General features: G+C 63.5%; 99 protein-coding genes, 1 tRNA gene and 5 pseudogenes (1 of these 105 running past the window's edge). 65 read left to right on the top strand and 40 right to left on the bottom strand.

From position 1 onward, the window contains the following. The 3 genes from polA to BFD71_RS00485 form a co-directional block, all read left to right on the top strand. Window positions 1–261, top strand: the final stretch of a protein-coding gene (gene polA / locus BFD71_RS00495; protein ID WP_069261340.1) for a DNA polymerase I. 2,547 nt of this gene lie to the left of the window's left edge; the window shows 261 of its 2,808 coding nt (coding positions 2,548–2,808); the start codon falls outside the window, past its left edge; its stop codon occupies window positions 259–261. A 257-nt stretch (window positions 262–518) separates the two neighbouring features. After that, a complete protein-coding gene (locus BFD71_RS00490; RefSeq protein ID WP_069261339.1) occupies window positions 519–1,895 on the top strand; it encodes an NAD(P)/FAD-dependent oxidoreductase in 1,377 nt (458 codons plus the stop codon). Between the two features lie 84 nt (window positions 1,896–1,979). Next, window positions 1,980–2,852 (top strand): dienelactone hydrolase family protein, encoded by an 873-nt coding sequence (locus tag BFD71_RS00485; RefSeq protein ID WP_069261338.1) that lies wholly within the window; start codon window positions 1,980–1,982, stop codon window positions 2,850–2,852. Between the two features lie 27 nt (window positions 2,853–2,879). On the opposite strand, the gene BFD71_RS00480 is transcribed toward BFD71_RS00485, so the two are convergent. Together BFD71_RS00480 and BFD71_RS00475 are read right to left on the bottom strand one after the other, a co-directional pair. Beyond that, complete coding sequence (locus BFD71_RS00480) at window positions 2,880–3,749, bottom strand: sulfurtransferase (protein ID WP_069261337.1); 870 nt, start codon at window positions 3,747–3,749, stop codon at window positions 2,880–2,882. 139 nt (window positions 3,750–3,888) lie between these two features. Beyond that, window positions 3,889–4,995: an aromatic ring-hydroxylating oxygenase subunit alpha gene (locus BFD71_RS00475; RefSeq protein WP_069261336.1), complete on the bottom strand. Its 1,107-nt coding sequence runs from the start codon at window positions 4,993–4,995 to the stop codon at window positions 3,889–3,891. 307 nt (window positions 4,996–5,302) lie between these two features. On the opposite strand from BFD71_RS00475, the gene BFD71_RS00470 reads away from it, so the two are divergent. From BFD71_RS00470 to folE2, 4 genes are all read left to right on the top strand, one after another. Beyond that, complete coding sequence (locus BFD71_RS00470) at window positions 5,303–5,617, top strand: exodeoxyribonuclease VII small subunit (protein WP_069261335.1); 315 nt, start codon at window positions 5,303–5,305, stop codon at window positions 5,615–5,617. Continuing rightward, entirely contained in the window at window positions 5,614–6,495 is an 882-nt protein-coding gene (locus BFD71_RS00465) for a polyprenyl synthetase family protein (protein WP_069261334.1), read from the top strand. The genes BFD71_RS00470 and BFD71_RS00465 overlap by 4 nt, the downstream gene beginning before the upstream one ends. Window positions 6,496–6,579: 84 nt before the next feature. Then, window positions 6,580–8,481 (top strand): 1-deoxy-D-xylulose-5-phosphate synthase, encoded by a 1,902-nt coding sequence (dxs, locus tag BFD71_RS00460; protein WP_069261333.1) that lies wholly within the window; start codon window positions 6,580–6,582, stop codon window positions 8,479–8,481. Between the two features lie 167 nt (window positions 8,482–8,648). Further along, the gene (folE2, locus tag BFD71_RS00455) at window positions 8,649–9,455 is read left to right on the top strand and encodes a GTP cyclohydrolase FolE2 (protein ID WP_069261332.1); all 807 of its coding nucleotides are present in this window, start codon (window positions 8,649–8,651) and stop codon (window positions 9,453–9,455) included. 81 nt (window positions 9,456–9,536) lie between these two features. Here folE2 and tsaD read toward each other — a convergent pair whose 3' ends face one another. Then, window positions 9,537–10,565 (bottom strand): tRNA (adenosine(37)-N6)-threonylcarbamoyltransferase complex transferase subunit TsaD, encoded by a 1,029-nt coding sequence (gene tsaD / locus BFD71_RS00450; RefSeq protein WP_069261834.1) that lies wholly within the window; start codon window positions 10,563–10,565, stop codon window positions 9,537–9,539. A 169-nt stretch (window positions 10,566–10,734) separates the two neighbouring features. Here tsaD and BFD71_RS00445 point away from each other — a divergent pair, with 169 nt between their 5' ends. The 5 genes from BFD71_RS00445 to dnaG all read left to right on the top strand — a co-directional run bounded on the left by BFD71_RS00445 (window position 10,735) and on the right by dnaG (window position 16,087). Further along, window positions 10,735–11,955 carry an NAD(P)/FAD-dependent oxidoreductase gene (locus BFD71_RS00445; protein WP_069261331.1) on the top strand — a complete coding sequence of 407 codons (1,221 nt, stop codon included), beginning with the start codon at window positions 10,735–10,737 and terminating at the stop codon, window positions 11,953–11,955. Between the two features lie 111 nt (window positions 11,956–12,066). Then, entirely contained in the window at window positions 12,067–13,044 is a 978-nt protein-coding gene (locus BFD71_RS00440) for a universal stress protein (protein WP_176732801.1), read from the top strand. Window positions 13,045–13,189: 145 nt separating this feature from the next. Further along, complete coding sequence (gene rpsU, locus BFD71_RS00435; RefSeq protein ID WP_013434742.1) at window positions 13,190–13,402, top strand: 30S ribosomal protein S21; 213 nt, start codon at window positions 13,190–13,192, stop codon at window positions 13,400–13,402. Between the two features lie 225 nt (window positions 13,403–13,627). Next, window positions 13,628–14,074 (top strand): GatB/YqeY domain-containing protein, encoded by a 447-nt coding sequence (locus BFD71_RS00430; RefSeq protein WP_069261329.1) that lies wholly within the window; start codon window positions 13,628–13,630, stop codon window positions 14,072–14,074. 132 nt (window positions 14,075–14,206) lie between these two features. Further along, complete coding sequence (gene dnaG / locus BFD71_RS00425) at window positions 14,207–16,087, top strand: DNA primase (protein WP_069261328.1); 1,881 nt, start codon at window positions 14,207–14,209, stop codon at window positions 16,085–16,087. A 36-nt stretch (window positions 16,088–16,123) separates the two neighbouring features. Here dnaG and BFD71_RS41930 read toward each other — a convergent pair whose 3' ends face one another. Then, window positions 16,124–16,348, bottom strand: a complete 225-nt coding sequence (locus BFD71_RS41930; RefSeq protein WP_256094439.1) for a hypothetical protein — start codon at window positions 16,346–16,348, stop codon at window positions 16,124–16,126. Between the two features lie 34 nt (window positions 16,349–16,382). Between BFD71_RS41930 and rpoD the strand changes: the two genes are divergently transcribed. The 3 genes and pseudogenes from rpoD to BFD71_RS41925 all read left to right on the top strand — a co-directional run. Continuing rightward, window positions 16,383–18,638 carry an RNA polymerase sigma factor RpoD gene (gene rpoD, locus BFD71_RS00420; protein WP_256094438.1) on the top strand — a complete coding sequence of 752 codons (2,256 nt, stop codon included), beginning with the start codon at window positions 16,383–16,385 and terminating at the stop codon, window positions 18,636–18,638. A gap of 166 nt (window positions 18,639–18,804) precedes the next feature. Further along, window positions 18,805–18,892: transfer RNA gene (locus BFD71_RS00415), tRNA-Ile, on the top strand. 130 nt (window positions 18,893–19,022) lie between these two features. Further along, a pseudogene (locus tag BFD71_RS41925) lies at window positions 19,023–19,172 on the top strand (integrase); the annotation flags it as partial. Between the two features lie 160 nt (window positions 19,173–19,332). Here the strand turns inward: BFD71_RS41925 and BFD71_RS38765 are convergent. Continuing rightward, window positions 19,333–19,974, bottom strand: a complete 642-nt coding sequence (locus BFD71_RS38765) for an alpha/beta fold hydrolase (RefSeq protein ID WP_256094437.1) — start codon at window positions 19,972–19,974, stop codon at window positions 19,333–19,335. A 320-nt stretch (window positions 19,975–20,294) separates the two neighbouring features. Then, window positions 20,295–21,425 (bottom strand): alpha/beta fold hydrolase, encoded by a 1,131-nt coding sequence (locus BFD71_RS00410; protein WP_069261833.1) that lies wholly within the window; start codon window positions 21,423–21,425, stop codon window positions 20,295–20,297. A gap of 324 nt (window positions 21,426–21,749) precedes the next feature. On the opposite strand from BFD71_RS00410, the gene BFD71_RS00405 reads away from it, so the two are divergent. Both BFD71_RS00405 and BFD71_RS00400 read left to right on the top strand, forming a co-directional pair. Further along, window positions 21,750–22,379 carry a TetR/AcrR family transcriptional regulator gene (locus BFD71_RS00405; RefSeq protein ID WP_069261327.1) on the top strand — a complete coding sequence of 210 codons (630 nt, stop codon included), beginning with the start codon at window positions 21,750–21,752 and terminating at the stop codon, window positions 22,377–22,379. Between the two features lie 246 nt (window positions 22,380–22,625). Further along, a complete protein-coding gene (locus BFD71_RS00400; RefSeq protein WP_069261326.1) occupies window positions 22,626–23,147 on the top strand; it encodes a DUF2867 domain-containing protein in 522 nt (173 codons plus the stop codon). A 236-nt stretch (window positions 23,148–23,383) separates the two neighbouring features. On the opposite strand, the gene BFD71_RS00395 is transcribed toward BFD71_RS00400, so the two are convergent. After that, complete coding sequence (locus BFD71_RS00395; RefSeq protein WP_069261325.1) at window positions 23,384–24,358, bottom strand: DMT family transporter; 975 nt, start codon at window positions 24,356–24,358, stop codon at window positions 23,384–23,386. A gap of 89 nt (window positions 24,359–24,447) precedes the next feature. Continuing rightward, window positions 24,448–25,089, bottom strand: a complete 642-nt coding sequence (locus tag BFD71_RS00390; protein ID WP_069261324.1) for a TetR/AcrR family transcriptional regulator — start codon at window positions 25,087–25,089, stop codon at window positions 24,448–24,450. Between the two features lie 1,568 nt (window positions 25,090–26,657). Here BFD71_RS00390 and BFD71_RS00385 point away from each other — a divergent pair. The 15 genes from BFD71_RS00385 (at window position 26,658) to BFD71_RS00315 (ending at window position 46,424) form a co-directional block, all read left to right on the top strand. Next, on the top strand, window positions 26,658–27,365 hold the full coding sequence (locus tag BFD71_RS00385; RefSeq protein WP_069261323.1) for an energy transducer TonB: 708 nt from the start codon (window positions 26,658–26,660) through the stop codon (window positions 27,363–27,365). Between the two features lie 75 nt (window positions 27,366–27,440). Next, a complete protein-coding gene (locus BFD71_RS00380) occupies window positions 27,441–28,352 on the top strand; it encodes a MotA/TolQ/ExbB proton channel family protein (RefSeq protein ID WP_069261322.1) in 912 nt (303 codons plus the stop codon). Window positions 28,353–28,366: 14 nt separating this feature from the next. Next, window positions 28,367–28,792, top strand: coding sequence for an ExbD/TolR family protein (locus BFD71_RS00375; protein ID WP_069261321.1), 426 nt, complete (start codon window positions 28,367–28,369; stop codon window positions 28,790–28,792). A 9-nt stretch (window positions 28,793–28,801) separates the two neighbouring features. Beyond that, window positions 28,802–29,233 carry an ExbD/TolR family protein gene (locus BFD71_RS00370; protein ID WP_069261320.1) on the top strand — a complete coding sequence of 144 codons (432 nt, stop codon included), beginning with the start codon at window positions 28,802–28,804 and terminating at the stop codon, window positions 29,231–29,233. A 14-nt stretch (window positions 29,234–29,247) separates the two neighbouring features. Continuing rightward, window positions 29,248–30,453, top strand: coding sequence for a tetratricopeptide repeat protein (locus tag BFD71_RS00365; protein WP_069261319.1), 1,206 nt, complete (start codon window positions 29,248–29,250; stop codon window positions 30,451–30,453). Between the two features lie 293 nt (window positions 30,454–30,746). After that, on the top strand, window positions 30,747–33,503 hold the full coding sequence (locus BFD71_RS00360) for a TonB-dependent receptor plug domain-containing protein (protein WP_069261318.1): 2,757 nt from the start codon (window positions 30,747–30,749) through the stop codon (window positions 33,501–33,503). Window positions 33,504–33,735: 232 nt separating this feature from the next. Next, the gene (locus tag BFD71_RS00355; protein WP_256094436.1) at window positions 33,736–35,565 is read left to right on the top strand and encodes an extracellular solute-binding protein; all 1,830 of its coding nucleotides are present in this window, start codon (window positions 33,736–33,738) and stop codon (window positions 35,563–35,565) included. A gap of 8 nt (window positions 35,566–35,573) precedes the next feature. Continuing rightward, entirely contained in the window at window positions 35,574–36,629 is a 1,056-nt protein-coding gene (locus BFD71_RS00350; RefSeq protein ID WP_069261316.1) for a microcin C ABC transporter permease YejB, read from the top strand. Continuing rightward, entirely contained in the window at window positions 36,583–37,695 is a 1,113-nt protein-coding gene (locus BFD71_RS00345; RefSeq protein ID WP_069261315.1) for an ABC transporter permease, read from the top strand. Before BFD71_RS00350 ends, BFD71_RS00345 begins: the two co-directional genes overlap by 47 nt. Next, a complete protein-coding gene (locus tag BFD71_RS00340) occupies window positions 37,695–39,326 on the top strand; it encodes an ABC transporter ATP-binding protein (protein WP_069261314.1) in 1,632 nt (543 codons plus the stop codon). The genes BFD71_RS00345 and BFD71_RS00340 overlap by 1 nt, the downstream gene beginning before the upstream one ends. After that, the gene (locus BFD71_RS00335; protein WP_069261313.1) at window positions 39,323–40,759 is read left to right on the top strand and encodes a TldD/PmbA family protein; all 1,437 of its coding nucleotides are present in this window, start codon (window positions 39,323–39,325) and stop codon (window positions 40,757–40,759) included. Before BFD71_RS00340 ends, BFD71_RS00335 begins: the two co-directional genes overlap by 4 nt. Next, window positions 40,759–42,120, top strand: coding sequence for a metallopeptidase TldD-related protein (locus BFD71_RS00330; protein ID WP_069261312.1), 1,362 nt, complete (start codon window positions 40,759–40,761; stop codon window positions 42,118–42,120). Before BFD71_RS00335 ends, BFD71_RS00330 begins: the two co-directional genes overlap by 1 nt. A gap of 44 nt (window positions 42,121–42,164) precedes the next feature. After that, window positions 42,165–42,692, top strand: a complete 528-nt coding sequence (locus tag BFD71_RS00325) for a GNAT family N-acetyltransferase (protein WP_069261311.1) — start codon at window positions 42,165–42,167, stop codon at window positions 42,690–42,692. A 5-nt stretch (window positions 42,693–42,697) separates the two neighbouring features. After that, window positions 42,698–43,255 (top strand): GNAT family N-acetyltransferase, encoded by a 558-nt coding sequence (locus BFD71_RS00320; protein WP_069261310.1) that lies wholly within the window; start codon window positions 42,698–42,700, stop codon window positions 43,253–43,255. A gap of 16 nt (window positions 43,256–43,271) precedes the next feature. After that, the gene (locus BFD71_RS00315) at window positions 43,272–46,424 is read left to right on the top strand and encodes a multidrug efflux RND transporter permease subunit (RefSeq protein WP_069261309.1); all 3,153 of its coding nucleotides are present in this window, start codon (window positions 43,272–43,274) and stop codon (window positions 46,422–46,424) included. Window positions 46,425–46,495: 71 nt separating this feature from the next. Here the strand turns inward: BFD71_RS00315 and BFD71_RS00310 are convergent, their stop codons facing one another. Further along, on the bottom strand, window positions 46,496–47,068 hold the full coding sequence (locus BFD71_RS00310) for a cupin domain-containing protein (RefSeq protein WP_069261308.1): 573 nt from the start codon (window positions 47,066–47,068) through the stop codon (window positions 46,496–46,498). Between the two features lie 1,029 nt (window positions 47,069–48,097). Between BFD71_RS00310 and BFD71_RS00305 the strand changes: the two genes are divergently transcribed. The 6 genes from BFD71_RS00305 (at window position 48,098) to BFD71_RS00280 (ending at window position 53,660) form a co-directional block, all read left to right on the top strand. Next, window positions 48,098–48,370, top strand: coding sequence for a DUF7661 family protein (locus BFD71_RS00305; protein WP_370684235.1), 273 nt, complete (start codon window positions 48,098–48,100; stop codon window positions 48,368–48,370). Between the two features lie 51 nt (window positions 48,371–48,421). Next, a complete protein-coding gene (locus BFD71_RS00300) occupies window positions 48,422–49,420 on the top strand; it encodes a succinylglutamate desuccinylase/aspartoacylase family protein (protein ID WP_069261307.1) in 999 nt (332 codons plus the stop codon). Between the two features lie 159 nt (window positions 49,421–49,579). Further along, window positions 49,580–50,131 (top strand): GNAT family N-acetyltransferase, encoded by a 552-nt coding sequence (locus BFD71_RS00295; protein WP_069261831.1) that lies wholly within the window; start codon window positions 49,580–49,582, stop codon window positions 50,129–50,131. A gap of 82 nt (window positions 50,132–50,213) precedes the next feature. Beyond that, window positions 50,214–51,536, top strand: a complete 1,323-nt coding sequence (locus tag BFD71_RS00290) for an LLM class flavin-dependent oxidoreductase (protein ID WP_069261306.1) — start codon at window positions 50,214–50,216, stop codon at window positions 51,534–51,536. A 102-nt stretch (window positions 51,537–51,638) separates the two neighbouring features. Next, window positions 51,639–51,983 carry a DUF3088 domain-containing protein gene (locus BFD71_RS00285; protein ID WP_069261305.1) on the top strand — a complete coding sequence of 115 codons (345 nt, stop codon included), beginning with the start codon at window positions 51,639–51,641 and terminating at the stop codon, window positions 51,981–51,983. A 24-nt stretch (window positions 51,984–52,007) separates the two neighbouring features. Further along, the gene (locus BFD71_RS00280; RefSeq protein ID WP_083244971.1) at window positions 52,008–53,660 is read left to right on the top strand and encodes an ABC transporter substrate-binding protein; all 1,653 of its coding nucleotides are present in this window, start codon (window positions 52,008–52,010) and stop codon (window positions 53,658–53,660) included. Window positions 53,661–53,736: 76 nt separating this feature from the next. Here the strand turns inward: BFD71_RS00280 and BFD71_RS00275 are convergent, their stop codons facing one another. From BFD71_RS00275 to BFD71_RS00230, 10 genes are all read right to left on the bottom strand, one after another. Continuing rightward, entirely contained in the window at window positions 53,737–54,606 is an 870-nt protein-coding gene (locus BFD71_RS00275) for a CmcJ/NvfI family oxidoreductase (protein ID WP_069261304.1), read from the bottom strand. Between the two features lie 12 nt (window positions 54,607–54,618). Then, the gene (locus tag BFD71_RS00270; RefSeq protein WP_069261303.1) at window positions 54,619–55,392 is read right to left on the bottom strand and encodes an SDR family NAD(P)-dependent oxidoreductase; all 774 of its coding nucleotides are present in this window, start codon (window positions 55,390–55,392) and stop codon (window positions 54,619–54,621) included. Between the two features lie 61 nt (window positions 55,393–55,453). After that, the gene (locus BFD71_RS00265) at window positions 55,454–56,788 is read right to left on the bottom strand and encodes an LLM class flavin-dependent oxidoreductase (RefSeq protein WP_069261302.1); all 1,335 of its coding nucleotides are present in this window, start codon (window positions 56,786–56,788) and stop codon (window positions 55,454–55,456) included. A 29-nt stretch (window positions 56,789–56,817) separates the two neighbouring features. Further along, the gene (locus tag BFD71_RS00260; protein WP_083244970.1) at window positions 56,818–58,602 is read right to left on the bottom strand and encodes a dipeptide ABC transporter ATP-binding protein; all 1,785 of its coding nucleotides are present in this window, start codon (window positions 58,600–58,602) and stop codon (window positions 56,818–56,820) included. Beyond that, window positions 58,599–59,468: an ABC transporter permease gene (locus BFD71_RS00255; protein ID WP_083244969.1), complete on the bottom strand. Its 870-nt coding sequence runs from the start codon at window positions 59,466–59,468 to the stop codon at window positions 58,599–58,601. Before BFD71_RS00255 ends, BFD71_RS00260 begins: the two co-directional genes overlap by 4 nt. 15 nt (window positions 59,469–59,483) lie before the next feature. Continuing rightward, window positions 59,484–60,497, bottom strand: a complete 1,014-nt coding sequence (locus tag BFD71_RS00250; RefSeq protein ID WP_069261301.1) for an ABC transporter permease — start codon at window positions 60,495–60,497, stop codon at window positions 59,484–59,486. A 50-nt stretch (window positions 60,498–60,547) separates the two neighbouring features. Beyond that, a complete protein-coding gene (locus BFD71_RS00245) occupies window positions 60,548–62,188 on the bottom strand; it encodes an ABC transporter substrate-binding protein (protein WP_256094435.1) in 1,641 nt (546 codons plus the stop codon). Window positions 62,189–62,202: 14 nt separating this feature from the next. Then, window positions 62,203–63,843 carry an ABC transporter substrate-binding protein gene (locus BFD71_RS00240; protein ID WP_069261300.1) on the bottom strand — a complete coding sequence of 547 codons (1,641 nt, stop codon included), beginning with the start codon at window positions 63,841–63,843 and terminating at the stop codon, window positions 62,203–62,205. A gap of 59 nt (window positions 63,844–63,902) precedes the next feature. Further along, window positions 63,903–64,463, bottom strand: a complete 561-nt coding sequence (locus BFD71_RS00235; protein ID WP_069261299.1) for a GNAT family N-acetyltransferase — start codon at window positions 64,461–64,463, stop codon at window positions 63,903–63,905. Further along, complete coding sequence (locus BFD71_RS00230) at window positions 64,460–65,590, bottom strand: LLM class flavin-dependent oxidoreductase (protein ID WP_083244968.1); 1,131 nt, start codon at window positions 65,588–65,590, stop codon at window positions 64,460–64,462. Before BFD71_RS00230 ends, BFD71_RS00235 begins: the two co-directional genes overlap by 4 nt. Before the next feature lie 229 nt (window positions 65,591–65,819). Here BFD71_RS00230 and BFD71_RS00225 point away from each other — a divergent pair, with 229 nt between their 5' ends. The 5 genes from BFD71_RS00225 to BFD71_RS00205 all read left to right on the top strand — a co-directional run bounded on the left by BFD71_RS00225 (window position 65,820) and on the right by BFD71_RS00205 (window position 70,312). Beyond that, the gene (locus BFD71_RS00225; RefSeq protein ID WP_069261298.1) at window positions 65,820–67,151 is read left to right on the top strand and encodes an NtaA/DmoA family FMN-dependent monooxygenase; all 1,332 of its coding nucleotides are present in this window, start codon (window positions 65,820–65,822) and stop codon (window positions 67,149–67,151) included. A gap of 144 nt (window positions 67,152–67,295) precedes the next feature. Then, a complete protein-coding gene (locus BFD71_RS00220; RefSeq protein WP_069261297.1) occupies window positions 67,296–67,949 on the top strand; it encodes a peroxiredoxin in 654 nt (217 codons plus the stop codon). Window positions 67,950–68,179: 230 nt separating this feature from the next. Continuing rightward, a complete protein-coding gene (locus tag BFD71_RS00215) occupies window positions 68,180–68,455 on the top strand; it encodes an ArsR/SmtB family transcription factor (RefSeq protein ID WP_069261826.1) in 276 nt (91 codons plus the stop codon). A 204-nt stretch (window positions 68,456–68,659) separates the two neighbouring features. Next, window positions 68,660–69,910 carry an acyl-CoA dehydrogenase family protein gene (locus tag BFD71_RS00210; RefSeq protein ID WP_069261296.1) on the top strand — a complete coding sequence of 417 codons (1,251 nt, stop codon included), beginning with the start codon at window positions 68,660–68,662 and terminating at the stop codon, window positions 69,908–69,910. A 111-nt stretch (window positions 69,911–70,021) separates the two neighbouring features. After that, the gene (locus tag BFD71_RS00205) at window positions 70,022–70,312 is read left to right on the top strand and encodes an LLM class flavin-dependent oxidoreductase (protein ID WP_069261295.1); all 291 of its coding nucleotides are present in this window, start codon (window positions 70,022–70,024) and stop codon (window positions 70,310–70,312) included. Window positions 70,313–70,628: 316 nt separating this feature from the next. On the opposite strand, the gene BFD71_RS00200 is transcribed toward BFD71_RS00205, so the two are convergent. After that, window positions 70,629–71,858 (bottom strand): porin, encoded by a 1,230-nt coding sequence (locus tag BFD71_RS00200; protein ID WP_069261294.1) that lies wholly within the window; start codon window positions 71,856–71,858, stop codon window positions 70,629–70,631. 568 nt (window positions 71,859–72,426) lie between these two features. Next, a complete protein-coding gene (locus tag BFD71_RS00195; protein WP_069261293.1) occupies window positions 72,427–73,206 on the bottom strand; it encodes an HAD-IIB family hydrolase in 780 nt (259 codons plus the stop codon). A 672-nt stretch (window positions 73,207–73,878) separates the two neighbouring features. On the opposite strand from BFD71_RS00195, the gene BFD71_RS00190 reads away from it, so the two are divergent. From BFD71_RS00190 to BFD71_RS00165, 6 genes are read left to right on the top strand one after another with little or no spacing between them, the layout of a single operon-like run. Continuing rightward, a complete protein-coding gene (locus BFD71_RS00190; protein ID WP_069261292.1) occupies window positions 73,879–74,811 on the top strand; it encodes a TauD/TfdA dioxygenase family protein in 933 nt (310 codons plus the stop codon). Window positions 74,812–74,844: 33 nt separating this feature from the next. Next, complete coding sequence (locus BFD71_RS00185; RefSeq protein ID WP_069261291.1) at window positions 74,845–75,873, top strand: ABC transporter substrate-binding protein; 1,029 nt, start codon at window positions 74,845–74,847, stop codon at window positions 75,871–75,873. Between the two features lie 28 nt (window positions 75,874–75,901). Next, entirely contained in the window at window positions 75,902–76,702 is an 801-nt protein-coding gene (locus BFD71_RS00180; protein WP_069261290.1) for an ABC transporter ATP-binding protein, read from the top strand. A gap of 44 nt (window positions 76,703–76,746) precedes the next feature. Beyond that, window positions 76,747–77,523 (top strand): ABC transporter permease, encoded by a 777-nt coding sequence (locus tag BFD71_RS00175; protein ID WP_256094434.1) that lies wholly within the window; start codon window positions 76,747–76,749, stop codon window positions 77,521–77,523. A gap of 13 nt (window positions 77,524–77,536) precedes the next feature. Then, on the top strand, window positions 77,537–79,156 hold the full coding sequence (locus tag BFD71_RS00170) for an FAD-dependent oxidoreductase (RefSeq protein WP_218108642.1): 1,620 nt from the start codon (window positions 77,537–77,539) through the stop codon (window positions 79,154–79,156). Next, complete coding sequence (locus BFD71_RS00165; RefSeq protein ID WP_069261287.1) at window positions 79,153–79,470, top strand: 4Fe-4S dicluster domain-containing protein; 318 nt, start codon at window positions 79,153–79,155, stop codon at window positions 79,468–79,470. Before BFD71_RS00170 ends, BFD71_RS00165 begins: the two co-directional genes overlap by 4 nt. Here BFD71_RS00165 and BFD71_RS00160 read toward each other — a convergent pair. From BFD71_RS00160 to BFD71_RS00120, 9 genes are all read right to left on the bottom strand, one after another. Further along, window positions 79,421–80,224, bottom strand: a complete 804-nt coding sequence (locus BFD71_RS00160) for an ABC transporter ATP-binding protein (RefSeq protein WP_069261286.1) — start codon at window positions 80,222–80,224, stop codon at window positions 79,421–79,423. The genes BFD71_RS00165 and BFD71_RS00160 overlap by 50 nt on opposite strands. Next, on the bottom strand, window positions 80,217–81,212 hold the full coding sequence (locus BFD71_RS00155) for an ABC transporter ATP-binding protein (protein ID WP_069261285.1): 996 nt from the start codon (window positions 81,210–81,212) through the stop codon (window positions 80,217–80,219). The genes BFD71_RS00160 and BFD71_RS00155 overlap by 8 nt, the downstream gene beginning before the upstream one ends. Further along, window positions 81,209–82,087 carry an ABC transporter permease gene (locus BFD71_RS00150; protein WP_069261284.1) on the bottom strand — a complete coding sequence of 293 codons (879 nt, stop codon included), beginning with the start codon at window positions 82,085–82,087 and terminating at the stop codon, window positions 81,209–81,211. The genes BFD71_RS00155 and BFD71_RS00150 overlap by 4 nt, the downstream gene beginning before the upstream one ends. Further along, entirely contained in the window at window positions 82,087–83,112 is a 1,026-nt protein-coding gene (locus BFD71_RS00145) for an ABC transporter permease (RefSeq protein WP_069261283.1), read from the bottom strand. Before BFD71_RS00145 ends, BFD71_RS00150 begins: the two co-directional genes overlap by 1 nt. A 12-nt stretch (window positions 83,113–83,124) precedes the next feature. Further along, entirely contained in the window at window positions 83,125–84,777 is a 1,653-nt protein-coding gene (locus tag BFD71_RS00140; protein WP_069261282.1) for an ABC transporter substrate-binding protein, read from the bottom strand. 78 nt (window positions 84,778–84,855) lie between these two features. Next, complete coding sequence (locus BFD71_RS00135) at window positions 84,856–86,088, bottom strand: SfnB family sulfur acquisition oxidoreductase (protein WP_069261281.1); 1,233 nt, start codon at window positions 86,086–86,088, stop codon at window positions 84,856–84,858. A gap of 29 nt (window positions 86,089–86,117) precedes the next feature. Next, window positions 86,118–87,494, bottom strand: coding sequence for an LLM class flavin-dependent oxidoreductase (locus BFD71_RS00130; RefSeq protein WP_256094433.1), 1,377 nt, complete (start codon window positions 87,492–87,494; stop codon window positions 86,118–86,120). Continuing rightward, complete coding sequence (locus BFD71_RS00125) at window positions 87,491–88,378, bottom strand: TauD/TfdA dioxygenase family protein (protein ID WP_069261280.1); 888 nt, start codon at window positions 88,376–88,378, stop codon at window positions 87,491–87,493. Before BFD71_RS00125 ends, BFD71_RS00130 begins: the two co-directional genes overlap by 4 nt. A gap of 321 nt (window positions 88,379–88,699) precedes the next feature. Continuing rightward, the gene (locus BFD71_RS00120) at window positions 88,700–89,647 is read right to left on the bottom strand and encodes an NmrA/HSCARG family protein (RefSeq protein WP_069261279.1); all 948 of its coding nucleotides are present in this window, start codon (window positions 89,645–89,647) and stop codon (window positions 88,700–88,702) included. 139 nt (window positions 89,648–89,786) lie between these two features. Between BFD71_RS00120 and BFD71_RS00115 the strand changes: the two genes are divergently transcribed. Next, window positions 89,787–90,137 (top strand): winged helix-turn-helix transcriptional regulator, encoded by a 351-nt coding sequence (locus BFD71_RS00115; RefSeq protein WP_256094432.1) that lies wholly within the window; start codon window positions 89,787–89,789, stop codon window positions 90,135–90,137. Window positions 90,138–90,283: 146 nt separating this feature from the next. On the opposite strand, the pseudogene BFD71_RS40225 reads toward BFD71_RS00115, so the two are convergent. The 6 genes and pseudogenes from BFD71_RS40225 to BFD71_RS00085 all read right to left on the bottom strand — a co-directional run. After that, window positions 90,284–90,487 (bottom strand): annotated as a pseudogene (locus BFD71_RS40225) (molybdopterin-dependent oxidoreductase); the annotation flags it as partial. Between the two features lie 101 nt (window positions 90,488–90,588). Next, on the bottom strand, window positions 90,589–92,307 hold the full coding sequence (locus BFD71_RS00105; protein WP_083244965.1) for an ABC transporter substrate-binding protein: 1,719 nt from the start codon (window positions 92,305–92,307) through the stop codon (window positions 90,589–90,591). Between the two features lie 165 nt (window positions 92,308–92,472). Beyond that, the gene (locus BFD71_RS00100) at window positions 92,473–93,432 is read right to left on the bottom strand and encodes an ABC transporter permease (protein ID WP_069261276.1); all 960 of its coding nucleotides are present in this window, start codon (window positions 93,430–93,432) and stop codon (window positions 92,473–92,475) included. Continuing rightward, complete coding sequence (locus BFD71_RS00095; RefSeq protein ID WP_069261275.1) at window positions 93,425–94,453, bottom strand: ABC transporter permease; 1,029 nt, start codon at window positions 94,451–94,453, stop codon at window positions 93,425–93,427. Before BFD71_RS00095 ends, BFD71_RS00100 begins: the two co-directional genes overlap by 8 nt. Continuing rightward, window positions 94,450–96,063 carry a sugar ABC transporter ATP-binding protein gene (locus BFD71_RS00090; protein WP_069261274.1) on the bottom strand — a complete coding sequence of 538 codons (1,614 nt, stop codon included), beginning with the start codon at window positions 96,061–96,063 and terminating at the stop codon, window positions 94,450–94,452. The genes BFD71_RS00095 and BFD71_RS00090 overlap by 4 nt, the downstream gene beginning before the upstream one ends. Further along, the gene (locus BFD71_RS00085; RefSeq protein ID WP_069261273.1) at window positions 96,060–97,082 is read right to left on the bottom strand and encodes a sugar ABC transporter substrate-binding protein; all 1,023 of its coding nucleotides are present in this window, start codon (window positions 97,080–97,082) and stop codon (window positions 96,060–96,062) included. The genes BFD71_RS00090 and BFD71_RS00085 overlap by 4 nt, the downstream gene beginning before the upstream one ends. Before the next feature lie 103 nt (window positions 97,083–97,185). Here BFD71_RS00085 and BFD71_RS40220 point away from each other — a divergent pair, with 103 nt between their 5' ends. The 4 genes from BFD71_RS40220 (at window position 97,186) to BFD71_RS00070 (ending at window position 100,617) form a co-directional block, all read left to right on the top strand. Continuing rightward, on the top strand, window positions 97,186–97,497 hold the full coding sequence (locus tag BFD71_RS40220; protein WP_141710533.1) for a hypothetical protein: 312 nt from the start codon (window positions 97,186–97,188) through the stop codon (window positions 97,495–97,497). A gap of 470 nt (window positions 97,498–97,967) precedes the next feature. Continuing rightward, window positions 97,968–98,906, top strand: a complete 939-nt coding sequence (locus tag BFD71_RS00080; RefSeq protein WP_069261823.1) for an aliphatic sulfonate ABC transporter substrate-binding protein — start codon at window positions 97,968–97,970, stop codon at window positions 98,904–98,906. A 17-nt stretch (window positions 98,907–98,923) separates the two neighbouring features. Next, the gene (locus tag BFD71_RS00075) at window positions 98,924–99,835 is read left to right on the top strand and encodes an ABC transporter permease (protein ID WP_083244964.1); all 912 of its coding nucleotides are present in this window, start codon (window positions 98,924–98,926) and stop codon (window positions 99,833–99,835) included. After that, window positions 99,832–100,617, top strand: coding sequence for an ABC transporter ATP-binding protein (locus tag BFD71_RS00070; RefSeq protein WP_256094431.1), 786 nt, complete (start codon window positions 99,832–99,834; stop codon window positions 100,615–100,617). Before BFD71_RS00075 ends, BFD71_RS00070 begins: the two co-directional genes overlap by 4 nt. A gap of 211 nt (window positions 100,618–100,828) precedes the next feature. Here the strand turns inward: BFD71_RS00070 and BFD71_RS41240 are convergent, their stop codons facing one another. Together BFD71_RS41240 and BFD71_RS00065 are read right to left on the bottom strand one after the other, a co-directional pair. Next, window positions 100,829–100,975 (bottom strand): hypothetical protein, encoded by a 147-nt coding sequence (locus BFD71_RS41240; protein WP_176732800.1) that lies wholly within the window; start codon window positions 100,973–100,975, stop codon window positions 100,829–100,831. Then, entirely contained in the window at window positions 100,972–101,697 is a 726-nt protein-coding gene (locus BFD71_RS00065) for a FadR/GntR family transcriptional regulator (protein ID WP_069261270.1), read from the bottom strand. Before BFD71_RS00065 ends, BFD71_RS41240 begins: the two co-directional genes overlap by 4 nt. A 231-nt stretch (window positions 101,698–101,928) precedes the next feature. On the opposite strand from BFD71_RS00065, the gene BFD71_RS00060 reads away from it, so the two are divergent. From BFD71_RS00060 to BFD71_RS00015, 11 genes and pseudogenes are all read left to right on the top strand, one after another. Then, window positions 101,929–103,479 (top strand): sugar ABC transporter ATP-binding protein, encoded by a 1,551-nt coding sequence (locus tag BFD71_RS00060; RefSeq protein WP_069261269.1) that lies wholly within the window; start codon window positions 101,929–101,931, stop codon window positions 103,477–103,479. Continuing rightward, entirely contained in the window at window positions 103,472–104,503 is a 1,032-nt protein-coding gene (locus BFD71_RS00055; protein ID WP_069261268.1) for an ABC transporter permease, read from the top strand. Before BFD71_RS00060 ends, BFD71_RS00055 begins: the two co-directional genes overlap by 8 nt. 53 nt (window positions 104,504–104,556) lie before the next feature. Then, window positions 104,557–105,504 carry an ABC transporter substrate-binding protein gene (locus BFD71_RS00050; protein WP_069261267.1) on the top strand — a complete coding sequence of 316 codons (948 nt, stop codon included), beginning with the start codon at window positions 104,557–104,559 and terminating at the stop codon, window positions 105,502–105,504. An 82-nt stretch (window positions 105,505–105,586) separates the two neighbouring features. Further along, a complete protein-coding gene (locus BFD71_RS00045) occupies window positions 105,587–106,603 on the top strand; it encodes an aldo/keto reductase (RefSeq protein ID WP_069261266.1) in 1,017 nt (338 codons plus the stop codon). 114 nt (window positions 106,604–106,717) lie between these two features. Further along, the gene (locus BFD71_RS00040) at window positions 106,718–107,728 is read left to right on the top strand and encodes a zinc-binding alcohol dehydrogenase family protein (RefSeq protein WP_069261265.1); all 1,011 of its coding nucleotides are present in this window, start codon (window positions 106,718–106,720) and stop codon (window positions 107,726–107,728) included. A gap of 31 nt (window positions 107,729–107,759) precedes the next feature. Then, the gene (locus tag BFD71_RS00035; protein ID WP_069261264.1) at window positions 107,760–108,920 is read left to right on the top strand and encodes a D-mannonate oxidoreductase; all 1,161 of its coding nucleotides are present in this window, start codon (window positions 107,760–107,762) and stop codon (window positions 108,918–108,920) included. Next, window positions 108,917–110,443, top strand: coding sequence for a UxaA family hydrolase (locus BFD71_RS00030; protein ID WP_069261263.1), 1,527 nt, complete (start codon window positions 108,917–108,919; stop codon window positions 110,441–110,443). Before BFD71_RS00035 ends, BFD71_RS00030 begins: the two co-directional genes overlap by 4 nt. Before the next feature lie 207 nt (window positions 110,444–110,650). Next, window positions 110,651–110,989, top strand: a complete 339-nt coding sequence (locus tag BFD71_RS00025; RefSeq protein ID WP_069261822.1) for an L-rhamnose mutarotase — start codon at window positions 110,651–110,653, stop codon at window positions 110,987–110,989. A gap of 595 nt (window positions 110,990–111,584) precedes the next feature. Next, the gene (locus BFD71_RS00020) at window positions 111,585–112,790 is read left to right on the top strand and encodes an alginate lyase family protein (protein WP_083244963.1); all 1,206 of its coding nucleotides are present in this window, start codon (window positions 111,585–111,587) and stop codon (window positions 112,788–112,790) included. A 101-nt stretch (window positions 112,791–112,891) separates the two neighbouring features. Next, window positions 112,892–112,963 (top strand): annotated as a pseudogene (locus BFD71_RS42760) (adenylate/guanylate cyclase domain-containing protein); the annotation flags it as partial. 181 nt (window positions 112,964–113,144) lie between these two features. Continuing rightward, window positions 113,145–113,534 (top strand): annotated as a pseudogene (locus tag BFD71_RS00015) (IS110 family transposase); the annotation flags it as partial. A gap of 109 nt (window positions 113,535–113,643) precedes the next feature. On the opposite strand, the pseudogene BFD71_RS00010 reads toward BFD71_RS00015, so the two are convergent. Together BFD71_RS00010 and BFD71_RS00005 are read right to left on the bottom strand one after the other, a co-directional pair. Then, window positions 113,644–114,837: pseudogene (locus BFD71_RS00010) on the bottom strand (porin). Window positions 114,838–114,961: 124 nt separating this feature from the next. Then, window positions 114,962–115,343, bottom strand: a 382-nt coding sequence (locus tag BFD71_RS00005) for a c-type cytochrome (RefSeq protein ID WP_141710532.1), incomplete at its 5' end; no start/stop codon positions are given.

Raw genomic sequence — 115,343 nt, 5'->3', positions numbered from 1 at the left:
GCCATCAACGCGCCCATGCAAGGCACGGCCGCCGACCTCATCAAGCTTTCCATGGTCGCGGTGCAGAAGTGGCTCGACGAACGCAAGATCGGCACGAAGATGATCATGCAGGTGCACGATGAACTCGTGCTCGAAGTGCCGGGCGACGAACTCGCCGAAGTGCGCAAGCGCTTGCCCGAGCTGATGTGCTCGGTGGCGCAGCTCAAGGTGCCGCTCGTCGCCGAAGTGGGCGTGGGCGAGAACTGGGAAGAGGCGCACTGAAGGCGTTGTAGTGCTTAGTGAAGCTCTACTAAGTACATACTGAATGCGAAGTGCCGCCGCAAAAGCCGTAACCAGGACGTAACTGCCCGCGCGCGATAAGGCAAGCCTCGCGTGCGTGATGTCGCGAATGCGCGCCGCAAGGGTTGCCGCCGCGCGCTCCGTCAGCCGACAATGATTTGATTGAAGGCCGGTGCCTCGCACGTCACGTTGTCGACGCATCGGCCTTTCTATCGCCTTTCGACATGCACGGAGAGTCTATGCATCGCTTTATCGTTGTGGGAGGAGGCGCAGGCGGGCTGGAGCTGGCAACACGGCTCGGCGATCGTTACGGCGAGGCGCGCGCGAAGCGGGGCAAGCCGCAAGCGGCATCGATCACGCTGGTCGACCGCAATCCAACGCATATCTGGAAACCGCTCCTGCACGAAGTCGCGGCGGGCAGCATGGACCCATTCACGCATCAGCTCGAATATCCGGCGCAGGCGCGCTGGCATGGCTTCGAGTTCCAGCAGGGCGAGCTGACCGGGCTCGACCGCGCGGCAAAGCGCATCACGCTCGGGCGCGTGCTCGACGAAGACGGCGCGGAAATGCTGCCCGAGCGCGTGCTCGAATACGACACGCTCGTGCTCGCAATCGGAAGCACGACGCATTTTTTCGGCGTGCCGGGCGCGGCCGAGAATTCCATCGCGCTCGACACCGTCGAGCAGGCCGAGCGGTTTCGCAAGCGTTTGATCGCCGCGTGCATGCGCGCCGAACATCAAGCGCCCGAAAAAGTCGCGGTGGAGGTGACGGCGGACGACCTCGCGCCGGCCATGGACGCCGGCGCCGAGCCGCGCGTGCAGGTGGCGATCATCGGCGCGGGCGCGACGGGCGTCGAGCTTTCCGCCGAGCTGCGCAACACCGCGCAGGTGCTGTCGGCCTATGGACTGCACAAGCTCGATCCGCGCAACGACGTGGGCATCGTGCTGATCGAGGCCGGCCCGCGCATCCTGCCCGCGCTGCCGGAGCGCGTTTCTTCGGCGACAGGCGAGCTGCTGAACAAGCTCGGCGTGAAGCTGCTGACGAGCGAACGCGTGATCGAAGTGGCGCCTGGCGTCGTGCGCACCGCGAGCGGCAAGAACCTGCGCGCGGACCTCACGGTCTGGGCCGCTGGCATTACCGCGCCGGCTGTGCTCTCGCGGCTCGACGGTCTCACCGTCAACAAGCTCGGCCAACTGATCGTGCGCCGTACGCTGCAAACGGAACTCGACGACAACATCTTCGCGCTCGGCGACTGCGCGGCCTGCGAATGGCCGGGCCACGAACGCGGTGTGCCGCCGCGCGCGCAAGCCGCACACCAGCAGGCCACTTTCCTGTTCAAGTCGCTGGGCAATCTGCTCGCCGGCAAGCCGCTGGAAGAGTTCACCTATCGCGACTTCGGCTCGCTGGTGTCGCTCGGGCACTTCAGCGCGGTCGGCAACCTGATGGGCGGGCTGATCGGCGGGAATATGTTGATCGAAGGGTTGTTTGCCCGTTTCATGTACATGTCGCTGTACCGGCTGCACATCGCGGCGCTGCACGGCTACGCGCGCATGGTGCTCGACACCTTCGCGCACTGGCTGCGCCGCACGACGTTGCCGCGCGTGAAGCTGCACTGAGCGGCTGCACCGTGCGGCGCTTGTGTCCGGGGCGGCGCTATTCTGCCTGTTTCCGCTGTTTGATCTATCTTCAAGGAGCGCTGCATGCTGAAACCCGAAGTCGATAGCCTCGTCCCGCACGTGCCGTTCGATCGGCGCACCTTCATCAAGGCGGCGCTCGGCAGCGGATTCGCCGCTGCCGTGCTGCCCGTCTCGGCGCAAACCATCCACACCGACAGCGAAGGCCTCGAAGCCGGCGAGATCGGCTTCCAGTCCGGCGGCACGCTCATCCCGGCGTATCGCGCGCAGCCGCGCGGCAAGACGCACTTGCCGGTGATCATCGTGATCCACGAGATCTTCGGCGTGCACGAGCATATCGCCGATGTGTGCCGCCGCTTTGCGAAGCTCGGCTATCTGGCCATCGCGCCGGACTTCTTCGTGCGTCAGGGGGATGCCTCGGCGTACCCGACAGTGCAGCAAATCAGCGAGAACATCGCGAGCAAGGTGCCCGATGCACAGGTGCTCGGCGACATCGATGCGGCGCTTGTCTGGGCTGGCGAGAACGGTGGCGATCTGAAGCGCGTGGGCGTCAATGGCTTCTGTTGGGGCGGGGTCTACACGTGGCTCTATGCCGAGCACAATCCGCGCATCAAGGCGGCGGTTTCCTGGTATGGCCGCGTGGCGGGCGCACACACGGAAAATTCGCCGCAGAATCCGCTCGATCTCGCGGGCAATCTGCAGGTGCCGGTACTCGGCATGTATGGCTTGCAGGACAACAGCATTCCGCAGAACACGCTCGAGCAGATGAAGGCCGCCATCGCGCAGGGTCCGCAGGATGGGCGCGGCTCGCAAATCGTCGTGTACAACGATGCGGGCCACGCGTTCTTCGCGGACTACCGGCCGAGCTATCGCAAGGCCGATGCGGAGGATGGCTGGAAGCGCGCGATTGCCTGGTTCAAGGAGCACGGCGTGGTGTGACGCCGTGCCCGGCTCCGGATACCCGGCTCAGGGGTTGGGGCCAGTCGCGACCGGCCGCGACGCGTCGGCGCTCCATTCGCTCCACGAACCGGGATAGAGCGCCGCGCCGTGCAGGCCGGCAATCTCCATCGCGAGCGCATTGTGGCAGGCGGTCACGCCCGAGCCGCATTGCAGGACCACGTGTTCGGGCGTGATGCCCGGCAGCACCGCCGTAAAATCTTCGCGCAGCGCATGCGCCGACTTGAAGCGGCCGTCCGGCGTGAGATTGTCCTGATAAAACCGATTGCGCGCGCCAGGAATATGGCCGCCCACCGGGTCGATCGTTTCGTTCTCGCCGCGATAGCGGTCGGCGGCGCGCGCGTCGACGACCGTGAGTTCGTGCGTGGCGAGATTGCGGACGATGGCCTGCGCGTCCACCGTCACCTGCAGCGGCGCGCCGGCCTTGAAGGTGCCGCGCGCGGGTGTCGGCACGTCGCGCACGAGCGGGAAGCCCGCGGCTTCCCACGCCTTGAGGCCGCCGTCGAGCACGGCCACCGAGTCGTGGCCGAGCCAGCGCAGGAGCCACCACAGGCGGGCGGCGTAGGCGCCGCCTTGCGCGTCGTACGCCACGACCTGCTGGCCTTCGTTGAGCCCGCGCAGCAGGAGTGTGGCAACGAGCGCCGAGCGGTCGGGCAGCGGATGGCGGCCGTTCTTGCCGGTTTTCGGGCCCGAGAGGTCGCGGTCCAGATGCAGGTATTGGGCGCCGGGCAGATGGCCGAGCGCATAGGCGTTCTCACCCGCGGCGGGATTGGCGAGATCGAAGCGGCAGTCGAAAACCAGCACGCTGCCCGGCGCGGCGGTCAGGCGTTCGTGCAGATTGGCGGCCGAGATCAGCGTGGTGTAGTGCGTGTGGGGCATGACGGCTCCTTGAATCGTGCAAGGCCGCCCTCTCTCGCGATGCGACGGCCCGGTGCCGTCAGTCTAAACAAAAAGACGGGCCGAAGCCCGTCTTTCCGTGATGCGTTCGAGTTGCCCGACGCCCGCGCCAGGCCGTGCGTCAGATCGGTCCCAACTCGCGGCGCAGAAACTCGTGGAAGTGCTGCATGCCGTCTTCCATCGGGCTCTGGTACGGGCCGACCTCGGAAACGCCACGCTCGAACAGCGCCCTGCGGCCGGCGTCCATGCGCTCGGCAATCTCGTCGTCTTCGACGGCGGTTTCCATATAGGCGGCGCGCTCGGCCTCGACGAACTCGCGCTCGAAGAGCGTGATTTCCTCGGGGTAATAGAACTCGACGATGTTCTTCGTCTTCTGCGTGCCTTCGGGGATCAGCCACGAGACCACGAGCACGTGCGGATACCACTCGATCATGAGATTCGGGTAGTACACCATCCAGATCGCGCCGAACTCCGGTGGCTCACCGTTACGGAAGCGCAGGACTTCGTCGTGCCACTTGCGGTACGTCGGGCTGCCCGGCTTGCCGAGGTGCTTGTGCACGCCGACCGTCTGCACGCTATACCACTCGCCGAACTCCCACTGGAGATCGTCGCACGAGACGAAGTTGCCGAGTCCCGGGTGGAACGGCACGACGTGATAGTCTTCCAGATAGACCTCGATGAAGGTCTTCCAGTTGTAGTTGCACTCGTGAACCTCGACGTGATCGAACATGTAGTCCGTAAAGTCGAGGTGTTTCGCCGGCCCAAGGCGTGCGAGATCGCGCGCGACGTCGCGGCCCGCGGATTCGAACAGCAGCCCGTTCCACTTCTGGAGCGGCGAGCTGTTCAGGTTCAGACACGGCTTGTCCGCGAAGTGCGGTGCGCCGAGCAATTCGCCCTTGAGGTCATAGGTCCAGCGATGCAGCGGACATACAATGTTGTCTGCCGTGCCGCGACCGTTTAGCATGATGGCCTGGCGATGCCGGCACACGTTCGAGAGCAGCTCGATTTCGTTGCTCTTGTTGCGAACGAGCACGCGGCCTTCTTTTTCGCCGGGCAGCGCAAAATAGTTTCCCGCCTCGGGCACCATGAGTTCGTGGCCGACGTAGCGAGGACCCTTCTGGAAAAGCGTGTCGATTTCGCGCTTGAGTAGCGCTTCGTCAAAATAAGCGGTGACTGGCAGCTGGCTGTGAATAGACTTCAGCTGCAATGCATTGCTCAGATTGGACATTCCCACTCCCGATGAAGACGTGAAAGCAGTGAACAACCCAACCATCGAAGATTCGATTTAGGGAGCCGGCGATTATACCCGGTTACCCCCTCGTGGGGTAGCTAAGTGACTGATTTTTGCCAAAATTACACCGGAAAGACGGCAGGAATTCAGGAAGTATGAGACAAATGCACGGGTAATCGGGCCTTCTGGAACCGATTTGTACTGGCCCCGAACATGTGGTCGAGAGGGTACACAAGCCGGGGAGCGGGTCGAACGGGACCTTTTGCCGTAGAATGTCCGCCTTGTTTCATTCTGGCGACGACTCATGGCGAAATCCGCAACGAAAGACCGCGCTGGCGCGGGCGAAAGCGAAGCCGGGCTGCCCGAGGGCGAAGGCCTGCCAGAGAGCTACGAGGTGGCGCTTGCGGAGCTCGACGGGCTCGTTGCACGCATGGAAGGCGGCAGCCTGAGTCTGGAAGAATCGCTTGCAGCCTACCGCCGTGGCGCGGCGCTCGTGCGCTTCTGCCAGCAGCAGCTCGAAAAGGTTGAACAACAGGTGCGCGTGCTCGACGGCGAGACGCTGCGGCCCGTGCCCCTCAATACGACAGACTCCGCAGCGGGCGGAGACGACGATCTATGACATTTGACCAATGGACCCGGCACGTACTCGACCGGGTCGAAAGCGCGCTCGATCACTATTTGCCGGCTGCCGACGTATTGCCGGCGCCGCTGCATGACGCCATGCGTTATGCCGTAATGGGCGGCGGCAAGCGGGTACGTCCGCTCCTGTGCCACGCGGCGGGCGAACTCACCAACGCCACGCCGCAAGCGCTCGACGCGGCGGCCTGCGCGCTCGAAATGATCCACGTCTACTCGCTCGTGCACGACGACATGCCGTGCATGGACGACGACGACATGCGTCGCGGCAAACCCACCGTACACGTCAAATATGACGAACCGACGGCGCTGCTGGTGGGCGATGCGCTGCAGTCGCAAGCCTTCGTCACGCTGACCTCCGATGTGCTCGGTGCCCAGCACCAGGCATCGCTCGTGCGCGAACTCGCGCTGGCCAGCGGCTCGATCGGCATGGCCGGCGGCCAGGCCATCGACCTCGCGAGCGTGGGCCATTCGCTCACCCGCGAGCAGCTCGAAACGATGCACCGTCTGAAGACCGGCGCGCTCTTGCGCGCCGCGGTCCGCATGGGCGCGCTGGCGGGCGAGACGCCTTCGGCGGAAAACCTCGCCGCACTCGACAAATACGCGGCGGCCGTGGGCCTCGCGTTCCAGGTGGTGGACGATATTCTCGACGTCACCGCCGACTCCGCAACGCTCGGCAAGACCGCTGGCAAGGACGCGAAGGACGGCAAGCCGACCTACGTGTCGATTATCGGTCTTGATGCCTCGCGTGCGCTCGCGCAGCAGTTGCGCGCCGACGCGCACGCGGCGCTCGAACCGTTCGGCGCGCGCGCTCAGCGCCTCGCCGAACTCGCTGACCTGGTGGTGAACCGGGTGAGCTGACCGCGCAACCCGCCCACGCGCATGAAATGGAAGTAATGCGCAGAAAAAGTGCGGGAGCGCCAGTTTTCCTACAATGGAACGACGATGTACGACTTGCTGAAAACCATTGACGACCCGGCGGATTTGCGCCGCCTTGATCGCCGCCAGTTGCAACCGCTTGCCGACGAACTGCGTGCCTTCGTTCTCGAGAGCGTCTCGCAGACGGGCGGCCACCTGTCGTCCAACCTCGGTACGGTCGAACTGACGATCGCGCTGCACTACGTGTTCGACACGCCGCGCGACCGCATCGTCTGGGACGTGGGCCATCAGACCTATCCGCACAAGATCCTGACGGGCCGCCGCGATCAGATGTCGACGCTGCGTCAACTCGGCGGCATTTCGGGTTTCCCGAAACGCGACGAGTCGCCGTACGACACGTTCGGCACCGCGCACTCGAGCACGTCGATTTCGGCGGCGCTCGGCATGGCGGTGGCGAGCAAGCTCAAGGGCGACAATGCCATGGGCATCGCCGTGATCGGCGATGGCGCGATGACGGCCGGCATGGCCTTCGAGGCACTGAACAACGGCGGCGTGGAAGACGACGTGCCGCTGCTCGTCATCCTCAACGACAACGACATGTCGATTTCGCCGCCGGTTGGCGCGCTCAATCGCCATCTCGCGCGCCTCATGTCGGGCCGCTTCTACGCCGCCGCACGCGCGGGCGTGGAGCGCGTGCTGCGCCATGCGCCGCCGGTGCTCGACCTCGCGCGCAAGCTCGAAGAGCACGCGAAGGGCATGATCGTGCCGGCTACGCTGTTCGAGGAATTCGGCTTCAACTACATCGGGCCGATCGACGGCCACGATCTGGATTCGCTGATCCCGACGCTGCAGAACATCAAGGAACTGCGCGGCCCGCAATTCCTGCACGTCGTGACGAAGAAAGGCCAGGGCTACAAGCTCGCCGAAGCTGACCCGGTCCTGTACCACGGTCCCGGCAAGTTCAACCCGGCCGAAGGCATCAAGCCGTCGACAACGCCCGCCAAGAAGACCTACACGCAGGTGTTCGGCGAATGGCTGTGCGACGCGGCTGAACTCGATTCGCGCGTGATCGGCATTACGCCTGCAATGCGCGAAGGCTCGGGCCTCGTCGAGTTCGAAAAGCGCTTCCCGGACCGCTACTACGACGTCGGCATCGCCGAGCAGCACGCAGTCACGTTCGCGGGCGGCATCGCGGCAGAAGGCCTGAAGCCCGTGGTCGCGATCTACTCGACCTTCCTGCAGCGCGCGTACGACCAGCTGATCCACGACGTGGCCCTGCAGAACCTGCCCGTCGTGTTCGCGATCGACCGCGCGGGCCTCGTCGGCGCGGACGGCGCAACGCACGCGGGCGCGTACGATCTCGCGTTCATGCGCTGCATTCCGAACATGATGATCATGGCGGCGTCGGACGAAAACGAATGCCGCCAGATGCTTTACACGGCGCTCCAGCAGGACTGCCCGACGGCCGTGCGCTACCCGCGCGGTGCGGGCACGGGCGTGGCGACCGTCAAGCAGATGGCCGCGCTGCCGGTGGGCAAGGGCGAAGTCCGCCGCGAGAGCAACGCGCCGGCAGGCAGCCGCATCGCGATCCTTGCGTTCGGTACGATGGTTGCGCCGTCGCTCAAGGCCGCCGAGGAACTGGACGCCACCGTGGCGAACATGCGCTTCGTGAAGCCGCTCGACGCGGACCTCGTGAAGCAGCTCGCCGAAACGCACGACTACCTCGTGACCGTCGAGGAAGGCTGCATCATGGGCGGCGCCGGTTCGGCCTGCGTGGAAGCCCTCCTTGAAAGTGGGGTTATCAAGCCCGTACTACAATTGGGCCTCCCCGACCGCTTCATCGACCACGGCGACCCGGCGAAGCTGCTGGCGGGCTGTGGGCTCGACGCAGCAGGGATCGCGAAGTCGATTCGCGAGCGCTTTCTCGACAAGGCAGTGTCCGGCAAGTCGGTGATGCGCGTTGCCTGAGGTCGATTGAGATCGCGATAGTTTGATTGGTGCGTCGCCCTCGCGGCAGCCCAATTCACATTTGAACTGGCGGGCGGGTTCCTACCCGGCTTTCCGCCAGCAAACGCCGGCTCATGCCGGCGTTTGTTATTTGCGCGCCGCGTATGGCGCGGCTTGAGGATAAGAACATGAATCAGATGAACCCGGCCTTCGTGATGCCGGACGTCCAAAGCTCCGTCGATACCCGTCAGATCGTGATCCAGCGCGTCGGCGTGAAGGCCGTGCGCCATCCGCTCACGGTGAAGACGGGCGCGGGCGACGTCCAGCCGAGCGTCGGCACGTGGAATCTCGACGTTCATCTGCCGGCCGACCAGAAGGGCACGCACATGTCGCGCTTCGTCGCGCTGCTCGAAGAGAACAAGGCGCCGCTGGAACCCGCCACGTTCCGCGCGATGCTGGCCGCGATGCTCGCGAAGCTCGAATCGCAGGCGGGACGTATCGAAGTGACGTTCCCGTACTTCGTGAAGAAAGTGGCGCCGGTGTCGGGCGTGGAAAGTCTGCTGGACTACGAAGTGACGCTCACGGGCGACGTGCGCAACGGGCAAACGCGCCTGTTCCTCAAGGTGCTCGTGCCCGTGACGAGCCTGTGCCCGTGCTCGAAGAAGATCTCGCAATACGGCGCGCACAACCAGCGCTCGCACGTGACGATGAATGTCGAGTTCGATGGCGATCTGCCGGTGGAAGACCTCGTTCGCATCGCCGAACAAGAGGCGTCGTGCGAGCTGTGGGGCCTGCTCAAGCGTCCGGACGAGAAGTTCGTGACCGAGCGCGCGTATGAGAACCCCAAGTTCGTCGAAGACCTCGTGCGCGACGTGGCCGTGCGACTGAATGCCGATGCGCGCGTGATCGCCTATACGCTCGAAGCCGAAAACTTCGAGTCGATCCACAATCACAGCGCCTACGCCGTGATCGAGCACGACAAGCGCGCGGCGTAACGCCGGCCGCCTGGTTGCACCGTCAATAAAAAAGCCGCCGAAGGGCGTGGCCCTTGGGCGGCTTCTTCAGTGGCGAACGGATTAGTGCTGCGCGAGCGACGTCAGATCCCAGCGCGGCTTTACCGTGAACGCATAATCGCGCGTGGCCTGCTCGGGCCAGCGCGCGAGGCGCAGCGCCCCCGCGAGCGCGATCATCGCGCCGTTGTCGGTGCACAGCGACAGGTCCGGGTAATGCACCTCGAAGCCGCGCTTTTGCGCCGCCGCCGAAAGCGTCTCGCGCAACTGCTTGTTGGCCCCCACGCCGCCAGCCACCACAAGGCGCTTCATCTTCGTGCGCTTGAGCGCGGCGAGCGATTTCGCGGCCAGCACCTCGACGGCTGCGTCGACGAAACCGCGTGCGATGTCGGCCTTGCCCTGCTCGCAGATGTTCGTGCCGAGCTTCTTCACCTGCGTGAGCACGGCCGTTTTAAGGCCGCTGAAGCTGAAGTCGAGATCGCCCGAATGAAGCATCGGACGCGGCAGTTCGACCGCGCCTGGCGTGCCGAACTCCGCGAGGCGCGAGACTTCCGGGCCGCCCGGATAGCCGAGGCCGAGCAGCTTGGCCGTTTTGTCGAAGGCTTCGCCGGCGGCGTCGTCGAGCGTCTCGCCGAGGGTTTCGTAGACGCCCACGTCGGTCACACGCATCAGTTGCGTATGGCCGCCCGACACGAGCAGCGCGACGAACGGAAACGGCGGCGGCGCATCGACCAGCAGCGGCGAAAGCAGGTGCCCTTCGAGGTGGTGAATCCCCACGGTCGGCCGATTCCAGGCCATGGCGAGCGCATTGGCGATGCTCGCGCCCACGAGCAGCGCGCCCGCGAGGCCGGGGCCCTGCGTGAAGGCGATGGCGTCGATGTCGCTTTTCGTCGCGCCGCTCTTCGCGAGCACTTCTTCGAGCAGCGGCAGCGCACGGCGGATATGGTCGCGCGAGGCAAGCTCCGGCACGACGCCGCCGTACTCGCGGTGCATGGCGATCTGCGAATGCAGCGCGTGCGCGAGCAGGCCGCGCTCGCTGTCGTAGAGCGCGAGGCCGGTTTCGTCGCAGGAGCTTTCGATGCCGAGAACGAGCATGGTGGGAGGCAGGGCGACGGCATTGCGCGGCACGAGCCGCCAAAAACCGCCGCTAAATCAAGAATTAACAGAACATAAAAGTATAGCAGCGCGCGTCGAAGCCGGTTGAGCGCGGCAAGCGGTGTCCCTCCCGGACAAGCCCCGCCGCCGCGCAGGTAGAATGCGCGCCATGGAATCTTTCGACATCGCCGTGATCGGCGCAGGGGCGGCCGGCATGATGTGCGCGGCGGTGGCGGGCCAGCAGGGCCGCCGCGTGGCGCTGATCGACCACGCGCCGCGCCTCGCGGAAAAAATCCGCATCTCGGGCGGGGGGCGCTGCAACTTCACGAACCTGCACGCGAGCCCGGCCAACTATCTCTCGCACAACCCGCATTTCTGCCGTTCGGCGCTGGCGCGTTACACGCCGCGCGACTTCCTCGCGCTGCTGCGCCAGCATCGCGTGACCTGGCACGAAAAGCACAAGGGCCAGCTTTTTTGCGACCAGTCGAGCGACGCGATCATCGACGTCCTGCGCGCCGAGTGCGACGCGGGCCACGTGGCGTGGCGCCGGCCGCTGCCCGTCGAAGCGGTGAGCCACGCCGACGGCGCGGGCTTCACGCTCGGCACGCCGCAGGGCGAGATACGCGCGAAAGCGCTCGTGATTGCGACGGGCGGCCTGTCGATCCCGAAGATCGGCGCAACCGACTTCGCCTATCGCGTCGCGAAGCAGTTCGGCCACAAGCTCATCGACACGCGTCCGGCGCTCGTGCCGCTCACGTTCGCGCAGGACGAGTGGGCGCCCTATGTGCCGCTCGCGGGCGTATCGCTCGAAGTCCACGTGGCGACCGGCGAGCGCAGGACCGGGGGCGCGTTCGACGAAGACCTGCTCTTCACGCATCGCGGCCTTTCCGGCCCCGGCGTCCTGCAGATTTCGAGCTTCTGGCAGCCCGGCCAGCCGATCCGCGTGAACCTGCTGCCCGAGCACGATCCGGCGGCGGCGCTGATCGACGCCAAGGGCGCGACGAAACGTCAGATCGGCAACCTGCTCGCCGAGTGGGTGCCGGCACGCCTCGCGCATGTATGGCTGGAGGCGCATCAGGTGAAGGCCGACGCGCGTATTGCCGATCTGCCCGATAAAACGCTGCGCAAGATCGGCGAGGGGCTGGCCCAGTGGACGCTTACTCCCACGGGTACCGAAGGCTACAAGAAGGCCGAAGTCACGCGCGGCGGCGTGGACACACGCGAGCTTTCCTCGGCGACGATGATGAGCCAGCGCGTGCCTGGCCTCTATTTCATAGGCGAAGCCGTGGACGTGACGGGCTGGCTTGGCGGCTACAACTTCCAGTGGGCGTGGGCCTCGGGCGTCGCGGCCGGCGAGGCTGCCGCCGAATATTCACTGGGCGCGGGCTGATTTCCTGACCGATACGCACTGCCGAATCTCTCGCGGTTGACCCCTGTCATTGTTGGCTGGGCGCCCGAGGTTCACGCTTGAATGCCTGACCACGAGGAAAAGGTACGAAACGTGAATCGAGAGGAACAGCAGCACAGCGGGCAAATGCGCGGGCCACTGCGGCGAATCATGATTGCCGTGGACGATTCGAAGGCATCGACGCAGGCACTGCGTTTCGCGTCGCGCGTGGTGCCGCGCGACGCCCGGGTGCGTATCGTCTGCGCAGCCGAACAGCCGGGCGCGTGGAATGCGGGCGGCGCGTACAGCGCGGGCGATGCGTGGATGACGGGCGCGCTCAACGCGGCGCGCGGCGATTCTCTCCACGCCGCCGAGCGTACGCTCGAGCACGCGATGTCGGCGTTCAACGGCCAGGTCGCGCTGGTCGAAGGGCAGGTGGTCGGTCTTTCCGGCGAAGCAGGCACTGTCGTGCCTGCGCTCGCCGACGCGGCGCGTGACTGGGAGGCCGACATGCTGGTGGTCGGCACGCGGCACCAGGGGCGCATGAAGCGCTGGGTCGACGGTTCGGTTTCGGGCGCGCTCGCGGTTTGCGCGCCCTGTCCGCTGCTGGTCGTGCCCGTGGAGTACGAGGAAGCGAACGGTCACGCGCCACTCGCCCGCATCCTGCTGGCGACGGACGGGAGTCCGGCCTCGGCGCAGGCGATCGACGCAGCGCTGCGGCTGGCCGAACCGCAAACCACCTTGCGCGCGGTTTATGTCGTGGACCGCAGCAGCGTGGCCGGCGACCCGGTGCCGGGCTCGGTGCTGGAAGATGCGCTTGCCGACCTCGGGCGCAAGGCGCTGGCCAGCGCACACACGCAGCTCGACGTGTCAGGACGTGCTTACGAAACGGCGCTGGTCGCCACCGGGCGCATGCGCGATGACATCGCCCACACCGTTTTGCGCGACGCGCAGGATTGGCAAGCCGATCTCGTCGCGCTCGGCACGCAGGGCCGGCGTGGCGTCGCGCGCTGGCTGCTTGGCAGCGTCACTCAGCGCGCCATCGAGATCACGCATGTGCCGTTGCTGCTGGTCGGGCCGGGCGCTGCCTGATGATGCTGCGCAGCCCCGCCGGGGAAGGCTCCGGGGGCGATCGGGCCGGCTGCCGGAATTGGGGTTTCCCCCCAAACCGGCACGCGATGCCCAAACCCGGAACTGCTATACTCAATTTTCTTTACCCCCGATCCGTTATTGGAAAATGACGACCATCCGCGTAAAAGAAAACGAACCCTTTGAAGTTGCCATGCGCCGCTTCAAGCGCACGATCGAGAAGAACGGTCTCTTGACCGAGCTTCGCGCGCGCGAGTTCTACGAGAAGCCTACGGCTGAACGCAAGCGCAAGAAGGCGGCGGCGGTGAAGCGCCACTTCAAGCGTCTGCGCAGCCAGATGTTGCCGAAAAAGCTGTACTGATTCCGGCGTAGCCGTGACGCGTGGCCGCGCAGTTCCAGCGTGGGCCTCGCATCAATGTCACGGCGACGTGGACAGCCGGTCCGCGGTCTCTGGTTTCATCGCGCAACGCGGCCGCCGCTGTCCTCTGGTGTGGTCGCAACCATGTCGAATTTGCGCCAACCCGCCTGGAAGCGTTTCCAGGCGGGTTTTTGCATTCCAGCAACCCCAACGTATTTCAGGTGAGTGATGAGTCTCAAAGACCAGATCAACGACGACATGAAAACCGCGATGCGCGCGCGCGAAAGCGAGCGCCTCGCCACGATTCGTCTGCTGCTCGCCGCTATCAAGCAACGTGAAGTCGACGATCGCGTGACGCTCGACGACGCGGGCATCACGGCCGTCATCGACAAGATGATCAAGCAGCGCAAGGACTCGATCAGCCAGTTCGAGGCCGCGGGCCGCACCGATCTCGTCGAGAAGGAAGCCGCCGAGCTGGTCGTCCTGACCGCCTACATGCCCGCGCAGCTCTCGGACGCCGAGATCGCCGCCGAAGTGCAGGCCGCCGTCGCCCAGGTGGGCGCAGCCGGCCCGCAGGACATGGGCAAGGTGATGGGTGTGCTCAAGCCGAAGCTGGCCGGGCGCGCCGACATGACGGCCGTTTCCGGGCTCGTCAAAGCCGCGCTCTCGAAGTAAGCGCAACCGGCTCGCACGCGGCGCCGGCCCGGCCCAAGGGCGACGCCGCGAGGCCCGTACGTCACGCGTATGCCGCGCGTATGTCACGTATAGGGCCGCGCGAGCCCCGGCTGCCCAAGCGCGCTCGCTTCGATGATTCCGCATTCGTTCCTGCAAGACCTGCTGAACCGCGTCGATATTGTCGACGTGGTGGGTCGCTACGTGCAGCTCAAGAAGGGCGGCGCGAACTTCATGGGCTTGTGTCCGTTCCACAACGAGAAGAGCCCTTCGTTCACGGTTAGTCCAACCAAGCAGTTTTATCACTGCTTCGGATGTGGCGCGCACGGCACCGCCATCGGCTTCCTCATGGAGCACGCGGGACTGACGTTCCCTGAAGCCGTCGAGCAACTCGCCCAGTCGGTCGGCCTGACCGTGCCGCAAGAGCCTTCGCCCATGCGTGGCGGCGGCGGTGGGGCTGGCGCGGCGGGCGGCTATGCTCCGGCAGCCTCGAAGGCCGTCACCACCGCGCTTTCCGACGTCATGCAGACTGCCTGCGACTACTACCGCAAGCAGCTGCGCAGCGCGACCAACGCCATCCAGTACCTCAAGAAGCGCGGCCTCACCGGCGAAATCGCCGCGCGCTTCGGCCTCGGCTACGCGCCCGATGGATGGCAGAACCTCGAATCTGCGTTTACCAACTATCGCGACGATGCGCTGGTCGAGGCGGGTCTCGTCATCGTCAGCGAAAAGCAGGACGCGCAAGGCCAGTCGCGCCGCTACGACCGTTTCCGCGACCGCGTGATGTTCCCGATCCGCAACGTGAAGGGTCAGGTCATCGGCTTTGGCGGCCGTGTGCTGGATGGCGGCGAGCCCAAATATTTGAATTCCCCGGAAACGCCGCTATTTAACAAGGGCAGCGAACTGTACGGGTTGTTCGAGGCCCGCCTCGCGATCCGGGAACAGCGCTACGTTCTGGTGGTCGAGGGGTATATGGATGTCGTCGCGCTCGCTCAGCTGGGTTTCCAGAATGCCGTGGCGACGCTTGGCACCGCGTGCACGCCGATCCACGTGCAGAAGCTCATGCGTCAGACCGACACGGTGATTTTCAGCTTCGACGGCGACTCGGCGGGCCGCCGCGCGGCGCGCCGTGCGCTCGACGCTTGCCTGCCGCACGCGGCCGACAATCGCACGATCCGCTTCCTGTTCCTGCCCCAGGAGCACGACCCGGACAGCTACGTGCGCGAATTCGGCACCGAGGCGTTCTCGGAGCAGGTCGAGCGGGCCATGCCGCTGTCCCAGTTCATGCTCAACGAGGTGCTGGCGGACAAGGAACTGGACCAGCCGGAAGGGCGCGCCCGGGCGCTGTTCGACGCGAAGCCGCTGCTGCAGCAGCTGCCGGCGAACGCCCTGCGGGCGCAGATCATGCACATGTTCGCGGACCGCCTCGACGTGCCGTTCGAAGAAGTGGCGGCGCTGTGCGAAGTCGACGCGCGCATTGCCCGGGCGGCGCGCCAGGCGCCCGCACGCAAGGACCGGCACCTCGTGACCGGGATCGAGCGCAAGGCGCTGCGCAACCTCGTGATGCACCCGCGCATCGTGCTGCAACTGGAGGAAGAGGCCGAAAAGGCGTTGATCGGACTGACGCGCCACGGCGAGCTGTTCGAGGAAGTAACCACTCACGCGCGGGCGCTGGGCGAGTCGGCGGAATTTCAGCTCCTTTCGGACCTGCTGAGAAATGGGGCCAATGCTCCAACCTTCGAGGAGATTTTTCGCGAAATTCTGGACTATGATGAAAACGTTCGGGATTTGCTGATGAAAAATCCGGAAGATGGCGCTGCAGTGGAGGAGCGCCGCGAGCAGGAGCGGCTCGTGAGCGAAGAATTGACGGCGGCAATCCTGAAAATGCGGTACGACGCCTGTTGCGATCGCCTGGACGCGCTTTCGCGGCAGTCGCGACATACGCCTGAGGAACTTGCCGAATTGATGTCACTGAATCAGACGCGGGCTGACATGAAACGTCAGCTCGGTTTGTAAGGGAAGGACCGCACAGGGGGATTATTGCCCTGCGTGCTAAAATAACAGGTTTTCAGCGGTTTGTTTTTGTTTTTTCCGGGTGGGCATAATGGGTTGGGGTAATCCGTGAATGTCCAGTTTTCCAGCAAGGGGCGGAATGGCAATGGCAAAGACTACAGGCGGAAAAAAGGCAACAGGCAAGGGCTCGACGGAGCCGACCAGCAAGGTCACAACGGCCACAGTTGCCAGTTCTTCCGCCCGGTCGTCGGGCAGTGGGTCCACCAACCGTTCTGAACCGGCTACCCGGAAGAGGTCGATGACTGTTTCGGCTGCGCGAGCAGCGCCTGTCCGTGCGGCGAAAGCCGCTACGCAGCCGGCAACGAAGCGGTCCGGTTCGAGAAGTGCAAGGGAAGTGCCTGCCGTCGAGGACGATGCGGCAGAGCGCGAGGCTCAAGCATCCACGGTTCAAGAGGCTGTTGTCCAGCAGCCGCGAGTCGAGACACTAGCCGGTACGGCGAACTCCATGACGAAAAAGCTGAATGAAGTACCCGTCGATGACGACGCAAACCAGAGCGAAGACAGCACCCCCGCCGCGGGCAAGGTCGAAAAGACCACCCGTGCGCGCGACCGGCGAGCGAAAGAGAAGGCGCTGCTGAAAGACGCGTTCGCGTCGTCGCAGCCCGGCACCGTCGAGGAGCTCGAGGAGCGCCGCACGAAGCTGCGTGCGCTCATCAAGCTCGGCAAGGAACGCGGCTTCCTCACCTATGCGGAAATCAACGATCACCTCCCGGACAACTTCACGGAAACCGAGGCGATCGAAGGCATCATCAGCACGTTCAACGACATGGGCGTGGCCGTCTACGAGCAGGCCCCCGACGCCGAAACGCTGCTGCTCAACGACAACGCGCCCAACGCTTCTTCGGACGACGAAGTGGAAGAGGAAGCGGAAGTCGCGCTTTCCACCGTCGACTCCGAATTTGGCCGCACGACCGACCCGGTGCGTATGTACATGCGCGAAATGGGCACGGTCGAGCTCCTCACGCGCGAGGGCGAAATCGAGATCGCCAAGCGCATTGAAGACGGCCTCAAGCACATGGTCATGGCGATCTCCGCCTGCCCGACCACCATTGCCGACATCCTCGCCATGGCCGAGCGCGTGGCGAACGACGAGATTCGCGTGGACGAGCTCGTCGACGGCCTGATCGATCCGAACGCCGAAGACACCGACGGCTTCAACGCGAAGGAAGCGGAAGAGATCGAAAACGAGGACGAAGAGGAAGAAGCCGAAGAGGAAGAAGAAGAGGAGGAGGAAGAGGACGACGGCGCAGCGCAGGCGACGGCCAACGCGGCGCAGCTCGAAGCCCTCAAGCGTGCCTCGCTCGAAAAGTTCGCGCTCATCAGCGAATGGTTCGACAAGATGCGTCGCGCGTTCGAGAAGGAAGGCTACAAGTCGAAGTCCTACCTCAAGGCGCAGGAAACCATCCAGAACGAGCTGATGTCGATCCGCTTCACGGCGCGTACCGTCGAGCGTCTGTGCGACACGCTGCGTGCGCAGGTGGACGAAGTGCGCCAGGTCGAACGCCAGATTCTTCACACGGTCGTGGACAAGTGCGGCATGCCGCGCTCGGAGTTCATCGCGCGTTTCCCGGGCAATGAAACCGACCTCGAGTGGTCGGAGAAGATCGTCGGCGAGAGCCATGCGTATAGCGGCATCCTTTCGCGCAACATTCCGGCCATCCGCGAACAGCAGCAGCGCCTGCTCGATCTGCAGGCGCGCGTGGTGCTGCCGCTCAAGGACCTGAAGGAAACCAACCGCCAGATGGCGGCCGGCGAACTCAAGGCGCGCCAGGCGAAGCGCGAGATGACCGAGGCGAACCTGCGTCTCGTGATCTCGATTGCGAAGAAGTACACGAACCGTGGCCTGCAGTTCCTCGACCTGATCCAGGAAGGCAACATCGGCCTGATGAAGGCGGTGGACAAGTTCGAATATCGTCGCGGCTACAAGTTCTCGACCTACGCGACGTGGTGGATCCGTCAGGCCATCACGCGCTCGATCGCGGACCAGGCGCGCACGATCCGCATTCCGGTTCACATGATCGAAACGATCAACAAGATGAACCGCATTTCGCGGCAGATCCTGCAGGAAACCGGTCTCGAGCCGGATCCGGCAACGCTCGCCGAGAAGATGGAAATGCCGGAGGACAAGATCCGCAAGATCATGAAGATCGCGAAGGAGCCGATTTCCATGGAAACGCCGATCGGCGACGACGACGATTCGCATCTGGGCGACTTCATCGAGGACAACAACACGGTGGCGCCTGCCGACGCCGCGCTGCATGCCTCGATGCGCGATGTCGTGAAGGACGTGCTCGACTCGCTTACGCCGCGCGAGGCGAAGGTGCTGCGCATGCGCTTCGGCATCGAAATGAGCACCGATCACACGCTCGAAGAAGTGGGCAAGCAGTTCGACGTGACGCGCGAGCGCATTCGCCAGATCGAAGCGAAGGCGCTGCGCAAGCTGCGCCACCCGAGCCGTTCGGACAAGCTCAAGTCGTTCCTTGAAGGGAATTGAGATTGGTTGGTTTTAATGCACAGAAGTCATGTGCAAGATGGCCAGGCCGACCCGCTTTCGTGTAGTATGTCGGCCTGTCGTCGAAAAGCCCGGCCTTTGGGTAGACCGGGCTTTTTTGTTGACACGTCATCGTTGTTTCGTTTGTCGCTACGCTTCGTAGCTTCGTGGGCCGGACGCCGTGTTGGTTGCAGGCAGCGGACTCATAATCCGCCTCCGAAAGGACGTCGTGGGTTCGAACCCCACCCGGCCCACCATTCGCTATTCCATAGAACTCCAACATATTCCGATGGAGTAGCCGAAACCCTTACTGGGTGGGCTTCTCAGGCCGTCGGCTGTTCCGCTGTTTGCTGGCTTGGTCCGTTGACTTCCGCTGGTTGGTGGGGGTCACACGGTGAACGCGACGAGGTTCGGAGCGCTTACAACTTTGCTGAATACCTGCCCGCACGTCGGAAAATGATGCAGGCTTGGGCCGATCATCTCGATAAATTGGAGCGTGGCGCAAGGACGACCCCAAAAGAGCACACACGGTTTTAATAGGAATACCTACCATCATAGATCGATTCCGCTTCGATTTCTTCGAGAAAACTTCAACCGCTCACGCAGCGCGGAGAGAGAAGCGGTGCCGTGGATTCATTTGGCCGATGACCTAACGAAGCACGCTGGGCGACGCCCGGCTGCCTGAGCAATATGGAATTCAGCCGAGGGCTGACTCGACCAGCCAACGACGTGCAAGCTCGGTGCAGAGCGACGGCCGCTCGAGGGTTGGGAAGTGTCCGCAACCTTCGAGCGACACAAAGCGGGCGTGCGGAATCAACGTGGCAATGCGACGGCCCACGCTGACTGGAACGAAACGGTCAGCATCCCCCCATACGAGCAGTGTTGGTATCCTGCTCGCTGCAAGCGTCGGCCAATGATCTGAACGAGTCAACGTAGCATCCGACTGGCGTGCGAATACTTCGGCCCCCGTGTCGCGGGCCATCTGAACGAACGCAGCCCTCGAAACAACGTCCTGAGAAGGAATCGCATGCTCGGCGAACTCTGCGATTACGCGCTCATGTTCGCCGGAACGAATTCTCTGGCTTGTTGCACGAGCCACATCCGGATTCGGGTGAACGCCTGGTTGGCAGTTCATTAGCCAGATTCCGTGGACACGATCTGGACACCGTGCCAGCACCTCCATTGCAAGGCACCCACCATAGGCTGTGCCAGCTAGGATGAATGGGCCTTTTGTGGAAGCCAAAAGGCTCTCCGCACTTTCGGCAAAAGTCGATTGCGTGAGTACGCAAACAGACGCTGATACAAGATCCTTCAGTCCGTGGACCTGTTCGGCGTACATACGCCCGTCGCACGGCATAGCGGGGAGAAAAATCAGCGGTAGCGGCATAGAGGGAAGACAGGTGTTTTCAGGCCCAGCGGGCGGCGCGCGTGCCGACTAGGCAGCAAAGCGATTGTCCGCGTTTTTGATCAACCTTCCAATTAGAGCAGACGCTCGCGACGGGCTGTTGCAATGACGATCTCATTGACCGTCAACGATCTATAGGTTGATGGCGAACTGCCGTTCTCGGCTGCGGCAGTTCGCCGACCGACTGTCGGCAAGCAAATGGGCGACCCGCGACCGCGGTGCGCAAAGGGCCCAGGCGGTAGCCATTCCCCAACCTAATCGCTGATGTGACCTGGCTCGACCACTTCCTTGATGAAGGCAAGGAGGAGCTCGCTGAGCCGAACCGGCTGCTCCTGTTGGATCCAATGACCGGCGCCGTCGATCAACTCGATGCCCCCCATTCTCGTCGCCGCCCTCGTCCTCATGAGATCGAGCGCGCCAGGCGCTGAATAGGTGCCCCAATCGCTCTTCCCGCCAATGAAAACCGACGGGACATCGATCGTCTTGCCCGAGAACAGGCGCAACTCAGCGTTCAGGTCAGGGTCGGAAAAGACGCGATAGGCCTGCAGGGCGCCTTGAAATCCCGTGCGGCCATACTCCTCCGTGTACACCCCAAGTTCCGGCTCGGTGAGCCATTTGCAGGCCATGACATCGGCGGAGGAAGGTTGGAATGGAGCGACGGTCTCGGGCATCGTCTTGCCGAGATCCATGACGTAATAGGTGGGCAACTGTGCAAGTTCTGTGGCGGTTAGCGCCTTCAACGGATGCGGCTTGTTTCCCGGCCAGTCGGCGCTTTTGACGTAGAAAAATGCTCGAAGAAACGCGTGTAAGCCCTGAGGGGGGTGCCACATGTCATGGTTCGCCTCTCGTGAACTCAGGTATTGCTGGTAATGCTCTCTCGGCGGGTCGAGTGCCGCCAGCGCGGCTGCTAACTTTTGATTGGCCGTGTTCGGTTGAACCGGCGATACCTCGCTTTCCGCAATGTCGAACGGAAGCGCCGGCGGGCCGGGGAACGGTGCGCTCATCAGCGCCACTGAGGGAAAAACGTCAGGTCTGGCTAGCGCACAATAGGCCGCCACGGGCGAGCCGAGGTCGTGCCCGACAAGCATTGCCGTACGCCGATATCCCAATGCCAAAACCAGTCCGAGGGCGTCGCGAGTCATATTCAGAAGGCTGAAGGGCGCTAGCTGGGCGTCGTACTCGTTCACCCAACCGGTGGTGCGGCCAAAGCCTCGCTGGTCAGGCGCTACGACGTGGTAGCCGGCGTCAGCCAGAATTGGAATCAGGTGTCGCCAGCCGTAAGCCAGATCAGGAAAACCGTGCAGAAGCAGTGCGAGCGGCCGGCCGGGTTTGTCGTAACCGGCCTCGAGAATATGGACATCGAGGCCATTTACCCCGTGGATCATGCGCGAGCGGACCGTCTTCGGGAGCGTTCCCTCGGCATATGTCGATGTGGACAAGTCAATTCCTCCAATGGGGTTTGCGCGGGCGGGTCGAATTAAAGAGGCCGCCAGGCTGACCGCGCCCATCGCCAGGACAGCTCGTCGGGAAGGCATAAAGCCACGTGGATGACTCATGACGGAACGCCCCGTCCGCATGCAAGCGCTGGGTTCAGTTCCAGCGAGCGCGCCGCCGCAATCTGGGCAGGCGGCGCATGATTGAACGAGCCTTCTTGACTTGCGATTGGGTCGGGAGGCATCGGCAACTCCTGGTATGGTGATCGCCATAGTATGGCAATCACCATAGAATCAGCAAGCGAAACGTGCTATGTTCTCGGCATGCCACGTAAGACTGACGCCCGCGCCCGTGCGATTGCCACGGCCCAACGACTGTTTCGCATCCAGGGCTACACTGCGACGGGATTGACCCAGCTCCTTGAAGAAAGCGGTGCGCCTAAAGGATCGTTCTACTTTCACTTTCCACGCGGCAAGGCACAACTCGCGGAAGAAGCAATCGATGAGTACGTTGCGAATCGAATTGCTGTATTACGGGACATCTCGGCGAATACGACGGGTGATGCCCTGAATTTTGTTCATCAGATTTTCAGGACCTTTGCGGCCGAAATGGTCGCCTCTGATTTCCAGTACGGATGTCTAATGCAAAATCTGGCGAATGAGCTGCCCGCGCTCGACGCTGACCTGACCAAACGGGTAGCGCGCGGATTTGCTGAGTCGACTGGGCTTATTGCGGAGCATTTCAGGGGATGCGGCTTCGCTCCCGAGCGCGCGTCCGCTACGGCAGCCGCATTGGTTGCAGCCCTCGAAGGCGCGCGGACGATCGCCCGCCTTGAACGCACGCCGGCTATATTCGAGGCGCTGGCAGAGGTCAGTGCCCAAAGGTGGGCTGGGCCGGAGGGGTGATCCGGTCCAGTGTTCTCGGTCGGACGAAATCGGCACCGAGCATTCTGTGAAGACCGTCGGTCTTTCGCCAATGTCCGTTCGCAGACGAGCAGCCACCGCAGGAACGTCTTGGCATTGTCCATTGCCGGACCGCACAACCGGTTTGGCTTCGGCTTAAGCAGGCATATGCCGTGCCAATTCTCTCGACTGTGTTCGCTTGGGACGTGCAGCGGCAGCCGGGGCAATTTGAACGCCTGGAGAATGGCCATGCAGACGAATTCGAAGAAGGCCGAACAGGTCGGCCTCCCGGCGACCTCACGGCTGAGCCGGTCGTACGGCAAGGCTGATTTTGCCGACGCATTTTCGGTGGACTTGCCAGGGACTGCCTGCAACGACGCAGAGTCTCTCGCTCGACACATCTTTGCCGAGCAACCCGAGTGGATCGCGACGCTGCAGGGAGTTCGCGACATTGCCGTATGGCCATTCGGACTTAAAAGAACGGTCGATCTGAAAATCGCGAAGGGAGACCGGCTTAGTATTTTCCGCGTGTTCGAACGGCACAAAGACGAGATCATTCTGGGCGAGAACGACATGCATCTTGATTTCCGTGTGTCGGTGCTCGTGCAGCCTGCATCTGAGGGCCGGCCCCAGCGGCTGATAGTCACTACGCTTGTCTTCTACAATCGTTTGCTGGGTCGGGCCTATCTCGGCCTTATCGCTCCTTTCCACCGCCTCGTCGTGCGAGCCTCGCTCGACCGGGCACAGCGGATCGGATGGCCCGGCCGGTAGCGCCGATTCGTCAACGCTACTTCCACCCGTAGATGGTCAGATCTCAAAGTGGCGGCCTCTTGAAAGCGGTCAGGACCAGGCGTAGCTATCCATTCTGGCCTGTTCAGTCACTCTCTCGCCTCTTCACTTGCAGTCACTTTGCCCGACAGGGCCGCCGAGGCTGTTCCAGACGCAGTACCAGCTAAATACGCCATTGATCCGTTCTGCCGTCGCCATGTGCATCGTGGAGTATCCGATCATGCTGCAGCCGACGCCGTCATCCTCAACGAGCGGTGACGCAAATAAACGTTGTTCATGATTAGCGCGACGGCAGTCAATGTTGCGCCCCCGATCTGGGCCGACATCGGCACTACTCCGGTCAGCGCGGACACGACGAATGCGGTGATCGGTACGACGTCCATGAACAGCACGCCGTTCATCGGACCCAGGATCCGGTTTCCGGAGACCCAGAACAAGATCGCGCCGAAGCCAGCGACAGGCCCCATGTAGAGCAGATGCGGCGCAATGGAACGCAGCATCGACAACGTCGGCGCGGGCACCGCGTGCAGTGCAATCAAGATCGCGTTGACGGTAACGATCGTGGTAAGACCTAGCCAGGTCGTCATCGTTGTGTACTTCAATGCTGACCAGCGTGCGAACCGCGCCGAGCCGAACGTGTATACCACCCAACAAAACGCTCCGATCACCATCAGCCCGCTGGCAGCGTAGTGCTGGGGGCCGTGAATGGCGGCCAGCAAATCGCCGTTCGTAATCACCAGCGACACGCCTGAGAACGATGCCGCGACGAACAGAAGCGAGAGCACTGGTGGTGCGCTGCGTCGTAGCCACGAGCTAAGAAGCAAACCCATCATCGGTTGCGTTGCCATCATGATCGACGCATCGAGCGCGCCGTCCGGCCCGGCAAGTTGCTGCCCGAGAAAAACGAACGAGCCGAAGCCGCAAAAGCCGACAGAGCCGAGCAACCACGCAGTCCCGAGCGAGTGGCCGTGGGCGGCAAACGCGCCAGCACCTTCGCGATACCGTAGCAGCATAGCGAAAGCGACCCCGGCTATCAGATAGCGCAGGGACGTAAACGTGAATGGATCGACGTGTGTCAACGCGTCAGTCATTATGGGAAACATCGCGCCCATCAGCACCGTACCCACCAGGCACAGTGCAACGCCCTTCCAGTAACGTATCGAAGATGCAGATGAAGCTGAGATTGATTTCATGACTGATCGTTCTCAAAATAGGTTAAAAAAATGCCAGCGGCCGCCGACATCCCAACAATCACCGACTCGTGCCGATGGAAACGTTCATCTCAGACCAGCGCTCGCATCGTCATGTCCACAATCGACGTGAGCGCGGATTTGTCCAAGTCGGTCTTGCCGAGCACTCGCATCCCCTGAACGATGCAGAGCAGAAACCGACCAACCTCCTCTGCGTCCAAGCGTTTATCGAATTGGCCAGCCTGCTGGCCGCGCGCGATCGCAAGACTGAACTGCGTCGCGATGCGGTGCAGCGTCGATTCGATGTGGGAACGCATGTCCTGGTCGTCCGGTAGCAACTCGATCGCCGCATTGGTGATTAAGCAGCCGTGCCGATCGAGCAGATTCGCGCTGACCAACGTGTAATGCAGCAGCGCCGCGCGCAACGCGTCAGCCGGCGGCATGTCGGCGGCCAGCCGCTCCTTCAGCCGCGCGACTGCACCTTCCGCATAGCGATCGAACGCCGCGACAAGCAAACCGTGCTTGTCGCCGAAGGTCCGGTAAAGACTGCCGCGGAACACGCCTGTAGCGTCGCACAGCGCCTCGACAGGCGTCGCGTGATAACCATGCGCCCAAAATATTCGGGCAGCAGCGTCGATCGCCTGGTCGACATCGAATTCCCGCGGTCGGCCGCGTTCCGCAGAACGTCCGGGGCGGGAGCGAGCGCGAGTTCGGGAACTGTCGAAGGTAGTCATGGAGTAGATATTAGAACCAATCGTTCTCAAAATCAACCTGCAGACTCTATTCCAAAACGCTCGCTGGGCGATCGAGGATCTTCAGTTTTCTGGATGAAACCTTGATCGCCGCAATCGGAAATAAGAGAGGGATACTGATGCCGGAATTGAACGACCGAGTGCACCAGTCGTCTGGGACGCGCCTGATGCAACAGGCATAGTCGACCCGCAGCGGTCCTATAGAAACGTAGAGAGGATTGTCGCGTCCTCGCGCGAGAGCCATTCAGCTGCGGCGAAATGGGTGCTTTTGCTTACCACCCCTCCCAAAACGACTAGTTCGATTGGGAAGTCAATGCAACGTTCGCTGGACCTGTTGCAGGCGGCGCTTCCGGCTCGTCGAGATGGCATTCGAAATAGAGGAGGTGATGCCACTCGCCATGGATGGGCGAGTTACGCTGACAAGATTGACTCTACCGACGATCGTATCGTCGAGCCAAACGAGGTACTGATAGGCTCGATCTCCGACTCTATCGCTAGTTGCTGCTCTTATCGCTTCGCGAACCGCGGAAGCGCTGTAGTAGTCGCAAGGGCGAGCGTTAATCCATTGCTCGAAGTAGGCCCGGTTTTCGACCTCGAACGCAAGTAGCGCGTCGGCATCGCTCAACGTCGGTGGAGTCATCGTTGTCGTCCAACGGCTCGGGTGTGCACAAGCAGGAAATCACTCTCGGGACTAAAGCGCGGATCTGATCCTGTGCAGCGAGCTGTTGCAGGGCCCTCGGAAGTCGACGGCCTTCCGCCAGGGATAAGCCGAAATCCGCAATCGTCGCGCCTTCAACCGGTCGTCGCACAGCGCCAACAGTGACCCTTTCTCCCGTTCCTTGGCGCTCCAGATAGATTTTCCAATGCAGTTCCATGACCGTCTCTCCCCAGCGGCTCAAGAACAGTGTAGTCGTTGCGGTCGACTCCCCCCGATCTCGTCCGCTCCCGTGGACGCCGCTAGCGGAAATTGCGAGCGACAACATCGGCACACTCTCACGAAACGCTCGCATGTGCCGCGATCAGAGCCGCCTGAATTAACGCTGTAAACGTGAAATGATTAAATAATGATTTTGTAATTAATGGATATTTGCACCATTGCGATGATCGACAGAAAGCGCTTGAACCACGTTGGTGCCGGAATTCTCAATTAGAGAGCAAATACTTAAACATGATATTGCTCCATCAAAAAAAGTTTTCTCACTGGCATTTTTTTTTGCTATCTTCGATTCGCTTCAACAAAACTGACACATAGATCTGGCGGTCCGAGACCCCTGATGGCGTCCAGGCGGAGGGCAAATGACGGATAGTCGGCCGCGTTGGTGCCGAAGCGAAATGTATTGGGTTAGTACAACTATCGATTGTCGATAAGCAAAGCATTGCGGGTTCATGAGCGGCCAGGAAATTGCCGCGTGGGCTGCATTTGCTAATTCGTAGTGCGAATGTAATTACGCACAAGTCGGTTTCTGCCACGCGCGACTTGTGGTCATGGCGTGACGAGGGTTTTCTGCGGCAGGATTGGGGCGTACTGCGCCGAGGGAGCGAAGGTGGTGATGAAAGTGCAAATGGGAGCGCCAGCCGAAGGCGTGCGCTCGGGCGGACCAGGCCGCCCACGCGAATTCGGGCGTAGGCAGCAGAACCCTGTGCGCCGCTACGGAGGAATTGGCGCGGTAATCGTATTGCACATTGTGCTCATCTACGCGTTGGTCAATGGTCTTGCAAACAAGGTCGTGCAGGTGATTCAGCATCCGATTGAAACGAAGATCATCCAGCCCGTAGCACCGCCGCCGCCGCCCCCGCTGCCTACCGTGCAGCTGCCGCCGCCGAAGTTCGCGCCTCCGCCGCCGCCTTTCGTGCCGCCTCCCGAAGTGCCGGTGCAGGCGCCACCGCAGCAGTCGATCGTGCATCAGGCTACGCCCGTGGTCAGCGCGCCTGTCACCGCACCGCCTGCACCACCCGCGCCGCCTGCACCCGTGCAGAAGCCGGTGAGCCACGAAGTGGGCGTCGTGTGTCCAAACTCGGATGAGATCCGTTCGTCGATCCGCTATCCGAAAGAGGCACAGGACAACGGTGTGACCGGCGACGTGCTCATCGAATTCGTGGTGGATCCGCAAGGTCATGTTACGAATGAGCGAGTGGCGCAGTCGGCCAATGACGACAGTCTGGATGCCGCTGCATTCAACGCAGTCAAGAAGTTCAACTGCATTTCGCAAGGCCAGCCGGTACGCGTGCAGGTTCCGTTCTCGTTCAGTCTCAACTGACGCTCGGGCTGCATGTATCGGGTGGCGACTCATTACCCGGATTTTTAGATGTTCAACGGATGAATTGGAGCAGGCATGAAAAAGCGTTCCTACGCCGCACTCGCGGCAAGCATGTTGATCGCGGTAGCCACGGTCGATACCTTTGTCGCGCCGCAGCTTGCCAACGCGCAGGCTAGCGTCCCTGCGGCAGTCGCGTCGGCGCCCGCCACCGCAGCCGTCGCCGCACCGTCACCCGCCGCGAGCGCGGACCAGCCGGCGCCGCCCCCCGCACCGGCCACCTCGGAGACGGTCACGAACCCATACGGTCTCGGCGCGCTCTGGAAGAACGGCGACTTCGTCGCGCGCTTCGTCCTGTTGCTGCTCGTGGTGATGTCGATGGGCAGCTGGTACATCATGATCACCAAGTTCTTCGAGCAGTTCCGCGCAAACCGTCGTGCGAAGAGCGCTGACGAGCAGCTCTGGAGCGCGCCGTCGCTAGCAGAAGGCGCAAAGCAGCTCGAGGAGTCGTCGCCGTTCCGGTTCATCGCGGAAACCGCGATCGAGGCCGGCGAGCATCACGACGAAGCGCTGCTCGAGGCCGTCGATCGAAACACGTGGATCGACGTTTCGGTCGAGCGCGCCATCACCAGCGTGTCGAATCGCCTGCAGGACGGCCTGGCATTCCTCGGCACAGTGGGCTCGACCGCGCCGTTCGTCGGCCTGTTCGGTACGGTGTGGGGCATCTATCACGCGCTGACGGCCATCGGTATTGCAGGTCAAGCTTCGATCGACAAGGTCGCGGGTCCGGTCGGTGAGGCGCTCATCATGACCGCCATCGGTCTTGGCGTGGCCGTGCCGGCGGTGCTCGGCTACAACTTCCTCGTGCGACGCAACAAGGCTGTGATGGAGCGTGTCCGCGGCTTCGGCGCGCAACTGCATACGGTTCTGCTGGCTGGCGGCAAGCGCGTCGCGCGCTCCGCGCCGCGCGCCGCCGTCATGGCCGACTGAGCGAGGAGTACGCCATGGCCATGAGCGTTGGAGGCGAGGGCGATGACGACGAGGTCATCTCGTCCATTAACACGACGCCGCTCGTCGATGTGATGCTGGTATTGCTGATCATCTTTCTGATCACGATTCCCGTGGTGACGCATACAGTGCAGCTCCAGCTACCGAAGCAGACGGTGACGCCGCTGCAGACGCAGCCGAAGAGCGTCGAGATCGCGGTCAATCGCGATGGCGACTTCTTCTGGTACGAGCAGCACGTCGATGCGCCGACGCTGCTGGCACGGCTGAAGACAGTGTCCGTGCAGACGCCGCAGCCGGAAGTGCATATCCGCGGCGACCAGGCGACGCGCTATGAGGCCATCGGGCGCGTGATCACGTCGTGCGAGCGGGCGGGAATCGCCAAGGTGTCATTCATTACGGAGCCGCCGGCGCGCGGCGGTTAAGGGGCGGTTATGGGCATGAACGTATCGTCGGGTGGTGGAGCAAGCGAACCAGAAGTGATGGTGGACATCAACACGACGCCGCTGATCGACGTGATGCTGGTGTTGCTGATCATGCTGATCATCACCATTCCGATCCAGATGCACGCGGTGAAGATGAACTTGCCGGTGGGCAATCCGCCGCCGCCGGCCGTGCAGCCGGAGGTGGTGCAAATCGACATCGACTTCGACGGCGCCATGACCTGGAACGGCACACCGGTGCCCGATCAGGAGACGCTGGAGCGCAGGTTCGCGCAGGTCGCGGCCGAACCGGAACAGGCAGAAATTCATTTGCGTCCGAACCGGCTCGCGCCATACAAGGACGTGGCCGAAGTGATGGCCGCGGCCCAGCGCGAAGGCGCAACGAAGATCGGCTTGATCGGCAACGAACAGTACATGCAGTGAGGCATTCGAAAGCGATGAGCATTTCTTATCGATTCAAGAGGACGGCGCTTGCGCTCGCGGTGAGCGCATTGTCGACGCTGGCCATGGTGCCGACAGCGGCGCGGGCGGCGGACACGCTACGTCCCGACGTGGCGAAGCCGCTGAACGATGCGCAGAACCTGTACCGCGCGCACCACTACGAGGACGCGCTCAACAAGATTGCGCAGGCCGCGGCCGTATCGAACAAGACGCCGTACGAAACGTACATGGTCGAGGAGATGCGCGGCGCCGCCGCCATGGCGGCGGGCCAGAACGGCGTTGCCGCGCAGGCGTATGAATCGCTGCTCGCGAGTGGGCAGCTCAAGGGCGAGGACGCCCAGCGCACGACGGCGGCGCTTGCGGGCATCTACTTCCAGCAGAAGAACTATGCCCAGGCGATCAAGGTCGCGCAGCGCTACCAGAAGGCTGGCGGCGGCGATCCCCAGATGGCCACGCTGCTGGTCGAGTCGTACTACCTCTCCGGCGACTACGCCAGCGCGACGCGTCTGCTGAATGCGAGCGTCGAAGCCCAGGTGCGCGGCGGTCATACGCCGGAGGAGGCGCAACTGCAGTTGCTCGGTACCTGCGCTCAGCATGCGAACGACCAGGAAGCTTATCGCAGTGCGCTCGAAAAGCTCGTGGCTTATCACCCAAAGCAGTCATATTGGGACGACCTGCTGCACGCGATTCGCAGCAAGCCCGGCTATCTCGGCGCACTGGATCTGGACACGTATCGCCTGCGCCGCGCGACGGGCTCGCTTTCCAGCGCCGATGACTACATGGAGATGACGCAACTGGCGATCGTTGCCGGGTCCACGGCCGAAGGCAAGCAGATCATCGATCAGGGCTTTGCGTCTGGCGTGCTGGGTCACGATGCTGGAGCCGATCGCGAACGTCGCCTGCAGGCACTAGCGGCAAAGCGCGCCAATGCTGCGCCCGACCCGGCCAATCCCGTCGCACCGTTCGATGCGGCATTCAATCAGGTGTATGCGGGGCAGGCGAAGCAGGGTCTCGCGACCATGGAATCGCTCATTGTGAAGGGCGGCCTTGATCACCAGGATCTAGCGCGACTGCGCCTCGGCGAGGCTTATTTTGCCGCGGGGCAGAAAGCGCGAGCCATCCAGGCTTTCAATGCAGTACGGGGCAACGATGGCAGCGCCGATCTGGCGCAGCTCTGGGTGCTGGTGGCATCGAAGCCGTGAGTGGTTGAGCGAACCGCAACAACGCATCAAAGTTCGGTAGTTAATTAGGTATACGTAAGAAAGAAGGAGTGGCGTGGCCCGGTTTGGCTCGGCAGGGGTGGATGTGACAGAAGTGAAGCAGCACGAGGTTTTGGGGGCAAGTGGTCGGCTGTAAATGGAAGAGCCCTGGGGAGGGCGAATCCAGGTAAAAAGTGGCGCGATGCGACAGCGTCGTCAAATCTAATGCGGGGGTTCACGAGACCTTGCTTCGCATAACGAAGTAGACGTGACCGACGAGAGAGAAGGGGGAAACTGTGAAACAAAGAGCATTGGCTGTTGCCATTCGAAGAATAATGTGGGCGGAATTGGCGTTTTCAGCGGCGTTTGCGGTACCGGCGTTCGCGCAGAGCCAGCCCGTGACCAACGGCGGCGCGGCGATCGCGGCGGATAATGCAACCGCTCCAGCGTCCGCGCAGCAGTCGGGCACGAGCGCGCAGACGGGTGCCGACAGCACGGGCGGCGCAGCCGCCACGACTGGTGACAAAGCCACCGTCAAGCAGCTGAAGAAGTTCGAAGTGACCGGTTCGCTGATCCGGCAATCGGACAAGACGGGCTTCCAGCAGGTGCAAACGATCACCACGAAGGACATTCAGAATAGCGGCGCGACGACCGTGGCCGACTATCTGCGCTCGGTTTCGGCCAACTCGGCCAATAGCTGGAGCGAAGGCCAGGCGGGCAACTTCGCGGCCGGCGCGGCGGGTATCGCGCTGCGCGGCTTGAGCGAGAAGTACACCCTCGTGCTCGTCGACGGCCAGCGCGTTGCGCCGTTCGCCTTCTATTCGAACAGCACCGACAATTTCTTCGACCTCAATACCATCCCGCTCAACGCCATCGATCGCATCGAGATCGTGAAAACCGGCGCTGTGTCGCAGTACGGCTCGGACGCCATTGCGGGCGTGGTCAACATCATCACGAAGCACGATTTCCGCGGCCTTCAACTCGACGGCAGCTACGGCAGTTCGGTGAGCGACGGTGGCGGCAACGGCACGACGAAGTTCGGCGTTCTGGCGGGCTTCGGCGACCTCAATGCGGACCGCTTCAACGTCACCGCATCGGCGAGTGTCTATCATTCGGCGGGCTCGACGCTGGCCGACCGCGATTCCACGGCGGCGCAGGACTTCACGAACAAGCCGGGCGGCCTCTCGCTGCTCGCGCCGTCCTATTGGCAAACGGGGCCCAACACCGCACAGGCGTTGAGCGGGTGCCCATACGGCGGCTCCGTCCATCCTGCCGGCAGCAATTTCCTGGGCGCGGCTGCTGGGCTGGGCGGCACGGTGTGCGCGTTCAACACCGCCAACGGCATGTCGATCGCGCCGGAGACGACGCGCGCGAGCGCAAAGGTCCACGCCGACTTCAAGGTCGACGACACGACCACCGCCTTTGCCGATCTGTGGGAAAGCTACACCCAGACGACCACGAACGACGGTCTCTGGAACAACATCGTCGGCAGCCCGCAAACGCCGACGCTCACCTATACTCCGGGCGTCGGTCTGACGCCGTTCAACAACGTCGTTCCCGCAAGCAACCCGTACAACCCGTATGGCGTGGACACGCCGCTCACCTATTCGTTTCCGCGTACCGTGGCAGAAGAGACGTACGCGAACTTCTGGCGTGCGTCCACGGGCATTCGCGGTTCGTTCTCGGTGCCGAAGTATGGGGACTGGGACTGGTCGACTGCTTATAGCCACTCGCAGAGCAACGTTTCGAACACCTACACGAATCAGCTCAACGCTGCGACGCTCAATAACATCTACCAGAACGGCACATTCAACTTTGCCAATCCGTCGTCGACGCCGAACGGCCTGAACGGCCTGTACATGGATGCGAACAACCAGGGCATCTCGAAGCTCGATACGGTTGACGCAACGCTCGCCACGCCGAATCTGTACCATCTGCCAACGGGCGATATCGGTGTCGGCTTCGGCGCCCAGTTCCTGCACCAGAGCGAAGTCATCAACCCGGGCGCGGAGTTTTCCCAGGGCCTCGTGGCGAACCCGATGCTGCAGACCGTCAACGGCCAGCGCAATGTCGCGGCGGTGTACTACCAGGTCGACGTGCCCATCGTCCACAACCTGACGTTCAGTCAGTCGGGCCGCTACGACCACTACAGCGACTTCGGGGGCGCGTTCTCGCCGCGCTTCGCCCTGCGCTATCAGCCCGTCAAGGAGCTGACGATGTACGGCTCCTATAACCGCGGCTTCCGCGCGCCGACATTCGTCGAAAACAGCACTTCGCAGACGCTCGGTATCCAGCAGTCGGCCACCGGCACGGTCACCACGATCACCGAGGGCAATCCGAACCTGCAGCCTGAACGCACGCGCAACATCAACCTCGGCTTCCAGACTTCGCCCACGCGCACGACCGATTTCGGCTTCGACTGGTACAAGATCCGCGTCGATCACGTCATCGGCGAGGCGGCTTCGCCGTCGCAGGTCGTGACGAATGCGCAAGGCCAGGTGGTTTATGAAGTGTTCCCGTACGAGAACCTCGGCTACCTCGACACGAACGGCTTCGAAGGCACCTTCCGCCAGGCGTTGCCGACGAAGGCGGGCACGTTCACGCTGACGGCGGACTGGGCGTACGTGAAGGACTTCACGCTCGGGCAGTCCACGGGTCCCATCAACGGTGCGGGCAACAACTTCACGATCACGCAGCCGTTCGGCGGCAGCTTCCCGCGATGGAAGGGCAATACGACGCTCGACTGGGCCTATCACGGCTGGAATGCGGCGCTCACGTGGATGTACACGGGACCGTACGCGCAGACGCTTTCGGTGGCTGCGCCCACGCCGGTTGCCGACAAGGTAGGTTCGTATAGCCAGTTCAACCTGATGGTCACCTACACGGGCATCAAGCACTGGACGATCTACGGCGGCATCAACAACATCTTCAACCGCACGCCTCCGTTCGATCCGATCTTTGCCAGCAGCGCGCTCGACCAGACGGGCTACGACACGTCGCTGTACAACTATATCGGCCGTTTCGCGCAGATCGGAGCGACGTACAAGTTCTGAGCGATCGGTGCAACGGAGTGAGTAGTCGATGAGGCCGGCGGCCAAGGCCGCCGGCCTCGAATGTTTCCTGTAGTGGCGAGCGACGGCGGCAAACCCCTGCCCCGTCGGACAGACGAACCGTGCATCGGCCAGACGCCGGTGTGCGTCCTCATGCAGACAGACGATGAGATTGAAGAAGTTGAGCTTGTCACGATTGTCGCCGCATTGGTCAGGTGCGGTTTGCGCACTGGTCATGGCAGTGGGAGTGGGTGCGCTTGCCGGGGTGCCGGCACGAGCGGCTACGGCGCTCGCGCAGTACGATCAGCCGAAGTATCCCGCCGGCTTCACCCATTTTGACTACGCGGACCCCGATGCGCCGTCGAACGGCGTCCTGAGTTTCGAAAACTACAATGAGTACCAAAGTTACGATTCGCTGAATCCTTTCCTCGTGCGAGGCGCACCCGCGCCGGACATCCAGAATCTGATGTTCGACACGCTGATGCAGCGCAGTTGGGACGAACTGGCGTCCGAATATCCGCTGATCGCCGATCGCGTTGACGTCGCGGCCGACCTGGCTTCGGCGACGTTCCATATCAACCCGGCTGCGCGCTTCTCGAACGGCGATCCAATAACGGCCACCGATGTCAAATACTCGTTCGATACGCTCACGAGCCCTCAGGCTTCGCCGCTCTTCAATGCGCAGTTTTCGGTGATCAAGAAGGCGGTCGTGGTGAGCGCCTCGACAATCCGTTTCGAGTTCCGTCGAGCGGAGCGTGACGCGCCGCTCATTGCAGGCGACTTGCCTATCTTCTCGCCCAAGTGGGGGATGAAGCCGGACGGCACGCGCGTTCCGTTCGACCAGTTGTCGAACGAACCGCCCATTGCGAGCGGCGCGTATCTGATCGCCGAACGCAAGAACGACAAGCAGATTGCGTATCGCCGCAATCCCGCGTATTGGGCGGTCAATCTGCCCACGCGCCGCGGCATGCACCACTTCGAGCGCATCACGTTCAAACTCTACCTCGACCTGTACACGCAACTCGAGGCGTTCAAGGCCGGCGATGCCGATGTGCACGTGGAAGACAGCGCGACCCAATGGGCGCGCAAGTACGTGGGCAAGAACTTCCGTAACGGCATACTCAAGCAGACCAATTTCCCGGACGGTCCCGCACAGATGCAGGGCATGCTATTCAATCTGCGCAAGCCGATGTTCCAGGACGTACGCGTGCGCCATGCGCTTTCTCTCGCGTTCGACTACGACTGGATGAACCGCATGATGTTCTACGGTCAGTACCTGCGCCTGCACAGCTATTTCGAGGCGAGCCCGTTCGGCGCGACCGGCACGCCGGGCGAGAAGGAGTTGAAGCTGCTCGAACCGTGGCGCGCGAGCCTGCCGCCGGAAGTGTTCGGGCCGATGATCAAGCAGCCAACGACGCTGCCGCCCGATTCGCTGCGCGGCAATCTGCGTGAGGCGCGCGATCTCCTTGCGCAGGCGGGTTGGCATTATCGTGACGGCGCGCTGCGCAATGCCGCGGGCGAGCCCATGAACATCGAAATCCTGGACGACCAGCCGGGCATGGACCGCGTGATCCTCCCCTACACGCAGGCCCTCGCGACGCTCGGCATCAGTGCGCATCTGCGCGAAATCGACAGTGCGCTGTACCAGAAGCGCCTGGACAATTTCGACTACGACATGACCACTTGGCTCTACAGCCCGGTGACGATTCCCGGCGCGGAGCTTGAACGCCGCTTTGGCAGCGCGGCTGCCTCGCAGGTGGGCTCGGAGAACTATCCGGGCGTGCGCTCGCCGGCCGTCGACGCGCTCGTGAAGGCGGTGCAAGCCGCGAACACGCTCGACGATCTCGAAGCGGCAACGCGTGCCCTCGATCGTGTGTTGCTGAACGAGTACTACCTCGTGACGGAGTACTACCCACCTAACGCGCGCATCGCATACAAGACGTCGCTCGGTTATCCGTCAGTCGTGCCCGTATCGTTCGGGTCTCAGGACTGGATCATCGACTACTGGTATCGCAAGCCGCAAAACGCGCAGGTCGCCCGGACCGCGCAAGCGACCGCCCACTGAGGACCACCATGTTCGCCTACATTTTTCGACGTCTATTGCTGATGGTGCCGACGCTGATCGGCGTCGTCACGCTCACGTTCGTCGTCACGCAGTTCGTGCCCGGCGGCCCGGTCGAGCAGATCATGGCGCAACTGCGCCATGGCAATGCGACGCGCGGCGGCGAGACCGGCGCTGGAGGAGGCGGCTATCACGGCAGCCAGGGCGTGGATCCGCAACAGATCGAGCAGATCAAGAAGGAGTTCGGCTTCGACAAGCCTCCGCTCACGCGCTATTTCCTCATGCTCAAGGACTACGCCACGTTCGATCTTGGTCAGTCGTACTACCAGCACGACAGCGTCTGGAACGTGATCCGCTCGAAGTTGCCCGTTTCGATCACGCTTGGCCTGTGGACAGTACTGCTAACTTACGTGATATCCGTGCCGCTCGGCATCGCAAAGGCGGTGCGCAACGGGTCGCGATTCGACACCGTGACCAGCGTACTCGTGCTCTCCGGCTATGCGGTGCCGGGTTTCGTGCTCGGCGTGCTGCTGCTGATGCTGTTCGGTGGCGGCTCGTTCTGGCAGGTGTTCCCCATGCGGGGTCTCACGTCCGATGACTTCGCTGACCTGAGCCTCGCGGGCAAGGTGCTCGACTACCTGTGGCACATCGTCCTGCCGGTAACGGCCTCCGTGGTCGGCAACTTCGCGATCGTCACGATTCTCACGAAGAACACGTTCCTCGAAGAGATCGGCCGCCAGTATGTGCTGACCGCGCGGGCAAAAGGCGCGCCCGAGCGCGATGTGCTGTGGAAGCACGTATTGCGCAACGCGGCCATTCCGCTCGTCACGGGCTTGCCCGCCGCGTTCATTGGCGCTTTTCTCAACGGCAATCTGCTGATCGAAACGCTGTTCTCACTGGACGGCATGGGCCAGCTCTCTTACGACTCGGTTATCCGCCGCGATTACCCCGTCGTGCTTGGCTCGCTGTTTCTATTCACGCTGATTGGCCTCGTAACCAAACTCATTGCTGACGTCTGCTATGTCCTCGTCGACCCCCGCATCCAGTTCCAACGCCTGGACGGCTGAAACCGCCGCCGTTGCCCACGCGCCGTCGGTCTCGCCCTGGCGCCGCACGTGGCAGCGCTTTCGCGCGCAGCCGCTCGGCTATTGGAGCCTTGTCATCTTCGTCACGCTGTTTGCGATCAGCATGCTCGGCGAGGTGCTCGCAAATGACCGGCCGCTCGTCGTGCGTTACGACGGTCAGTACTATTTCCCGATCGTGAAGGATTATCCGGAGACGATCTTCGGTGGCGACTTTCCGGCGAGGACCAACTACCTCGACCCGTATATCCGGCAGCGCCTCGAATCGAACGGCAATTTCGCGATCTATCCGCCCAATCATTTTCATTACGATACGATCGACTACTTCGCGGCGCGACCGTATCCGTCCGCGCCCTCGGCCACGAATTGGCTCGGCACCGATCAGTTCGGTCGCGACGTGCTTTCGCGGTTGCTCTACGGCTTCCGGCTTTCCGTGCTGATGGCTCTGGCGCTAACGGTATCCGGCGTCGCATTGGGCGTGTTGACGGGTGCGGTGCAGGGCTTCTATGGAGGACGCACCGATCTCATCGGGCAGCGGCTCATCGAAATCTGGAGTTCGATGCCGGACCTCTACCTGCTCATCATCTTCGCCTCGATCTTCGAGCCTACGCTTTGGCTGCTGTTTATCCTGCTCTCCATGTTTGGATGGCTGGTGCTTTCCGATTACGTGCGCGCTGAATTCCTGCGCAACCGCTCGCTCGACTACGTGAAGGCGGCGCGCACGATGGGTCTCTCGAACTGGCAGATCATGTGGCGCCACGTGCTGCCCAACAGCCTGACGCCGGTCATCACGTTCCTGCCTTTTCGCATGAGTGCGGCCATTCTCTCGCTCACCAGTCTGGACTTCCTCGGGCTCGGTGTGCCGCCGCCCACGCCAAGCCTTGGCGAGCTACTCCAGGAGGGCAAGAACAATCTCGAGGCATGGTGGATCTCGCTCTCGGCTTTTGCGGCGCTCGTCATTACGCTGCTGCTGCTCACGTTCATGGGCGATGCACTGCGTAACGCACTCGATACGCGCAGGCGTGGCTCGGCGTTCGGCGGAGGTAAATAATGAATCGTCCTTTGCTGGAAATCGAGCGCTTCAGCGTGCGCTTCGGCGAGAAACAGGCGGTGCGCGAACTGAGTCTCTCGATTGAGCGCGGCGAACGCGTGGCGCTCGTCGGCGAGTCGGGCTCGGGCAAGAGCGTGACGGCGCTGTCGATCCTCGGCCTCGTCGAGCATGCAAGATTCACTGGGCGCATGCAGTTCGACGGCGAGGATCTGGTGCAGAAAACCGAGCAGGAGATGCGCGGCATTCGCGGAGCCGATATCGCCATGATCTTTCAGGAGCCGATGACCGCCCTGAATCCGCTGTACACGATCGGCAAGCAAATTGCCGAAAGCCTGCGTCTGCACGAGGGGCTCAGCGCCGGCGCGGCGCGTGAGCGCGGCATCGAGTTGCTGCGGCGGACCGGCATTCCCGAACCGGAGCGCCGCATCGACAGCTTTCCGCATCAGCTGTCCGGCGGACAGCGCCAGCGTGCGATGATCGCGATGGCGCTCGCGTGCCGCCCGCGCCTCTTGCTCGCCGATGAGCCCACCACGGCGCTGGACGTGACCGTCCGCCAGCAGATCGTCGATCTGCTGATCGACCTCCAGAAGCAGGAGGCCGCAGCCCGTGGCATGGCCATATTGCTCATCACGCATGACCTGAACCTCGTGCGGCGCTTTGCGCAGCGCGTGGCGGTAATGGAAAAGGGCGTCCTCGTCGAAACGAACACGACCGCGGCGCTTTTCTCGAACCCGCAGCATCCCTACACGCAGCGCCTGCTCGATAGCGAGCCGCGTCGCGAGGTGGCGCCGGTCGCGGTGGATGCGCTGCCCATCCTCGACGTGAAAGGCCTCGCCGTGGATTACCGCACAGCGGTCAAAGGCTGGCGCTCGGTGTTCGGCAGTTCGACTTTCCGTGCCTTGCACGAAGCGAACCTGACGCTGCGGCGCGGCGAAACGCTCGGTATCGTCGGCGAGTCTGGCTCGGGCAAATCGACGCTCGCGGCCACCGTGCTCGGCCTGAAAAGCGCGGCAGCGGGCGAGATCCGCATCGACGGGGTCGCGCTCTCGGCGCAACGCAAGGCGAGGGCCCGCCGCGCACTGTACTCGCGCATGCAGGTGGTGTTTCAGGATCCATTCGGGTCGCTTTCTCCGCGCATGACCATCGAGCAGATAGTCGGAGAGGGCCTGGCCGTGCACAGACCGGAGGTTGACGGACCGGCGCGACGTATGCGTATCGCATCACTGCTCGAGGAAGTGGGCCTGCCCGCCGATTCGATGCAGCGGTACCCCCACGAATTTTCTGGCGGACAGCGCCAGCGTATCGCCATTGCCCGTGCACTGGCGGTGGAACCGGAACTGATCGTTCTCGATGAGCCAACCAGCGCGCTAGACGTCTCGATTCAAAAACAGGTGCTCGCGCTGCTGACGAACTTGCAGAAGAAGTACAAGCTGAGTTATTTGTTCATCACGCATGATCTGGCCGTCATGCGCGCGATGGCGCATCGTGTGATCGTGATGAAAGCGGGCCGCATCGTCGAGCAGGGTGACACGCTCGACGTGCTGCACGCGCCGTCTCATCCTTACACGCAATCGCTGCTGGCGTCGTCGATGCTGGACGAGCCGGCGGTGCTACAGGAGAAGTTCGCATGATCGAAGAGCGTTGGCTGCAGGGCGCGCGCACGCTGAAGAGCAGCGCCGATTTCTGGTCGCTGCGCATGACGGGCGAAGTTGTCGAGGACCACGTGGTGCGCAACGACGTCGCGCAGCCGCTGCGTGTGGTGCGCGAGCGGGGCGCAATGCTGACGGCCTGGACCGGCGCCGGTGCCGGCTATGCGGCGACGGCCGACCTCAGTGCAGAGGGGCTCCAGCGTGCGCTCGACATCGCCACGGCGCGGGCGTTCGCATGTGCGCAAGTCTCGTTGATCGATTACCGCCGCATTGCCCGGCCCGTTGCGAGCGGCAGCTATGCTTCGCCGAACATCGACACGCCGCTCCCCACCCGCCGTGAGTGGCTCAGCCAACTCGCGCACGAATGCGCGTCGGCGAACCTCGACTCGCGCATCGTCGAGCGCGTGGCGAGCATGCACGTCGCGCACACGGATCAACTCTATCTCACGAGCGACGGTGTGAGCATCGAGCAGCGCTTTCGCTACCTCATGCCTGGGCTGAGCGTGGCCGCGCATGCGAACGGCGACACGCAGGTGCGAACACTTGCCGGCGACCACGGCGCGCTCGGGCAGGGAGGTCTGGAGATACTCGCACGGCACGGCTTCAATGGCGCTGGCGCCCGTGTGGCGAACGAGGCGCTGCAACTGCTCGCGGCGCCGAATTGCCCGTCGGGCACGCGCGACCTGCTGCTGATGCCGGACCAGATGATGTTGCAGATTCACGAATCGATCGGTCATCCACTCGAACTGGACCGGATTCTCGGCGACGAGCGCAACTTCGCTGGCTGGAGCTTCGTGAAGCCGGAGATGTTCGGCAGCTATCAGTACGGCTCACCGTTGCTGAATGTGACGTTCGATCCGGAGCTGCGCGAAGAAGCCGCTACCTACGCGTTCGACGACGAAGGCAGTTCGGCGAGCAAGCAATACCTGATCCGCAACGGGGTGCTGGAGCGGCCGCTCGGTGGGGCACTCTCGCAGCAGCGCGCCGGGCTGCCGGGGGTCGCGAACTCGCGCGCGGCCAACTGGAATCGCCCGCCTATCGACCGCATGGCGAACCTGAACATCGAGCCCGGTACCGAAACCCTCGCCGCGATGATCGCAAGCATCGACAACGGCATTCTGATGACTTCGAATACGTCCTGGTCGATTGACGACCATCGCAACAAGTTCCAGTTCGGTTGCGAATATGGCCGGCTCATCGAGAACGGCAAGCTCACGCAGGTCGTCAAGCGGCCTAATTATCGCGGCATTTCGGCGAGCTTCTGGCGCAGTCTCGTCGCCGTAGGCGACGCGAGCACCCGAGAGGTCTACGGCACGCCTTATTGCGGCAAGGGAGAGCCCGCGCAGGTCATTCGTGTGGGGCACGCGTCACCGGCGTGCGTCTTCAGCAACGTAGACGTTTTTGGAGGCGCCTGATGAGCGACGTACTCTTTGCAAGCGAGCGTGTGGCGGTAGACTGGCACTCGCATTTCATGATGCTCGCCGATGCGATCGACGGGTTGTTGCTGGCCGGTGAAACGGCGCTCACGTCTTTTGCCGCAGAGCAGTCGGACTTCATTCGCTTCAACGGCGGCAAAGTCCGGCAAATGGGACTCGTCTCCCAAGGCAAGCTCACGCTTCGGATGATCGATGGCGCGCGCCAGGCGTATTCCACGCTCGACATCTGCGGCAACGCTGATCAGGATCTGCGCGATGTGGGCGCGACGTTGCAAACGCTTCGCTCGGACCTGCGTGATGCACCTGATGATCCCCATCTGCTCTACGACACGACAGCGTGGCACCGTTCGACACGGCGCACGGGACGGCTGCGCGATCCGCATGCCCTCATCCATGTGGTGGCCGAATGCGCGCGCGGGCTCGACTTCGTTGGCTTCTACGCGGGCGGCATGCTCGCGCGCGGCTTCGCCTCCAGTTGCGGCAGCCGTGGCTGGCACGAAGTCGAAAACTTCTGCTTCAGCTGGTCGCTCTATCATCCGGGCGGCCGCGCCATCAAGACGACCTATGCGGGCGAGAACTGGGACGATGCGAAGTTTGCCAGCAAGGTGCAGGAGGCGGCGGCACGCCTGCCCGTGCTAGCGCTCGCGCCGCGAGCGCTCGGGCCGGGCCGGTACCGTGCATGGCTCGCGCCAGCGGCGCTCGAAGAACTGCTGGGCGTTGCTGCGTGGGGCGGCTTTTCGGCGCGCGCGCAGGCGACGTCGCAGAGCCCGCTTTACCGGCTGCACGGCGGCGAGCTTTCACTCGACGCGCGCGTCTCGATCACTGAAGAGCTCGGACTTGGTATTACCCCTGCCTTCAACGAAGACGGCTATTTGCGCGTAAGCGTGCCGCTCGTGCGTGAGGGGAGGAGCGTCGCGCAATTGACAAACGCCCGGACGGCGCGCGAGTATGGCCTGCTCCCTAACGGTGCACTGGCGAGCGAGGCGCCGTCGTCGCTTTCGATGCCGGGCGGCGACCTCGCGGATGCGGATGTGCTCGCGGCGCTGGGCACGGGTCTGTACGTCGGCAACCTCTGGTACGTGAACTTCTCGGATCGCATGGGCTGCCGCCTGACCGGCATGACGCGTTTTGCGACGTTCTGGGTGGAGGAGGGGCGTGTCGTTGCGCCGGTAGACGCGATGCGCTTCGACGACAGTCTCTACGGCCTGCTGGGCGAGCGCCTCGAGCGTCTCGGTGCGCAGCCCGAACTGCGCCTGTCCGAAGACACTTGGGGTCAACGCGCGACAGGCGGCATGCAGCTTCCCGGGGTGCTGGTGAAGTCGTTTGAACTGACGCTGTAGCCTGCCTGACCGTCCCTGACGTCTCAAACAAGAAGGAAACAACAATGCAGTCGCGCTTACCCGAGGGGCTCGTCGTGCGCGCATTGCGCCCCGGCGATGCCGAAGCGTTGCATGCGCTGGGGCACAGCCCGTCAATAGTGCGGGGCAATGCAGAGCCACCGTATAGTTCGGTCGCACAGACCCGTGAGTGGATCGCGAACGTGGTATCGCCGGCCGTCATCATCGGCGCGTTGGTGGGCGAGACTATCGTGGGCGAAGCTGAACTGCATCCGCAAAAGTTGCGCCGCGCGCACGTCGGCGAGATCGGCATAAACGTACACGACGATTGGCAGCGTCGGGGCGTCGGAACGTTCCTCATGGAGCAAATCCTCGACTTCGCCGACAACTGGCTGGGCCTACGGCGGCTCCAACTTCACGTCTACACCGACAATGCTGCCGCGATCGCGCTCTACCGAAAGTGCGGTTTCGAAGTCGAGGCGCGTTTGCGCGGCGCAGTATTGCGCGAAGGAATACTCGCCGACTTCTTCTTGATGGCGCGCCTGCACGATCCGCTGCCCCTCACCCCGGAGTGATCCCCATGCACGTCCCGACACCATCGCCCGCGTTCGCGTCACCCGGTACTATCCGCGTGCGCACCTGCGAGCCCGCCGATTTCGAGGCGATCGCCGACTTGATGAATCAGCCAGGTGTGCGCCACGGCACGCTATTGAGCGGGTGGCGCACCCCCGAATCCTTGCGTGCGTGGTATGAGAGCCGGGCGCCCGGCTGCATCACGATTTGCGCCGATATCGACGGACGCGTGGTGGGACAATCGCAGCTCGATGTCGCGAAGGCGCGCCGCGCACACTGCGCTTGCGTGGGCTTCGGCGTGCACGACGCCTGGCAGCGTCGTGGCGTGGGCAGCGCGCTGATGGCGGCGATCGTCGCCTGTGCCGACCATTCGCTGGGCCTGCGCAGGCTCGAACTCGAAGTGTTCGCCGACAATGAAGCCGCGATCGCGCTCTATCGCAAGTTCGGCTTCGTCGTAGAGGGCCGCTCGCGCGGTGCCGCAATGCGCGCCGGCGTACTTGCCGATACGCTTCATATGGCGCGCTACGCGGAAGCACCACCGTTCGCTTCCCCCTTGTTCCCCTAACCGTACCGGCGAGCGCGTGCCCTTCTTTTTTATCGACAGGCCGGTCTTCGCATGGGTCATCGCGCTCGCGATAATGGTCGCGGGCGTGCTCGCGATTCCCATGTTGCCGGTCGCACAGTATCCGCAGCTCTCGCCGCCGCGCATCGTCATCAGCGCGGAATATCCGGGTGCGTCGGCGGAGGAGGTGGGCAACAACGTCGCGAGCGTGATCGAGGAGAGCCTCGATGGCGCCGAAGGCCTGCAGTATTACGAAACGACGAGCGATGCGCTGGGGGACCTGGAAATCGACGTGACCTTCACGTCGGATACCAATCCCGACATCGCGCTCGTGGACGTGCAGAACCGTCTGAAGCAGGTCGAGGCGCGGTTGCCGCAGCAAGTGGTGCAGCAGGGCATCGACGTGGAGAAGGCGTCGAATACGTTCCTGATGCTCGTCGCGCTCACGTCCACCGACGGCACGCGCGATTCCGCGCAACTCAGTGACTACCTGAACCGCTTCATCCTTCGCGACCTCAAGCGTGCACCGGGCGTTGGCGCGGCGGAGCTCTGGGACGCCGACGAGGCCATGCGCGTCTGGCTCGATCCGGTGAAGCTGCGCGAATACGGCCTCACGGCGGCCGAGGTCAACGCGGCCATTGCCGCGCAGAACTCGCCGGTGACAGCGGGCACGCTCGGGAACGCGCCGTTCGTGAACGGGCAGCAAATCACCGAGTCGGTGAGCGTGAAGGGGCAACTCGAAACGCCCGACGAGTTCGGACAAATCGTGCTGAAGGCCAAGCCGGATGGCTCGCTCGTGCGCTTACGCGACATCGCGCGCGTGGAACTGGGCCGCGCCGACTACTCGTTCTACTCGCGCCTGAACGGCAGATCGGCGGCGACCGTGGGCATCCATCTCGGCCCACGCGGCAACGCGCTGGAAACTTCGAACAGGATTCGTGCGCGTCTCGCGGAGCTGTCCAGACGTCTTCCTCCGGGCGTAGCGATCGAAATTCCATTCGATACGGCATACTTCGTGCGCGTGGCGATTCACGAAGTGGTGATCACGCTCATCGAAGCCGTAGTGCTGGTATTCGCGGTGATGTGGCTATTCCTGCGCGACCTGCGCTCCACGCTCGTGCCCACGGTGGTGATCCCCGTCACGCTCATGGGCGCATTCGTGGCGCTGTATTGGGCCGGGATGTCGATCAACGTGTTCACCATGTTCGGCCTCGTGCTCGCTATCGGCATACTCGTGGACGATGCGATCGTTGTCGTGGAGAGCGTGCAACGCATGATGCACGAGCGCGGGCTTGCACCGCGCGAAGCCACGCGCGCCGCGATGAAGCGCATTGGCGGTGCGATCGTCGGTGTGACGGCGGTGCTCACCGCCGTATTCGTGCCGATGCTGTTCTTCAACGGCAACGTAGGCGGCATCTACCGGCAGTTCGCAGTGACGATGATCGCGTCGATGCTGTGTTCGTCGTTCATGGCGCTCACGCTAACGCCGGCCCTTTGTGCGAGTCTGCTAACGGTGCCGAAGCGAACGCCGAAGCCCGAGCGCGGTTTGACGGCGCAAGCGGCGCGGGCCTCGCGCGGCTACCGGGCGGTCGTGGCTGCGCTACTGCGGCGCGGCCCGCGTGTGCTAGCGATCTACGTGGTGCTGTGCGCGGTTGGGGCGCTGTTGTACTGGAAGCTGCCGCAGGGCTTCCTGCCGAGTGAGGACGAGGGGCAGTTGCAGGTGATGATTCAGTTGCCCGCGGGCGCCACGCAGGCCCGCACGCTCGACGTGGTAAAGCGCGTGGAATCGATCCTCGGCAAGCAGCAGGCCGTCGGCAACGTAACGAGCGTGGTGGGCTGGAGCTTCGCAGGCAGCGGGCAGAACGTGGCGATGGCGTTCGTCGAACTCAAGCCGTGGGGTCGGCGCGGCAAGGACGAGATAGACGCGCAGGCTGTGCGCGACACGCTAAACGAGCAATTCGGCACCATCCTCGACGGCGACGTGCAGGCTATGCTGCCTTCCGCGGTGCCGGGCATCGGCCACTCCGAGGGCTTTACGTACCGGCTGGAGGATCGCGGGGGCGTCGGCACGGACGGATTGAAGGCCGCGCGTGACCAACTGATCGACGCGGCCGGCAAGAGCCGCATGGTGGCGCAGGTCCACTCGGAGGACCTGCCTGACGGGCCGCGCGTGGAACTCGAAGTCGACCGCGAGAAGGCCTACGCATATGGCGTATCGTTCGACCGCATCGCGGACGTGCTGGGCAGCACGTTCGGCTCCACTTATGTCGACGACTTTCCAGCAGGGGGGCGCATGCGCCGCGTCATCGTCGCCGCCGACGCACCTACGCGCATGAACGCCAGCCAGCTGCTCGACCTGCCTGTGCAAAATACATTCGGCGGGTCCGTGGCGATGTCGTCGATCGCGGCCACGCACTGGACGGTCGGCCCCGTGATGCTGAGCCGCTACAACGGTTATCCGTCGCTCGACGTGACGGGGCGCGCGGCGCCGGGCCATAGCTCGGGTGAAGCGATGGCCGAAATGGCGCGGCTCGCGCTCGCTCTGCCCGAAGGCGTGTATGGCGAATGGACCGACGCCGCGTTCGAAGAAGTCCAGGCGGCTCGCCAGACTCCGCTCCTCATCGGCCTCTCGCTGCTAGCGGTGTTCATGGTGCTGGCGGCGCTCTACGAGAGTTGGATCACGCCGCTTTCCGTGCTGCTGGTCGTTCCGCTCGGTGCGCTCGGCGCAGTGAGCGCGATGCTCCTGCGCGGGCTGCCCAACGACATTTACTTCAAGGTCGGAATGGTGACCGTAATCGGCCTTGCGGCGAAGAACGCCATCCTGATCGTGCAGGCCGCGAGCGTGCGCCGCACGGGCGGGTTGCCGCTGCGCGCCGCAGTTGTGGGCGCGAGCGTCGAACGGCTGCGGCCTATCGTGATGACTTCTGCGGCGTTCGTGCTCGGCGTGCTGCCGCTCGCGTTCTCGCGGGGCGGCGGCGCGCAAGGCCGGCACGCCATCGGTACGGGAGTCCTGGGCGGCGTGATTGCGGCGACGCTGCTTGGAATCGTGTTCACACCATTGCTCTACTACGCGGTGGTATCGCGGGTGGCGGCGAAACCTGTGCATCGGGTACCGCGGCGCCGAAGCGAGCACACAGCGCAGGCTAAAGAGGCCGAAACGGAGGCGCCCTGACCCCCCATGCCCCTATGGCTGATTGGCCGCCGCGCAGCAGGCGGATGGTCCAATGCGCGGGTGGGCGGAAATCAGAACAGACGCGGCGTTCCCACCCAGAGCAGTACGGTTTCCTGATCAGACGTATTGCTCCAGGCGTGCGGCACTGTCGATTCGTAGTGCGCGCTGTCGCCCGCGCGGACCACGAATGTCTGTCCTTCCAGCGAGAGGGTCATTTCACCGGAGAGCACATGCAGGAATTCTTCACCCGCGTGCGTGGTGACTTCGCTGGAGCGCTCGCCGGGCGGCATGCGCACGAGAATGGCTTCGAGCTGGCGACCGCCGGACGGATTGGTCAGGCGTGCGTAAAGGTCGGCAGAATTGGCAAAGCCGAAAAATTTCAGATCCTGCCCACGGCACACGCAGCCCGCTTCGGTGGGCGCATCGACGAAATAGCTTACCGGCACGCCCAGCGCCTTCGCGATGCTCACGAGCGAGGTGATCGAGGGGGTGGCGCGATCGCGTTCAACCTGAGAGAGAAACGGCTTTGAGAGCTGCGCAGCGCTGGCGATGTCATCGAGCGTACGGCCCTGTCTCTGGCGCAGTCCGCGAATCTTGCTGCCTACGGAAACTACGCTCAGTGATTCAATTGGTTTCGAAACCATGACGGAATATTGTTGTCTGTTGAATATGTTTTAATCCGAAAACCGGACTGGGCGAAAGCCCGATCTTGTCGTGCACTTTGGGTCTCCATTCATTTCCATTGCTCCGGCACGGTCTATATCCCGCGATTTCAGAGACAAACCGGCCGACAAGTAATGGAATATGCCGATTACCGCCGGGATTGCAATTCGAATTCCCCCTGCGTACGTCGGCGATCATGCCTTGACGCCAGTTGACGGAAGCGCCGTTGCCGTGGCGCGCCGTCTGCGGCTCATAAACGATAGCATGAAAGCCGCAGCGTACCACTGTTCTGCAACGTGCTAAAAAGAATCCGTCATTTCAAGCGTCCTTTCGATTCTCGTTTCCGATTATGGAGGAATGCTGAAAGAGTGGCGCCATGGAAAAGCGCTTTGTTCGCTTGCGGTTAATCGCAAGCCATGAGATGGTGGATCACGAGCACCGGGTCGGCGATGCGTGGGATCAGTCGCGGTGAAGGCATGTGCGGGCTCAGCGTCCGTCGAGCGACGCGGCGATGCGGTCGGAGAGGCCTATCTGACTCGCAGGGGAGGTGAGCCGATGGGGGGCTACCGACCGTGCATCGAACCGGTGCGTCGCGCTCGACGTAACCGTCCTTCTATCCGGGGGATTCGCTATTAGGGACAATCGCAGAAGACGTTTCCCAACTACCCCTATGCGATTCATGCGAGGACTACGACAGGTCGCTGCGCTGCGTCCGGGGCGGCGAGCTGTCGGTCATGTCTGAACGGGCTCGCGAATCAGCTTGACGACTGTGCAGATAACGTCCCAATGAGCAACGCGAGAATATTTATTCCGCTTCTTACGTTCTGAGCGATTCTTGGTTCCGTATCGCGGTTGTGTTTCCTATGCTGTCAGACTCGACGAGTCTGATGTGTCCTGCACACGCGCTCGCCGCCGCGAGGACCCCGCCGGACTCGCCTGCGCCGTGTGCTGCTCGATCGCCAGGTAAGTGCCGTTAGCTGGCCGCGGGAACCCGGCGAACGCAGCTGCTTTTGGAGACAGATTTCATCATGCCCGAGGAATATCGCTTCGATGTCTTTGGCCGGGCTATTGCCGTCGCACGCAAAGCTGAGGTGTGGACGGTCTTTGATATTGGCGAGGAAGGCAAACGTCGCCGAGCCGACATCCAGATCCCAGCCTTCATCGCTGCGGATGAATTGCTGCAATATCTCGACGACATCTTTCACGAAAGCGCGACCCCAGCGCGACCGTGTGTAAGGGTGCTTCCTGACGGGAGACGGGATCTGCCGCCCTCCGCGGAGTGAAGTCGTCGCCGCCATAACGTCCATTCGCCCACGCGCCACGGAGCATTACGCATGGTCAATCCGATTCGCAGCGAAATCGATCTCGAGGCGCAAGGCCTTCATGTTGGCTATCTGCGACTGCCGCATTCTGTTCATCGCTCGGCGTACGGCTGGATTCCGATACCAATCGGTTCCGTGCGCAACGGCGAAGGGCCCGTCGTGTTGCTCATGGCCGGCAATCACGGGGACGAGTACGAGGGACAGGTGCTCGTTTCGCAATTGCTGCGCGAAATCGACCCACAATGGGTACATGGACAACTCATTTTCCTGCCGATGGCCAACTTTCCAGCAGCCGAGGCTGGAACACGCACGTCGCCGCTAGACGGCGGCAACCTGAACCGCACGTTCCCGGGCAATCCACTAGGTACGCCGACCGAGATGATCGCCGACTACATCGAGAACACCTTGCTCGCGCGTGCGCAATATCTCGTGGATCTGCATTCAGGCGGTAGTTCGTTGCGCTATCACGGTGCGAATATGCTCGCGATCGAGCCGCGCGACGAAGAAGAAGGCCGGCAGTTGCGGGCACTCCTTGGCGCATTTGGCTTGCCGCGCGCCTTTCTTCACGCGCCCAATCCGCTCCATTCGGCGACGGCTGCACGCCGCCAGGGTGCCGTGTCGATCGTCACCGAGCTTGGTGGTGCCGGCGTCGTTCAGCGGGGCCTCCTGCACGAAGCGCGGCAAGGGCTGCTGCACCTGCTTGGCGCGATTGGCGTGCTGGCCGGGCCGCTCGTGCCGCCGCAACCGCCAGGCCAAACGCGGTTTTATCGCGTGGCTGCGCAGCACTATGTCTACGCGTATGAACGCGGCGTGTACGAGCCGCTCGTGGACCTCGGCGAACACGTGCACGCGGGGCAGCCTGCGGCGCGTATTCACTTTCCCGAAACGCCTCTGCGCGAGCCGCTGACGGTGGCGTTCGCGGCCTCGGGCGAGGTGGTGTGTCAACGGGCGGTTGCCTCGGTGCAGCGCGGCGATTGCCTCTTTCATCTGGCCGAGCCCGACGAGCCGTGAAGCGGAGAAGCGAGACGCACGGGTCTGTGCTGGACGCACGAAAATGCCTCACAGACGCAATTCATCTGGATAACGATATTCGAATTGCTTGGTTATATGGCGCATGCGGTGGGGGTAATCTGGCAGCCGGATCTGCCGTCCCACGGGAACGCCGCAACGATGACCTACCGCATTATCGATACCTCGCCGCTCGAAGCCGTTGCAAAGCCGCTGATCGACGGCCTGCAATGGGAATATGCAACACGCTACCGCGATCACCGCGCCGACAGCGAGGCTTCGGCCGCGCAGGAGTTGGCGCGTTATCCGGCCGCGCTGTTCGCGCCGCCCGAGGGTGCCTTCATCGTGCTCGTGCGCGACGGCGAGACCGTTGGCGGCGGGGCCTTCAAGCGCTACGACGCTCAGACAGCGGAGTTCAAGCGTGTCTGGACACGCGCCGACCAGCGCCGCCAGGGTCTTGCACGCCGCATCGTCGAAGAACTCGAGGCGCGCGCGTTGAGCCAGGGGTATCGCCGTGTTTATCTCACCACCGGCTTCAAGCAGCCGGAAGCCTGGGGCTTGTACATTGATTCAGGCTACGTCCCCTTGTTCGATCGCTCGATTGCGCCAGAAGTCCACGTGCGTCTGCCCTTCGCCAAGGACCTGCGGAAGCCGTTTTCCACGGATGCGCTCGACGACCTGCGCCCGCGTGAACCGCCAGGCGAGCATCGTTGATTGCGCGGCGGGCGGCGGCCACGCTTCGTTCGACGCCGCGTGTGCTGACTGCTTCATGCCACTCTGATGATCGGACACGACTATGACCCAGCGTAATCTCACCTTCGGCATCATGCTGCATGGCCCCGGCGGCCACATGAACGCATGGAAGCACCCAAGTAATCCGGTGGATGCCAGTGTCAACCTCGACTTCATTACCGGAATTGCCCAGAAGGCCGAGGCCAACGGCCTGGCGTTCGCCTTCGTGGCAGATGGCCTCTACATCAACGAAAAGTCGATCCCCCATTTTCTGAACCGCTTCGAGCCGATCTCCGTGCTTTCGGCGCTGGCGACTGCGACCTCGAAGATCGGGCTCGCAGGCACGATCTCGACTTCATACAGCCATCCGTTCACGGTGGCGCGGCAACTCGCCTCGCTCGACCTCATCAGCGGCGGCCGCGCGGGCTGGAATGTGGTGACGTCCCCGCTGGAGGGCTCGGCGAAGAACTACGGCGGCGATCACCCCAATCACGCGCTGCGCTACGAGATTGCCGACGAATACCTGGAAGTCGTGCAGGGGCTCTGGGATAGTTGGGACGACGACGCATTCGTGCGCGAGCGCGAAACCGGGCGCTTTTTCGATCGCGAGAAACTTCACACGCTCGACCACAAGGGCCGCTTCTTCGAAGTGGCCGGGCCGCTCAACATTCAGCGCTCGCCGCAGGGCCAGCCCGTGATTTTTCAGGCCGGCTCGTCGGACGCCGGCATCGATCTCGCCGGCAAATACGCCGACGCCGTGTTCACACATTCGCCCTCGCTCGAAGAGACACGCGAGTTCGCCGGGCGCGTGCGCCGCAGCGCCGTGGCCCACGGGCGCGCCCCGAGCGATGTGAAGATCTTTCCCGGTATCGGCCCAATCGCCGCCACGACGCACGACGAAGCCGAAGAGAAGTACCGCCTGATCCGCGACTTGCTGAGCGTCGACGAGGCGCTCGCCTACCTTGGCCGCTACTTCGATCATCACGACTTCACGCAATACCCGCTCGATGCGCCGTTTCCGGAGCTTGGCGACCTCGGCAAGAACAGCTTTCGCTCGACCACGGACCGCATCAAGGCCGACGCGCGCCGCAACGGCTCGACGCTGCGCGAAGTCGCGCTGGCCGTCGCCACGCCAAAGACGCATTTCCTTGGCACAGGCGAGCAGGTTGCCGACGAGCTGATCCGATGGCTGGACGGCGGCGCCGCCGATGGCTTCATCCTCGGTTTTCCGGTGCAGGCGGAGGGCCTCGACGACTTTGTCAGACACGTGATTCCGGTGCTCGAAGCACGTGGCCGATACAGCCGGCGCCTGAGCGGGGAGACGCTGCGAGACCACCTTGGCTTGCCGCGACGGATTAGCCGTTACGCGCTCGCCTCGACGCGCTGACTCAACGGCGCGGCTGGCTCGATTCATGGATGGCAGCCGCGCGCGGACGAACACGACAACCCTTGGACATTTTCCCTTTCAAAAGCGGAGCGTAAGTACACCATGAGTCGAGACTTGCTGCTGTTGCTGCAACCTGGCTTTACCGACCCTGCCCATCCCGGCGAGCGTTTCATCTGTCCGCACGGCGCGCCAATAGAAGGATTGCTTGCGAGCGACCCCGAGCGCGTCGCGCGCATCGACGTAAAGCGGCTGCCGTTCGCGCGCCCGCGTGCGGTGGTGATCGAGGTGCTCGACGAGGCACATCAGGGGCTGCCCGTGCTCGTGCTCGGCGACGAGCATGCGGTTCCCGAAGACGTGCAAACGGTGAACGGCCGTCACTTCGTGACCGACACGAACCGGATTCTCGCGCTGCTTGCCGAACGGCACGGCTTTCCCAGGGTGCATTGAGCAGCGTTCGTACAACACAACACCATGCCACTTCGTCTTTTTGCCGCCATCCCCTCGCGCACGCGGCGCCACGCGCTGGCTCTCGCCATATCGCTTTGCAACGCCGCGGCGCTGCTCCTTTTGCCTCATGCGGCGCAAGCCACGCCCAAAGGAACACTGGTTTTCTGCAGCGAAGGCAGCCCGGCGGGATTCGACCCGGGGCAGCACACCACCAGCACCGATTTCGATGCGAGCACGAATACGGTCTACAACGAGCTGGTGCAGTTCCGCAACGGCACACTCGATCTCGAGCCCGCGCTCGCAACAAGCTGGGAGAGTTCAGCGGATCAACGCACCTACACGTTTCATTTGCGCCAGGGTGTGAAATTTCAGACGACCTCGTGGTTTCATCCCACGCGGGACTTCAACGCGGATGATGTGATTTTCACCTTCACGCGCATGCTCGATCCGCAGCTGCCGTTTCGCAAGGCGTATCCGACGAGTTTTCCCTATTTCAGCGATCTCGGGTTCGACAAGAATATCGCGCGCATCGAAAAAGTCGATGATTACACAGTGCGCTTCGACCTCAAGACGCCCGACGTGATCTTCGTGCGCAACCTTGCCATGAGCTTCGCGTCGATCCTCTCAGCCGAGTACGCCACCCAGCTGAGTGGACAGCACCGCGAGGCCGATATCAACCAGTTGCCCGTGGGGACCGGTCCGTTCGCGTTCCGTTCGTACCAGAAGGACGCACTTATCCGCTACGACGCCAATCCCGACTATTGGCGAACGCGGGACGTCAAGCTCGCACACCTCGTGTTCGCCATCACGCCCGATCCGGCGACCCGCATCCAGAAGCTCGCGAGCGGCGAGTGCCAGGTATCGGTGTTTCCGCGTCCGGCTGATCTGGAGGTCGTCAAGCGCAATCCGGCGCTCAAGGTCGTTTCCGGCGTCGGCTTCAACGTGGGCTTTGTGGCGTACAACACGCAGCATCCGCCACTGGATCGTGTGGAAGTGCGCAGGGCGCTCGACATGGCGATCGACAAGCCCGCCATTATTCAGGCCGTGTTCGCAGGCAATGCGAAGATTGCGACGAACCCGATGCCGCCTGCCCAATGGTCCTACAACAATACGCTCAAGGACGCGCCGTATGATCCTGCGAAGGCACGCGCACTGCTTGCGCAGGCAGGGCTGGCGAATGGCTTCGAGATTACGCTTTGGGCCATGCCGGTGCAGCGCCCCTATAACCCGAACGCCCAACTGATGGCGCAGCTCATCCAGCAAGACTGGGAGAAGATCGGCGTTCATGCGCGGATCGTGAGCTATGAGTGGGGCGAGTACAACCGCCGCGCCAAGCAGGACGGCGAACACGACGCGTTGCTCTACGGCTGGTCAGGTGACAACGGCGACCCGGACAATTGGCTAGGCGCGCTGCTCGGCTGCGATGCGGTGCATGGCAGCAACGTCTCGAAGTGGTGCGACCCGTCGTTCAACTCGCTCATCGAGAAGGCTCGTGCGGATGCGAATGTGAGCGAGCGTGCGGCGCTCTATGAGCGCGCCCAGGTCGTCTTCAAGGAACAGGTGCCATTTACGCCGATCGCGCACTCGATCGTCTCGCTGCCAGCTTCGAAGCGCGTTGACGGGCTCGTGTTCTCGCCGTTGGGCAGCCACCGTTTCGACGGCGTGTCGTTGCAATAGGTACTAGCGAGGGTGGCGAGCCGGCCGCGTGTCTTCGGTGGCCGCAGACGAATGGCGCGACTCGCAGCGCCATTCGTCAATGCGTGTCTGAGCCCGCGGGCCAGAACAGAAGCGCGCGCAATTCGATACTGCGCCGCGCCGCCGCGTCCGCACGACTGGTGGGGTCCTCGAATGCGGTGTGAGCGGTGAGCCGCGCCGTGCCGTCCTCCAGAGAATCGTAGATTTTCAGCAGTAGTACTTCGTCGGGGCGCAGACGGGGAAAGAAGTACCAGCGATGCTGCGGGTTCGCGAGAAACGAATAGGTCTCGCCGGTCTTGTCGCGGTAGAGAAGGTCGGTCGGCACGAGATCTCCGGCCGCGATCGAGCGCGCGTCGCACAGCGCGAGCGGCAGTTGTTCCACCACGCTGAGCGGCCGCCACAGGTTGACGATCGCAAAGCGATGCCCCAGCCGCCGTTGCGCTTCTTCGGCATCGAGATGATCGCGCACCCGGCGCGGTCCGGACACGAAAGTCTGATCGTTATGCACGCGCCGCACGGGCTCGCGAAGTGTGGCGTTGCCGCGCGAACCGCTCGCGCTATCACGCAGCGTGTGGTCGAAAATGACGACCTTTTCGGCTCCCGTCATGTCGCGCAGCAACGCCTCGGCCTCGGGGCGATACACGAGGCGAATCAGGCTTTCGTCGTTGTAGTCGCTCACTGCGCTCCGATGCGAAACGAGCTGAAAGCCATTGCGGTCGAGCGAGATTTCGCCGGCCTCTGCAAGCGGACGCGCGTTACGTATCGTCACGCGGCGCGGGTCAAGCGTGCCCGAACTCCATGGCGTTCCCTCCGGCGGCTCGAACGTGTAGTTGACCGGCCGGGCGTTGCCCGGCGCGAGATAGTTGAGTTCCGCCTCGACGGCAGACGTTCGCGAAAGAGGCGAGGGGGCCGATAGCACTGTGCTCATAAGTCATCCTGATCAAAACGGTTCGCGCCACGGGCGCAGATCCAGCTCTTGTGTCCATGCGCTGCGGGCCTGGCGGTGCAACTGCCAATAGCTTTCGGCGATGGCTTCGGGTTGCAGCAGACCGTCCGGCCCTGCGTCTTGAGCGCGCTGGGGCGCGGCGCTTCGCAGCCGTTCGCCGTCGATGCCGCCGTCGATCACGACGTGCGCCACGTGCACGCCTCGCGGTCCGAATTCGCGCGCGAGACTTTGGGCCAGCGAGCGCAGGCCCGCTTTCGCCGCTGCGAACGCGGCGAACGGCGGCCGTCCGCGCAGCGAGGCGGTCGCGCCGGTAAAGATGAGGCTGCCGGCGCCCGAGGGGTTCGTCGCGGCGTCCGGGGCGTCCAGCAGAAGGGGTAAGGCGGCGCGGGCAAACACGAAGCCACCTAGCACGTTTGTGCGCCATGCGGACTCGAACTGCGCGACTTCGAGTTCGAGCGTTGGCGCGCGTACGGCGTTGCCCGCGTTGAAAATCGCGCTGCGCAGAATTCCGTGACTCGTCAGAAGTTGCGCGATGCGCGCGAGATCCTGCTCGTTTGCCACGTCGCCGGGTGCTGCGTGGGCGCAGCCGCCTTGCGCGCGTATTTCCGCGGCGAGCGCTTCCACACGCGGCGCCGTGCGTCCGGTCAGCACGACCGTGTAACCTGCTCGGGCGAAGTGGCGCCCGAGCGCCGCGCCCAGGCCGGCGCTCGCGCCCACCCCGGCAATCCATGCGACCGAAGCAGGAAGAGAAGAGGAAACGTCGCTCATGATGCTTTCACGCTAGTCACCACGCGCGCTTTTGGAAAAGAATGAAACTTCATATGGTTATTCATGCGGTCAGCGCATAGCGGTTCACGGGATAGTCGAGCCCAAGATGCTCGCGCAGCGTCGTGCCTGCATAGTCGCGCCGGTAGGCACCACGCTCCTGCAGGATCGGCACCACCTTACGCGCGAATTCGGTGAACGCGAGCGGTGTACCGCCGCGCACGATGAAGCCATCGGTCGCGCGCGCTTCGACCCAGGCCTGCAAGCCATCGGCGACCTGTTCGGGCGTACCGAGAAAGCTGGGCCTGGGCGTTGCGGCTTCCAACGCGACCTCGCGCAGCGTCAGCCGGCGCTCGGCCGCGTTGCGCTTGATCGCGTTGGTCGTGCTGCGGAACTGGTTGCTGCCCAGTTTGCCGATGTCGGGAAATGGAGCGTCGAGCGGGTACTGCGAGAAATCGTGGTGATCGAAGTAGCGGCCAAGGTAGTCGAGCGCATTCTCGATCGTCACGAGCCGTGCGGTTTCGCGATACTGGTCCTCGGCCTGCACGGCCGAATCCGCCACGATCACGCTGATGCCCTGGAAGCTCTTCAGGCTGCCGGCTGCGCGGCCGTGGGCGGCGAGCCGCTTCTGGACGTCGCCATAGAAGGCCTGTGCAAGCCCGATCGTTTCCTGGCGCGTGTAGATCGCGTCCGCATGGCTCGCCGCAACCGCCTTTCCGTCGTCGGAAGCGCCCGCCTGGAACAGGATCGGGCGGCCCTGGCGCGAGCGGCCGATATTGAGCGGCCCGGCCACCGAAAAGAACTCGCCCGCGTGATCGAGCGCATGCAGTTTGTCCGGATCGAAGAACACGCCGCTCGCCTTGTCGCGAACGAAGGCGTCGTCCTCCCACGAATCCCACAACCCCTTCGTCACATCCAGAAACTCGGAGGCGATCCGGTAGCGCAGTGCATGTTCTGGGTGTTTGTCACGCGAGAAATTCTTCGCGGAGCCTTCCAGCGGCGAGGTCACCACATTCCAGCCCGCGCGGCCGTCGCTCAGGTGATCGAGGCTCGAAAACTGGCGCGCGACGGTGAACGGATCGCTGTACGAAGTCGAGAGCGTGCCAACGAGGCCGATGCGCGTGGTCGCGAACGCGAGCGCCGAAAGTAGCGTGAGCGGCTCGAAGCGGTTCAGGAAGTGGGGGATCGACTTCGCATTGATGTGCAGCCCGTCGGCGACGAACAGCAGATCGAATTTCGCGTTCTCGGCCTCGCGCGCCAGCTCGCGTACGAAGTCCACGTTGATGCTGGCATCGGCGATCGCATCGGGATGACGCCATGCGGACATGTTGCCCGAAGCGCCCTGGATGATCGCGCCGAGGTGAATCTGACGTTGGGGATTCGTGGTCGATTGGCTCATGGTGTGCAAGATAGAGGGCGTGTGGGAAGTCACGCGGAAGTGGCCGGCTGGCCCTGCTGCGCCGACTTGGGCAGCTTCAGCAGCGCATCGAGCAGCGAAGCGGTATAGGGATGCGTTGGCGCAGTGAATACCCGCTCGACAGGTCCGCTCTCGACCAGGCGGCCGCGCTGCATCACGAGCACGCGGTCGGCAACGTGATGAACCACGCCGAGGTCGTGCGAAATGAACAGCATGGCCGTGCCGTGCTCAGACTGCATGTCGGCGAGCAGGTCGAGCACCTGCGCCTGGATCGATACGTCGAGCGCGCTCACCGGTTCGTCGGCAACGAGCAGCGCCGGGTTCGGCGCGAATGCGCGCGCAATCGCCACGCGTTGGCGCTGGCCGCCGGAGAGTTCGCGCGGGTAGCGGTCGTAGCAGCCCGCCCCGAGCCGCACCTCGTCGAGCAGTTGCAGCACACGGCGTCGCCGCGCGTCGCCGCGAATGCCGACCGCGTCGAGGCTCTCGCCGATGAGCTGGCCGACCGTATAACGCGGGTCGAAGGAGCTATAGGGGTCCTGCGCAATGAGCTGCAGGCCGGCCCGCCGATGTCGCCGAGCGGATTCGGGCACGCCGCTCCAGGGCTGGCCGTCGAGCGTCACGCGGCCGCTGTCGGGAGTGGTCAGGCCCAGCACGATGCGCGCGACCGTCGACTTGCCCGAGCCGGATTCGCCGACGATGCCGAGCGTTTCGCCTTTGGCGAGCGAAAACGACACGTCGTCGACGGCGGGGGGCGCGCTGTCGTCGCCGCCGTAGCGCTTCGTGACCGCTTCGACTGAAAGCACACGGACATCGTCGACAATCTGCTTCGCCGGCAGCGCAACCCGTGCCTCGGCCGTGGCGGCGCCAGGTCCCGCGTCGCCCGAGAGCCGGTAGCCGCGCGACGCGGGCACGGGAATCGCGGCGAGCAGCTGCCGCGTATAAGGATGCGCTGGGCGCCCCAGCACGTCGCGCGTCGGCCCTTCTTCGACGATGCGGCCCGCACGCATGACGAGCACGCGGTCTGCCAGTTCCGCGACCACGGCGAGGTCGTGGCTGATGAGGAGCAGCGCGTCGCCGGCGTCGCGGCGGGCGCTCAGCAGCGATAGGATTTGACGCTGGACGGTCATGTCGAGCGCCGTGGTGGGCTCGTCGGCAATCAGCAGCGAAGCGCCGCCCGCGATGGCCGTGCCGATCAGTACGCGCTGCCGCAAGCCGCCCGACAGTTGATGCGGGTATTGCGGCAGCCGGCTCTCGGGTTCGTCAATGCCTACCGCCCGCAGGATCTCGACGCTGCGGTGGTGGATGTCGCGCGAGCGCACACTATGCAGCGATTCGGCTACGAGGTTGCGCACGCGCCATAGCGGATCGAGCGAGACCAGTGCGTCCTGGAGCACGTAGCCGATGCGGCGGCCGCGTATGCCGCGCCAGTCGCGCTCGCGGTAGCGGCGTGCGTCCTCGCCCGCGATCTCGAAGCGCTCGGCCTGTGTTTGCGCCTTCGGGCCGTTCAGTCCGACGAGGCTGCGTGCGGTGACGGATTTGCCGGAGCCCGATTCGCCGACGAGCGCGACGCACTCGCCCGCATGCACGCTCAGGCTCAGTGATTCGACGGCGGGGCGCGCGGCGTGCCGCTCATGAAACGCGATGCGAAGGTTTTCGATACGCACGAGCGGTTCGCCCGGCGGCGCGGTGAACGGATGAATCACGGCGGGTAGCGGGACCGGCGCTGAGGGGCTGCCTTCCGTGGCGGACCCAACGCGCACGCGGGCGGCAAGATTGGCAGTGGCGGCGGCTGTCATGCGACCTCCCGGCGTTCGAAACGCGCCTGCCAGTAGCCGCCGAGCGCGTTCACAGCAATGACGGCGGCCGTGATCGCCACGCCGGGCCAGACCGCGATCCACCATGCGTTGTACAGATAGTTGCGGCCCTCGGCGAGCATCAGTCCCCACTCGGCCGTGGGCGGCTGCGGCCCCATGCCGAGAAAGCTCAGGCCCGATGTGCCGATGATCGTGGTGCCCAGGCCGATCGTGGCAAGCACGGGCACCTGGGCAATGGCGTGCGGCAACACGTGCCGCCAGACCAGCACGGCCGGCGCGAGACCGAACGTGCGCGCCTGCTCCACATACCCCGATTCGGCGACGACGAAGGTCTGCGCGCGCACGACGCGCGCGAAGCGCGGAATCGAGGCGACGCCAAGCGCGAAGACGAGATTGACCGCGCCGGGGCCCGTGAACGAGATCAGCATGAGCGCAAGCAGGAGGTCCGGAAGGGCGGACACCACGTCGAGAAAGCGCGTGATCAGTTCGTCGAGCCAGCCGCGCGCGAGGCCGGCGATCAGCCCAAGCACGGTGCCTGCGAGCGTCGCGATGGCGATCGCCGCCGCGCTGATCGAGAGCGAGTAGCGTGCGCCGTAGACGACGCGCGCAAAGATGTCGCGGCCCAGCTGGTCGGTGCCTAGCCAATGCTCGGCGCTGGCGCCGATCTGCGCGGAGACTGGGTCCGCCGCGAGCGGATCATAGCGGGTCAGCCATTCGGGCGCGGCGACGGCGATGACGTTGAGAAGGAGCCAGAGCGCCGCAAGCGCAAGGCCGGGATGACGCCATATCCAGCTGGCGGCACGCCAACCCGGGCGCGCCCGCAATGGCAGGTCGAGAGGAACTGACATCGTGAAGCCTCCGGTTCAGCGCCGCGCGCGCGGGTCGCGCAGGCGCGGATCGATCAAGAGATAGAGCAGGTCGACGGCGGTGCTCAGGACGACGTAGATCGCTGCGGAGAGGATCGCGATCGCGAGGATCACGGGCATGTCCTTCGCGAGCACGGCATCGACGGTCACCTTGCCGAGCCCTGGGCGCCCGAACACCTGCTCGGTGATGACCGCGCCGCTCAACAAGCCGCCCACGAGCCAGCCGGCGAGCGTGACTGCCGGCAACGCGGCGTGCCGCAGCGCATGGCGCAGGCGCAGCGCGAAGCCGCCAATGCCCCACGCGCGCACGGTCAGCGCGTACGGCTCGTCGAGCGCGCGCTCGATGCCCTTGCGCAATATGCGGCCAATCACCGCGCCTTGCGCGAGCCCCAGCGAGAGCGCCGGCAGCACGAGCGAGGAGAAGCCGCGGTCGCCGGCCACGGGGAAGAGCTTGAGCGTGAAACTGAACACGAACAGCAGCATGATGCCGAGCCAGAATGAGGGCGTCGAAGCGAGCAGCAGCTCCACGCCTGAGGCGGCGCGGGCGCCGAAGCGGCGCCCCGCAGTCAGCACCGCGAGCCCCACGGCGAACACGACCGCGACGACCAGCGCGGCGCTGGTAAGCTTGAGCGTGGGCCAGAGCTGGCCGATCACGAGCGGGGCGACGTCGGTGTTCAGGACGTACGAGCGGCCGAAGTCGCCGTGCAACACACGCCACAGGTAGTGCAGGTATTGCAGGGATACGGGCTCGTCGAGGCCCCATTCCTTGCGGATCGCGGCTTCAATTTCGGGCGTGTTCAGTTGCTCGCCGATCAGGATGCTGACGATATCGCCGGGCGCGAGATGCACGGCGACGAACGACAGCGTGATCGCGGCCCACAGCACCAGCACGCCGGTCACGAGCCGCGTCGCGACCGGCGAGCGCAACCACGTGCGGCGCACGCGCGTGAGCGGCGCCGTCGGGCGGGGTACGCTCTCGTCGGGCAGCGGTAAGGGAGTCGGGTGGGTCATGGTCGAAAGTTCTCCTGCTGGCGAAGCCGGTGCGCGCCGCACGTCTCGCGTCAGCGCGAATCGAGGCAGACGTCGTAAGGCGCTTCCGGCATCTGCTTGAAGCTGCGGAACGCCAGGCCGCGCACGCGCGTGCTGGCTGCGATCTCGTCCTCGGGTTGATAGAGCGGAATTGCGTAGGCCTCGTCGACGATCACCGTGTGTTGCAGTTGCGCGTAGATGCGGGCGCGCGCCGCGTCGTCGCGCGTCTGCGCGGCTTCGTTCAGCCACGCGAGCAGGCGCGGGTCCGCCGTGCGGCTGTAATTGATCACGCCGCCGCGGTCGATGGGCAGGTAGTGGTTTTCCGTATCGATTCCGTCGGTATCGGTGTTCGAGTTGGGTATGGCGCCGAACTTGCCGGTCTTGCGCACGTCGGCATAGGTGCCTGCGTCGACATAGCGGATTTTCAGCTCGACGCCGAGCCGCTGGCGCGCCTGCGCCTGGAGTCCCTGCAACAGCACATCGCGCTGGTCGCGCACGGTGGCGATCGCCTGCACGACATCGATCGACAGCCGCTGTCCGTCCTTCGTGCGGTAGCCGCCGGCGTCGCGCCCGGTCCAGCCCGCTTCGTCGAGCAGCGCGTTGGCAAGCTTCGGATTGTTGCCGTAGCTGTGCTCGATGCTGCGGTCATACAGCGGATCGACCGGTGAGGTGATGCCCCAGGCGCGTGTGCGCTTGCCGCGATAGATCGCAGCGACGAGAGCGTCGAGATCGAACGCCTGCAACAGCGCACGGCGCACCCGCGCGTCCTGGGTGGGGCCGTAGGCCACGTTCAGATAGAGCGAGTACGGCGAGCCCGTGTTCAGCGCATGGAGGTAGCGCAGGTCCGGCTGCTTTTCGAGCAATGTGGCGTCGTTGCCCGAAATGCCCTCGATCACGTCGGCCTGGCCGGACAGCAGCGCGCCGGTGCGCACCGACGACTCGGGCAGGAAGCGGTAGACCACTCGGTCGAGGTATGCCGTGCCCTGATGGGTCGTCGTAGCTGGCGGCCATTTATAATCGGGATTCCGAACGAAATTGGCTTCCTGTCCCTTGCGCCAGGCCGTGAGAATAAACGGTCCGGTGCCCGCGACTTCGCGTCCGCCCGATTTCAGTTGCGGCGAGGCGTAGGCGGCGGGCGAGATGAGCTTGAGCCCAGCGGCGAATGAGAGGAACGGCACGTAGGGTTCGTTCAACGTGAGCTGGACGGTGCGCGCATCGACGGCACGCGCGCCGGCGAGGCGCGACGCGATTCCGCAATAGCTCGAACCGGCGCAGTAAGACGGGTCGCGCACCTCGAGAAAGTTCTTCGCGACCGCTGCGGCATCGAGCGGCTGGCCGTCGGTGAACTTCACGCCGTCGCGCAGTGTAAACGTCAGCGTCTTGCCGTCCGGCGAGACCGTGTAGCCAGTCGCGAGCCATGGGACATAGGTGCCATCGGGCTTGCGCGCGAGCAGCGACTCGAAGCTCGCGCGCAGGATCAGTTCCGCTTTCGCCTGTCCGTTCAGTTGCGGATTGAAGGTCGTCGGCTCGGTCTCGATGCCCCACGTCAGCGTGCCGCAGGAAGCGGGCGCGGCGCTGACGCCGCCAGTGGCCGTTGCCGCAAGCGCGATTCCCCCGGCGGCGACCCTGCGCCGCCAGCGCGCGGACCTGGCCATGGCGAGAGGCGTTGACATCGACATCGTCATGGTTAGCGTTTGATCCACACGTCATAGGGGTTTTCGGGCATCTGCGCATACGAGCGGAAGCCGAGGCCCTGGACCGTCTTCGTGGCGGCGATCTGGTCTTCCGGCTCGTAGAGCGGCACGGCGAACGCCTGCTGGTCGATCGCGAAGTGCTGCAACTGGCCGTACAGCGCCTTGCGCTCGGTGGCGTTCTGCGTCTGCGCAGCGGCCTGCAGCCAGCGACTCAGTTCCGGTGCCGACGCGCGGCTGTAATTGAGCGCGCCGCCGTGATCGACGGGCAGGTAGTGGCCTTCGATATCGATCCCGTCCGGCGGTGTGTTCGAGTTCGCGATCGACCCGAACTTGCCGCTCTTGCGCGCATCCGCATAGGTGCCGTCGTCGACGTACTGCACCTTCAGATCGACGCCGAGCCGCTGACGCGCCTGCGCCTGCAACGCCTGCAGCAGCACGTCGCGCTGGTCGCGCACGGTCGCCTGTGCCTGGATTACCGCGATGGTGAGACGCTCGCCGTTTTTCGCGCGGTAGCCGGCGCTGTCGCGCGCGGTCCAGCCCGCTGCGTCCAGCAGCGCATTGGCGAGCTTCGGATTGTTGCCGTAGCTCTTTTCGATGCTGTGGTCGTAGAGCGGATCGATCGGCGAGGTGATGCCCCATGCGCGCGTGCGTTCGCCGCGGTAGACCGACTGGACGATGCCGCTTACGTCGAGTCCTTCGAGCAACGCGCGGCGCACATTGGCGTCCTGCGCCGCGCCGTAGGTGACGTTCAGGAACAGCGAGTAGGGCGTCCCGGTGTTCAGCGCATGCTGATACGTGAGGTCGGGATTGCTGCGGATCAGCCCCGCGTCGTTGCCCGACACGCCTTCGATCACGTCGACCTGCCCGGACAGCAGCGCGCCCGTTCGAACCGACGATTCAGGCAGGAAGCGATAAACCACGCGGTCAAGATACGCCGGCCCCTGATGGCCGCTGGTTGTCGGCGCCCAGCGATAATCGGGATTCCTGTCGAACTCGATCTCCTGCCCCTTCACGTAGCGGCGCAGGATGAATGGGCCCGTTCCTGCGATGTCGGTGCCGCCCGACTTGAGGCTCGACTTGTCGAACGCGTTCGGCGAGAGGAGCGGGAGGGAGCCGGCAAAGGTCAGGAACGGCGCGTACGGCGCGTCGAGCGTGATCTCGACCGTGTGCGCGTCGGGTGTCTTGACGTCGGCAACGTGCGAAATCAGGCGCGCGAGGTTGCTGCCGCCGGAGTAGGAGAGGTCGCGCGCATAGAGGAAGTTGCGGGCCACGGCCTTCGAGTCGAACGGTGCGCCGTCCGTGAACTTGACACCGTCGCGCAGCGTGAAGGTATAAGTCTTGCCGTCGGGCGAGACCTTGTAGCCGGCGGCGAGCCACGGCACGAAGCTGCCGTCGGGCTTTTGCGCCAGCAGGCTTTCGTAAGCGTTGCGCAGCAGCAGCACGACCTTGTCCTGGCCGTTCAGTTGCGGATTGAGCGTGCGCGGCTCGGTTTCCACGCCCCACGTCAGCGTGCCGCCGGTGACCGGTTGGCCTGCCGCGAGCGTCGGATGCGGCAGCGCGAGGGCGAGCAGGACCGCCGCCGCCGCGGTTCGGCGCGAGGTGCAAGAGGCTTGCGCCGGGAATGAAAACGTCATCGGTGAGTACCTTGAGCAGTGGGTCGGTCGATCAGGGGAAGGCGGTTGCGCGCGGGCTATCATGCGGCTTGGGGATCGCGTGCGCCGGCTGCAACCGGCTCGCTGTAAAGCTCGGGAATAAGGATCTTGCGCAGCCAGACCAGCGGCGTGCCGAGCGCGTTGGTCGAGCGATGAAAAGGCTCATAGCCGTGACGCTCGTAAAACGGGGCGAGCCAGGGGTGATTGACGGCGGTCGCGAGCCACGTTGCGGGCGCCTTGACCTGCGCGCGCAGAAACTGCGTTTCGACATGATCGAGCAGCACGTTGCCAAGGCCCTGGCGCTTGAACGCGGGCGCGACGGCAAACCAGTGCAGGAACGGCCAGGGTGCGAGCCGGTTGCCTTCGGGCGACCAGGGAAAGCGCACGGTCAGCGTCGCGGCAAGCGCTGTGCCGCCGCCGACCACTTCGCGCTCGAGCACGAACGTCGTCTGGCTTGCGACCGCCTGCGCCACGCGCCCGACCGGTGAGCGCGTGATCGTGAAGTGAACGCCTTCGCGCGCAAGCGGTGCGTAGGCCTGCTGTAGCAGGTCGTAGAGGGCCGGCACATCGTCCTGGCCCGCAATGCGGATCTTGTCGGTCATTGTTCTGTCACGGCGAGCGAAGGGTGAATGCCGGGGGCGGAGGATGGGCTCGCGTGTGGAAGAGGAATGTTGCCGTCTGCAAGCAGTCCGAGCGACGCTGTGCGGCGTGTAGCGTCGATGATCGGCGTGTCCACGACGAATTCGTCAATGCCATGGCGGCGATGCAGTGCGTCGAGTTCGCGCAGCACGTCCTCGCGCGTGCCGTGCACGATGCGCGTTTCGCGTTGTTCAATGCGGTGCGCACCGCCGCCCGATTGGCGCACGAATGCGTGCGCCTGCTCGAGGCTCGTGACGTTGACCGCGGGACCCTCGCCAACCTGTACGCGAAAACGCCGGAAGCCGCTTGCGAGCCGCGCGGCGTCGGCCGCCGTTTCGGCCACGACGATCGAAATCGCGAGCAGCGGCGCACGGCCGCCCGATAGCGAGCGGTAAGCGTCGAATGCGCGCTCGAGATCGCTGGTCGCCGCGTTGATATGCGCAGCGTAGACAAAGTCCCAGCCAAGGCGAGCCGCGAGCGTCGCGCTTTCGGCGCTCGCGCCGAGCAAGAAGGGTTGCACGGGAGCGGGCGGCAATGGCGTCGCGCGCAGCGCTTTCTCGTCGCTCTCGCCATTCGCCTCATCGGCTTCGCCCGAAGCCGGTGCCTTGGCATCGAACAGATACCGCTTGAGTTCGAAAGCAAGTTCGGCGAAATCCGGGCGGCGGCCTGCATCGAAGGCGTGTTGCAGTGCGCGCGTCGACAAGGGCAGTCCACCGGGCGCCTTGCCAACGCCGAGGTCGACACGGCCTGGTGCAAGCGAAGCCAGCAGGTTGAAATTTTCCGCGATCTTGTACGGGCTGTAATGCTGCAGCATCACGCCGCCCGATCCAACGCGGATGCGGCGCGTTTGCGCAAGCACATAAGCCACGAGGATTTCGGGCGACGGGCACGCAAGTCCCGCGGAGTTGTGATGCTCGGCGAGCCAGTAACGGTGATAGCCCCACGCCTCGGCGGCTTGTGCCAGAAAGACGCTGCGCGCGAGCGCGTCGGCGGCGGTTTCGCCGGCCGCAATCGGGCTCTTGTCGAGAACGCTCAGGCGGAAAGCGGGTTCGCGCTGTGCAGGATCGGAGTGGCTCGTGGGTAGTGTCATGCTGAGGGAGAGGGGGCATCGATCGCAGCCGCCCAGTCAATTTCGGTGCACAAAATTATTTTTCTTCGCAAACCGAACGGTCAAACAATGAAGAGGAATATGGAAAGCCGAAAATATTTGTTCGATTGGAGGGGGGTGATTGCACACTATGTCCGATTGCCGCGTGACGGACATCGGTGTCGTCACGCCGGCGCAAAACATCAATTGATCGGATAGACAGGACGGCATCATGAGCGGCGCGCGTAGACGGCTGAAGACATTGGTGGGCGCGGCGAGCGTGCTGTATGCGAGCGGCGATACCGACGCGGCACAGGGCATACGCCGTGCGGCGGCGCTTGCACGCAAGGCGGAAGCGCACAAGGTCACAGGCCTCTTTACGGCTGATCTCTTGCAGGCGGATGCGGCGGGTCTCGCCGGCATCACCGGCAGCCAGGAACCGATCGTCGCGCTCGCGGCATTGAGCCAGGCCACCTCGCGGATCGGCCTCGTCGCAACGGTCTCGACGACCTACCATCATCCCTACAACCTCGCGCGGCTGATCGGCACACTCGATCACGTGAGCGGCGGCCGCGCGGCGTGGAATGCCGTGACGTCGTCGGTGGGCGAAGAAAATTTCGGCGATGGCGCGCTGCCCGACCCCGAGCGCCGCTATGCGCGCGCCACCGAATTCGTCGAAGTGGTTCAGGCTCTGTTCGATGCGAACCATCCTGGGGCGACGCGGCGTTCGGCAAGTGGCGGCGTGGCTGTCGATCCTGCCAGGCTGGGTCCGATCCACTATCGCGGAGAATACTTCCAGGTGGAGGGGCCGCTCAACGTTCCGCCTCCGCCCCAGCGCATTCCGGTCCAGTTTCAGGCGGGTCAGTCGGCGAGCGGCGTCACGCTCGGCGCGCGCTATGCCGAGGTGGTCTACACGTCGCAACCGACGCTCGACGATGCGCGTGCTTTCGTCACCGAACTGCGCCGTCAGGCGATTGGTTTTGGGCGTGCGAACCGGCTGCCGTTCGTGATGAACTCATTTCATTCGGTGATCGGCGAATCGGATGCGGACGTCGCGCGACGGCTGCGCGACAAGCACGAGCGCATCGACTACGAGCAGGGACGGCTCAAGCTCGCCGACATGCTGGGCGGCGGCATCGATCTCCGCAATCTGCCGCTCGACGAGCCGCTGCCGGAGTCCTTGCTGCCAACGATCGACAGCGTGCATCGGCGGCGAGGGCGGGTTGCGATCTTCCTGGCTTACGCGCGGCAGCGGCTCAGCTTGCGCGAGCTGATCATCCGCGCGCAGGAAACCGGCCACTGGTTCGTTGCCGGGACGCCCGAACAGCTCGCCGACGCGATCGAAGAGCGCTATCGTGCCGGCTTCGTCGATGTGCTCTCGTTGCATGGTCTTGGCCAGCCGGATCAGGAGGACCTGTTGCTCAACGGGCTGCTGCCGGAGTTGCGCCGGCGCGAACTGATCGATGCCGACTATGTGGGCGAAGACTTCCGCTCGAATCTGGAATTGCCGCCGCTGCAGGCATGGTCCGGCGGAAACGGCCTGCGGGCGGCGAACGAAGGCTAACCAGCGCTTCGTCATTCCTCGTTGTGCTAAGCATCCCAGAATTTCTTCTATAGCCCGGCCTGTCCCTTCTTTGTAATTCGGCGGGGGAAACACTACTACAGTGAAAGATGCCGTTTGCATTCTCCCACCCAAAGGAGCCAGGCCATGTCCATCCGCATAGGCGACGAAGCCCCCGATTTCACTGCACAAACGACTGAAGGACCGATCCGCTTCCACGAGTGGATCGGAGGCCAGTGGGCGATCCTGTTTTCGCACCCGAAAGATTTCACGCCGGTATGCACAACCGAGCTGGGCTATATGGCCAAGCTCAAGCCCGAGTTCGACAAGCGCGGGACCAAGGTGATCGGGCTCAGTATCGATCCGGTCGACGACCACCACAAATGGGCGAAGGATATCGAAGAGACGCAGGGCACCGCGGTCAACTATCCGATGATTGGCGACGCGGACCTCGCAGTTGCAAAGCTCTACGACATGATCCATCCCAACGCGAGCGGCGGCCCGCGCACCGCGGTCGACAATGCGACCATCCGCGCCGTGTTTATCGTTGGACCAGACAAGAAGATCAAGGCGACGTTCACCTACCCGATGAGCGCCGGGCGCAACTTCGACGAGGTTTTGCGGCTGCTCGACGCCCTCCAGCTCAACGCGAAGCATACGGTCGCCACCCCGGTGAACTGGAAGCCGGGCGATGATGTGATCATTCCCACCTCCGTCTCGGATGAGGATGCAAAGAAAAAATATCCAGAGGGCTTCAAGACGCTGAAGCCCTGGCTGCGGACGGTCGCGCAGCCCAAATAGGTACGCTTCGGCGCCACGGGAAGGCGGTATTACGGCGCTGTGACTCACGACGCGAGAACGTATGCGAACCTGCATCGTCGGCTCCGCGCGATGCAATGTTTTTGGACAGCGCTTGAGAATTCTCCAAGGTTCTCGAGGCGCCCGCCGATATCGTCGGCACGCTCAAGGGCGTGCTCTTCCCGATGCGCCTCGGGCCGCCCAATTTGCGCCAGGAAGCCGAGAACTTGTACATCGGGCATGCACTCGATGCCTCGCTCCACGCGCTGCGCCATCGAAGCGCGCGCCCGCAAGGCGAGCTAGCCGTTGGCGAACTCGAGGCACAACTCAACATCCGTCAGCCGACGCTGCCCCAGCAGTTGGCGGTGCTTCGTGAGAAAGGTCTCGTGAGCGCTCGACGCGATGGCAAGAACATCTTTTACACGGTAGCGAGTGCGCAGGCGCTTGCTGTCATGGCCGTGCTTTATCAGCAATTCTGTACGGATACCCGTGACGATCCGGCTCGCTGATCGCTTCACGGCGCGGCCGTCGACGAGAGCGAGCGACTTACACGCTGTGAATTGTTATGGCGCATGAAATGACGCTGTAACACGCGAGCATATTCCGATGCATCACGATTGCGTAAGCTGCGATAAAGAAAGCACCTTTCATTCGTTGCTAGCTCAACGACAGGGACCGTATCCTCGTCAGGATTGTTCATCACCGAATATGCAATGACGCCTCCACTCCTGACCGACGAGCAACTCGACGAACGCTTTGAGCCGATCTATGACCGCATTGCGCAGGGCGCGATCGAACGCGAACAGCAACGCGCGCTCGCCCATGAACCCGTGCGATGGTTGAAGGACGCGGGCTTCACGGCGCTACGCGTGCCGCGCCGCTATGGCGGAGGCGGTGTCACGCTGCCGCAATTCTTTCGCCAGTTGAGCAAGCTGGGCGCGGCCGATTCGAATCTGCCGCAAATCCTGCGCGCGCATTTCGGTTTCATCGAATACCGCCTGGAAGATCGCGATGAAGCCCAGCGCGCGCGCTGGTTCGAACGCATCGCCGCCGGCGAGACGCTGGGCGCGGCGACTTCCGAGCGCACGGACAAGACGCATAACTCGGCGGTGCTGCGGCGCGACGCTTCGACCGGTGCGTTGCTTCTCGATGGCGAGAAGTATTACAGCACGGGGGCGCTTTATGCCGACTGGCTGAGCGTCGCGGCACACGACGACGAGTCGGATCTCACGCTCGTCATTGCGGCGAACAGCCCGGGCGTGAGCCGGCTGGACGACTGGGATGGCTTCGGCCAGCGCCTCACCGCGAGCGGCACCACGCGTTTCGAGAGCGTGCCGGTTACACCGGACGCGATCATTTCGCGCTATCGCGCTTCGGAGCCTCGCCGCAACTCGTCGCTCACCGCGTTCTATCAGACCGTTCATCTAGCCACGCTGGCAGGTATCGTGCAGGCGGTCTTGCGCGACAGCGTCGAGTTCGTGCAGGGACGCACGCGGACCTTCGGCGTGGCCGGACAATCGAGCCCGCGCGACAACCCGCTGGTGCATCGTGTGGTCGGCAGGCTCGCCAGCCTCGGCTACTCGACGCGAGCCATCGTCGATGCGGTGGCGCACGGGCTCGAACGCCTGCACGAACGTCGCGCAGAAGGTGAGGCGACCACTGACGAGTACATCGCGCTCGACATCGAAGCGTATGAGGCGCAGCAGATCGTCATCGAGCAGACGCTCGAGGCGACCACGCTGATGTTCGAAGTCGGCGGTGCGTCGGCGACCAGCGAAGCCCGGCGCTTCGATCGCCATTGGCGCAATGCACGCACGATCGCCTCGCACAATCCGGCGGGGCAGCGCGAAGCCGCAATCGGCAACTTCCATCTGAACGCGGCGCCGCCCGAGGAACGTTTCAGCCTTCCGCACGCGCGGCAAGCCGTCCCGGACGAAGCGGCGCAGAGCGTCGCGCAGGCATAGTCCGCATCCCCGCGCGCCCGGACGCTTGCCGCCGACCGCGGCGCCTGCCAACGCGATTCATCAGCACTGGAAAGCATCACGGCAGAGCCGATCATCCTGAACGCGTTCACGATGAACACGGCGTCGCATCTGAATTACGGTCTGTGGCGACATCCCGACGACGACGAGACCGGGCGCTACACGCACGTCGACCACTGGACCGACCTCGCAAAGTTGCTCGACGAAGGCGGCTTAGACACATTGTTCATCGCGTATGCCCTGCGCCTGCTCGACGTCTACGGCGGCAGTGCCGAGACGTCGCTGCGTACGGGTGCGCAATTGCCCGTCAACGACCTCGGTTGTCGAAGGCACGTGCGGCGCTGGCGGAATGCGCGGCGAACAGTCCGAAAACAAAGAGGCTAGATTTGCTGAAGGCACTACACAACCCATGTGTCGTGCGATCAATATGAGCGGTTTCTATGAATGCTTAACACGTACGGGCCTCAGTCAGGCAGACGGACCGCACCCGCTTCGGTGGATCCGATAGCGCTTCTCCTTGCCCGGACACCGGATGAAAGGCCGCTCCGTCGCGCGGGGCTCAACGCGCAGCAGGCAGCGTTAAACCAATGGGCCATCACTGGAATGATTCACAACGCTAAATAATAAGGATCACTATGTATTCATCGAAGTAATCGAGCTGCCGCCTTCGAACTGACAGGGCAGCGGCCCGTGTCGCTGCTTAGAACAGGTGCTTGATACCGGCCGAGACCGCGACCTGATTCGACGTCGTCGAGGGTGACAGATAGCCGATGTCCGCGACGGCGTGGCGGCCCCACGAGTCGACGCCGCTGGCGTGCTGGTACGCCGCCGTCGCATACAGTTCGGTGGCCTTCGACAGCGAGTAGCCAGCGCCCACGTTCCACTGCTCGTAGCGCGCGCCGCCCAGACCGTTCAGGTTGCCGCCGTTCGTGTAATCGAATGACGTGCCGACGCGCAGGAACGGCGTGACCTGATAGCGAACGCTCGCGCCGACCGTATTGAACGACGCCGTGCCGCGGTAGTTTTGGGTGTTGAGCGAAGCGGTTGCCCCAAGATCGCGGTATTGCGTGTTGGACCAGGCGACACCCAGGATGGCCGAGCCGATCGTCCAGGTGGAGGCCACGGCGATCGTCTGCTGGGTGCGGGCAGAGGCGAAGCCCGAAATAGCCGGGTTCGATTCCGGTGTGGTGGCGGAACCGGCGGAGCCGAGATTGTTGCCGGTGGCGCTCGCATTCGCGTTCGTGCCGTAGAGCGAATTGTTCGGATTGCGCGCGTTGATAATCGACGCGGCAACCGCAATGCTCGGTCCGGTATAGCTGAAGCCTGCGGACCAGTACTGGTTCTGCGTGAAGTTGCCTGCGATGCCGCCGAAGCTGTACTGCGCGCCGAACCGGAAGCCGCCGAATGCGTCCGAGCTGTATTTGACCGCGTTATTGATGCGGTGCGTGAAGTTCAGGTTGTCGTAGTCGGCCGGATGGATCGCGAGATTGCCGAAGTACCAGGCGTAGAGCAGCGGCGACACATAGTCCACCGCGGCGTCGGACTGGCGACCGAGCGATGCGGTGCCGTAATTCGGTGCGCTGAGCCCGATCCAGGCCTGACGGCCGAACAGCGTGCCCCCCTGGCCGAGCGTGCCGTTGGCGACGCTGAAGCCGCTTTCGATCACGAACAGCGTCTTCAGGCCGCCGCCCAGGTCCTCGGTGCCTTTCAGGCCCCAGCGGCTCGAACTCGGGCCCGAGCTGCCGCTATCAAGCAAGGCGACCTGGCTGCCGCCGGTTGGTTTGCCACCGGCCGGCGTGGCGGCCGTCTGAACGTTGTTTACGTAAGTCACGTTGCCGGTGACGATACCGTAGAGGGTCACGCTGCTCTGGGCATAGGCAGCAAGGGGTGACAGTGCGATTGAAGTCAGGGCGAGAAGTATTTTTTTCATCGTAAATAGTTTTTCAATACACGACAGCTGCTGGAGAGCCGTTTCAAAAATGGTGCGGGATTTATTGAGTCGATATGGACTGCGAACTAGTAAATTGAGGCGATTGAATAGATATTTGTTGCAGGTAATTCGCGCAACGGGGACCATTTTCCGGAGTAGTCGAAGCCGTGGTCAAGGCTAATACAGCGTCGTTATCGAACGATTTCTTATACTGTTATTTATCCGTGCAGCAATGCGAATGCGGATTTTGTGTATGACTTGAGCGAGGGTGGTCGCGTCTGCTGAATCAGTGAATGCGCGGCTCGGACACGTCTGCTGCTCGTCCGGGCCGCGTTCCGCATGCGTCCATGTATCTTGTTGAACTGGGGCCGCATTCAGTGCTGCACATTCTGCGTTGCCGCGCAAGAGACTGCTCGATGGCGTGGATGCGGCGATACAACACATTTAGATGATACGTCGCGGGGATTTTCGCGCCGCAAGGCCGTGATTTACCGCCTCGTCGGTGATATGCCGGTGGCGCGTAGCGGAGTCGAGGCACGACGTTTGTGCTGCCGGGCTGCTGTGCAGCTCACAACCGCACGCGCAGGATAGCCTCCGCGAACTCGACGAACCCGGCACCACCGGGACCACGTGTTATCCATCGCGGCGCGACCGGAAGCCCGGGCAGATAGTCGACCACCGTGCTGACACCCACCGTATGCCTGAAAAAACCGAACATCGGCGCGTCGTTTGTCGAATCACCGGAATAGGCAACAACCCTCGTGGCGGCTTCCGGCGTGGTGCCGAACGATCCGGCGAGAACGCGCAGCGACATCGACAGCTTGTCGTAGCCGCCAAGCCAGCCCAGCACCCATAGATTGTTGACTGTTGCGTCCGCGCCGGCGGCTTTCAGCGCCGCCACGATCCGGTCGTCCAGCGAAGTTCCCGTGCGTTGCCAGGCCAGGCTGGCAAGGCGGAACGCCTGGTCGTCCGCGATGCGGGCCTCGGGGATGGCCGCTTCAATACCTCTTGCGATGGAACTGAGCTGCGATTGCATTGCCGTCACGCTCTCCGCGTGAACCCACCATGAGCGCTCGACGCCATGGCCGTTTGCCTCGCGCCTCATGAAGATGCCGCCGTTCTCCGCAATGACGCCATCCACGGGCCACATGCGGGCCATCTGATCGCACCATCCGGCGGGCGCCGCGGTGACCGGAATCACACGGATGCCTGCCGACTGCAACCGCTCGAGCGCGTTATAGGTTTGTGCGGCCAGCCGTCCACGATATGTCAGCGTTTCGTCCATGTCGGTGAAGACAAACTGGACACCGGAAAACTCGTGAAATGGCGCTGACGATAGCGGCTCCATAAGGGTCCCTGTGGCGACTAAATCTCCAATTATGAGGGACGCTGGACGCCTCGTCCAAAGGCGGATCACGCATTGCTTCGCCGATTGCGTGCTAAGGCACGCCTTCCGACGAGCGACCGGGCGTTCTACGCGCGAAGGCGTTGCCTAGCGACGTCTCTGGGAAAGCTCGTGTACCCCATAGACCGCTGCAATCACGCCCAGAAGTATGGCGGTGACGGCAAGCGACTGACGCGTCTGCCCTGCCGACGTCGCGGCCGTCGCATGACACCACAGGCCCACGCCAGTTACCGAAAGCAGGAGGCCGAAGGCGAGGGCCCATAACGGAGCCGCCGTACGCGAATGTAGTTTATGTGAGAGTTTCATTTGTCATACCCCATACACCGATGCTTCCTGCCAGTCCCGTCGCTGCAGTTTCCCCCGGCTGACGTTTAATAGCGTACGTGGCGGAACTCCTGTCGACAAGTGGAACAAAATTCTTTAGCACCGTCGCATGGAACGCCGCGCCCATCGGAAACGGAACTTTAGACTATAGAAACCGATTGCGAGCACGCCAAATGATCGATTCGCCAATGCAACCCACGTGCGTGCTGAAGAGCGTCCGTCAATTCCTTCGTTGCATGCGTTGTGGTGCCGATGGTTTGATGTTCTCCACCCTTGACCACGGAGGACGCAATGAGCACGGTACTGGAGCAGCCCCAATCGCAAGCCGGAGATCATCAGGACCTGCGCGTGCGTCGCTACAAGCCGTTGATCGGCGCGGTGATCGAGAATGTCGATCTCTCCGGGCCGTTGAGCGAAGCGAATCGGCAAACGCTGCGTCAGGCACTCGTCGAACACGGCGTGATTTTTTTTCGTGAGCAGACGCTGTCGCCCGAACAGCATGTGGCGCTCGCGCGCATTTTTGGCAATCCCATCCGCAAGAACATCTATTTGCCTGCTGTGGCGGGCTTTCCCGAGATCGAGGTCATCGCACACAGCGAGAAGACGCGCTCGGGCGGCACGGACAACTGGCACGTCGATGTTTCCTGGCAGCATCAGCCACCCAAGGCCACGGTTCTCCACGCCCAGGAAATTCCCGAAGGGGGTGGCGGCGACACGATCTGGTCCTCGTCGGCGGCGGTCTACGACTTGCTGGATGCCGATCTGGCCCGCTACTTCGAGAAGCTGACCGCGGTGAATACCTTTATCGCCTCGCCGAAGAAGGGCGCCCTCTCCGAACTGCTGAGCGGCTACGACATTCCGGAAGGCAGCGAGGAAAACAGCGTGGAAGCGGGGCTTGCGCGCGTGCGCGACGCGGCGCAGAAGTATCCGCCAATCGAAGTGCCGGTCATCAAGACCCACCCTGAGAACGGCCGCAAGCTCGTGTTCGTCAACGAAGGCCACACGAGTCACTTGCTCGGTGTTTCAAAAACGGCCAGTCAGAGTCTGCTGAATTACCTGTACGACCTCATCAAGACGCCCGAAGTCCAGGCGCGCTTCGAATGGCGGCAGGGCGATGTCGCGATCTGGGACAACCGCCAGGTGCAGCATTACGCGGCGCGCGACTACGGATCGGCACGGCGGCGCATTCATCGCGTCACGCTCGAGCACGACGGCGTCTTCTAGGAAGCATGGTCCGCGCCTGCAAGGAACCCCCGCATGAAACGCAGTTTCTCCCCTTATATGAAACGTTTCGCCATCCTTCATATTGCAGCGATGCTGGCGGCTGCGGCGTCGGCGCCATCGTTCGCGCAGACGCCGGAGAAGCAGGAGCTGCGTTATCAGGGCTGGGCGAGCAAAGTGCTGTATCCCGAGCTGGCCGAGGACCTCGGCTATCTCGCGCCCATCAAGCTCAAATGGGTAGGTAACACGACGAGCGGACCCCAGGACATTCAGGCGGCTGTGACGGGCGACGTCGATTTCGGCGGTGCGTTTAACGGTTCGATCGTCAAGCTGGTTGCGGCGCACGCGCCCGTGAAAGCTGTGATTTCGTATGTCGGCACCGACAAGGAAACCAATGGCGGGCTGTTCGTGCTCGACGACAGTCCGATCAAGGGGCCACGTGACCTGATCGGGCGCCGCATTGGCGTGAACACGCCCGGCGCTTACGAGCAGTATGCGGTGACCGCGTATCTGCAGAAGGCCGGCGTTTCGCAGGCCGACATCGACAAGGTGGTGTTCGTCGCGGCGCCGCCCGTGAATCTCGCGCAACTGCTCAAGCAGAAGCAGCTCGATGCCGTGTTTCTGGAAGATATCCTGAAGGACAAGGAACTCGCCCAGGGCGGGGCACGCCTGCTCACGACTGACTACCAGCTCTTCGGTTCGTTCGGGTATGCGAGTTATCTCTTCACGGATCGATTCATCGCGCAGAACCCGAATACAGTGCGCAAATTCGTCGAAGGCACGGCGCGCGCCATCGAATGGACGCGGAACACGCCGCGCGCGGAAGTCGTCGCGCGGTTGCACAAGATCATCGAGGCGCGCCATCGCAATGAAGACGCCACCATCGTCAATTACTGGAAGTCGCCGGGCGTGGGCGGCAAGGGCGGCCTGATTGTCTCCGACGACTTCACGACCTACATCGACTGGTACGTGAACAACGGCGTGCTGAAGGCCGGGCAGGTGAAGCCGGGCGACATCTATTCGAATCAGTTCAATCCGTTCAACCAGCGAGTCGCGAGCCAGTGAGGCGGCGTCATCACGCGAGGAAAGCGCAATGAGTGCATCGATCAGCGTGCGCAACGTGGTTAAAGCGTTTCATCTGAACAGGCGCGGGCATTTCGTCGTGCTCGACGATGTTTCGTTCGAGGTAGCGGCTGGCGAGTTCGTCGCACTGGTGGGGCCGAGCGGCTGTGGCAAGACTACGCTGCTCGACCTGATCGGCGGACTCACTCAGGCCGATCGCGGCAAGATACTGATAGGCGGACGCGAGATCGACGGGCCGGGACTCGATCGCGGCATAGTCTTTCAGCAGTACGCGCTCTTTCCCTGGAAAACTGCGCTCGGCAATATCGAATTCGGCCTGGAAGCGAAAGGGATCGCGAGGCGTGAGCGCACCGAGCGCGCGAGGCGCTTTCTCGATCTCGTCGGGCTCGGCGCGTTCGCCGACCGCTATCCCCATGAACTCTCCGGCGGCATGAAGCAGCGCGTGGCGATTGCACGTGCGCTGTCCTACGAACCCGACGTGCTGCTAATGGACGAGCCGTTCGCGGCGCTCGATGCGCAAACGCGCGAAAGCCTGCAGGACGAACTGTTGCGCATCTGGCAGCGCACGGGCACGACCGTCGTCTTTATCACGCATTCGATCGACGAAGCGATCTATCTGGGCCAGCGCGTGCTCGTGATGACAGCTGGACCCGGGCGCGTCACCCACACGCTGCCCGTGCATGTGCCTCGCGGCGATCTTTCGGAGGACATCCGTTCGACGCCGGAATTCGTGCGCCTGCGCCATGAAATCTGGCAACTAATCCGGCAACGTCGCGGCAACGCGCAATGGCAGGTCGCACAGGCGGCGTGAGGAGAATCACCATGAGTACGTTGTCCGTTGAATCGAAGCGGGGCATGTCAGCGTCGACCGTTTGGCTGGCAGCCTGGCGGGCCGCGCGCGGCAGCGTCGCCGTGGTCGCGTTTCTCGCGCTCTGGGAAGTGCTGCCGCGGGCGGGATGGGTAGACCCCGTTTTCCTGCCGCCATTCTCGACCGTGCTGCATGCGTTGTTCGAAATGGCCGTATCGGGCGAACTGGGCGCGAACCTGCTGGCGAGCGCCGTGCGTGCAGCAAGCGGTTTCGCGATCGCCGTGGCGCTCGGCGTGCCGTTGGGCCTCCTGATCGGCTGGTATCGCACGCTCGGGGACCTGCTCAACCCGTTGCTGGAGATTTTTCGCAACACGGCGCCGCTCGCGCTGCTGCCGGTGTTCGTGCTCGTGCTCGGCATGGGCGAGACGTCGAAGATTTCGATGGTGGTCTATTCCTGCATCTGGCCCGTCGTGCTCAATACGGTGAGCGGCGTGCGCAACGTCGACGCATTGCTGATCCGCTCGGCGCGATCGATGGGGCTCGGCCCGCTTCGTCTGTTCGTGAAGGTCGTGCTGCCCGCATCGGTGCCTGCCGTATTCACGGGCATTCGCGTGGCTGGCGCGTACTCGATACTCGTGCTGATTGCGGCCGAGATGGTGGGCGCGAAGGCGGGATTGGGCTATCTCGTGAACTACTCCCAATACACGTTCGAGATTCCGAAGATGTACGCGGGCATCGTCACGCTCGCCGTACTCGGCCTCGCGTTCAATCACGCCGTGGTGTTCGTCGAACGGCGCCTCACAGCGTGGCAAGGTATTCGTTAAGGATGGGGCAATGATGAATCGAAGCGGAGCGGTAACGGCGTCGTCCGCGCAGGCATGGTACGACGCTGACGTTCTCGTGATCGGCGGCGGTCCGGCTGGCGCGTGGGCGGCCATAGGCGCGTCGGCGCGCGGCGCGAAGGTGGTGCTCGTCGACAAGGGCTTTTGCGGCACCTCGGGCGCCACCGCGCCGTCCGGAACCGGTGTGTGGCACGTCGCGCCGGAGGAGAGCGCGCGTGAGTTCGCGAAGGCGAGCCGATTCAAGCTGGGCGGCGAACTCGCCGAGCAGGCGTGGATGGATCGCGTGCTCGAACAGACGTGGATCAACTGCGAACGACTCGCGCAGTGGGGCTATCCGTTTCCTGTCGACAACGCGGGGCTGGAGAAGCGCACGTCCTTGCAAGGCCCCGAATATATGCGGCTGCTGCGCAAGCGGGTGAAAGCCAGCGGCGCGCGCATTCACGACCATAGTCCCGCGCTCGAACTGCTGATCGACGAGCGCGGCGTAGTCGCGGGCGCGAAGGGTGTGCATCGTCAAACGGATGAAACGTGGATCGTGAAAGCCGGCAGCGTGATCATTGCGACCGGCGGCTGTGCGTTCCTCAGCAACGCGCTGGGCTGCAACGTCTTGACGGGCGATGGTCAGTTGATGGCGGCCGAGGCGGGCGCATCGTTTTCGGGCATGGAGTTTTCGAACGCCTATGGGCTGGGGCCCGCATTTGCGTCGGTGACGAAATCGCTGTTCTATACGTGGGCGACGTTCTACGACGAAGCGGGCAGCGTGATCGAAGGCGCGGGCTCCTCGCATGGCCGCGGCGTGATCGCGAAAACGCTCGAAACGCAGCCAGTATACGCGTGCCTCGATCGAGCCGATGAAGATATCCGCGCATGGATGCGTCGTGCCCAGCCTAACTTCTTTCTGCCGTTCGACCGGCGCGGCATCGACCCCTTCACTCAGCATTTTCCCGTGACCCTGCGGCTGGAGGGCACGGTGCGCGGCACAGGCGGCCTGCATCTCGTCGACGAAACGTGCGCAACGTCGGTGGAAGGTCTTTACGCGGCAGGCGACGCGGCCACCCGCGAGCTGATCTGCGGCGGCTTCACGGGCGGCGGCAGTCATAACGCGGCATGGGCAATGTCGTCGGGATTCTGGGCCGGGGCCGGCGCTGCTGATTACGCCCATGAGCAAAGGTCGGCGCGCACCGCACGCCGACTCTATGAGGCGGGAACCGTGGCATTGCGCGATGGCGCGAGCCCGGCCACCTTCGACAGCGAGGCCGTGATCCGCGCGGTCCAGCAGGAGGTCTTTCCCACGCAGCGCAACTGGACGCGCCGCGCCGATCTGCTCGAAGACTCCCTCGCGCGGCTCGACGCGCTATGGCGCCACGTGAGCGGTGCCCGCGCGGCGCCTGGCGCGCGCGCGGCCGTGCGTGCGCGCGAAGCCGCGGCAATGCTGGCGAATTCGCGTTGGATGTATCGCAGCGCGTTGCAGCGCAAGGAGACGCGCGGCATGCACCGGCGGCACGAGTACGCCGCCGCCGACCCGGCGCAGCGTCACCGGCTGTTGAGCGGCGGGCTCGACGAGGTGTGGGTCGAGCGCGTGTATGGTGTAGCCAGCGTGGGGGTGGCCGCGTGATCGAGATCGTCGATTCGTCGCTTTGCACGGGCTGCAATATCTGCGTGCGCGCGTGCCCGACCAATGTGTTCGATGCCGTGCCGGATGGCGTGCCGCGCATCGCGAGGCAGGAGGATTGCCAGACCTGTTTCATGTGCGAGCTCTATTGCCCCGAAGACGCGCTCTTCGTCGCGCCGGAGCCTGCACCGTGCCCGGAACTCAACGTGGACCCGGCGCTGGTGGGGAGCTATCGCCGCGCGGTGGGATGGGGCCGCGGCCGTCAGGCTACGGCAGCCGAGGACGCGAGTTATGAGCTGTTGGCGCGTGCGCATTGAGCGCCAGAGGTAACGAAAGACGCGTGCCGAGCAGTGCGCGCGTATGGTGATGCCGTGGGTCGGCGAATAGCGCGTCCGTGCTCGCGTTTTCGACGATCTCCCCGGCGTACATGACGAGCGCTCGTGCGCAGAGGATGCGCACGACGTCGAGATCGTGCGAAATGAAGAGCATGGCCATGCCGTGGCGCTCTCGCAACTGGTCGAGCGTGCGCAGGATGCCGGCCTGGACCGACACATCGAGCGCGGCCGTCGGTTCGTCGAGGATGAGCAGGTCCGGCTCGCTCGCAATCGCGCGCGCGATGCCCACGCGGGCGGCTTCGCCGCCCGAAAGCTGATGCGGGCGCAACGCGAGCCGCGAACGCGGCAACTCCACGCTGTGCGCGAGCGCGAGAACGCGTTCGCTTACCTCCGCACGGGAGCCAAAGCGTGGCGGCAACGCTGCCACGATGGCGTCGAAGGCGCTGGCTCGCGGATCGATGCTGTCTCGCGCATCCTGGAACACGAGCTGGATGCGCCGCCGCCATGCGGCGCGCGCGCTGCGTCGCGCCGGCGTCGCGGCGATGTCCTCGCCCTCGAAGCGGATCGTGCCTTCGTCGGGATCGTCGAGACGCGCGAGCAGGTTCGCGAGCGTGGACTTGCCGCTGCCCGACTGCCCGATCAGGCCGAGCGTTTCGCCGCGCGCAAGTTCGAACGAGACGCGCTTGACCGCCACTTGCGATCGATAGTGTTTGGTCAGGCCGGCAACTTCAAGCATGGCAATCCGTCAGGGGCAGGGTGGAAAGCGCGTCGGCCGACGCAGGGTGCCAGCATCGAAGGTGTCCGCCGCCGGTCGTTTCGACGACGGGCGGCGCCGCCTCGACGCATTGCGGAGTGGCATTCGCGCAGCGCGCGTGAAAGCGACAGGTGGCCCGATCGATGTGTGCGAGTTCGGGAAGCTCGCCCGGCACGCCCCGCAATTTCCCGAGCGTGGAGACGAGCGCCGGCGTTGCGCTGATGAGCGCGCGCGAGTAGGGGTGGCGCGCGTTGCGCAAAAAGTCGCGCGACGGCAGCACTTCAACGAGTTGACCCGCGTGCATGACCGCGACGCGATCGCTGTGATGAAGCGCCGCACCCAGATCGTGCGTGATCAGGAGCAGCGCCATGCGGCGTGCGCGCCGCAACTCGCCAATGAGTGTAAGCACCTGGGACTGCGTCACGGCGTCGAGGCCGGTGGTCGGTTCGTCCGCGACGAGTAGCGCGGCCTCGCGTGCGAGCGCGAGGGCAAGCGATACGCGCTGGCACAGGCCGCCCGAAAGCTCGTGCGGCCAGGCACGCAAATAGCGTTGCGCGGGCGACATCGCGACCTGTTCGAGCAGTTGCACCGCACGCTGCGCGCGCGCCCGGCGGGGCACGCGCATGGTTCGCAACACGTCGTCGAATTGCTGCCCGATGCGCCGCACGGGATTGAGCGCGGCGCGCGGATTCTGGAACACCATCGCTGCGGCTGGCGCACCGTCGCGTATTTCATGCCATCGCAGCGCGCCACCGCTCGCGTGCAGCGCGGGCGGCAGCAGGTTCATCACGGCAAACGCGGTGAGTGACTTGCCCGAGCCGCTCTCGCCGATCAACGCCACGGCTTCGCCGCGCGCGATACGCAGGTCGATGCCTTCGATCAACGCGTGCGTGCGACCGTGCGAGGCGAGTTCAATCCGCAGGTTGCGAATCTCCAGCAGAGAGTCAGTGACGGTTGATGGATCGGTCATCGTGAACGAGGGTCGAAAGCGTCGCGCAAACTGTCGCCTGCGCCGTTGAGCAAGAACACGGCCAGCGCGAGCGCGAGGCTCGGGAACGTGGCGAGCCACCATTGACCCGTCATCATGTACGGCGCGCCTTCGCCGACGAGCACGCCCCATTCGGCCGCGGGCGGCCGCACACCCATGCCGAGAAACGAGAGGCCCGCGCTATTGGTCATCGCCCAGCCCAGGTTCACGGTCATCTGTGCGCATAGCGCAGGCAGTGCGCCGGGCAGGAGGACGCGCAGCAGGATCTTCGTATCGCTCCAGCCGAAGAGTCGGGCGGCGTGCACGTAGTTTGCCTCGCGGCGTGCGGCGATCTCGGCGCGCGCGAGGCGGGCGTAGAACGGAATGTTGATGAGCGCCGTCGCGAGCACCACACTGCTCACCGAATTGCCGAGCACGGCAACGAGCGCTAGCGCGACGACGAACAGGGGAAACGCCATGAACACGTCCACCACACGCTGCAGCAGCCGGTCGATGCGCCCGCCCGCGAGGCCGGACGCGGCGCCAAGCACGCTGCCCGCGAGCGCCGCAATGCCGACGGCGCCGAGCGCGATCGACAGATCGAGCCGCGTGGCGACCACGACCCGTGCGAACAGATCCCGGCCGATCGCATCGGTGCCGAACCAGTGTGCGAGCGAAGGCGGCGCGAGCATATGCGCGACATGGGGCGCGGTCGGATCGGCGACGAACGAGGGGCCCGCGAGTGCGACGGCGAGCAAGGCCGCGGGCGGCACGAGCGCGCGCAGTTTGCGTCCACCCGCGTGGCTCCATCGCTGCGCGAGGAAGCTCAGCTTGACGGCGATGCGCGCCGGTGCGCGACGAACGAGCGTGGCGAACATCAGGCGACCCTCGCGCGCGGGTCGATCCACTGAATCAGCAGATCGACGATGAGATTCAGCACCGCGAATGCGATCGCGACGAACAGTACGAAGCCTTGAAGCGGTGCATAGTCGGCGTTGTTCAGCGCGTCGAGCGCGTAGGAGCCGATGCCCGGCCACGCAAAGATCTTTTCGACGATCACGTTGGCCGCGAGCATGTACGAGAACATCATGCCGGACGCCGTGATGATCGGCGCCGCGACCGGCGCGAGCGCGTAAGTCCACAGCACCTTTGCCCGCGAGAGACCGAGGCTGCGCGCGCTGCGCACCGGGTCGGCGGCGAGGCCTGTGAGCAGCGCCGAGCGTGTGATGCGCACGAGCGGCGGCAAGCCGAAGATGGCCATCGAGATCGCGGGCAACACGAGCCGGCGCAACGCATCGAGGGCGGCTTGCACGTCGCCGCTCAGCCATGCATCGACGAAGACGAAGCCTGTGCGTTCGGGCGGCGGCGCGAGCAATGCGTCGAGGCGGCCGGTCGGCTCGGGCGCCCAGCCGAGGCGGTAATAGAACACATAGACGAGCAGCAATGCAACGATGAAGGTCGGCAGGCAGCTACCGGCGCTCGAGACGGCGCGGGCAAAGCGGTCGATTGCCGTGTCGCGCGCGCAGGCCGCCGCGACGCCAAGCGGGATGCCCGCGAAGATGGCCAGCAGGAAGCCGCTCACGGTCAATTCGAGCGTTGCCGGCAGGCGCGCCAGCAGTTCGTCGAGCACCGCGCCGCCCGTCGTGAACGAGCGCCCCCAATCGCCGTGCGCGAGTCCGTTCAGCCAGTGCCAAAGCTGCCCGGGCATCGAGGCATCGAGGCCCAGATGGCGGCGGATTTCGGCGAGCCCGCGCGCGTCGGACTGCATGCCTGAGGCGAGCTGCGCGGCGGGATCGCCGGGCAGCAGGCGCACGAGCACGAAGGTGAAGACGGCCGCCGCCAATACCACCGGTACCGTGGCCGCCACGCGGACCGAAACGCGCTTGAAGAAAGCGAAGGACATGGTGCGGCGGCGCTACGCGCGCGAGAGCGTTCGGAAATCCACCTGGCCGTGGATGTAGTAGGTGAAGCCGCGCAGGTCGTCGCGCGTGGCGACGTCGAATGCGGGCTGCCACAGCGGTATCAGCGGTACCTGTTCGGTAACAAGCTTCGCGGCGTCGCGCATCAACTGATCGTAGCGGCTCGTGTCGCTTTCCCATCGCGCGGCGTCGGTGAGGCGCACGAGCGCAGGGCTGTCGAACGATCCGAAGTTCCAGCGCCAGTCGCCTTCGAAGAAGATCCGGTAGTAGTAGTCGGGGGCGTTGAACCAGGCCGACGACGAATCGATGAAGAAACCGAGCCGCTTGTCGGTTTGCAACTCGCCCCATTGCGCGCCCGACGATTTGTCGAGCGCCACCTGCACGCCGATCGCCTTCAGTGCGTCCTGGATTAGCAGCGCAGCGGGTTCGGCAATGGCGGCGTCCGTCGCGTTGTAGCTCAGCGTGGTCTGGAAGCCGTCGGGGTGGCCCGCTTCCTTGAGCAACGCGCGTGCGCGTTCGACATTCGTCGCGTAAGGGTAGCGCTGCGGCCACGCGGCCGACGGCGCTGTACCCGCCGCCGCGCCGAACAGCGGTGCGCCCTTGCCGTGATTGACGCCGTCGAACAGCGATTCATAGGGCAGCGCGTAGGCGATGGCCTGACGCACCTTTACCGAGTCGAACGGGGCCAGCCGGGTATTGAACGCGACGAAGCGGAACGTGTTGGTGACCGGAATCGACAGTGCCGCGACGCCGGCTTTCCCTTCCAGGGAGGCGAATTCACGCGGGGGCAGTTGCAGCACGATGTCCGCGTCGCCACGCTGCAGCGCGGCGAGCCGGTTCGAAGCGCTGGGTACGGCCTGGACGATGGCGCGCCGGACGAACGGCAAATCGCCGCTGCGCCAGCCGTCGAAGCGCTCGTAGGCGACCTGCTGCTGACTCTGCCACGCGGCCAGCCGGTACGCACCGCCGCCCGCCGGATGACTGCGCAGCCAGTTGGTTCCCCACGGATCGGCGGTCTCGGCATGCGACTTCACCTCCGTCGCGTTCAGCACCGAAGCGAAGGTCAGCGCGAGGTTGGGCAACGCGTAGCGGTCTGCGTGCGGCAGATCGATGCGCAGCGTGTGGGGGTTGACCACGACGAACTGCGCGGGATCGGTGAGCGAGCCGGTTGCAAGCTGGCGCTTCGACGCGGGCAGGCTCACCGCGCGGTCGAGCGACCATTTGACGTCGTCGGCGGTGACGGGGCGGCCATCGTGGAAGGTCGCGTCACGCCGCAAATGAAACGTGAGGCTGCGGCCGTCTTGCGTCGACTGGAACGATTCGGCCAGTTCGCCCTTCAGGTGGTCGTAGTCGTAGCGCCAGGCGTCGTGCTTGCGCGCGCTCGCGGAGTCGAGCAATCTGCGATCGAAGCTGACGAGGCGGTCATAGATGTTCGTGAAAAGCCCGAGCGATTCGCGGGAAACGCCGTCGCCGTGCGGGTCGAGCGAATTGCCGATGCCCTCGGCGAGCACGCGGACAATTTCACGGCGCTGCGGCGCGGGCACGGACGTGGGCACGGCGCTGGCGGGCGCGGCGGCGAGCCCGGTGAATCCTGCGCCCGCGGCGAGGCCCGTGCCGATCAGGAAGCGGCGTCTGGTGAGCGTTGTCATGTTCGTCTTGCTGTCGTCGTTTGAAGGGGCTTCACGCGCGTGGCGCGTGCGAAGCGTGCAGGTGATGCGGTGGATACCTCAGACCGAAGCGTGGCGTGCGGGCTCGGTGCCGTTGAGCCAGTGCGCGCCGACGACGTTGTATTTCCAGCGCACCGGATCATGCACGGTATGCGTGCGCGCGTTGCGCCAGTGCCGGTCGAGCGCGTAGCTGCGCAATGTCGATTGACTGCCGCCGAACTCGATCAAGGTGGTCGATGCGTCGAGTGCGAGTTCGGTGGTCATGATCTTGGCCTCGGCCACGGCGATGGAGGCCGCGGAGACGGCGGCGGCTTCGCCCGCCGGCGCGTCGCGCGCGGCGTCGAGGGCTTGGCCCGCGCGCGTGAGCAGGCCTTCGGCCGCGTGCAGGCGCACGATCAGCGCGCCGACCTTGTTGAGCGTGAGCGGATCTTCGCTCGCGTGTACGGCGCCGCTATCGGCCCACGGACGCGCCTTGTTGCGCAGCCAGAAGCGCAGGTCTCGCAGCGCGGCGCGCGCGATGCCCAGATCGATGGCCGCATGCAGCAACTGCGCGAACGGCCCGTGGATCGTGGGGGGCGAAAAAAGACGGTCGCGCGGCAACACGTGCAGCGCGTCCACGTGAACGTCATCGAGAAGTACCGTGCCGCTGGCCGTCGTGCGCTGGCCGAAGCCGTCCCAGTCGTCGATCACCTGCAGGCCCGGGCTGTTCCTGGGCACATAGGCGAGCCATTGATGGCCCTCGTCGTCGACGGCGGCAACAGGCACCCAGTGCGCGAAGAGCGCGCCTGTGGAGTAAGCCTTGCGCCCGTTCAGGCGCCATGCGCCGCCGCTGCGCACGAGGCGGGTGTGCATGGTTTTCGAATTGGCGGTGCCCGTTTCGGACACGGCGTTGCCGAAACGCCTGCCGGCCAGGGCCTCGCGAAAGAACAGCGCCTGCTGCGCATCGTTGCCGATGAGGCGCACCGCGTCGACGAGACAATAGTGATTTTGCGGGATCTGTCCGATGGCGGGATCGGCTTCGGACACGACGGCGAGCACCTCGGCGAGCGTGACATGCGAGACGGCCGCGCCGCCGTGGCTGCGCGGCACGGTGATCCCCCACAGGCCGGTGCGCGCGAAGGCTTCGATTTCTTCGTGCGGCAACGCGCGCTCGCGGTCGCGATCCGCCGCGCTGCCGGCGATCGAGTCGGCAAAGCACCGGGCCGCTTCGAGCGCGGCGGTATCGCCGGCGATGACGGTGACATCGGTTGCGTGCGCAGCGATGCCGTGCCGGGTAATCGTTTCGGTGGTCACAGGAAGTCCATGTCGAGATGAGCGTACCGTCAGGCGTCGCTGTGCGCGCGGCCCGGATGATTGGCAGGCAGCCGCGTGCGACCTTGCCCAAACAGTTTTTCGCGGTACGTGCCGGGCGCATAGGCTGTCTTGAAGCGGCCGCGCGTTTGCAGTTCCGGAATCACGAGCCGTGCGATGTCCGCAAAGCATTGTGGCGTGACGGTGCGCACCAGATTGAATCCGTCGATGCCGGCGCGATCCGCGAAATCGATCAGCCGGTTCGCGACCTCGGCCGGATCGCCCACGATGGGCTCGAAGCGGCCGCCCAGCGGCGCTTGCGCAAGCAGGCCGCGCACGGTCACGGGCTCGCCCGCGCGTGACAGACCGGCAACGGCCGATTGAATGCCGTTGCCGGCGGCGGCGGTAATGGGTTCGTCGAGTCCGTAGCGCGAAAAGTCGATACCGGTCGCGCTCGCAAGCTGCACGAGTGCGGCCAGCGGCTGCGCGTGGCGGCGGTAGGACGCGTAGCGCTCGAGCGCCTCGCTGCGCGTTTGCGCAACCACGACGACGACGCTCGTGAAAAGCCGCACGTCCTCGCGCGAGCGTCCGTGGCGCATCAGGTGCGCCTCAAGCGCGCGCGCATGAGCGGCCGTCGCGTCGAGGCCGTGATTGGGCAGGAAGATGCACTCGGCGTGGCGCACGGCGAAGTCCATGCCGCGCGCCGACGCGCCAGCCTGATACAGCACGGGCGAGCGCTGAGGTGACGGTTCGCTCAGATGGATGGCCTCGAACGGATGCCAGGGGCCGTCGTGCCGGATGGTGCGAATCTTCGCGGGATCGGCGAAGCGGCCGGTGGCGCGATCGCGCAGCACGGCGTCGTCGGCCCAACTGGTTTCCCAGAGCCGGTAGAGGCCTGCCAGGTAGTCGTCAGCGCGTTCATAGCGCTCGTCATGACCGATTGTCCCGCCGGCGCCGCTTGCGCGCGCCGCGCTGTCGAGAAAGCCGGTCACGATGTTCCAGCCAATGCGGCCGCGGCTCAGATGATCGAGTGTCGAGAAACGCCGCGCCAGCAGATAGGGCGGCTCGACTCCCGTTTGCGCGGTGAGGCCGAACGAGAGATGCTCGGTGACGGCCGCCATCATACTCACGACGGGAACCGGATCGTTCACGGGTGTTTGAATGGCGTGTGCGAGCGCGGCCTCCGGGCCACCGCCGTAGACGTCGTACACGCCGAGCGCATCCGCGAGAAAGAGCCCGTCGAACATGCCTTGTTCGAGCACGCGCGCAAGTTGCAGCCAGTACGCGGCGTCGGTGTAGCGCAGGGCGGTGTCGTCGGGATGCGTCCAGAGTCCGTGCGATAGATGACCCGGCGCGTTCATGTCGAACGCGTTCAACAGCAGGTGACGCGGTTCAGCCGGGCTGCTCAAAACGGACGGCTCCCCGCAAGGCTGATGCGCTTGAGGACGCGCCGTTCGCCGGAGTCGAAATCGTCGCGGCCGTGCAGGGTGGCCTGGTTGTCCCAGAACACGATATCGCCAACGCTCCAGCGGTGCCGGTAGGCGAATCGCGGCGAGAGGATATGGGCCCGCAAGGCCTCGATGAGTTGCGCGCCTGCGCCCGGCTCGTAGTCGACAAGCTCGACTTCGGTGCGCGCGCCCAGATAGATCAGGCGGCGGCCGCTTTCAGGGTGCGTACGCACGAGCGGGTGATCGATGAACGGACGCAGCGGCTCGATGCCGGGATGCCGATAAAGCGGAATGCCTTCCGGCAGCGGGTGTTTGCGCCGAAGGAACGGGTTGTACGTGATGAGCCGCAGGCAGTTGATTTGCGAGCGAAGATCGGCGGGCAACGCGTCGTACGCCGCCGCGAGGTTGTACCAGGTCGTGTCGCCGCCGTTCTCCGGCACTTCGAGCGCATAGAGCAGCGAGCCCGACGAAGGTTGCGGCGTCCAGTGGTGATCAGAATGTGCGGGTAGCTCGATGTTGCCGAGCACGCCGTCGTCGACATTCGAGACGAGCACGATGTCCGGGACGGTGCCGTCGTCATGCGAGCCGAGCACGGGCGCATCGCGGGGCGGCACGTAGACGGAGCCGAACCACGACGCGAGCCGTCTGAAGGCCGTGTCATCGAGTTGCTGGTTCTTGAAGATGAGAATGTGATGGTCGCGCAGCGCCTGCTTGAGCGCAAGGATCTGCGCCGCGCTCACGGCACTTGCCCCGTCGAAGCCGTTCACTTGCGCGCCGAGCGGTGCATCGAGCGGAGCGATCGTGAAGGCGTCCGCCCGTGACCCGTTGGTCGAGATGTCTGTCATATCGATGGAATTGGCGCGTCGTTTGTTGATTAGGTATACGACGTAATTGGAGAAAGTCGAGTGTAAGTTCGCGCGAATCGGAACTGGAAATTATTTTTTTGTATAAATAAAGAACGAACAGGAGCGCGCTTATGGCTTATTGGTGTATTCGTCGATATTGCGCGATGCGACGACGCAGGCGTGTTGATATGGATGTTTTTACGCCGATCTGCACGAACGTAAAGGAGGGGCTTCGATATATATTTTGTGGTTGCTCGTGCAACCATATTGAAGAAGCCGTGGTGGCGAGAAGGCGCATCGCGGATGCGCCTTCGGGAACTGTCAGCGAAGCGCGATCGGCGCGTCGTTTGCGCGACGCGCGTCCTCAAGAAGCGGCTTGCCGGGGCCGGCCAGCCATTCGTCGAAGCGAAGAAGCGGACCGAATTCGCGGTCGAGTGCCCGGATATCCGCGTGGCCGGTGAGCCGATCTTCGTCAATCAGGCTCGCCAGTCGGCCAAGGAACGGGTCCTGTTCCAGCAGAATGTCCGCAAAGCGGTGATAGGCGATCGGCGTGCCTGCGGCGCGGCTAAGGCTTTCCCGCAGGCGCGCGGCGGTGAGTTCGTCGCCCGCGATTTCGATGGTCCGTCCAACGTAGCGTTCCGGCGCATAGAATATCGTGGCGACGATCTTGCCGATGTCTTGCACGGCAATGATCTGTCCGCGTTGCTCCTCGCGAAGGAAGAACGTGAAGATGTCCTTGTCTAGACCCATGCCCGGCAGCATCAGCATCTCCATGAATCCGGCGGGACGCACAATTGTGCTGTTCAGATCAAGACGACGGATGTGCGCTTCTATCTCCGATTTGCTGTCGAAATGACCCATTCCGGTCTTTTCTTCGCCGGCCGCATTGACCGACGTATAAACCAGGTGCTCGACACCCGATTCCAGCGCAATGTCCGCAATGGCCTTGCCGTAGCAGATTTCCTCCTCGTCGGACACCCCGTACACTGCGCCTTGCCCTGAGCTTGGCTGCACGCTGAAGACGCCATAAATGTCTTTCATCGCGCGTCGGATCGACGCGCTGTCCGCCAGGTCGCCCACCGCCATATCCGCGCCTAGCGAAGCCAGCGACTTCGCTCTGGCGCTGGCAGGATCGCGGACGAATGCCCTGACTGCCCATCCATTCGCCCTGAGCGCAGAGGCGACCGCTCCTCCCTGTTGTCCCGTTGCGCCAAACACGAGCACGGGGTTCCTGGAGACCGGGCCGCCGGTTTCCGGATTGACTGACATGTTCACTCTCCTCGTTATCAGAGGTGATTCATGGTATAGATTTGAAACCTGAATGCAATTACGCACCTGAACGCTACCAGGTACCCCGGAGGATCCCATGTCCGCGTCATCCCATGAAGACCTCGAACTGAATCGCTTCGTGCTTGAAGAGATCACGAGCAAGTGGTCGCTGCTGGTTCTCGATTGCCTCTGCAGTGGCCCGATGCGATTCAACGCGCTGCGCAGGGCGAACGAAGGCATTACGCAGAAGTCGCTGACGCAATGCCTGCGCCGCCTGGAATTTAACGGCTTCATCAAGCGGACGGTCGTCAGTACCGCTCCGGTGGCCGTGACCTACGAAATCTCGCAACTGGGGCGCTCGCTCGAACCACATCTGCGCGCGATTCTGGAATGGGCAGAGCAGCATCGGCACGCGGTCGAGGCCGCGCGGCAAGCTTTTTCTGCGGCGCAAGGCCCGGTTCAGGGGGAAGGAGGTTTTTCGACGCAGTAGATGCGAAGCGTCATCGCAGGTTTCACCTCGGATGCCCGGGCCGCAATGAATCGACCGTGAGGGCGCTGTCTCGATCGGGACGGCGCGAGGCATCACAGCGCGCCGGGGCGCGGATCGGGCACGAAGCCGTCGCGGTTGGGCATGTATAGCAGGCCGTGCGTGAACTGGACGGGCAGCCCGCTGGGGCCGTTCCATTCGTTGCCGGTGTTGCCCGAGCATTCGAGAAAGTGCACGCGCGACTCGGACGGGAAGCGCACGAGGCGGTCCATCGTGAAGAGTCGTGGCTCGCGCACGAGGCCATGCACGACGAGGCGATGCTGGTCGGGATCGATGGCGGGCACGCCGGCATGGGGGATTACGTGCGCCACATTCGAACGCCGTGACCTGACAACCTTTGACCGATTCGCCGATCGCTGTTCGCGCCGCAGGATTGAGAGGGCTGCGCACTCGATCAGGCGTCTACATAGAGCCCGGCCAGATTGCCGCAGAGTCCGTCCGCCGTGACCGTGTGTCCATGCACCCGCTTGTTGTAGAGCGTGACCTGCTTGAGTGTGATGAGGTTGTAGACCGGCAGATCATCCGCCACCTTCAACTGAAACTCCTTGAAGATCTCGATACGCTTGTTCCGGTCGACCGCCACCGCGGCCGCTTCCAGAAGCCTGTCCGCGTCCGCGTTCTCGTAATGGCTGGCATTGGAGAAGGGCACGCCGGGCTTGAAATTCTTCGACCAGTAGATGCGCTGGACACCCACAGTCGGGTCGAAGGTGTTGCCCATGAAGTTTGCGTCGATATCGAACGCACGATCCGTGAACACACGTTTTACATAAGTCGGGAAGTCTTGCGAGCGAACCGTTGCGTCGATACCGACACGTCTGAGCGATTGCCTGAGAAACTGTGCGAGTAGCTGAAACGACGGATCGTACGGGTTGTAGTCGATTGTCAACGGGAAACGGAATGACTGCCCCTCTCCCTTGCGCCGATAGCCCGCGTCATCCAGCAGCTTCTCCGCGAGTGCCGGATCGTATGGATAGGACTTTACGGCGGGGTCGTAGAACTGGCTCAGCAAAGGGCTGATCGCCGCCGGCGAGGGCACGCCGTAACCATAGAAGACGGATCGCAGGATCGCCTGGCGATCAATGGCATGACCGATGGCGTGGCGGATGCGTACATCTTTCAGATACGGGTTGTCGAGGTTGAAAACCAGTTGAGTCAATGCGGCATCGTAGCTGTAGCCGCGCGTTTCGAGTTGCAGATGCGGCTCCTTCGTGAGCCTGGCGATGTCCGTCAACGGCACGGGGTTTTCGCCGGCAAGATCGAGCTCTCCGGTTTCGAGCGCGGCAGCGCGTGCGGCGGCATCCGGGATGAACGTCAACCAGAGTTCATCGACATACGGCTTCGGTGCATCCCAGTAGTCGGGGTTGCGCACCAGACGGACATGACTGCCGCGCACCCACTCCTTGAACAAATACGGCCCGGTGCCGATTGGCTTCGTATTGTTAGGATTATTAAGCGGATCGCCCTCGGCATAGAGGTGAGCCGGAACGATCGGCGACTCGGACGCAGCCAGCGCATAGAGCAGATAGGGCGCAGGGCGGGAGAGTCTCAGCACGGCGGTATGAGCATCCGGCGTATCGACACCCGATACGTTCGCGAAGGTGGCGCGGCCACGCGGGTGATACGTCTGCAGGAGCTTGATGGACTGCGCGACATCCTGCGAGGTGAACGGCTTGCCATCGTGCCATCGCACGTTCTCACGAAGATGAAACGTGTATTGCAGGCCATCGCTGCTGATTTCCCACTTCGTCGCCAGTTGCGGTTGAGGTTGCACGTCGAAGTCGTAAGCGAGCAGACCATCCGTTATCTTGGGACTCGCCTTGTCCTCCGCGCCTGCCGTCGTCGCGAAGTTGACCAGCACGTTCGGTTCCGGATTGACCAGCAGCGTCACGCGGCCGCCGCGCCTGGGCGCAGGTGATCCGGATGGTTTGCCGCCGACTTGCTGCGCGTACGCGGCGGATGGCGTGCCAATTGCTGACGCCAGTACGGTGGCGCCGGCGGCGGCCCCGAGTCCCTGGAGGAAGGCGCGGCGTTTCAGAGCGTGATGGCCATTCGACGACGCGAGTGCATGTTTGGATGGCGGTGCGGAAGTGGGTTTTCCTGCTTTGCGGCGCATGACGAACCACTCGGTAATTGGGGCGATTTAGTGTAGGCACGCCTCAATTGTGAGGTGAACCATTCGATCATCGGATGCTTATGATGAAAGCGATTACATGCATATGGTTGTGCTGGGAGTGTTGCGACGTCACACCTCGTTGACGGGGGGCGAGCCCCAGAACAATCACGCCAGCTGCTCTCCGCGCGGTGCGAAGCTCAGCGCCAGCACGGCGAAGATCAGCACGCCGGTTGCGACCTGCTGCCAATAGAAATTCCAGCCAATCAGCAACAGGCCATTGGCCACGAGGCTGATCAGCAGAACGCCGAGCAGCGTGCCGGTCACGCCTGGCCGTCGGCTCGACGACAGCGTGGTGCCGATGAAGGTTGCGCCGATCGCGTTCAGCAGATAACCATTGCCCGCCTGCGGGACGTACGCCTTGACCGTCGACGACAGCAACACGCCGACCACGCCATAGATTAACGCGCTGGCAATCAGCGTCCACGACACGATCGCGCCGACGGGCAGCCCCGAGTAGCGTGCGACGCCCGGTTGTGCGCCCAACGCGGCGGCCTGCCGTCCAAACACCGAGCGCGCCGAGGCCACGTGAACCGCGCCAGCCAGTATCGCGACCAGCCACAGCGGCACAGGAATTCCGGCGATTGCGCCGTGTGCCAGCTCGCTGAACAGCGCCGACAGCGGGACATTGAGCAAATAGACTGGCTGTCCGCCGTCGGTCGCCAACTGCTGCACGGTTTGTCCGATGAACAGCGTGCCAAGCGTGGCGAGAAACGGCGCGATGCCGAAGCCGGCGATCAACACGCTGTTGAGCGCGCCGACCGCCAGCGCTGCCACGAATCCGCCCAGTATGGCGAGCGGCAGCGCCGTCTGATGCGCGCTGAGCAGCACGAACGCGAGGCTCGCAACGTCGATCGACGTGCCCAACGATAGATCGATCGCACCGATTGACAACGCCAGCGTCATCCCCAGCGACGCGATCGCGAGCAACGCGAAGTTGTTTAGGAGCACGTTCGCCAGATTGTCGGCGCGCGCGAAGCCGGGCGCGACCGCCGAGAAAAATGCAAACACGGCGAAGAGTGCGACGATCAACGCGTAGCGCTGCACCCGGGCGATCCGGTTAGTCATTTGCATGGTTCCCGGTGTGGCGTCGGCGCATCACAGCGGTGGTGGCGACGACGAACAGGATCAGCGCGCCCTCGACACCGTTGACCCAATAACTCGACAGATTGTCGAGCTGGAAGCCATTGTTGACGAGGCCGACAAACAGCACGGCAAGCAAGGTGCCCGGAATGGTCGGCACGAGCCGCCGTGAGAATACGACGCCCAATAGTGCCGCCGCGATGACCGCCAGCAGATTCTCGCCCGCGCCTGGCGAACTTCCGCTCAGCAGCGCAGAGGATGCAAGGGCCGCCAGCGCGGCCGAGAGACCGCTGACCACATAGCTCGAAGCAACATACCGGTCTGTGCGGATTCCCGCGGCGCGCGCGGCGTCGCGATGCGCGCCGGTCGCGCGCAGGCGCAAGCCGAATGCGGTGTAGTGGATCAGCAGCGTGAACAGCACGGCGACGCCTATGAGCGCATACGCGAGATGCGGCACGTCGAACGGGCCGCTATCCAGCAGGAACGTCATCAGCGGCGAGGCGACCGGGACAGACGTATTCTGCGTCAGCACCAGTTCGAGGCCTGCGGCGATATTCATCGTCGTCAACGTGGCGAGCAACGGGAAGATGCCCAGCGCGATCACCGCGAATGCGTTCAACGCGCCGATCGCGGCACCTGCGGCGAGCGTCAGAACCAGCGCGGCGCCTTCCGGCAGACCGTCGCGCAAACTCACGGCATAGACCGCCGCGCACCAGCCCATGTTCGCCGCGATCGACAGATCGAGTCCGCCCTTGATCGGATCCGCGCCGCCGCCGATCAGAACGGCGGTCAGCCCAAAGCCGAGAATGCCTACCACGACCGATTGCTGCAATACGTTCGCCAGATTCGCTATGCTCAGGAATAGCGGAGAACTCGCGGCGAAGACCGCGGCCACCAGCGCAAACGCCAGCACGGCGCAGCCGCGCAGCCAGAACTGCGCGCCGAACCATCCGGACGGCAACGCAACGCGTGGGCGCTCCCGTGTATCGTCAAGTACCTTGCTCATGCGGCGCGCTCCGTACGCTGCGCGCGGCTCGGCTCGGCTGTCGCCTCCCCGTTGGATCCGGTGCGAGCGCCAGTGGCCCATGCAAGCACCTCCTGACTCGAGGTTTCGCGCGAGATCAATTCCTTGACGATGCGCCCTCGCGTCATGACCAGCACGCGATCGGTCACTTCCAGCAGTTCGATCAGGTCGCTCGAAAACAGCAGCACGGCCGCGCCGTCGTTGGCGAGCCGCTCGAGCATCCGGTAGATCTCGGTCTTTGCACCGATATCGACGCCCACAGTGGGTTCGTCGAGCAGATAGATTCTCGACCCCGGTCCGGCGCCGCGAATCAGCCATTTGCCTAATGCGACCTTCTGCTGATTGCCGCCCGACAGATGACGCACCGGCGCTTCCGGGCCGGGTGCGCGGATGCTGAACGCGTCGATCGCCTGCCGCACGGCCTGGCGCTCGTCGCGTCGCGCCAGCAATCCGAAGCGGCTGAAACGCGCGAGGCTCGACAGCGTGAGGTTTTCGCGCACGCTCAGCGACGGCGCGACACCATGCGCGCGACGATCTTCGGGCACGAAGGCGATGCCGGCGCGCACCGCGTCGGCGGGGCGGCGCAGTCGCACGGGCTTGCCGTCGAGTGTGATCGCGCCGCGAACCTCGCGTTCGAGTCCGAACAGGCTGCGCACCAGTTGCTTGCCGCCCGAGCCCAGCAGCCCGGTCACGCCGACGATCTCGCCGCGCCCGAGTTCGAACGAAATCTGCTCGAAGCGCTTGTCCGCGTGGAGCTCGTGCACCGACAGAAGCGGGGCGCTTGCGGTTCGCGGCGCACGCGCTGTGCGGGGCGTCGCGTCGGTGCCGATCATCGCGCTGACCAACGCTTCGGTCGGGGTTGTGCGAGCGTCGACGTGCGCGACGTCCTTGCCGTCGCGCAAGACCGTGACCCGATCGCAGATCGCCGCGATTTCGTTCAGATGATGAGACACATACAGGATTGTCAGGCCGCGCTGCCGCAGGCGATCGATCGTCTGAAGCAGACGCTCGACTTCGCGATTGACGAGCGCGGCAGTCGGTTCGTCGAACACCAGAATGCGCGGCTCGCGCATCAACGCACGGGTGATCTGCACGATCTGCTGTTCGGCCACGCTCAACTCGGCGATCAGACGGTTGGGCGCGAGATCGATGCCGAAATGCGTTGCGACCGCTTCGCGCGCCTCACGCTGCATGCGCCGGACGTCGAGTATGCCCAGAGGAGAACTGCGCCGATCGAAGCGCGTGCGGCGCGTGCCGAGAATCGGCTCGTTGCCGCTTAGCAAGGCTTCGGCGACCGTGAAGGTGGCGGGCAGTAGCCGTTCCTGATGAATGAAACCGATCTGCGATAGCGGCTCACGTGACGCGCTTCCGTTCGGACCCCGGTCCACGCCGTCCACCGCGATGGTCCCGTCGTCGGCATGGTGAATACCGGCGAGTATCTTGATCAGCGTCGATTTTCCCGCGCCGTTCTGACCGATCAGGCCATGCACGGTGCCGCGCCGCACTTCCAGCGATGCGGCGCGCAGCGCGGGCACACCGTTGAACTGCTTGACGACGTCACGCAGCGCGAGCGCGGGAATGTACTGCGTCATTTCGATGCGATGCTGCCGTTCGGTACCGTTTGCCCGAGCGTCTGCTGAATGGCGCCGGCGTTATCTTTCGTGACAAGGATCGACGGCACGTAGGTGTATGGCGCCAGATTCTTCTCGCCGGCGAGATAGCGCGCAACGTTGTCGACCGCGGTTTTGCCGATCAGCGCGGGTTGCTGCGCGACCACGGCGGCCGCGCTCGAATTCGGGTCCTTGACGAGGTTGACTACGTCCGGGCTGCCGTCTACCGCATAGGTTTTGATTTCCGTGCGGTGCGCGGCGTCGATAGCCTGCGTCGCGCCGACTTGCGGCACGTCCCACGCGGCCCAGATCGCGGCGATCTGCCCCTTCGGATATTTGGTCAGCAACTGGCTGATCTGCGCGTACGCGCTTTGTACGGTGTTCGGAATCACATCGCGCAGTTCGGGCTGGATGATGTGCACCTTCGGGTAGTACTTCAGCACGGCTTTCAACTGGTCATAACGGATTGCGCACACCGGTACGCCATAAAAACCGTTGAACACGAGAATGTTGCCTTCGCCGTGAATGTCGTTGACGAGTTTCAGCGCCAACTGTTCGCCGATGAAGAAATTATCCGACGTGGTGTCGTTCAGGCTGGACGGCGAGGCCGTATCGATTGTGAAGAGCGGGATGCCTGCTTGGCGGATTTTCTGCAACCAAGGCTCCAGCACGCTCGCCGTGCCCAGTTGTTCGACGATCGCGTCGGGCTTCTGCGCGATCAGTGTCTGGATCTGCGCGATCTGCCGATTGTCGTTGCGGCCCGCATCGAGTGCGATCGGCGTACCGCCCAGCCGTTTGACTTCGTCGACCGCACCTTGATAGGCCTTCAGGTCCCAGTAGTGATCCGTGCCGGCTGCCGTAATGCCGATCCGCTTGCCTTTCAGCGACGGCACGTCCTTGTCGGCCGCGTCCTGCGCGTGTGCGCCGATACCGGCCCCCAGAAGAGAAAGCGTGACGAGTGCCGGAAGAAACTGCCTCAGTTTGCTATGGATTTTTTTCATGTCGTCGTGGAGTCGAAGCGGGTGAAGCGATCCGACGACTTTAAACAACAACACGACGCTGGAAACGAACAAATCCCGCTAAGGTTATCAGGGGGATGTTGCGGTGCTTAGTACGAATGGCGCAGATCGCTGGGACGAGTCCAAAGGATCGAACCGTAGCCAGGCCAAAAAGGCGTTTGCGCGCCACGCCAATCTGACGACTACCTCGGTCATGCTGTATGGGATCATCGATTCAGGTCTCGGCGAAGTGAACAACCAGGGTGGCAAATCGAACGTTCAGGCGACTTCAGGCGGGCTGTCGGGCAGCCGGTTCGGATTCCGGCCTCACGCGCAACCAGCATTGCGCAGAACCGCCAGGGAACACGGCTCATCGCGTCTGTTCGCGACGACCCTGGTTGCTCTGTCGACGCAATGAATCAAGCCGGGCGGGGACCATCGGCGGTCCAGCGCCCCGTTGAGTCGACTTCGATCGGCACGACGGCATTTAGCGGCATATCCGGATGCAGCGACGAGAGCTCCGTGGGAATGCGTCGAGCAGCATGACCGGTACGCGGCCCTTGTTGCGAGTCCGGATGACGCGCAGCGCGCGCTCGCTGGATTCCCGCCGATCAGTAACCGACCTTCTCAGTCCAGCGCGGCGCGCAGGGATATTCATTCCGCTTCTTTCGATCTGACCGATTCTTGGTTCCGTTTCGCGGCAGTGCTTTTTATGCTGGCAGGTTCGATGAGTATGCCGCGGCACACGCGGCCCCTCACGCCACACGCTAAAAAAGGGGAAAGCACATGCAGAATCAAAAGACGAAGATGCCGCTGCGGCGGCATATCGGCCAGTCGCTGCGCGCCTGGCGCAAGCCGGCCGCGCTGTGGCTGCTCGGCCTGGTCGCGATGATCGCCGCGCCGGCATGGGCGGCCGCCGCCGCACCCGCGGAACTCAAGATCGACTACGCGTACTACTCGCCGGAAAGTCTGGTGATCAAACGCAATGGCTGGCTCGAGCAGGAGTTCGCGCCGGATCATACGCAGGTGCGCTGGGTGCTGAGCCTCGGCAGCAACCGCGCACTGGAGTATCTGAACAGCGGCGCCATCGATATCGGCTCGACCGCGGGCCTCGCGGCCGTGCTCGGCAAGGCGAACGGCAATCCGATCAAGACCGTGTATATCTTCTCGCGCCCGGAGTGGACGGCGCTGGTTGTGCGCAAGGATTCGCCGCTGAAGTCGCTCGCCGACCTCAAGGGCAAGAAGATTGCCGCCACGAAGGGCACCGATCCCTACCTCTTCACGCTGCGCGCACTGCATACCGTCGGCCTGACGAAGGATGACGTCGAGATCGTCAATCTTCAGCATCCGGATGGCCGCACGGCGCTGATCAACGGTCAGGTCGATGCGTGGGCCGGGCTCGATCCCCACATGGCCGCCGCGGAAGTCGACAACGGCGCGCGTCTGCTGTACCGCAATGTCAGCTTCAACACGTGGGGCTTCCTGAACGTGCGCGAAGTGTTCCTGAAACAGTACCCGGACACCGTCACGCGCGTGCTGAAGGTCTATGAGCGTGCGCGGGAATGGATTGGCGCGCACCCCGACGAGGCGGCGCAAATCGTTTCCGAAGACTCGAAGGTGTCGCTCGCGGTCGCGAAGCTGCAACTGAGCCGCAACGACTTCAGCCACCCGCAGCCGGGTGCGGAACAGATCAAGGCGCTGGAAGCTGCCGCGCCGATCCTGGTTCAGGAGCAACTGGTCAAGTCGGGCACCGATCTGAACCAGGTGATCGAATCGCTGATCGACGCGCAGGCGGCGCAGCCGGCGCTGGCATCGGCGCAACATTAATAACCGGGCAGGCTGACATGGCAGTGGAAGAAGCGGCAGCACGCTCGCTGGCGCAGTCCGGTGAGGTTACGGCGGGGCGAAGGACTGAGGCTCCCGCGTATGGCGACACGCAACGCACCAGCGCGCCGGTGCGGGAAGCGGGTGCCCCGCAAGAGCGTGCGCCGCGCGCCTGGCGCATGGCGGGCTTGCTGCTGCCGGTCGCCTTCCTGCTTGTCGTGGAAGTGCTCGTGCGTGCGCAGGTGCTGCCGGACAATCTCGTGCCCGCGCCTTCGGAGATCGCGCAGGCGCTCTGGCAGCTCGGCGGCGCAACCCTGTTGAAGCACATCGTGCAGAGCACGGCGCGCGTGGCGGCCGGGTTCGCGTGCGGTGCGCTGTTCGCGGTAATCGTCGGCGCGGCGATGGGCTTGAGCCGCCGGCTCGACGCATTGCTCGATCCGAGTTTTCAGGCGCTGCGTGCGATTCCGTCGCTTGCGTGGGTGCCCGTGCTGCTGCTCTGGATGGGCATCGATGAGGCGCCAAAAATTACGCTGGTCGCGATTGGCGCATTCTTTCCGGTGCATCTGAGCGTGCTCTCTGGAGTCCGAAACGTCGATCGCAAGCTCGTCGAGCTCGGTGCCGTCTATCGGCTGTCTTCGTGGCGCTTCTTCGTGCGCATTTTGCTCCCGGCCGCGCTGCCTCATATTTTCACAGGGCTGCGCACGGGGCTGGCGGTCTCGTGGATGTTCGTCGTCGCGGCCGAGCTGATCGCCGCAACGCGCGGGCTTGGCTACCTCCTGAGCGACGGGCGCGAGACGGGCCGGCCCGATATCGTGTTTGGCGCCATCATCCTGCTGGGATTGCTCGGCAAGTTGACCGACAGCGCAATGAAGGCGCTCGAGGCACACGTGCTGTCCTGGCGCGACACGAGTGTCGAGGGAGCGCGCACATGATGGCGGCTTCGTTGACCAGCACGGCGCGCGAGACGTATCCGCCCCTCGTCGATATCGACATCCGCCAGAAGCGCTACGGCGAGCGGCCGATTCTCGACAGCCTGCGGCTCACGCTCGCGCCCGGCGAGATCGTGGCGCTGCTCGGCCCGAGCGGCTGCGGCAAGAGTACGCTGCTGCGCATTGCGGCGGGGCTGGATCGCGACTACGCGGGCACCGTCTCGTACAACGGCGAAGTGCAACGCGGGCCGTCGCCGCTCGCGGGCGTGATCTTTCAGGAGCCGCGCTTGTTGCCATGGCTGCGCGTGGGCGATAACGTGTGCTTTCCGCAGCGCGCTCGCGGCGACGTGCTCGCACGCGCGCAGTCGCTGCTCGAAGAGGTCGGCTTGCGTCCCGAAGACGGTGCGCTCTGGCCGAAGCATCTCTCGGGAGGCATGGCCCAGCGCGTGGCGATTGCACGCGGCCTGTTCACGCAGCCGCAGCTGCTGTTGCTCGACGAACCATTCAGCGCCGTCGACGCAATGACGCGTATGCGCCTTCAGGACCTGCTGCTCGCCATCGTGGATGCCCATCGAACGGCCGCGCTCGTCGTCACGCACGATATCGACGAGGCGCTGCATCTGGCCGATCGGATCGTCTTGCTGGAGCCTGCCGGTGGAGCACGGACACGACCTGCCAGCCGCATTTTTGAAGTGGGCGGCCCGCGTCCGCGCCGGCGCGAGGACACGGCCCGCTCGGCATGGCGCAGGATCCTGTTCGAGGGGCTGGAGACATTGGTGCGGTGAAGAACCGTTTCCTCCGCTCACACGTACGCGCGCGTCTGGCGCGACATCGCTGCAATGAAAAATCTGGATCTCGAACTTCTGCGCACCTTCGTGGCGGTGGCCGAACGCGGTCGCGGATTACTCGAATACCGGGCTGCGCCCCTTCAGGAAACGTTCGATGGTGGTTGGGCAGAGGTTGACGAACCGACATTTGCCCGTCGGATCGTAAGAGTCATTGACCTCCGCGATATTCGACAGCGCCATGCGTCATGGCGAGACCGTAGGTGCCGACGGCATTGCGCAGGTTCCCCTTAATGCAGACGATCTTCAGCGTGAAGTCGAGCAGTCGAGCGAATTGGCGGGTACCGAGCCCCGTCATGCATTTTCACTTGCTTGCCCTGTACCGGAATCTTTTTTCAGCGCACCGCTGATCCATCGCTCCCCGGAAGCCTTGAGATGAGCACGCATCGCTGTCTGCGCCGCGATGGGATCGCTGGCCTGCAGGGCCCTCAGGATTTCTTCGTGCTCGCATACTGCCTCGGTCCAGGTTTGAGGACTTTCCGTATGACCGCGCATGGCGGCCGCGATCGGATCGTGGCGGCTATCGAAGAGTTCGCCGACGAAACGACTCAGTACGGAGTTACCAGCCGCCTCCGCGATCAGCATGTGGAATTGCCGGTCCGCTTCAACGGGGGATTTGCCCGCTGCTGCAAGTCTGCGCATCCGCTCGATTGAGCGGCGCAGGCGATCGAGCGTGGCGGCGGTCATGCGCGCAGCGGCGAGCACCGATACGCTGCCTTCGATCGCAGCGCGCGCCTGCATCAACTCGGACGGGCTATCGCCGAGCGATCCCACCGCGCTCTCATCATCGATACCTGTCTCACGCACGTAGACACCGGATCCGACACGGATCTCGACCTTTCCACCGATCTCCAGCGCAATAAGCGCCTCACGTAGGGAGGGCCGCGAGACGCCTAGCTTGATGGCGAGTTCCCGCTCCGGCGGCAGGCGCTCGCCCGCCGGGAATTCACCCTGACGAATCAATGTGAGGATCTGGGTAGCAATGGATTGGTAAAGCCGCTTGGGTTCGGTTGATTTCACGATGAGGTTCGGTGCCTGCCAGTTGCCGACAAGTTGAACGGCTCATAGAGTCTAGCATTTCGGCTGAAGTACCGTGGGACAAGCGTTTGCGCCCGTCCCAGGGTTTTCCTTATGGGTAAGGCCAGTTAATAAAAATCATATTGGCTTGACCAATAACTGAGTTTGCCGTCTAATCCGTCTCAATTGGACTGACCAGCGCGAAGCCAGGTCGGCCGTGTCAAAGGAGACGAGATGAGCGCGCCCAACGGGCTGCCCAGCCTGGATGCAGAACTCCATAAGCCACCGAATGACGAGATCCTTCGCCTCGAAGGGATCGGAAAGCGCTTCCCGGGTGTGATCGCGCTCGATGGCATCAACCTCGATCTGCGCTGCGGAGAGGTCCACGCCATTTGCGGCGAAAACGGGGCGGGCAAGTCCACGTTGATGAAGATCATCAGCGGGCAATACCGACCGGACGTCGGTCTGATCCGCTATCGCGGCGAGGCCGTGCAGTTCCTCTCGACTTCCGAAGCGCAGACCGCAGGCATCGCGATCATCCATCAGGAACTGAACCTGGTGCCGCATCTGAGCGTGGCGGAAAACCTCTATCTGGCGCGGGAGCCTAAACGCGGGCCCTTCGTCGACACGCGCAGGCTCAACGCGGATGCAACGCGTTGTCTTGCACGCATCGGGCTGGATGTGGCGCCCACGACGCTGGTCGGGACGCTCTCGATCGCGCAGCAGCAGATGGTCGAAATCGCCAAGGCGCTTTCGCTCAACGCTCAGGTACTGATCATGGACGAGCCCACGTCGTCCCTCACGGAATCGGAAACAGTCCAGCTTTTCCGGATCATCAAGGAACTGCGCGCCGAAGGCGTGGCGATTCTCTACATCTCGCATCGGCTCGACGAGATGGCGCACATTGTCGATCGCGTCACGGTTCTGCGCGATGGCCGCCACATCTCGACCGATGACTTCGCTGCGCTGAGCGTCAACGATATCGTTGCGCGCATGGTCGGTCGCTCGCTCGAGGACGCCTATCCGGCCAGACAATCTTCTCCTGCCGAAGAGGTGCTGCTGAGCGTGAAGGATCTGCACCGCAACGGTGTGTTCGGCCCTGTTTCTTTCGAGCTGCGCAGAGGCGAGATTCTCGGATTTTCCGGCCTCATGGGCGCTGGCCGCACCGAGGTTGCGCGCGCAATCTTCGGCGCTGACAGGCTGGATAGTGGAACGATCACGCTTCATGGTCAGCCGGTGAGCATCCGCTCACCGAGAGAGGCCATCCGGCACGGGCTCGCCTATCTGTCCGAAGACCGGAAGAGGGAGGGCCTCGCCCTGATGATGCCGGTTGCCGCGAACATCACGCTGGCAAATGTGCGCGCCATTGCGTCACGCACGGGCTTCCTGCGCTTTCGGGAGGAACACCAGGTCGCCGAACGATACGTCAAGGAACTGGCGATCCGGACACCATCGGTCAATCAGATCGTGCGCAATCTTTCCGGCGGCAACCAGCAAAAGGTCGTGATCGGCAAGTGGCTCTATCGTGGCTCAAAGATCCTCTTTTTCGACGAGCCGACACGCGGTATCGACGTTGGCGCGAAGTTCGCCATTTACGGGTTGATGGACCGGCTTGCCGCAGAGGGCGTCGGGGTCGTGCTGATCAGTTCCGAGTTGCCCGAACTGCTCGGCATGACGGATCGGATTGCCGTCTTCCATGAGGGCTGCATGACTGCGGTTCTCAATACCGCACATACCAGTCAGGAGGAAATCATGCACTACGCTTCGGGGCGCACCCATGCTTGAAATGACATCAGACTCGACCCAGGCCGCGAGGCAGACCGCCCAGCAACGGCGCCGCGACCTTATCCAGAAGTTTGCTGCATTGGGCAGCCTGATCGTGCTCCTGGCGGCATTTTCTGTAACGAGTTCGGCATTCTTCTCGGTCGGCAATCTGATGACCGTCTGCCTGCAGGTGACGTCCATCGCCTACCTCGGCGTTGCGGCTACGTGTGTCATCATCACCGGCGGCATCGACCTCTCGGTCGGCTCCGTTCTTGCGCTCGCGGGAGTTTCCGCAGCACTACTGACAAAGTCTGGCGCGCCCGTGCCGGTTGCGATGCTGTGCGGGGTACTGGTCGGCGCGCTGTGCGGGACCGTCAACGGAATCTGCGTGACACGTATGGGGTTGCCGCCGTTCATTGCGACACTGGGCATGATGCTCGTCGCGCGGGGTCTGGCGCTGCAGATCACCGGCGCGCGCCCGGTTTCAGATCTGGGCGACGCGTTTGGAGCACTCGGAAACGGGGCGCTGTTTCGCGTCTCCCATATTGGCGCAGACGGATTTCCGGACACAACGTTTCCGGGTATCCCTTATCCAGTCGTCATCATGATCGTCCTGTTCGTCGCAGTCTCGGTGTTGCTGTCAAAGACCTCGCTTGGCCGCCACATATACGCGGTGGGCTCGAACGCGGAAGCAGCGCGGCTTTCCGGCGTGAACGTTCAAGGCGTGACGCTTTTCACGTACGTCCTCTCCGGCGCCATGGCTGGGGTGACGGGCTGTGTGTTGATGTCCCGACTCGTCACCGGGCAACCCAACGAGGGTGTCATGTATGAGCTCGACGCGATTGCCAGTTCGGTCATCGGCGGCACTTCGCTGATGGGCGGTGTGGGGACGATCTCGGGAACGGCAATCGGGTCGTTCGTCATCGGTGTCCTGCGCAACGGACTCAACATGAACGGCGTATCGAGTTTCATCCAGCAGATCATCATCGGCGTCGTCATTCTCGGCACTGTCTGGATCGACCAGTTGCGAAATCGCAAGCGGTAATCACACGTAGTTCAACCACCATACGAAGTTCAACCACAAGAGAGGAGCGAGACATGCGAAAGCTTTCCCTGCTGACGGTATCGGCGATGTTGTGTGCAGCGTTCAGTACCGGCGCATATGCTGCAGGCGGCGAGATCGCCGTGATCGTCAAGACGGTCAACTCGAACTACTGGCAGAACGTGCAGAAGGGTGCGAACGCGGCGCTTGCCGAAACGAAGGGCTATACGATGACCTTCCAGGGGCCGGCCGCCGAGTCGGACATCGCCGACGAGGTAAACATGGTCGAGAACGCGGTCAACCGGCACGTGGCAGGTATCGTGCTGGCGCCTTCCGATCCTGACGCTCTCGTGCCTGCCATCAAGAAAGCCTGGGAAGCACATATCCCGGTGGTGCTGATCGACTCGGCAATCTCGGACTCAGGCAAACCGTATTACCAATCGTTCCTCTCGACCGACAACGAGAAGGCGGGCGAACTATGTGCCCAGGCATTGATCGCTCGCGTAGGACAGACGGGCAAAATTGCAGTCATGTCGTACGTGCCCGGCGCCGGATCGGAAGTTGGCCGGGTAGGCGGCTTCCGTAGATACATCGCGGCCCATTCGAAGCTGCAGATTGTCGGACCTTACTACTCGCAGTCGCAGATGGCGACAGCGCTGAACCAGACGACCGATGTGCTGTCCGCGAATCCGGATCTGAAGGGCATCTTCGGCGCGAACGAACCGACCGCGGTCGGCATGGGACGCGCGCTCAAGCAGGCAGGCAAGGCTGGCAAGCTGGTGGCGGTCGGTTTCGATGGCAATGAGGATCTGCAAGGCTTCGTTCGCGACGGCACCATCCAGGCGATTGCCGTTCAGGGGTCGTGGCAGATGGGGAACAAGGGAATCCAGACGGTGGTCGGCGTCATCGAACACAAGCCTGTCGCGAAGCTGGTCGATACCGGTGTCGTCATGGTCGACAAACCGAACCTCGACTCTCAGGAAGCGAAGAACGTCCTCTACTGATGGTGGCCGATCTGCGACGAAGCCATTTGGCCCGTCGCAGGGAGCCTTCACGGTATTCCCCTGACACCTGCCTCCCCGGTTTATGAACGCTTCCGAAAAACGCGCCTTACCGCGCAGCGGCCTCGAACTGACCAGGCTTGGCCTTGGCTGCTCCCAGCTTGGCGGGCTCTACCGTGCCATGCCGGCCACCGATGCCTACGCATTGGTCGACGCCGCCTGGTCCGCAGGCCTACGCTACTTCGATACCGCGCCGTATTACGGCTATACACTCTCCGAACGGCGCGTCGGGCAGGCACTCGCGGCGCGTCAGCGCAACGCTTTCACATTGAGCACGAAAGTGGGCCGTTTGATGCGCCCCGATGGCGGTGTCGAGCCCGGTGACGATGGCTGGGCCGAACCGCTGCCGTTTCGTCCCGTGTTTGACTACAGCTACGAGGGCATCATGCGCTCGTACGAAGACAGCCAGCAACGCCTCGGCCTCGCGCAAATCGATATCCTGTATGTCCATGACATCGGCAGTCTGACTCACGGCGATCGACATACGCACTACTGGAGCCAACTTACGGCCGGCGGTGGGTTTCGCGCGCTCGAGGAGCTACGCGCAGGCGGCGAAGTCCGCGCAGTCGGCCTTGGCGTCAACGAGTGGGAAGTCGCCGTTGATGCTTTGAACGAAGCGCCGCTCGACGTCATTCTGCTGGCCGGCCGGTACACCCTGCTCGAACAGGGCGCGCTGGAGCCGCTGCTCGATCGCTGCGCCCGCGTTGGCACAGGCGTCGTCGTGGGCGGGGTATTCAATTCCGGCGTACTCGCTGGCAACGGCAAGTTCAACTATTCGGATGCGCCAGCCGAAGTCGTCGGGAAGGTGCGTCGCCTTTCCGCTCTATGTGAGCGCTTCAATGTTCCACTTCCTGCGGCGGCGCTGCAGTTTCCATTCGCGCATGACGCTGTCGTTTCCTGCGTGATCGGTGCGCGTAGTGTTTCGCAGCTGCAGCAGAACATCACGTGGCTCGAACAACCCGTGCCGGCGGACTTCTGGGGCGCGCTTGGCCAGGAAGGGCTGATCGTCCCAGATGCGCCGGTTCCCGGGAGTCGTCAATGACGCCGCGCGTCGACGCACAAAGCACGTGCCGGCCACTGGCCTCCACGCGACCTGGATGCGATCTATCGGTGCACACCGAGCCACCATACCTGACCTGATCGTGAGGATATCAACATGCTTAGCGTGATCTGCGAATCACCCGGGGTACTGCGCGCCGAGGAGCGTGATCTGCCCGCGCGGGGTGACGGCGAAGTACTGATGCGGGTCAGCCGTGTCGGGATTTGCGGTACCGATCTGCATATTTTTACCGGCAGTCAACCCTACCTCCAATACCCGCGCGTAATGGGTCATGAGCTGTCCGCAGTGGTCGTCGAGGCGGAACCTGACTCGGGGTTCGCGGCTGGCGACGGCGTCTACGTCATGCCCTATCTGTCGTGTGGACACTGCGTCGCATGCCGTCAAGGCAAGACGAACTGCTGCGTCAACATCCAGGTGCTGGGTGTGCATCGCGATGGCGCACTGACCGAGTATCTCAGCGTGCCTGCGCAGTTCGTGCACAAGGCGCAAGGGGTGTCGCTCGATCAGGCGGCCATGCTCGAATTTCTTGCCATCGGCGCACATGCCGTGCGGCGTGCCGATGTGTCGCCCGGTCAACGGGTGCTGGTGGTTGGGGCTGGCCCGATTGGCATGGCGGCGATGATCTTTGCCAGGCTGCGCGGTGCCACGGTCGTTTGTCTGGACACGCGCGCGGACCGCCTTGAATTCTGCACGACGCATCTGGGCGTCGATGCAACGGTCGCGGTGGGGCCGGACGACGTGGCGCAACTCGCATCGCTCACGCATGGCGAGTTTTTTGATGTGGTCTTTGACGCGACCGGCAACATCGACGCGATGAACCGCGGCTTCGCCTTCGTCGCGCATGGCGGGAAATACACCCTCATCTCGATCGTGCCGGGTCAGGTGACATTCTCCGACCCGGAATTTCATAAGCGCGAGACCACGTTGCTTGCAAGCCGCAACGCTACCGCCAGCGACTTCGAAACCGTGCTGGAGGCGATGCGTGCGGGCCGCATTCCTGACCAGGCGTTGAATACGCACCGCATGCGCCTTGACGAGGTGCCCGACGCATTTCCGCGATTGCTGGAACCCGGGCAGACCGTTGTCAAGGCGTTGGTCGAATGTTGAATTGCACGGCGAAACAATCAGGACAGGCAGCATGAGCACACCCATTCTTCAGTTTGGCACCAGCCGGTTTCTGCTGGCCCATGTCGCTTTTTTCGTATCGCAGGCCCTTGAGCGCGGCGACGCGATTGGCGCAATCGCCGTTGTCCAGACCACGGGCAATCCGTCGAGCCGAGCGCGAGTTGCCGCACTTGCGCATACACGCAGTTATCCCGTCCGCATTCGGGGCAGGGAAGGCAGTGTGGCGGTCGATCGCGTCGTCGATTGCCACGCCGTCCAGAAGGCGTGGGTCGCCGATCTTGACTGGGCAGACATTCGTCGCGTCATGATCGAGGAGGTGCGGGTCATTGTCTCGAACACGGGCGATGCCGGTTACCGGCTTGACGACCGGGATTCGGCGGACATGCTTGTTGGCGACGAACAGGTGCCGCACAGCTTTCCGGTGAAGCTGATGGTTCTCCTGCATGCACGTTGGCAGGTGCGTCCCGATGATGGTGTGTCGATCTTTCCCTGCGAACTTGTCGAGAACAATGGCAACACGCTTCGCGATATCGTGCTCGGCGTGGCACGGCGATGGGGAATGCCGGCGACCTTTATCGGGTATCTGCAGCATAGCTGCGTCTGGGTAAACTCACTGGTCGACCGGATCGTGTCCGAGCCGATCGACCCGGTCGGCGCGATCGCGGAACCGTATGCGCTATGGGCCATCGAGCGGCGTACAGGCATGGAGTTGCCATGTGTGCACGAGCAGATTGTCGTGACAGACGACCTGCGTACCCATGAGCGTCTGAAGCTCTTCTTTCTCAATCTCGGCCACAGCTGGCTCGCCGATCGGTGGATCAACGAGCGCCGCCCGTCGAATGAAACGGTGCTGGTGGCGATGAGCGATCCCCGACTTCGGGACGGTATCGAGGGAGTCTGGCACGAGGAGGTCTTGCCGGTGTTCGACGCATTGGGCCTGCACAGTGCCGCGGCGCGCTACATCGAAAATGTGCGCGACCGGCTGCTCAATCCCTGGTTGGCTCATCGTATCGCGGACATTGCGACCAATCACGGAGAAAAGGTCAGACGGCGAATAAAGCCGTTGATCGAACTCGCGGATTCGTTGTCGCTTACGTCTACACAGCCGCGCTTGCGAAGCATGCTGGCCGCGCAGAACCGCCTGGACGCTATAGAAGGGAGGCACGCATCATGAACGCGGAGACGTTTCTGGTGCTTCACCGTGAAGACAACGTTGCAGTTGCGCTTCGCGCGCTGGATGCAGGCACGCAGATCGATACGAATGGGCAGCAGGTTCAGGTCTTGACGCCCGTGCCAGCCGGTCACAAGGTGGCGATACGGCACATCGCCCGCGGCGCGTCCGTGACAAAGTATCAGCAGACGATTGGCGTTGCGCTATGCGACATCGCTGCGGGCGAACACGTTCACGTACACAACGTCGCCATGCCTGAACGTCATGGGAGTGGGCAGTCGGGCCACGAAACGGCGCTTCGGGCTGCAGAGATCGACCGCTCCGACACGTTTCAGGGATTCGTGCGGCCGGACGGTCAGGTAGGAACGCGCAATTACATCGGCGTTATCGCGAGCGTCAACTGCTCGGCCAGTGTTTGTCATGCGATAGCGGATGCGTTCCGGGGGGCAGCCATGGAGGCCTTCGGAAACGTGGACGGTGTTGTCGCGATTACGCACCAGAGCGGATGCGGGATGTCGGCCTCCGGTGACGGAATCGCGATATTGCGTCGGACACTGGCCGGTTATGCGCGAAATCCCAATTTCGCGGCCGTGCTGTTTGTCGGACTGGGTTGTGAGGTCAATCAGGTCGAGGATCTCGCGGCATCGTTGCGAGCGGGCCATGACGGGTCGATCAGAACGCTCGTCATCCAGGACGCAGGCGGTGTCCGCGAGGCGGTGACGCGGGGAGCCGCGATCGTACACGAACTGCTCGAATTGGCAGATCGGGCCGTGCGCACAACAGTACCTGTGGCGCGGCTAAAAATCGGGCTGCAGTGCGGCGGTTCGGACGGGTACTCGGGAATCACCGCCAATCCCGCGCTCGGCGTGGCGGTCGACCTGATCGCACGCAATGGCGGCACCGCGATCCTGTCGGAGACGCCGGAGATTTACGGGGCAGAGCATCTGCTGACGGCACGGGCAGCGTCGGATGACGTCGCCGCGCGTCTGCTCGCAAAATTGCGGTGGTGGGAACGCTACGCGGCAGAAAATGGCGGCGAAATGAACAACAACCCGTCGCCCGGCAACAAGGCAGGTGGCATCACAACGATTCTTGAAAAGTCACTGGGAGCAGTCTCGAAAGCAGGCGGCACCGTACTGAACGCGGTCTACGACTACGCAGAGCCGGTATCTGAAAGCGGCCTCGTATTCATGGACACGCCGGGCTACGACCCGGTGTCGGCTACGGGGCAGATAGCGGGAGGGGCCAACCTGATCTGCTTTACGACTGGACGCGGCTCGGTCTTCGGTTCCAGGCCGGCTCCCACCATCAAGATCGCAACCACTACGCATCTGTTCGAGCGAATGCGCCCGGACATGGACTTCAACAGCGGCGACATCGTCGACGGTCGTCTGAGCGTCGAGGAAGCAGGGATGCAACTGTTCCAGTTCATTCTGGAGGTCGCATCGGGAAGGCGAACGCGCAGCGAGGAAAACGGAATCGGTGATCGCGAGTTCGTTCCCTGGCTGCGGGGAGCGATCATGTAACGGGCGATGCCCGGGTATGGTATGCGGGGAGCGGAGATGGACTTCACCTCTTACGGCGATTCGGCGTTAGCGCAGCGCTTAGCAATGCGACTGTGAGAGATGAGGTTAGCGATTCATTTGACGGCATGCATGGAACGCCATGCGGCAGCAAGCCACGCAAGGCGTGATCCCAGCTGAATGACTGCGGCACTTAAAACAGGAGTGATCGTGCGTTACTGCTTCGCCCTGGACCTGAAAGAAGATCCTGAGCTTATTACCCGTTATGAAGAACTTCACCGCCAGGTTTGGCCGGAAGTGATCCGGCACATACGAGACCAAGGCGTTCTGGACATGGAGATTTACCGTCTGGGAACCCGATTGCTCATGGTGATGGAAACAGACGACGCAATATATGACGCTGCCAGGATGGCGACTGCTGCTCAAAATAACCCCGTGGTCCAGCGGTGGGAGACGTTGATGTGGCAGTTTCAGGCGCCCACACCGTGGACGCCGTCCGGACAGAAGTGGATCGCGATGAGCCGGATATTCGACCTGGCACAGCAATAGAATCGCCGGAGAACGTGGCGCGGCGAAGGAATAAGAAGGAATAAATCAGGCTCATCGAGGACAGTGAACATGCCGTGGACAAACGGTGAGGCGCGTACGACGGGGGAACGGTATGTTCAAAGGCTTGACTTTCCGATCCAGCGTTACGCATGTGCGTGCCGCGTTCTTTGCGATTCCCCATGCTACCGCGTCAGCCGACCTCTCTTACCTGTGCTGATTCAGATGTGGATCGGAGAGGAGGGACTCTGGCTGCACCGTCAAGGCTGCCTGTAATTCCAACCTCATGCAGGCCTTGGGAACGATGCGTCGACTGACCTCAGTCCAGTGTGCGAAACACAAACGTTTTGGAGCGCATCCAAACGCAGTAAGGCCGTGCCACGCGGCCCCGTGGATTATCGATTGCCCGACGGCCGGACGTCGTGACGCCTCGCTTGTTTGTGCTTCGTGTTCCGACAGTGTCAACGCTTTTCTCGAATTCTCGTTGATTGAGTACGGGTTCAGCCTTCGCAACAAAGCGGGGGTAGCCATTCATTCAAGACTTGAGCTTCCTCTGCTGATGTCCAGAAAATCGATACTCATCGCATCAATCGGCGCCATGAACATCCTCGCGGCCTGCGTCTCTCAACCGGTTAACCACGACGCTAGCGGAGACGCGAAGCACACTGTGGTGGCCGTGCAAACAACGACTGGTATCGAGACGAAGCCGTTCGCACATCCGGGCCTGCTGCACAGTGAACAGGACTTTCAGCGCATGCGAGTCAACGTGGCGCAGGGAAAGCAGCCATGGCTGCAAGGTTGGCAGCGCTTGATCGCCAATCGTCACGCGTCGCTGGACTGGAAGGCAAGTCCCCAGGATGCGATCTATCGCGGCGAGGATCCCGAGCATGCGCAGAATTATTCGTCTTTGTTCAACGATGCAGCAGCGGCCTATGCGCTCGCGCTGCGCTGGAAAGTCTCGGGCGACGATGCCTATGCCGGCAAGGCCATCGCCATCCTGAATGCCTGGTCGCATAGCCTGAGGAAGATCGAGGGGAGTTCGGACAAGTTCCTCGCCTCCGGGATCTACGGCTACGAACTGGCTAACGCCGCGGAAATCCTGCGCACGTCGCCGCAATGGCAAGCGGCAGATTTTCATCGCTTCCAGTCGATGATGATTACTGTGTTCTATCCGATGAACCAGGACTTCCTGACCCGTCACAACGGCACGAAGGTCGATCACTACTGGGCGAACTGGGATCTTGCCAACATGACATCGATGCTGGCGATCGGCGTGCTCACCGACCGTCGGGACATCTATTCCGAAGCGGTCGAGTATTTCAAGCACGGCGCAGGCAACGGTTCCATCGAACACCTCGTCTGGAAGTTGTATCCGAACGGGCTCGGTCAGGTTCAGGAAAGCGGCCGCGACCAGGGACACACCATGCTCGACATCGCATTGGCGGGCGCGTTCTGTCAGATGGCCTGGAATCAGGGAGACGATCTGTTCGGATACGACCACGATCGTCTGCTGAAGGGAGCCGAATACGCTGCCCAATACAACCTGGGACATGAAGTGCCTTACACCCTGTATTCCGACAGTCTCGCGACACAGCTCGTGATTTCGCCTGCATCGAGAGGCAATACGCGGCCAATCTGGGAGTTGCTCTACAACCACTACGTGGTGTTGAAGAAACTCAAGGCGCCGGGCGTTGCCGAACACGCGCAGCGGGTGCGTCCGGAAGGCGGCGGTGGCGACTACGGCTCGACCAGCGGCGGCTTCGACCAACTTGGGTACGGCACGTTGACGTACACCCTCAAGTAAGTGATCCGCTTGCGTTTCCCGGATCAGATCTAGCGTGAATTTTCCGGGTTTGTCCCACTTGGGTGTGCCCAAAGATTAGTCCAGATGATGGCTAGGGCCTCCAATTGCGTATTGGCATCAATAGCGGACCCGTGGTCGCCGGTGTCATCGGCAGGCGAAAGCGTTCCGGCTAAGCGAACGGTCGGGGACAATCTGAGAGCGGCTCGCCTATTTGAATGATATGAACGCCCACACCTAGCCGTAGGCCTCGCGTGATCGGCTTGATGCTGGCAGCAAATAGCTATCGATCTGAGATTCAGGCTGATCATACTGGTTCACTCGGCCAATCGAAGGTGATCTGTCATGGCGCATACCGACGCGCGTGCGATCTGGATGGCCACCCATGTGGACTGCAAGGCCGTTGCCGTAAAAACCGAAGCCCAGCAGGCCGTGCTTGCGCTGCATCGTATGCGTCAGCAACTCGTGAAATTCCGCACGATGCAGATCAACAGTCTTCGCGGGCTGTTGAGCAAGTATGGCGAAGTGATGGGATGCGGTAGGGTAGCGCTCGACAAGGCAATAGTCGCAATTCTGGAAAGGTTGTCAGGACGCCTCCCCGCAATGTTGATCGACACGCTGGGAGAGCAATGGAGAGGTCTGGATGCGATCGACAAGCAGATCGGTCAGATCGAGCGGCGGCTTCGGGAGTGGATGAAGAACGATCAAGCAGCTAAGGCAATCGCGGCAATCCCAGGCGTGGGGTTGACCGGTTGAATCCGCCGTCTTGCGTCGCTGATGCCGGCTAGGGATAATCGGCGAGATTTCGCAAACGTACTCATTGTCCATCCGGCACCCATGGTGGACATGCGAACGCCTAGAACCGTTCACGAAATCCAAAGCTCACAATCGCCTGCGACTGCGTCGCCGCCGAGTGGCCGTCGCCCTTGTCCGAGACCGAAGCCGTGGCCGCTACTGGTTTACCGAGTGCATCGAGCGTCATGCCCGAAGCGTGCTGGTAGCCGGCTAGCAGATACACCGTCGAGCGCTTCGAGAGGTCATACAGCGCGCCCAGTGAGACGTTGTGGTATTGCGCCTCGTCTTCGATGCCGTCCACATGGCCGCCGCGCGTGTAGCTATAGCCTGCGAACAGATGTATGTGAGGTTGCACTTTCCACATGCCGAAAAGGCCGGCAATATTGAACGTCGCAGTTCCCGAATAGAGCGAGTTCGCACCGGCCTTGTATTGTACGTTGCTGTAGTTCGCGCCCACGATCGCCGGGCCGAAGTCCCAGGTCGCGCCAGCAGCCACGACTTGCTGCGACTGCGCGCTCGCGAAGCCTTCGTTGATCGACGAATTGAATGTTCCGTCATAGGTGCCTTACCACTTGCCGGATGTCGGGTCTTTGGGGCCAGTCTTGCTGTTATCCGAGTGCTCGTAACCCACGCCCACTTGCAGAGGGCCGTGCGCATAGCTGCCGCCCACGCTCCATGTGTTCTGGCTCTTGAGGCTGCCGGCCTGGCCGCCGAAGCCGTACAGCGCGCCGAACGTGAAGCCCGCATACTTCTTGCTCGTGTACTTGATCGAATTGTCGACGCGCGTGGTCTGGTCGAGATCGTCGATATCGCCCGGATGCGCGCCGAAGCCACCGATCGCGCTGACCGGAGCGACCGGCCCGACGAAGTCGTCGAGCGAGGTGTACTGGCGGCCCATCGTGAGCGAGCCGTACTGCGTGTCGGCGAGGCCAACGAACGCCTGACGGCCAAACAGGCGGCCGCCCTGACCCTCGGTGCCGTTGGTGATGTCGAAACCGTCTTCGAGCACGAAGATCGCGGCGAGCCCGTTGCCGAGTTCTTCCTTGCCCCTGAGTCCCCAGCGGCTGCCTGAGAGATTCCCGCTCGTCACTGCCGCATTTGAATGGCCCTGGCCCGCGCCGGTGCTGCCGGTGCGTTCGTTGCTGCGGTAGGTAATACCTGCATCGACGATGCCGTAGAGCGCGACGGAGCTTTGCGCCGCCGCTGTTCCTGCTAGCGACAAGAGAATTGGTGTAGAAATCAGATGCTTTTTCATCATGTGCTATCTCGACAATTAACAATGGACCGTTACATAAGTGGAACGGCCGAGTCGGCCCGCGGCAGGCGCTGGACGAAAGCGCGATTGAAAGCGCCAGCGAGTTACCCCGTTGGCGTTAGCGTTAGTGTTTGAGCGAGGCGCCCGGCGGCAGCTCCGGCGTGCTCACGGTGATGGTCTTGCGGACCTTCGCGACGTCTTCGGCACGCACTGGCGCGCCGGTGTTGCCCCAGCTCGCACGCACGAAGGTGGACACGTCGGCCACTTCCTGGTCGGACAGACGCCAGCCGAACGGCGGCATCGTGAACGACGAGGGCGCGGATTGCGTGCCTTCGAGCGCGCTGCCTGCGAGCAGCACGTGAATCAGCGAAGTGGGGTCCTTGCCCTGCACGACCGGGTTGCCGCCGAGCGCCGGGAACACGCGCGTGTAGCCGCGTCCGTCGCTGCGGTGGCAGGCCATGCAGTTGTCGCGATAGACCGCTGCGCCGCGTGCGCTCGCGTCGCCG

It is taken from the genome of Paraburkholderia nodosa, assembly GCF_001718195.1.
GTDB classification, from domain to species: Bacteria; Pseudomonadota; Gammaproteobacteria; order Burkholderiales; family Burkholderiaceae; genus Paraburkholderia; species Paraburkholderia nodosa_A.
The sequence above is the reverse complement of the archived record's forward strand: the minus strand, read 5'-3'. Positions and strand labels throughout refer to the sequence as shown.

Excerpts from the sequence above, each read along its gene's own strand:
- rpoD (WP_256094438.1), top strand. The coding sequence starts at position 16,383 with ATGACTGTTTCGGCTGCGCGAGCAGCGCCTGTCCGTGCGGCGAAAGCC.
- BFD71_RS00275 (WP_069261304.1), bottom strand. The coding sequence starts at position 54,606 with ATGAGCACAGTGCTATCGGCCCCCTCGCCTCTTTCGCGAACGTCTGCC.
- BFD71_RS00055 (WP_069261268.1), top strand. The coding sequence starts at position 103,472 with ATGCTTGAAATGACATCAGACTCGACCCAGGCCGCGAGGCAGACCGCC.
- BFD71_RS00380 (WP_069261322.1), top strand. The coding sequence starts at position 27,441 with ATGAAAAAGCGTTCCTACGCCGCACTCGCGGCAAGCATGTTGATCGCG.
- BFD71_RS00470 (WP_069261335.1), top strand. The coding sequence starts at position 5,303 with ATGGCGAAATCCGCAACGAAAGACCGCGCTGGCGCGGGCGAAAGCGAA.
- BFD71_RS00280 (WP_083244971.1), top strand. The coding sequence starts at position 52,008 with ATGCCACTTCGTCTTTTTGCCGCCATCCCCTCGCGCACGCGGCGCCAC.
- BFD71_RS00125 (WP_069261280.1), bottom strand. The coding sequence starts at position 88,378 with ATGACAGACATCTCGACCAACGGGTCACGGGCGGACGCCTTCACGATC.
- BFD71_RS00190 (WP_069261292.1), top strand. The coding sequence starts at position 73,879 with ATGAGCACGGTACTGGAGCAGCCCCAATCGCAAGCCGGAGATCATCAG.
- BFD71_RS00405 (WP_069261327.1), top strand. The coding sequence starts at position 21,750 with ATGGCAATCACCATAGAATCAGCAAGCGAAACGTGCTATGTTCTCGGC.
- BFD71_RS00290 (WP_069261306.1), top strand. The coding sequence starts at position 50,214 with ATGACCCAGCGTAATCTCACCTTCGGCATCATGCTGCATGGCCCCGGC.
- BFD71_RS00350 (WP_069261316.1), top strand. The coding sequence starts at position 35,574 with ATGTTCGCCTACATTTTTCGACGTCTATTGCTGATGGTGCCGACGCTG.
- BFD71_RS00045 (WP_069261266.1), top strand. The coding sequence starts at position 105,587 with ATGAACGCTTCCGAAAAACGCGCCTTACCGCGCAGCGGCCTCGAACTG.
- tsaD (WP_069261834.1), bottom strand. The coding sequence starts at position 10,565 with ATGCTCGTTCTCGGCATCGAAAGCTCCTGCGACGAAACCGGCCTCGCG.
- BFD71_RS00220 (WP_069261297.1), top strand. The coding sequence starts at position 67,296 with ATGTCCATCCGCATAGGCGACGAAGCCCCCGATTTCACTGCACAAACG.
- BFD71_RS00200 (WP_069261294.1), bottom strand. The coding sequence starts at position 71,858 with ATGAAAAAAATACTTCTCGCCCTGACTTCAATCGCACTGTCACCCCTT.
- BFD71_RS00485 (WP_069261338.1), top strand. The coding sequence starts at position 1,980 with ATGCTGAAACCCGAAGTCGATAGCCTCGTCCCGCACGTGCCGTTCGAT.
- BFD71_RS00310 (WP_069261308.1), bottom strand. The coding sequence starts at position 47,068 with ATGGTTTCGAAACCAATTGAATCACTGAGCGTAGTTTCCGTAGGCAGC.
- BFD71_RS00300 (WP_069261307.1), top strand. The coding sequence starts at position 48,422 with ATGGTCAATCCGATTCGCAGCGAAATCGATCTCGAGGCGCAAGGCCTT.
- BFD71_RS00070 (WP_256094431.1), top strand. The coding sequence starts at position 99,832 with ATGATGGCGGCTTCGTTGACCAGCACGGCGCGCGAGACGTATCCGCCC.
- BFD71_RS00475 (WP_069261336.1), bottom strand. The coding sequence starts at position 4,995 with ATGTCCAATCTGAGCAATGCATTGCAGCTGAAGTCTATTCACAGCCAG.
- BFD71_RS00160 (WP_069261286.1), bottom strand. The coding sequence starts at position 80,224 with ATGCTTGAAGTTGCCGGCCTGACCAAACACTATCGATCGCAAGTGGCG.
- BFD71_RS00395 (WP_069261325.1), bottom strand. The coding sequence starts at position 24,358 with ATGAAATCAATCTCAGCTTCATCTGCATCTTCGATACGTTACTGGAAG.
- BFD71_RS00235 (WP_069261299.1), bottom strand. The coding sequence starts at position 64,463 with ATGACCGACAAGATCCGCATTGCGGGCCAGGACGATGTGCCGGCCCTC.
- BFD71_RS00430 (WP_069261329.1), top strand. The coding sequence starts at position 13,628 with ATGAGTCTCAAAGACCAGATCAACGACGACATGAAAACCGCGATGCGC.
- BFD71_RS00340 (WP_069261314.1), top strand. The coding sequence starts at position 37,695 with ATGAATCGTCCTTTGCTGGAAATCGAGCGCTTCAGCGTGCGCTTCGGC.
- BFD71_RS00020 (WP_083244963.1), top strand. The coding sequence starts at position 111,585 with ATGAACATCCTCGCGGCCTGCGTCTCTCAACCGGTTAACCACGACGCT.
- BFD71_RS00490 (WP_069261339.1), top strand. The coding sequence starts at position 519 with ATGCATCGCTTTATCGTTGTGGGAGGAGGCGCAGGCGGGCTGGAGCTG.
- BFD71_RS00325 (WP_069261311.1), top strand. The coding sequence starts at position 42,165 with ATGCAGTCGCGCTTACCCGAGGGGCTCGTCGTGCGCGCATTGCGCCCC.
- BFD71_RS00035 (WP_069261264.1), top strand. The coding sequence starts at position 107,760 with ATGAGCACACCCATTCTTCAGTTTGGCACCAGCCGGTTTCTGCTGGCC.
- BFD71_RS00375 (WP_069261321.1), top strand. The coding sequence starts at position 28,367 with ATGGCCATGAGCGTTGGAGGCGAGGGCGATGACGACGAGGTCATCTCG.
- BFD71_RS41240 (WP_176732800.1), bottom strand. The coding sequence starts at position 100,975 with ATGACGGGGCTCGGTACCCGCCAATTCGCTCGACTGCTCGACTTCACG.
- BFD71_RS00225 (WP_069261298.1), top strand. The coding sequence starts at position 65,820 with ATGAGCGGCGCGCGTAGACGGCTGAAGACATTGGTGGGCGCGGCGAGC.
- BFD71_RS00385 (WP_069261323.1), top strand. The coding sequence starts at position 26,658 with ATGAAAGTGCAAATGGGAGCGCCAGCCGAAGGCGTGCGCTCGGGCGGA.
- BFD71_RS00250 (WP_069261301.1), bottom strand. The coding sequence starts at position 60,497 with ATGACCCACCCGACTCCCTTACCGCTGCCCGACGAGAGCGTACCCCGC.
- BFD71_RS00345 (WP_069261315.1), top strand. The coding sequence starts at position 36,583 with ATGTCCTCGTCGACCCCCGCATCCAGTTCCAACGCCTGGACGGCTGAA.
- BFD71_RS00105 (WP_083244965.1), bottom strand. The coding sequence starts at position 92,307 with ATGCGCCGCAAAGCAGGAAAACCCACTTCCGCACCGCCATCCAAACAT.
- BFD71_RS00090 (WP_069261274.1), bottom strand. The coding sequence starts at position 96,063 with ATGACGCAGTACATTCCCGCGCTCGCGCTGCGTGACGTCGTCAAGCAG.
- BFD71_RS00320 (WP_069261310.1), top strand. The coding sequence starts at position 42,698 with ATGCACGTCCCGACACCATCGCCCGCGTTCGCGTCACCCGGTACTATC.
- BFD71_RS00060 (WP_069261269.1), top strand. The coding sequence starts at position 101,929 with ATGAGCGCGCCCAACGGGCTGCCCAGCCTGGATGCAGAACTCCATAAG.
- BFD71_RS00445 (WP_069261331.1), top strand. The coding sequence starts at position 10,735 with ATGGAATCTTTCGACATCGCCGTGATCGGCGCAGGGGCGGCCGGCATG.
- BFD71_RS00260 (WP_083244970.1), bottom strand. The coding sequence starts at position 58,602 with ATGACAGCCGCCGCCACTGCCAATCTTGCCGCCCGCGTGCGCGTTGGG.
- BFD71_RS00330 (WP_069261312.1), top strand. The coding sequence starts at position 40,759 with ATGAGCGACGTACTCTTTGCAAGCGAGCGTGTGGCGGTAGACTGGCAC.
- BFD71_RS00170 (WP_218108642.1), top strand. The coding sequence starts at position 77,537 with ATGAATCGAAGCGGAGCGGTAACGGCGTCGTCCGCGCAGGCATGGTAC.
- BFD71_RS00465 (WP_069261334.1), top strand. The coding sequence starts at position 5,614 with ATGACATTTGACCAATGGACCCGGCACGTACTCGACCGGGTCGAAAGC.
- dnaG (WP_069261328.1), top strand. The coding sequence starts at position 14,207 with ATGATTCCGCATTCGTTCCTGCAAGACCTGCTGAACCGCGTCGATATT.
- BFD71_RS00185 (WP_069261291.1), top strand. The coding sequence starts at position 74,845 with ATGAAACGCAGTTTCTCCCCTTATATGAAACGTTTCGCCATCCTTCAT.
- BFD71_RS00365 (WP_069261319.1), top strand. The coding sequence starts at position 29,248 with ATGAGCATTTCTTATCGATTCAAGAGGACGGCGCTTGCGCTCGCGGTG.
- BFD71_RS00100 (WP_069261276.1), bottom strand. The coding sequence starts at position 93,432 with ATGACTAACCGGATCGCCCGGGTGCAGCGCTACGCGTTGATCGTCGCA.
- BFD71_RS38765 (WP_256094437.1), bottom strand. The coding sequence starts at position 19,974 with ATGTACGCCGAACAGGTCCACGGACTGAAGGATCTTGTATCAGCGTCT.
- BFD71_RS00205 (WP_069261295.1), top strand. The coding sequence starts at position 70,022 with ATGAACACGGCGTCGCATCTGAATTACGGTCTGTGGCGACATCCCGAC.
- BFD71_RS00150 (WP_069261284.1), bottom strand. The coding sequence starts at position 82,087 with ATGTTCGCCACGCTCGTTCGTCGCGCACCGGCGCGCATCGCCGTCAAG.
- BFD71_RS00180 (WP_069261290.1), top strand. The coding sequence starts at position 75,902 with ATGAGTGCATCGATCAGCGTGCGCAACGTGGTTAAAGCGTTTCATCTG.
- rpsU (WP_013434742.1), top strand. The coding sequence starts at position 13,190 with ATGACGACCATCCGCGTAAAAGAAAACGAACCCTTTGAAGTTGCCATG.
- BFD71_RS00400 (WP_069261326.1), top strand. The coding sequence starts at position 22,626 with ATGCAGACGAATTCGAAGAAGGCCGAACAGGTCGGCCTCCCGGCGACC.
- BFD71_RS00265 (WP_069261302.1), bottom strand. The coding sequence starts at position 56,788 with ATGAGCCAATCGACCACGAATCCCCAACGTCAGATTCACCTCGGCGCG.
- BFD71_RS00285 (WP_069261305.1), top strand. The coding sequence starts at position 51,639 with ATGAGTCGAGACTTGCTGCTGTTGCTGCAACCTGGCTTTACCGACCCT.
- BFD71_RS00145 (WP_069261283.1), bottom strand. The coding sequence starts at position 83,112 with ATGTCCTTCGCTTTCTTCAAGCGCGTTTCGGTCCGCGTGGCGGCCACG.
- BFD71_RS00080 (WP_069261823.1), top strand. The coding sequence starts at position 97,968 with ATGATCGCCGCGCCGGCATGGGCGGCCGCCGCCGCACCCGCGGAACTC.
- BFD71_RS00355 (WP_256094436.1), top strand. The coding sequence starts at position 33,736 with ATGGCAGTGGGAGTGGGTGCGCTTGCCGGGGTGCCGGCACGAGCGGCT.
- BFD71_RS00210 (WP_069261296.1), top strand. The coding sequence starts at position 68,660 with ATGACGCCTCCACTCCTGACCGACGAGCAACTCGACGAACGCTTTGAG.
- BFD71_RS00085 (WP_069261273.1), bottom strand. The coding sequence starts at position 97,082 with ATGAAAAAAATCCATAGCAAACTGAGGCAGTTTCTTCCGGCACTCGTC.
- BFD71_RS00030 (WP_069261263.1), top strand. The coding sequence starts at position 108,917 with ATGAACGCGGAGACGTTTCTGGTGCTTCACCGTGAAGACAACGTTGCA.
- BFD71_RS00240 (WP_069261300.1), bottom strand. The coding sequence starts at position 63,843 with ATGACGTTTTCATTCCCGGCGCAAGCCTCTTGCACCTCGCGCCGAACC.
- BFD71_RS00370 (WP_069261320.1), top strand. The coding sequence starts at position 28,802 with ATGGGCATGAACGTATCGTCGGGTGGTGGAGCAAGCGAACCAGAAGTG.
- BFD71_RS00295 (WP_069261831.1), top strand. The coding sequence starts at position 49,580 with ATGACCTACCGCATTATCGATACCTCGCCGCTCGAAGCCGTTGCAAAG.
- BFD71_RS00175 (WP_256094434.1), top strand. The coding sequence starts at position 76,747 with ATGTCAGCGTCGACCGTTTGGCTGGCAGCCTGGCGGGCCGCGCGCGGC.
- BFD71_RS00155 (WP_069261285.1), bottom strand. The coding sequence starts at position 81,212 with ATGACCGATCCATCAACCGTCACTGACTCTCTGCTGGAGATTCGCAAC.
- BFD71_RS00390 (WP_069261324.1), bottom strand. The coding sequence starts at position 25,089 with ATGACTACCTTCGACAGTTCCCGAACTCGCGCTCGCTCCCGCCCCGGA.
- BFD71_RS00335 (WP_069261313.1), top strand. The coding sequence starts at position 39,323 with ATGATCGAAGAGCGTTGGCTGCAGGGCGCGCGCACGCTGAAGAGCAGC.
- BFD71_RS00230 (WP_083244968.1), bottom strand. The coding sequence starts at position 65,590 with ATGACACTACCCACGAGCCACTCCGATCCTGCACAGCGCGAACCCGCT.
- BFD71_RS00255 (WP_083244969.1), bottom strand. The coding sequence starts at position 59,468 with ATGTCAGTTCCTCTCGACCTGCCATTGCGGGCGCGCCCGGGTTGGCGT.
- BFD71_RS00040 (WP_069261265.1), top strand. The coding sequence starts at position 106,718 with ATGCTTAGCGTGATCTGCGAATCACCCGGGGTACTGCGCGCCGAGGAG.
- BFD71_RS00095 (WP_069261275.1), bottom strand. The coding sequence starts at position 94,453 with ATGAGCAAGGTACTTGACGATACACGGGAGCGCCCACGCGTTGCGTTG.
- BFD71_RS00270 (WP_069261303.1), bottom strand. The coding sequence starts at position 55,392 with ATGAGCGACGTTTCCTCTTCTCTTCCTGCTTCGGTCGCATGGATTGCC.
- BFD71_RS00195 (WP_069261293.1), bottom strand. The coding sequence starts at position 73,206 with ATGGAGCCGCTATCGTCAGCGCCATTTCACGAGTTTTCCGGTGTCCAG.
- BFD71_RS00480 (WP_069261337.1), bottom strand. The coding sequence starts at position 3,749 with ATGCCCCACACGCACTACACCACGCTGATCTCGGCCGCCAATCTGCAC.
- BFD71_RS00075 (WP_083244964.1), top strand. The coding sequence starts at position 98,924 with ATGGCAGTGGAAGAAGCGGCAGCACGCTCGCTGGCGCAGTCCGGTGAG.
- BFD71_RS00140 (WP_069261282.1), bottom strand. The coding sequence starts at position 84,777 with ATGACAACGCTCACCAGACGCCGCTTCCTGATCGGCACGGGCCTCGCC.
- BFD71_RS00245 (WP_256094435.1), bottom strand. The coding sequence starts at position 62,188 with ATGTCAACGCCTCTCGCCATGGCCAGGTCCGCGCGCTGGCGGCGCAGG.
- BFD71_RS00050 (WP_069261267.1), top strand. The coding sequence starts at position 104,557 with ATGCGAAAGCTTTCCCTGCTGACGGTATCGGCGATGTTGTGTGCAGCG.
- BFD71_RS00120 (WP_069261279.1), bottom strand. The coding sequence starts at position 89,647 with ATGTCAGTCAATCCGGAAACCGGCGGCCCGGTCTCCAGGAACCCCGTG.
- folE2 (WP_069261332.1), top strand. The coding sequence starts at position 8,649 with ATGAATCAGATGAACCCGGCCTTCGTGATGCCGGACGTCCAAAGCTCC.
- dxs (WP_069261333.1), top strand. The coding sequence starts at position 6,580 with ATGTACGACTTGCTGAAAACCATTGACGACCCGGCGGATTTGCGCCGC.
- BFD71_RS00410 (WP_069261833.1), bottom strand. The coding sequence starts at position 21,425 with ATGATCCACGGGGTAAATGGCCTCGATGTCCATATTCTCGAGGCCGGT.